At 52.3% G+C, this 115,343-nt stretch carries 103 protein-coding genes, 5 tRNA genes and 1 riboswitch (1 of these 109 running past the window's edge); of the genes, 26 read left to right on the forward strand and 82 right to left on the reverse strand.

Annotated features, from left to right (window positions below; all coding sequences use genetic code 11):
* The 18 genes from FHW66_RS06135 to FHW66_RS06220 all read right to left on the reverse strand — a co-directional run.
* The coding region (locus FHW66_RS06135) for a hypothetical protein (RefSeq protein ID WP_183378886.1) at nucleotides 1–1,363 on the reverse strand (1,363 nt) is incomplete at its 3' end.
* Between the two features lie 12 nt (nucleotides 1,364–1,375).
* The gene (locus tag FHW66_RS06140; protein ID WP_183378887.1) at nucleotides 1,376–2,551 is read right to left on the reverse strand and encodes an IpaD/SipD/SspD family type III secretion system needle tip protein; all 1,176 of its coding nucleotides are present in this window, start codon (nucleotides 2,549–2,551) and stop codon (nucleotides 1,376–1,378) included.
* 39 nt (nucleotides 2,552–2,590) lie between these two features.
* Complete coding sequence (locus FHW66_RS06145; RefSeq protein WP_183378888.1) at nucleotides 2,591–3,778, reverse strand: IpaC/SipC family type III secretion system effector; 1,188 nt, start codon at nucleotides 3,776–3,778, stop codon at nucleotides 2,591–2,593.
* On the reverse strand, nucleotides 3,775–5,589 hold the full coding sequence (gene sctE / locus FHW66_RS06150) for a type III secretion system translocon subunit SctE (RefSeq protein WP_183378889.1): 1,815 nt from the start codon (nucleotides 5,587–5,589) through the stop codon (nucleotides 3,775–3,777). Before sctE ends, FHW66_RS06145 begins: the two co-directional genes overlap by 4 nt.
* A gap of 13 nt (nucleotides 5,590–5,602) precedes the next feature.
* On the reverse strand, nucleotides 5,603–6,094 hold the full coding sequence (sicA, locus tag FHW66_RS06155; RefSeq protein WP_183378890.1) for a type III secretion system translocator chaperone SicA: 492 nt from the start codon (nucleotides 6,092–6,094) through the stop codon (nucleotides 5,603–5,605).
* A 91-nt stretch (nucleotides 6,095–6,185) separates the two neighbouring features.
* Nucleotides 6,186–7,313: an EscU/YscU/HrcU family type III secretion system export apparatus switch protein gene (locus FHW66_RS06160; protein WP_183378891.1), complete on the reverse strand. Its 1,128-nt coding sequence runs from the start codon at nucleotides 7,311–7,313 to the stop codon at nucleotides 6,186–6,188.
* Nucleotides 7,314–7,315: 2 nt separating this feature from the next.
* Complete coding sequence (gene sctT / locus FHW66_RS06165) at nucleotides 7,316–8,086, reverse strand: type III secretion system export apparatus subunit SctT (RefSeq protein WP_183378892.1); 771 nt, start codon at nucleotides 8,084–8,086, stop codon at nucleotides 7,316–7,318.
* Nucleotides 8,087–8,114: 28 nt separating this feature from the next.
* Entirely contained in the window at nucleotides 8,115–8,369 is a 255-nt protein-coding gene (locus tag FHW66_RS06170) for an EscS/YscS/HrcS family type III secretion system export apparatus protein (RefSeq protein WP_183378893.1), read from the reverse strand.
* Nucleotides 8,370–8,373: 4 nt separating this feature from the next.
* Nucleotides 8,374–9,042: an EscR/YscR/HrcR family type III secretion system export apparatus protein gene (locus FHW66_RS06175; RefSeq protein WP_183378894.1), complete on the reverse strand. Its 669-nt coding sequence runs from the start codon at nucleotides 9,040–9,042 to the stop codon at nucleotides 8,374–8,376.
* Between the two features lies 1 nt (nucleotide 9,043).
* The gene (locus FHW66_RS06180; protein ID WP_183378895.1) at nucleotides 9,044–10,081 is read right to left on the reverse strand and encodes a FliM/FliN family flagellar motor switch protein; all 1,038 of its coding nucleotides are present in this window, start codon (nucleotides 10,079–10,081) and stop codon (nucleotides 9,044–9,046) included.
* Nucleotides 10,078–11,058, reverse strand: coding sequence for a hypothetical protein (locus FHW66_RS06185; protein ID WP_183378896.1), 981 nt, complete (start codon nucleotides 11,056–11,058; stop codon nucleotides 10,078–10,080). The genes FHW66_RS06180 and FHW66_RS06185 overlap by 4 nt, the downstream gene beginning before the upstream one ends.
* Nucleotides 11,046–11,495 (reverse strand): hypothetical protein, encoded by a 450-nt coding sequence (locus FHW66_RS06190; RefSeq protein ID WP_183378897.1) that lies wholly within the window; start codon nucleotides 11,493–11,495, stop codon nucleotides 11,046–11,048. The genes FHW66_RS06185 and FHW66_RS06190 overlap by 13 nt, the downstream gene beginning before the upstream one ends.
* Nucleotides 11,485–12,780, reverse strand: a complete 1,296-nt coding sequence (sctN, locus tag FHW66_RS06195) for a type III secretion system ATPase SctN (RefSeq protein ID WP_183378898.1) — start codon at nucleotides 12,778–12,780, stop codon at nucleotides 11,485–11,487. Before sctN ends, FHW66_RS06190 begins: the two co-directional genes overlap by 11 nt.
* The gene (locus FHW66_RS06200) at nucleotides 12,777–13,184 is read right to left on the reverse strand and encodes a hypothetical protein (protein WP_183378899.1); all 408 of its coding nucleotides are present in this window, start codon (nucleotides 13,182–13,184) and stop codon (nucleotides 12,777–12,779) included. The genes sctN and FHW66_RS06200 overlap by 4 nt, the downstream gene beginning before the upstream one ends.
* Nucleotides 13,185–13,210: 26 nt before the next feature.
* Nucleotides 13,211–15,280, reverse strand: a complete 2,070-nt coding sequence (locus FHW66_RS06205) for an EscV/YscV/HrcV family type III secretion system export apparatus protein (protein ID WP_183378900.1) — start codon at nucleotides 15,278–15,280, stop codon at nucleotides 13,211–13,213.
* A 9-nt stretch (nucleotides 15,281–15,289) separates the two neighbouring features.
* Nucleotides 15,290–16,441, reverse strand: a complete 1,152-nt coding sequence (gene sctW / locus FHW66_RS06210; protein WP_183378901.1) for a type III secretion system gatekeeper subunit SctW — start codon at nucleotides 16,439–16,441, stop codon at nucleotides 15,290–15,292.
* Nucleotides 16,431–18,152, reverse strand: coding sequence for a type III secretion system outer membrane ring subunit SctC (sctC, locus tag FHW66_RS06215; protein ID WP_183378902.1), 1,722 nt, complete (start codon nucleotides 18,150–18,152; stop codon nucleotides 16,431–16,433). Before sctC ends, sctW begins: the two co-directional genes overlap by 11 nt.
* Before the next feature lie 32 nt (nucleotides 18,153–18,184).
* Nucleotides 18,185–18,718 (reverse strand): helix-turn-helix domain-containing protein, encoded by a 534-nt coding sequence (locus FHW66_RS06220; RefSeq protein ID WP_183378903.1) that lies wholly within the window; start codon nucleotides 18,716–18,718, stop codon nucleotides 18,185–18,187.
* Nucleotides 18,719–19,061: 343 nt separating this feature from the next.
* Between FHW66_RS06220 and FHW66_RS06225 the strand changes: the two genes are divergently transcribed.
* On the forward strand, nucleotides 19,062–20,399 hold the full coding sequence (locus FHW66_RS06225) for a hypothetical protein (protein ID WP_183378904.1): 1,338 nt from the start codon (nucleotides 19,062–19,064) through the stop codon (nucleotides 20,397–20,399).
* Between the two features lies 1 nt (nucleotide 20,400).
* Here FHW66_RS06225 and FHW66_RS06230 read toward each other — a convergent pair whose 3' ends face one another.
* Entirely contained in the window at nucleotides 20,401–20,916 is a 516-nt protein-coding gene (locus tag FHW66_RS06230) for a lytic transglycosylase domain-containing protein (protein ID WP_370543513.1), read from the reverse strand.
* Between the two features lie 311 nt (nucleotides 20,917–21,227).
* Between FHW66_RS06230 and FHW66_RS06235 the strand changes: the two genes are divergently transcribed.
* Nucleotides 21,228–21,953 (forward strand): NAD(P)-dependent oxidoreductase, encoded by a 726-nt coding sequence (locus FHW66_RS06235; RefSeq protein ID WP_183378906.1) that lies wholly within the window; start codon nucleotides 21,228–21,230, stop codon nucleotides 21,951–21,953.
* Nucleotides 21,954–22,020: 67 nt separating this feature from the next.
* Here the strand turns inward: FHW66_RS06235 and FHW66_RS06240 are convergent, their stop codons facing one another.
* A complete protein-coding gene (locus tag FHW66_RS06240) occupies nucleotides 22,021–22,929 on the reverse strand; it encodes an EamA family transporter (protein ID WP_255458840.1) in 909 nt (302 codons plus the stop codon).
* A 466-nt stretch (nucleotides 22,930–23,395) separates the two neighbouring features.
* Nucleotides 23,396–23,617 carry a hypothetical protein gene (locus tag FHW66_RS06245; protein ID WP_183378907.1) on the reverse strand — a complete coding sequence of 74 codons (222 nt, stop codon included), beginning with the start codon at nucleotides 23,615–23,617 and terminating at the stop codon, nucleotides 23,396–23,398.
* 223 nt (nucleotides 23,618–23,840) lie between these two features.
* Here FHW66_RS06245 and FHW66_RS06250 point away from each other — a divergent pair, with 223 nt between their 5' ends.
* Nucleotides 23,841–24,464: a DUF2242 domain-containing protein gene (locus FHW66_RS06250; protein ID WP_183378908.1), complete on the forward strand. Its 624-nt coding sequence runs from the start codon at nucleotides 23,841–23,843 to the stop codon at nucleotides 24,462–24,464.
* A gap of 250 nt (nucleotides 24,465–24,714) precedes the next feature.
* On the opposite strand, the gene FHW66_RS06255 is transcribed toward FHW66_RS06250, so the two are convergent.
* The 6 genes from FHW66_RS06255 to FHW66_RS06280 form a co-directional block, all read right to left on the reverse strand.
* Nucleotides 24,715–25,245 carry a 6,7-dimethyl-8-ribityllumazine synthase gene (locus FHW66_RS06255; protein ID WP_183378909.1) on the reverse strand — a complete coding sequence of 177 codons (531 nt, stop codon included), beginning with the start codon at nucleotides 25,243–25,245 and terminating at the stop codon, nucleotides 24,715–24,717.
* A gap of 85 nt (nucleotides 25,246–25,330) precedes the next feature.
* Nucleotides 25,331–25,519, reverse strand: a riboswitch (FMN riboswitch).
* Between the two features lie 188 nt (nucleotides 25,520–25,707).
* Nucleotides 25,708–26,262: a histidine phosphatase family protein gene (locus tag FHW66_RS06260; RefSeq protein ID WP_183378910.1), complete on the reverse strand. Its 555-nt coding sequence runs from the start codon at nucleotides 26,260–26,262 to the stop codon at nucleotides 25,708–25,710.
* Nucleotides 26,263–26,277: 15 nt separating this feature from the next.
* Nucleotides 26,278–27,123, reverse strand: coding sequence for an adenosylcobinamide-GDP ribazoletransferase (locus FHW66_RS06265; RefSeq protein WP_370543514.1), 846 nt, complete (start codon nucleotides 27,121–27,123; stop codon nucleotides 26,278–26,280).
* Nucleotides 27,116–28,159: a nicotinate-nucleotide--dimethylbenzimidazole phosphoribosyltransferase gene (gene cobT, locus FHW66_RS06270; protein ID WP_183378911.1), complete on the reverse strand. Its 1,044-nt coding sequence runs from the start codon at nucleotides 28,157–28,159 to the stop codon at nucleotides 27,116–27,118. The genes FHW66_RS06265 and cobT overlap by 8 nt, the downstream gene beginning before the upstream one ends.
* Before the next feature lie 145 nt (nucleotides 28,160–28,304).
* Nucleotides 28,305–29,255 carry a chemotaxis protein gene (locus tag FHW66_RS06275; protein ID WP_183378912.1) on the reverse strand — a complete coding sequence of 317 codons (951 nt, stop codon included), beginning with the start codon at nucleotides 29,253–29,255 and terminating at the stop codon, nucleotides 28,305–28,307.
* 281 nt (nucleotides 29,256–29,536) lie between these two features.
* Nucleotides 29,537–29,612, reverse strand: a tRNA-Gly gene (locus tag FHW66_RS06280).
* A gap of 454 nt (nucleotides 29,613–30,066) precedes the next feature.
* On the opposite strand from FHW66_RS06280, the gene FHW66_RS06285 reads away from it, so the two are divergent.
* A complete protein-coding gene (locus FHW66_RS06285; RefSeq protein ID WP_183378913.1) occupies nucleotides 30,067–30,705 on the forward strand; it encodes an outer membrane beta-barrel protein in 639 nt (212 codons plus the stop codon).
* A 111-nt stretch (nucleotides 30,706–30,816) separates the two neighbouring features.
* Here the strand turns inward: FHW66_RS06285 and FHW66_RS06290 are convergent.
* Nucleotides 30,817–30,890 (reverse strand) — tRNA-Cys (locus tag FHW66_RS06290).
* A 127-nt stretch (nucleotides 30,891–31,017) separates the two neighbouring features.
* Nucleotides 31,018–31,093 (reverse strand) — tRNA-Gly (locus tag FHW66_RS06295).
* A 324-nt stretch (nucleotides 31,094–31,417) separates the two neighbouring features.
* Here FHW66_RS06295 and FHW66_RS06300 point away from each other — a divergent pair.
* Entirely contained in the window at nucleotides 31,418–33,595 is a 2,178-nt protein-coding gene (locus tag FHW66_RS06300; protein WP_183378914.1) for a TonB-dependent receptor, read from the forward strand.
* A 172-nt stretch (nucleotides 33,596–33,767) separates the two neighbouring features.
* Here FHW66_RS06300 and FHW66_RS06305 read toward each other — a convergent pair.
* The 26 genes from FHW66_RS06305 to FHW66_RS06430 all read right to left on the reverse strand — a co-directional run bounded on the left by FHW66_RS06305 (nucleotide 33,768) and on the right by FHW66_RS06430 (nucleotide 57,296).
* Nucleotides 33,768–33,843 (reverse strand) — tRNA-Gly (locus FHW66_RS06305).
* Between the two features lie 68 nt (nucleotides 33,844–33,911).
* Nucleotides 33,912–34,484 (reverse strand): CDP-diacylglycerol--glycerol-3-phosphate 3-phosphatidyltransferase, encoded by a 573-nt coding sequence (pgsA, locus tag FHW66_RS06310; RefSeq protein ID WP_183378915.1) that lies wholly within the window; start codon nucleotides 34,482–34,484, stop codon nucleotides 33,912–33,914.
* A gap of 115 nt (nucleotides 34,485–34,599) precedes the next feature.
* Nucleotides 34,600–36,534, reverse strand: coding sequence for an excinuclease ABC subunit UvrC (gene uvrC, locus FHW66_RS06315; RefSeq protein ID WP_183378916.1), 1,935 nt, complete (start codon nucleotides 36,532–36,534; stop codon nucleotides 34,600–34,602).
* Between the two features lie 17 nt (nucleotides 36,535–36,551).
* On the reverse strand, nucleotides 36,552–37,595 hold the full coding sequence (gene nagZ / locus FHW66_RS06320) for a beta-N-acetylhexosaminidase (RefSeq protein ID WP_183378917.1): 1,044 nt from the start codon (nucleotides 37,593–37,595) through the stop codon (nucleotides 36,552–36,554).
* Entirely contained in the window at nucleotides 37,592–37,984 is a 393-nt protein-coding gene (acpS, locus tag FHW66_RS06325; protein ID WP_183378918.1) for a holo-ACP synthase, read from the reverse strand. The genes nagZ and acpS overlap by 4 nt, the downstream gene beginning before the upstream one ends.
* 2 nt (nucleotides 37,985–37,986) lie before the next feature.
* Nucleotides 37,987–38,754, reverse strand: coding sequence for a pyridoxine 5'-phosphate synthase (gene pdxJ / locus FHW66_RS06330; RefSeq protein WP_183378919.1), 768 nt, complete (start codon nucleotides 38,752–38,754; stop codon nucleotides 37,987–37,989).
* 3 nt (nucleotides 38,755–38,757) lie between these two features.
* Entirely contained in the window at nucleotides 38,758–40,014 is a 1,257-nt protein-coding gene (locus FHW66_RS06335) for a benzoate/H(+) symporter BenE family transporter (RefSeq protein ID WP_183378920.1), read from the reverse strand.
* Nucleotides 40,015–40,030: 16 nt separating this feature from the next.
* Nucleotides 40,031–40,906: a DNA repair protein RecO gene (gene recO / locus FHW66_RS06340; RefSeq protein ID WP_183378921.1), complete on the reverse strand. Its 876-nt coding sequence runs from the start codon at nucleotides 40,904–40,906 to the stop codon at nucleotides 40,031–40,033.
* Between the two features lie 32 nt (nucleotides 40,907–40,938).
* A complete protein-coding gene (gene era / locus FHW66_RS06345; protein WP_183378922.1) occupies nucleotides 40,939–41,853 on the reverse strand; it encodes a GTPase Era in 915 nt (304 codons plus the stop codon).
* Nucleotides 41,850–42,869, reverse strand: coding sequence for a ribonuclease III (rnc, locus tag FHW66_RS06350; protein WP_183378923.1), 1,020 nt, complete (start codon nucleotides 42,867–42,869; stop codon nucleotides 41,850–41,852). Before rnc ends, era begins: the two co-directional genes overlap by 4 nt.
* A gap of 119 nt (nucleotides 42,870–42,988) precedes the next feature.
* Nucleotides 42,989–43,900, reverse strand: coding sequence for a signal peptidase I (gene lepB, locus FHW66_RS06355; RefSeq protein WP_183378924.1), 912 nt, complete (start codon nucleotides 43,898–43,900; stop codon nucleotides 42,989–42,991).
* Nucleotides 43,897–45,690 (reverse strand): translation elongation factor 4, encoded by a 1,794-nt coding sequence (lepA, locus tag FHW66_RS06360; protein WP_183378925.1) that lies wholly within the window; start codon nucleotides 45,688–45,690, stop codon nucleotides 43,897–43,899. The genes lepB and lepA overlap by 4 nt, the downstream gene beginning before the upstream one ends.
* Before the next feature lie 210 nt (nucleotides 45,691–45,900).
* Nucleotides 45,901–46,158: a glutaredoxin family protein gene (locus tag FHW66_RS06365; protein ID WP_183378926.1), complete on the reverse strand. Its 258-nt coding sequence runs from the start codon at nucleotides 46,156–46,158 to the stop codon at nucleotides 45,901–45,903.
* 98 nt (nucleotides 46,159–46,256) lie between these two features.
* On the reverse strand, nucleotides 46,257–47,753 hold the full coding sequence (locus FHW66_RS06370) for a DegQ family serine endoprotease (RefSeq protein ID WP_183378927.1): 1,497 nt from the start codon (nucleotides 47,751–47,753) through the stop codon (nucleotides 46,257–46,259).
* Nucleotides 47,754–47,767: 14 nt separating this feature from the next.
* Nucleotides 47,768–48,793 carry a MucB/RseB C-terminal domain-containing protein gene (locus tag FHW66_RS06375; RefSeq protein ID WP_183379080.1) on the reverse strand — a complete coding sequence of 342 codons (1,026 nt, stop codon included), beginning with the start codon at nucleotides 48,791–48,793 and terminating at the stop codon, nucleotides 47,768–47,770.
* 1 nt (nucleotide 48,794) lies between these two features.
* Complete coding sequence (locus FHW66_RS06380) at nucleotides 48,795–49,463, reverse strand: sigma-E factor negative regulatory protein (protein ID WP_183378928.1); 669 nt, start codon at nucleotides 49,461–49,463, stop codon at nucleotides 48,795–48,797.
* A 147-nt stretch (nucleotides 49,464–49,610) separates the two neighbouring features.
* Nucleotides 49,611–50,213, reverse strand: a complete 603-nt coding sequence (gene rpoE, locus FHW66_RS06385) for an RNA polymerase sigma factor RpoE (RefSeq protein ID WP_183378929.1) — start codon at nucleotides 50,211–50,213, stop codon at nucleotides 49,611–49,613.
* A 140-nt stretch (nucleotides 50,214–50,353) separates the two neighbouring features.
* The gene (locus FHW66_RS06390; protein WP_183378930.1) at nucleotides 50,354–50,839 is read right to left on the reverse strand and encodes a protein YgfX; all 486 of its coding nucleotides are present in this window, start codon (nucleotides 50,837–50,839) and stop codon (nucleotides 50,354–50,356) included.
* Nucleotides 50,840–50,890: 51 nt separating this feature from the next.
* The gene (fabF, locus tag FHW66_RS06395; RefSeq protein WP_183378931.1) at nucleotides 50,891–52,132 is read right to left on the reverse strand and encodes a beta-ketoacyl-ACP synthase II; all 1,242 of its coding nucleotides are present in this window, start codon (nucleotides 52,130–52,132) and stop codon (nucleotides 50,891–50,893) included.
* 30 nt (nucleotides 52,133–52,162) lie between these two features.
* Nucleotides 52,163–52,402, reverse strand: coding sequence for an acyl carrier protein (gene acpP / locus FHW66_RS06400; RefSeq protein WP_183378932.1), 240 nt, complete (start codon nucleotides 52,400–52,402; stop codon nucleotides 52,163–52,165).
* A gap of 135 nt (nucleotides 52,403–52,537) precedes the next feature.
* Nucleotides 52,538–53,293, reverse strand: a complete 756-nt coding sequence (fabG, locus tag FHW66_RS06405) for a 3-oxoacyl-ACP reductase FabG (protein ID WP_183378933.1) — start codon at nucleotides 53,291–53,293, stop codon at nucleotides 52,538–52,540.
* Nucleotides 53,290–54,222 carry an ACP S-malonyltransferase gene (gene fabD / locus FHW66_RS06410; protein ID WP_183378934.1) on the reverse strand — a complete coding sequence of 311 codons (933 nt, stop codon included), beginning with the start codon at nucleotides 54,220–54,222 and terminating at the stop codon, nucleotides 53,290–53,292. Before fabD ends, fabG begins: the two co-directional genes overlap by 4 nt.
* 58 nt (nucleotides 54,223–54,280) lie before the next feature.
* Entirely contained in the window at nucleotides 54,281–55,267 is a 987-nt protein-coding gene (locus tag FHW66_RS06415) for a beta-ketoacyl-ACP synthase III (protein WP_183378935.1), read from the reverse strand.
* A gap of 17 nt (nucleotides 55,268–55,284) precedes the next feature.
* Complete coding sequence (gene plsX, locus FHW66_RS06420; protein WP_183378936.1) at nucleotides 55,285–56,367, reverse strand: phosphate acyltransferase PlsX; 1,083 nt, start codon at nucleotides 56,365–56,367, stop codon at nucleotides 55,285–55,287.
* Between the two features lie 145 nt (nucleotides 56,368–56,512).
* Entirely contained in the window at nucleotides 56,513–56,695 is a 183-nt protein-coding gene (rpmF, locus tag FHW66_RS06425) for a 50S ribosomal protein L32 (protein WP_006463510.1), read from the reverse strand.
* Between the two features lie 106 nt (nucleotides 56,696–56,801).
* The gene (locus tag FHW66_RS06430) at nucleotides 56,802–57,296 is read right to left on the reverse strand and encodes a DUF177 domain-containing protein (protein ID WP_183378937.1); all 495 of its coding nucleotides are present in this window, start codon (nucleotides 57,294–57,296) and stop codon (nucleotides 56,802–56,804) included.
* Nucleotides 57,297–57,436: 140 nt separating this feature from the next.
* Here FHW66_RS06430 and FHW66_RS06435 point away from each other — a divergent pair, with 140 nt between their 5' ends.
* Complete coding sequence (locus FHW66_RS06435) at nucleotides 57,437–58,063, forward strand: Maf-like protein (RefSeq protein ID WP_183378938.1); 627 nt, start codon at nucleotides 57,437–57,439, stop codon at nucleotides 58,061–58,063.
* A 3-nt stretch (nucleotides 58,064–58,066) separates the two neighbouring features.
* Here FHW66_RS06435 and FHW66_RS06440 read toward each other — a convergent pair whose 3' ends face one another.
* From FHW66_RS06440 to FHW66_RS06450, 3 genes are all read right to left on the reverse strand, one after another.
* On the reverse strand, nucleotides 58,067–58,258 hold the full coding sequence (locus FHW66_RS06440; protein WP_183378939.1) for a DUF1289 domain-containing protein: 192 nt from the start codon (nucleotides 58,256–58,258) through the stop codon (nucleotides 58,067–58,069).
* Nucleotides 58,259–58,523: 265 nt separating this feature from the next.
* The gene (locus tag FHW66_RS06445) at nucleotides 58,524–60,245 is read right to left on the reverse strand and encodes a GGDEF domain-containing protein (protein WP_183378940.1); all 1,722 of its coding nucleotides are present in this window, start codon (nucleotides 60,243–60,245) and stop codon (nucleotides 58,524–58,526) included.
* 264 nt (nucleotides 60,246–60,509) lie between these two features.
* Nucleotides 60,510–60,599 (reverse strand) — tRNA-Ser (locus FHW66_RS06450).
* Nucleotides 60,600–60,847: 248 nt separating this feature from the next.
* Here FHW66_RS06450 and FHW66_RS06455 point away from each other — a divergent pair.
* On the forward strand, nucleotides 60,848–62,734 hold the full coding sequence (locus tag FHW66_RS06455) for a GGDEF domain-containing protein (RefSeq protein ID WP_255458842.1): 1,887 nt from the start codon (nucleotides 60,848–60,850) through the stop codon (nucleotides 62,732–62,734).
* A gap of 78 nt (nucleotides 62,735–62,812) precedes the next feature.
* Here the strand turns inward: FHW66_RS06455 and serS are convergent, their stop codons facing one another.
* Nucleotides 62,813–64,117, reverse strand: a complete 1,305-nt coding sequence (gene serS / locus FHW66_RS06460) for a serine--tRNA ligase (protein WP_183378941.1) — start codon at nucleotides 64,115–64,117, stop codon at nucleotides 62,813–62,815.
* 196 nt (nucleotides 64,118–64,313) lie between these two features.
* Between serS and FHW66_RS06465 the strand changes: the two genes are divergently transcribed.
* Together FHW66_RS06465 and FHW66_RS06470 are read left to right on the forward strand one after the other, a co-directional pair.
* Nucleotides 64,314–64,964 (forward strand): hypothetical protein, encoded by a 651-nt coding sequence (locus tag FHW66_RS06465; RefSeq protein WP_255458843.1) that lies wholly within the window; start codon nucleotides 64,314–64,316, stop codon nucleotides 64,962–64,964.
* Nucleotides 64,965–65,112: 148 nt separating this feature from the next.
* Nucleotides 65,113–67,608, forward strand: a complete 2,496-nt coding sequence (locus tag FHW66_RS06470) for a bifunctional diguanylate cyclase/phosphodiesterase (protein WP_183378942.1) — start codon at nucleotides 65,113–65,115, stop codon at nucleotides 67,606–67,608.
* Between the two features lie 39 nt (nucleotides 67,609–67,647).
* Here FHW66_RS06470 and FHW66_RS06475 read toward each other — a convergent pair whose 3' ends face one another.
* From FHW66_RS06475 to FHW66_RS06520, 11 genes are all read right to left on the reverse strand, one after another.
* Entirely contained in the window at nucleotides 67,648–68,067 is a 420-nt protein-coding gene (locus FHW66_RS06475) for a hypothetical protein (RefSeq protein ID WP_183378943.1), read from the reverse strand.
* Nucleotides 68,068–68,451: 384 nt separating this feature from the next.
* Complete coding sequence (locus FHW66_RS06480; protein ID WP_183378944.1) at nucleotides 68,452–69,399, reverse strand: DUF6402 family protein; 948 nt, start codon at nucleotides 69,397–69,399, stop codon at nucleotides 68,452–68,454.
* Nucleotides 69,396–69,707 (reverse strand): hypothetical protein, encoded by a 312-nt coding sequence (locus FHW66_RS06485; protein WP_183378945.1) that lies wholly within the window; start codon nucleotides 69,705–69,707, stop codon nucleotides 69,396–69,398. The genes FHW66_RS06480 and FHW66_RS06485 overlap by 4 nt, the downstream gene beginning before the upstream one ends.
* Nucleotides 69,708–70,768: 1,061 nt before the next feature.
* Nucleotides 70,769–71,716, reverse strand: a complete 948-nt coding sequence (locus FHW66_RS06490) for a DUF6402 family protein (RefSeq protein ID WP_183378946.1) — start codon at nucleotides 71,714–71,716, stop codon at nucleotides 70,769–70,771.
* Nucleotides 71,717–71,904: 188 nt separating this feature from the next.
* The gene (locus tag FHW66_RS06495; RefSeq protein ID WP_183378947.1) at nucleotides 71,905–72,264 is read right to left on the reverse strand and encodes a hypothetical protein; all 360 of its coding nucleotides are present in this window, start codon (nucleotides 72,262–72,264) and stop codon (nucleotides 71,905–71,907) included.
* Complete coding sequence (locus FHW66_RS20720) at nucleotides 72,200–72,607, reverse strand: hypothetical protein (RefSeq protein WP_221202696.1); 408 nt, start codon at nucleotides 72,605–72,607, stop codon at nucleotides 72,200–72,202. Before FHW66_RS20720 ends, FHW66_RS06495 begins: the two co-directional genes overlap by 65 nt.
* Nucleotides 72,588–73,538, reverse strand: a complete 951-nt coding sequence (locus tag FHW66_RS06500) for a DUF6402 family protein (RefSeq protein ID WP_183378948.1) — start codon at nucleotides 73,536–73,538, stop codon at nucleotides 72,588–72,590. The genes FHW66_RS20720 and FHW66_RS06500 overlap by 20 nt, the downstream gene beginning before the upstream one ends.
* Nucleotides 73,539–73,927: 389 nt before the next feature.
* Nucleotides 73,928–74,329 (reverse strand): hypothetical protein, encoded by a 402-nt coding sequence (locus tag FHW66_RS06505; RefSeq protein WP_183378949.1) that lies wholly within the window; start codon nucleotides 74,327–74,329, stop codon nucleotides 73,928–73,930.
* A 332-nt stretch (nucleotides 74,330–74,661) separates the two neighbouring features.
* On the reverse strand, nucleotides 74,662–75,966 hold the full coding sequence (locus tag FHW66_RS06510; protein WP_183378950.1) for a replication-associated recombination protein A: 1,305 nt from the start codon (nucleotides 75,964–75,966) through the stop codon (nucleotides 74,662–74,664).
* 44 nt (nucleotides 75,967–76,010) lie between these two features.
* Nucleotides 76,011–76,661, reverse strand: a complete 651-nt coding sequence (gene lolA / locus FHW66_RS06515) for an outer membrane lipoprotein chaperone LolA (RefSeq protein ID WP_183378951.1) — start codon at nucleotides 76,659–76,661, stop codon at nucleotides 76,011–76,013.
* A gap of 54 nt (nucleotides 76,662–76,715) precedes the next feature.
* A complete protein-coding gene (locus FHW66_RS06520) occupies nucleotides 76,716–79,049 on the reverse strand; it encodes a DNA translocase FtsK (RefSeq protein ID WP_183378952.1) in 2,334 nt (777 codons plus the stop codon).
* Between the two features lie 411 nt (nucleotides 79,050–79,460).
* Here FHW66_RS06520 and trxB point away from each other — a divergent pair, with 411 nt between their 5' ends.
* From trxB to FHW66_RS21200, 3 genes are all read left to right on the forward strand, one after another.
* Nucleotides 79,461–80,414, forward strand: coding sequence for a thioredoxin-disulfide reductase (gene trxB, locus FHW66_RS06525; RefSeq protein ID WP_183378953.1), 954 nt, complete (start codon nucleotides 79,461–79,463; stop codon nucleotides 80,412–80,414).
* A gap of 119 nt (nucleotides 80,415–80,533) precedes the next feature.
* Nucleotides 80,534–81,190, forward strand: coding sequence for a Smr/MutS family protein (locus tag FHW66_RS06530; RefSeq protein ID WP_183378954.1), 657 nt, complete (start codon nucleotides 80,534–80,536; stop codon nucleotides 81,188–81,190).
* Between the two features lie 196 nt (nucleotides 81,191–81,386).
* A complete protein-coding gene (locus tag FHW66_RS21200) occupies nucleotides 81,387–85,967 on the forward strand; it encodes a glycosyltransferase (RefSeq protein WP_183378955.1) in 4,581 nt (1,526 codons plus the stop codon).
* Between the two features lie 23 nt (nucleotides 85,968–85,990).
* Here the strand turns inward: FHW66_RS21200 and FHW66_RS06540 are convergent, their stop codons facing one another.
* On the reverse strand, nucleotides 85,991–89,506 hold the full coding sequence (locus FHW66_RS06540; RefSeq protein WP_183379083.1) for an indolepyruvate ferredoxin oxidoreductase family protein: 3,516 nt from the start codon (nucleotides 89,504–89,506) through the stop codon (nucleotides 85,991–85,993).
* Nucleotides 89,507–89,723: 217 nt separating this feature from the next.
* On the opposite strand from FHW66_RS06540, the gene FHW66_RS06545 reads away from it, so the two are divergent.
* The gene (locus tag FHW66_RS06545; RefSeq protein WP_183378956.1) at nucleotides 89,724–90,191 is read left to right on the forward strand and encodes an Lrp/AsnC family transcriptional regulator; all 468 of its coding nucleotides are present in this window, start codon (nucleotides 89,724–89,726) and stop codon (nucleotides 90,189–90,191) included.
* A 1-nt stretch (nucleotide 90,192) separates the two neighbouring features.
* Here FHW66_RS06545 and paaZ read toward each other — a convergent pair whose 3' ends face one another.
* Both paaZ and FHW66_RS06555 read right to left on the reverse strand, forming a co-directional pair.
* Complete coding sequence (gene paaZ, locus FHW66_RS06550) at nucleotides 90,193–92,250, reverse strand: phenylacetic acid degradation bifunctional protein PaaZ (RefSeq protein ID WP_183378957.1); 2,058 nt, start codon at nucleotides 92,248–92,250, stop codon at nucleotides 90,193–90,195.
* Between the two features lie 83 nt (nucleotides 92,251–92,333).
* Nucleotides 92,334–93,005 carry a TetR/AcrR family transcriptional regulator gene (locus FHW66_RS06555; RefSeq protein WP_183378958.1) on the reverse strand — a complete coding sequence of 224 codons (672 nt, stop codon included), beginning with the start codon at nucleotides 93,003–93,005 and terminating at the stop codon, nucleotides 92,334–92,336.
* Nucleotides 93,006–93,252: 247 nt separating this feature from the next.
* Between FHW66_RS06555 and paaY the strand changes: the two genes are divergently transcribed.
* The 9 genes from paaY (at nucleotide 93,253) to paaK (ending at nucleotide 100,455) form a co-directional block, all read left to right on the forward strand.
* Nucleotides 93,253–93,861, forward strand: coding sequence for a phenylacetic acid degradation protein PaaY (paaY, locus tag FHW66_RS06560; protein ID WP_183378959.1), 609 nt, complete (start codon nucleotides 93,253–93,255; stop codon nucleotides 93,859–93,861).
* Nucleotides 93,862–93,890: 29 nt separating this feature from the next.
* The gene (gene paaA, locus FHW66_RS06565; RefSeq protein ID WP_183378960.1) at nucleotides 93,891–94,880 is read left to right on the forward strand and encodes a 1,2-phenylacetyl-CoA epoxidase subunit PaaA; all 990 of its coding nucleotides are present in this window, start codon (nucleotides 93,891–93,893) and stop codon (nucleotides 94,878–94,880) included.
* 37 nt (nucleotides 94,881–94,917) lie between these two features.
* The gene (gene paaB, locus FHW66_RS06570; protein WP_183378961.1) at nucleotides 94,918–95,202 is read left to right on the forward strand and encodes a 1,2-phenylacetyl-CoA epoxidase subunit PaaB; all 285 of its coding nucleotides are present in this window, start codon (nucleotides 94,918–94,920) and stop codon (nucleotides 95,200–95,202) included.
* Nucleotides 95,203–95,234: 32 nt separating this feature from the next.
* Nucleotides 95,235–96,014: a 1,2-phenylacetyl-CoA epoxidase subunit PaaC gene (gene paaC, locus FHW66_RS06575; protein ID WP_183378962.1), complete on the forward strand. Its 780-nt coding sequence runs from the start codon at nucleotides 95,235–95,237 to the stop codon at nucleotides 96,012–96,014.
* Nucleotides 96,008–96,538: a 1,2-phenylacetyl-CoA epoxidase subunit PaaD gene (gene paaD, locus FHW66_RS06580; protein WP_183378963.1), complete on the forward strand. Its 531-nt coding sequence runs from the start codon at nucleotides 96,008–96,010 to the stop codon at nucleotides 96,536–96,538. Before paaC ends, paaD begins: the two co-directional genes overlap by 7 nt.
* A 26-nt stretch (nucleotides 96,539–96,564) precedes the next feature.
* Nucleotides 96,565–97,638, forward strand: coding sequence for a 1,2-phenylacetyl-CoA epoxidase subunit PaaE (gene paaE, locus FHW66_RS06585; RefSeq protein WP_183378964.1), 1,074 nt, complete (start codon nucleotides 96,565–96,567; stop codon nucleotides 97,636–97,638).
* Nucleotides 97,639–97,653: 15 nt separating this feature from the next.
* On the forward strand, nucleotides 97,654–98,445 hold the full coding sequence (gene paaG, locus FHW66_RS06590; protein ID WP_183378965.1) for a 2-(1,2-epoxy-1,2-dihydrophenyl)acetyl-CoA isomerase PaaG: 792 nt from the start codon (nucleotides 97,654–97,656) through the stop codon (nucleotides 98,443–98,445).
* Between the two features lie 144 nt (nucleotides 98,446–98,589).
* Entirely contained in the window at nucleotides 98,590–99,066 is a 477-nt protein-coding gene (paaI, locus tag FHW66_RS06595) for a hydroxyphenylacetyl-CoA thioesterase PaaI (RefSeq protein WP_183378966.1), read from the forward strand.
* A 69-nt stretch (nucleotides 99,067–99,135) separates the two neighbouring features.
* Complete coding sequence (gene paaK / locus FHW66_RS06600; protein WP_183378967.1) at nucleotides 99,136–100,455, forward strand: phenylacetate--CoA ligase PaaK; 1,320 nt, start codon at nucleotides 99,136–99,138, stop codon at nucleotides 100,453–100,455.
* Between the two features lie 33 nt (nucleotides 100,456–100,488).
* Here the strand turns inward: paaK and FHW66_RS06605 are convergent, their stop codons facing one another.
* The 4 genes from FHW66_RS06605 to FHW66_RS06620 form a co-directional block, all read right to left on the reverse strand.
* Nucleotides 100,489–101,376, reverse strand: a complete 888-nt coding sequence (locus tag FHW66_RS06605) for a LysR family transcriptional regulator (RefSeq protein ID WP_183378968.1) — start codon at nucleotides 101,374–101,376, stop codon at nucleotides 100,489–100,491.
* Nucleotides 101,377–101,555: 179 nt separating this feature from the next.
* Nucleotides 101,556–102,752: a PA0069 family radical SAM protein gene (locus FHW66_RS06610; protein WP_183378969.1), complete on the reverse strand. Its 1,197-nt coding sequence runs from the start codon at nucleotides 102,750–102,752 to the stop codon at nucleotides 101,556–101,558.
* Nucleotides 102,753–102,864: 112 nt separating this feature from the next.
* Entirely contained in the window at nucleotides 102,865–103,203 is a 339-nt protein-coding gene (locus FHW66_RS06615; protein ID WP_183378970.1) for a P-II family nitrogen regulator, read from the reverse strand.
* A gap of 110 nt (nucleotides 103,204–103,313) precedes the next feature.
* Entirely contained in the window at nucleotides 103,314–104,927 is a 1,614-nt protein-coding gene (locus FHW66_RS06620) for an NAD+ synthase (protein ID WP_183378971.1), read from the reverse strand.
* A 156-nt stretch (nucleotides 104,928–105,083) separates the two neighbouring features.
* Here FHW66_RS06620 and FHW66_RS06625 point away from each other — a divergent pair, with 156 nt between their 5' ends.
* The 4 genes from FHW66_RS06625 (at nucleotide 105,084) to FHW66_RS06640 (ending at nucleotide 110,934) form a co-directional block, all read left to right on the forward strand.
* Nucleotides 105,084–106,244, forward strand: a complete 1,161-nt coding sequence (locus tag FHW66_RS06625) for a GNAT family N-acetyltransferase (protein WP_183378972.1) — start codon at nucleotides 105,084–105,086, stop codon at nucleotides 106,242–106,244.
* A gap of 175 nt (nucleotides 106,245–106,419) precedes the next feature.
* Nucleotides 106,420–108,072, forward strand: coding sequence for a hypothetical protein (locus tag FHW66_RS06630; protein WP_183378973.1), 1,653 nt, complete (start codon nucleotides 106,420–106,422; stop codon nucleotides 108,070–108,072).
* Nucleotides 108,073–108,170: 98 nt separating this feature from the next.
* A complete protein-coding gene (locus tag FHW66_RS06635) occupies nucleotides 108,171–109,463 on the forward strand; it encodes a T6SS immunity protein Tli4 family protein (protein WP_183378974.1) in 1,293 nt (430 codons plus the stop codon).
* Nucleotides 109,464–109,677: 214 nt separating this feature from the next.
* Nucleotides 109,678–110,934, forward strand: coding sequence for a T6SS immunity protein Tli4 family protein (locus tag FHW66_RS06640; protein ID WP_183378975.1), 1,257 nt, complete (start codon nucleotides 109,678–109,680; stop codon nucleotides 110,932–110,934).
* 150 nt (nucleotides 110,935–111,084) lie between these two features.
* On the opposite strand, the gene ppa is transcribed toward FHW66_RS06640, so the two are convergent.
* The 5 genes from ppa to hemC form a co-directional block, all read right to left on the reverse strand.
* Nucleotides 111,085–111,627, reverse strand: a complete 543-nt coding sequence (gene ppa, locus FHW66_RS06645) for an inorganic diphosphatase (RefSeq protein WP_183378976.1) — start codon at nucleotides 111,625–111,627, stop codon at nucleotides 111,085–111,087.
* A gap of 196 nt (nucleotides 111,628–111,823) precedes the next feature.
* The gene (locus tag FHW66_RS06650; protein ID WP_183378977.1) at nucleotides 111,824–113,023 is read right to left on the reverse strand and encodes a heme biosynthesis protein HemY; all 1,200 of its coding nucleotides are present in this window, start codon (nucleotides 113,021–113,023) and stop codon (nucleotides 111,824–111,826) included.
* A 21-nt stretch (nucleotides 113,024–113,044) separates the two neighbouring features.
* Nucleotides 113,045–114,235, reverse strand: coding sequence for a uroporphyrinogen-III C-methyltransferase (locus FHW66_RS06655; protein ID WP_183378978.1), 1,191 nt, complete (start codon nucleotides 114,233–114,235; stop codon nucleotides 113,045–113,047).
* Entirely contained in the window at nucleotides 114,232–115,014 is a 783-nt protein-coding gene (locus FHW66_RS06660) for a uroporphyrinogen-III synthase (protein ID WP_370543406.1), read from the reverse strand. The genes FHW66_RS06655 and FHW66_RS06660 overlap by 4 nt, the downstream gene beginning before the upstream one ends.
* 74 nt (nucleotides 115,015–115,088) lie before the next feature.
* A protein-coding gene (gene hemC / locus FHW66_RS06665; protein WP_183378979.1) for a hydroxymethylbilane synthase crosses the window boundary here: on the reverse strand, nucleotides 115,089–115,343 show its final stretch. Its footprint extends 696 nt past the window's final position; the window shows 255 of its 951 coding nt (coding positions 697–951); its start codon lies beyond the right edge, outside the window — the gene reads right to left on this strand; the stop codon is at nucleotides 115,089–115,091.

Here is a 115,343-nt window from a genome sequence, read left to right on the forward strand (position 1 = left end):
CAGTTTGAAGTGATACGCTCGTACGTCGTACGGTTAAAGGTTCTGTTAGATCTTCCTTTGTAGGAGTATAGGGAAACTGAGAAGGAAATGCCTTTTGACCCTCCATGCGAAAGGGGCCAATAGGTTCAAACAACCTAGTCGAGTTGGGCATGATAACTTGCGGGAGCCGGCTCAGTCCGTCGTCTATTTCACCCATGTCACGCTGCTGAGTCTGATCACTAAAGCATGAACCATTTTGATTTTCTTTTATTGGACTTTGCGATACTGGCACATTAGTTTCACCGGTCGCTCCAGAGTAGGTCACATCTCGATTCACGTGAATCGAATCACTTTTGTTGCTTCCTGCGCAGGCTTCCGGGAAACCATTATTATTATTAATAACGTTGACATTGATCACACTGTTTTTTGGATCTTTCGCCTGCCCTTTGCTCGATGCCGATGCTGGCATTGGTTCGGACAAAGGCTTAGTATCGTTTTTAATAAGCCGACGAAGCATCTCAGCCTCATGCAGGGCGAGACGTAGTTCAACGACGTTCTTTTCAAAGCGATTTAAACTCTTTGGTAGCACCGTGTCTACAAGATGCTTTACCATCTCAGCTCCACCGCTCGACATCAACCCCCTAAAATCAATCAATTTTATCGTCTCGGGATTCTGCACCGTGAGTTTCCGGTTAATATAATTATGTATGGCCGGAATAACTTCTTTATCCAACATAAATTCGTAAACACCTGACTTGCAAAACTTTTTGGTTTCTTTTTCGATATCATCTCTGAGTAAATTTACCTTTTCATACAAATTTCCTGGATGAAAAGCTACAAATCCTGATTGATTGTCCAGTTTATCGTTCTTAATCAATCCAATTAAATTTTCTTCCAACTTTTGAATTGATTCCGCAGTACAATCAGTTGCTTTCAATGCCTCAATAAGCATCGCTAAATTAATTACTCCGATCTGAGCAGCATGATTAGCTGTCTCGAACTTACGTCTTAATATATCCGCATCAGATTTAGAACCCGATACTAACAAATTTTCGATTGCGCGTTTTTCATATGGCTCCATTAAATTTTGGTTAACGGATTCTAGCTGTTCATTAGAATTTTTTTCAACAACAGATTCAATAAGTTCTGAGACATTCTTCTCAGCGCTTTTCTTAATCTCAGAGCATACTTTTTTAGGATCAATATCAGGAGAAGATTTTGCATTAAAAAAAGCACTTACCTCAGGGGTAATTTCTTGCCCCGAACTAGCTACACGGGTTATCTCTCCGCTTAATACAGTAGTACCAGATTTTACGTTATTTGATGTTACTTCTACGTTCACCCCCCCCAAAAAAGGGAGATGATAATTATTTTTTACTGGCATTTTTTTAAAATCTTAAAAATTTAGAAAGTTCTTCAGCATGTCATGCATCGTCTGAATAATAGAACTCATCATTTTGGTGTAAGTATCAAAGCGAGTATAGGCATTAGTATATTTCTGACCACGAGCCTGCAAGGCATCTTCAACACGACTGAATTGCGAATCAAAACCTGCTTTCCATACGTTATATTCGGTAATCGACATACTATTATTTTTCTCAAGCATACCCTTTTGCATGCTCATGATCTGACTCAGATCAGGTATCACGCAAAAACTGCCATCGCCTCCACTACTCAAGGTATTTTCATGTAAGCAATTTGCAGAATCTAGCCCCAACTTCTGGCAGATATCCATCGCGTCACTCTTGCTCAGCCCTCCACTTGGAGCAGAACCTGCAATCGCCATCTCATTTTTTGGAGTATTCAATATCTCCACCAACGCTTTACTCAAGCTGCCCCACTCGACCTTCATACGATTTTCGCCATCAGCCGAGACCCAATTTGCCAAGTCGGTCATTATGTTGGTCAGCTTCTGATATAACGCAGTATATTTTTCTAGCGCCTTGGCATAATCCTCCAGATTTTCATTCTTGTCAGTAATCGAGCTAGCCAGTTCTTGCCAGACTTCACCAAGATTTTGACTTTTGCTTTCTCCCACCAATTGCGCCAGTTCTGGTGACAATTTCTGCTCGGCAAACTGAGCGATGATGGGACTCAGTTCGTCAATAACTTCGGTTTGAGAAAAACCATCTTCCGATTTAATCACTGCCAATCTCGCGTTCTCAGAACTCAAGAAGTCATTGATTTCCTGTAGGCTTTCCTTAAGATTAGCTTCTTTCTCAGAATTAGCTTTTCTTAGTCCGATCACTTTATCCAGTGGTATTATTGCCTTTTCATTGGTGCGGACATAAATATCACGCATTTCTTCAGAAAGCGACTTCACCTTGCTTCCAACAGACTGAAGCTTCTTTAGCTTTTTTTGCAACTCATCTGTTTCGGAGTTAGTTTCATTCAGCGACTCAGAAGTCTTTCGGTCTGTGGCAAGCTCTTGCGTCGGAAAATAAAATTTCTCAAAAGTATAATTTGGATGTATTGAAAGCATCGAGATAGGGCCGATTTTGGCAAAACAATGAAAAAACAGGAATAACCGAGAGATACATTCTCCGGCAGTTGAGAAGGCGCTCCACAACATTTTGCACTTGTGCTGTTGTCTGCTGTAGAGCGACTGAGATTAGCCTCTGATTGACCTCACGATTTCACTACTTACCTGATTGTTTGAATCAGAAACAGAGGTAATCAACATAAATATCTTCGTAAGAAGATCTACTAAACGTTGAACTGCCTGTTCATCGCTATGCTGTGCTGTCGATGCTACAGCCGCCTCAGCGTCGTTGACCTTGGCTTGCGCATTGGCGGAAGCAGCCTGAATACCAAATCCTGTCTGCCCAATCGGGGCCATATGTTGAGCAATTGCCATGGTGGTTTGCCCAGCAGCCTGATCCCGTGAGAACACAAATTCATTTTCCCTGCGAGACGCATCCTGGGCCGCAGCAGTCACTTCATTGCGATTTGCTAGCTGCTGTAAAGTATGCTGCTCTTCGCTGGTGAGATTAGGCTGATTTGGTGCAATCGAGACCTTACCATTAGCGGTATCAAGAGTCTTTAAACGTTCCTGCGGACTATTGCCCGACAATGGCTCCACCGGTCGACGTAGGGCGTTATTCAGGTCAGCGTTCATTTGACGATTGCGATCGACATCCCGCACATTGGTCTGAATATTTTTGATTTGACCATTAGTGCCCTTTGAGTATTTCGCAAAACCTCCTCCCGCCACGCCAACAGCCAGCCCTGCGCCAACGACTGATCCAGTAAGATTGGCAAACGCACCATTAATTCCATTTTCCCCGGAGGCCTTGGCTTGCAGCGTCGAGACTTCAGCAAGGCTCGCTGCACTATTCCTCCGTTCGGTATTTGCCTTTCCCAACACAATGTAAAGTAAAAACAGCAATTCCACCAAGTGATCAATACCCCACCCATTTTCGGCCTCTTCTTTCACAGCTGGCAACTTACTTTCAAGTAAATCCTTCACTTCTTCGCCAACGTCATCCTCCGCCAATTTTTCCAGGCAAGTAATCAGTTGATTACGCCCATCAGGTGTCATAGCCTGAAGATGACTTCGCAATACGTTCCGCACGACGACAGGATCAAATTCACCATTATTTTTTAATATCAATAAATCAATTTTATTTTTTAATGTCAATAAATCAATTAGTTCTGATACTGGTTGATCCGGTACATTTTCTTTACCAATTGAGCGCTGAGATTCAGAAAAAAGAGGTGATACGTAAGCATTTGCAGGGAGATTCGATACAGCAGTATTCATAAAATTAAATTCCTTTTCTAAAGTGCGTAAAATCAAGCAGCGCGCATGCCACGAATGGATCTGGCGACGGCAGTTCCCGCCCCACAATATTGCTCAATGGCCTTGCTGGTCTCACTAAAAAATTCATTTGCGGTCGTTAGCGATGCTTGCAGCATATCAATCAACTGTGCAAACATGTCACTGATTAAATCCAATTCAGCCATGGAAAACTTCATATTTGCCACCGCCTTGGCAACCTCGATATTGGCAAGCTGCATGCTGATATCCAGCCCGCCCTCGGTGGTGGCACGCGCAACGTTCAAACTGGCACCGACGCGCCCCAATTGATGTGCATAAATCTGCTTGCTCGCAGGATCAGTCGACAAGCCAAGGCGCTGAGATACGGCATCAAACATTTTCGTCGAAGAGCTGGAAATTTGTTGTGTCGTCTTCATCACTGATTTTTTAACGATTTCAGGGATGAGTTTGCCGATTGTCTTTTCAAGTACCTTCGACATAACGGTCGCCACCTTGCTCATCACATTGGAAGCTGCGCTAGCCAGCGCACTTCCTGCTCCCGTCACCATGACTAGAACAACAGCGACAGCGATCGCGATTGAGACGGCAATCATCGCAGCCATTCGTGCGGTCTGCTCGCTGACGCCCATTTCTTTTAGCACATTGACCAATTTATCGATCACGAACTGCATGATTGGCTGTAATGCAGCAACGATAGGCTGCATCAGCTTGTCCATGAATGAGTCGCCTGTCACTCCGCGGTAAATCTCATCGGCCAGCAGCAAAGCTAACCCTACACCTGCCAATACCAGGCTTGCGCCGCCTGTGAACACTGCACCAACCGCTGCAATAGCCATCAGTGAGGCACCAAGAATTTTGCCTACGCATCCCGCGGCTTTATTCAAGGACTCGGCTTTAGCCAGTTCGTCATCAGCTTTTTTAGCCTCAATAACCATTTGCTTGATGCGATTCTCTTCCTGAATTTTTAGTAATTCGCGCTGGGTTTCGCTTCGTCGCTCTCCAGTTGTGAGAATCAACTCACCGAGCTTCATCATTAATGCCATCAGTCGTGCAATATTGCTGACGTCTTTCTGTAAGTCCAACTTGTCCAGACGCACCTCTTCCAACACTGACCTAGTCAATAACTCATCCGCCACTTTTTGCAGACCAATTAACTTTTTTTCGACACTATCGGCCTTATGACTCAAATCACTGCGCACCAGGCTCATCAACTTGAGTTCCTCACCAAGCGACTCACAAGCCTCATTTAATTGCGTAAAATCTGGGCTATCCGGGTCCAAATCTTTTAGCATCAAACGCAGGGCGGCAAGCTTGCTCTCTGCCGACGTGATTTTTTCGATAACACCAGACAGCTCAGCCGCCAGCGTTTCCAGCTCCGCCAGGTCCTCCGGCATTGCATCGACGGCAAGCTTGTAGTCACTTGCAATTTTTACCAGGCTGGCGTTTTGCAGTTCTTTTTTTATCATTGCAGTGTGTGCGTTCGATGCAAATTTATTGACATCACCTCGCTCCAAGGTTTCAACCATTTCGGCCAGCAAAATGTTCGCTTTGTAGCTCGCTGCATTCGCTGCTTCCGCGTCGGACACTTCGTTTTTTGGCGCAGTCAATTGCGGTCGAAATGGATCGGTATCGATCGAATCGGAATTCCTTCCTTGCCGATCACCTGACTTGAGCTCCAAAACCAAATTGTGCAACTCCTTTGCTGCCAAATGTGCCTTCTCAAGACGATCATTAGGCATTATAGTGAGACGCTCTGCACTCTTTACCGTCGCGATATCGGATAAAAAGGTATTTTGAGTATGCCAAATACCATTGCTTGCCATGTTCATTACTGCTCTCCGATTACTTATTCCGTTTATGATTTGAAGCACTTTCTTTCTTCAGTGCCTCTAAATATGCCAGCGCCTTAACGACAATAGCCTCATCGCTTGCGTACTCGACCACTGCCTTGAAGCATTGACGCGCCTTGCCAGACTTCCCCATCGCCAATTGACACTGCCCCGCATATAGCATGGGGCGATAATCAGAATCAGCCTGCGCAAACGCAACCGCATATAGATCACTGGCTTTTTGATACATTCCACTCAGTTGATAGACTGCCGCAAGACCCAAAAGAAAATCGATATTATAAAAATCATAAATACAAAGAAATCGAAAAAATTTTTCCGCCTCTTCTAATTTCCCCTTGTTATAAAAATCATAAGCAAGTCCGTACAGGCCTTGCATTTGCTCTTCGGATATTCCGTGAATTTCTCGAAGAGTGACTCCTTTATTAACTGCATCAATGATTAATTCAATATCATTTTCCATTTTTTCATCAGATTGATGACTCATATAAAACTCCTTTCATGCCATCAATTGATAGCGTCAGTATCTCGGAATAAGCAGGCAAAAGCGTTAAAAAAGCGCGCATAATTTAGCTACTTTATTTGCTTGAATTGTCATCTGCTGTCTTTTCGGGTCCATCTGGCGTTGCCTCAGCACCAGCATCTGCTACCGGAGGATCAGCTTCAATGGGCACCCCGCTAGCAATTTCCACCTGTTGTAGCCACAACAGAATTCTTACCACCGCGTGAATCTCGTCCATGCTGACCATGTCGTAGCGCTTGTGTGTACGAAATAAGCGCCTGGCCAGAGCAACATCGACCACCACTGGGATACCGATTTTTTCCGCATAGCGGCGTACCGCCAAAGCGCGTTGGTTTTGCTCGCGTATGGTGATATAAGGTATTGGTGTCAGTTCGGGTTTGAAGTAAATAGCGATAGCAACGTGTGTTGGATTAGCAACCACAACCCGTGAATTTTCGATGTCGTGTTTTTCCTGCTCTGTTAGCAACTCCATGTACATTCGCTTACGCTCAGTCTTGAGCAACGGGTCCCCCTCAAGCTCCTTATGCTCACGTTTAACCTCATTCTTGTCCATGCGCAGATCCTTCAAATAAAGGAATAGCTCAACCAACGCATCTAGTATGAGTACGCAAATGACACAAGCAAGACAAATAAGAAACAAGCGCAGAAACAACTTCGACCAAATTGTGATTAATCCAGGAATTGAGGAGTGCAATTGTGCAAATATCAAATCACGACTCGATGACCAAAAAACAACCAAGGCGATACCGAAGCAAAATAAATAAAGGATTGCTTTGACAAAGTCTTTTACCGTCCGCAAATTAAATATCCTTTTCAATCCTTTACTCGGACTGATAGCACCAAAATTTAATTTCAATGCCTCAGGTGCCACATTAAAACCACTCTGAAGTACCGATGGAAGAGCAGTTGCAATAATGCTTATGACAATAATAGGCGCGAGACTCTTGAAACCGAGCAAAAAAACAGTGATGACATATTCATGCATATTGAGTGTGAACCCACTCTTGATTACGGCGACTATGCTGGAACCTATTTCATCAAATGATCCAAACCAGACAATAAACAGGACGCCACAAAGACTAAGACAAGCCGCTACCAGATCTCGGGCTTTGAATGTCTGTCCCTTCTTCGCTGCATCTCGCAACTTCTTACGAGTGGGTTTTTCTCCTTTTCTGGCAGACATATTTAGGGCCTTTCAATCCAAAGGGAGAAATGTTCTGCCATTGTCCCGAAACGGATAATTTCGTCGGGGAGAATGGGCGCAAAATAGACAAGCAAAACAACCAGCGCGACCACACTTTTCACTGTGAGCGAGATTGAAAAGGCGTTGAGCTGTGGCGTAAAATGCGACAATAAACCCAGGACAAATTCAAACAGTAGCAAGATCACGATTACCGGACTGGCAAGTACGATCATGTTGGTCATCAAACTATTCAGTAACTGCAATACCGGCTCGGTTGAGAAAGTGCAGCCCTGCAAGGGATCACAAAGACGGTAGCTTTGATTGACTGTCTCAGCAAACAGCATCAGGCCACCTGTCTGCAAGTAGACGACTCCTGAAAAAAAATTAAGAAATTCCGATAATTCGGAGGTGTCTACGCCATTAGCCGGATCAATCGTGCTGCTTAGTGTCGCGCCGCGCTGATTGTCGATAAAGTTGCCAACCGCGTGAAAAACCCAGAAAGGCCAGCCCAGTAGCATACCTAGAATCAGGCCGACCAAGAGCTCCTGAGCAATCGCTGGCAAATATACAGACAGCTCAATATGCGCCAAGGTCTCGAGTGGCATGGGCCAGAAACCCAGTGCGACAACCATGATGACTGCGGTACGTGAAATACCACTGAGCACACTTGATTTAAAAAATGGCAGAAAAAAAAAGATCGGTGCTAATCTGGCAAAGCCGAGGCTCGCGCCCAGAAACCATGTATTAACATCAAAAACGAGTGCTGTATTCATACACTGACACTTACAAAGTAAATATCATTCATCGTAACGCCAGCCGCATGACCTCGTGGCCGAAGTTGAGCAGGACTTCGCCGTACCAACCAGACAAAAGAAAAAGACACAAGCTGACGGCGACCAATTTGATACCAAATGGCAAAGTCTGCTCCTGCAACTGCGTTATTGTCTGAACCAAACCGACCAACAAACCAACTAACGTAGCAACTGCTACAGGCCACAGGACAAGTATCAGAATCAGGTACAAAGCCTTATTGCCTGCGTAAACGATATCTCCCATGGCTCTAGCCTCCGCTACCAAGATCGATATATTGCAGAATCAACCCTTGGCTAAGTAATGACCAACCGTCCAGTGCAACAAACAAGATCAGTTTGATAGGCACCGAGATAACGACGGGACTCATCATCATCATGCCCAATGCAAGTAAAATACTGGAGATCACCAGATCAATGACAACGAATGGTAAATAGAGATAGAAGGCAATTTTGAATGCACTCTTGATTTCGCTTAATGCGTATGCTGGTAGCAAAGCAAAAATCGATGGCCGATCGATATCTTCAACCCGCACTTCATTTTCCTTCTCTAGCCGTGCGCTTTGAATTTTCTCAAAAAATTGCGTTAATTCAGGATCGCTATACTTCTGTAAATAACCGCGATATGCATCCATACCGTTATCGACAAATGACATGACAGAAGGAAGACTTGCAAAGTTGACCTTGTTTTCGCGTTGATAATCGGTTACCTGCTTAACCACTGGCATCATGACGAACGCTGCCATCATTAAGGCAACAGCATTGAGCACGAGATTGGATGGCACCTGCTGCAGCCCCATCGAATTGCGAACCATGATAAATACAATCGAGAATTTGAGATAACACGTGCCCGCCGCGATCAAGAATGGCAGTAAAGTTGCTAGTGCGAGAACACCGATGAGAGAGATATCATTAGTCACGTTATTTCTCTTTGGAATACCGACCTACCAAGATTTCGTGTAGTTCGACTCCGAGACGACCGTTCAACTCAACCAACTCGCCTTGACCGATCCGTCGACCATTGACGACAAGCTCCACCTGTGCCTCGGCATCCTGATCAAAAGTAAATATCTGCCCGCGATAGAGTGCATCCATTTGCGCCACGGTCATCACACTACGCTGCAGAATGAAGTCAACCCGCAGCGGGATATCAGCAATCGCTGTGCCCACTTCCAGCGCTTCTTCTGATGAAGTTTCTACTGCCGAAGATGCCGTGTGGCTCTTCTCTACGAATTCATTCATATCTTGTCGCTTCATCTTGTCTTCAGGATTTATTACTTGCACAAATACCTCTCCGTTTTCATCGATAGAAAATTTTCCAATTACCGTATCCCCAGAGCCAATATCGAAAGTTTCTCGACTAATCAGCATTACGTCCCCGCGGCGAACTTGCGTCAAAGGCGCCCGGTTTAAAAGACTGTACCCAAGACGCCATTCGATGTTGATTGGCAGTGCTTCCATTGATTTTGAAAAATTTCCTGATACTGGAAGCATAGGTGTTTCTATGCGAGGAAAATCTTCTAACCAGACTCTTCCCTGAGGGGTAGCAACCGACAGTAAATGGCTTCCTTTAGGAGGCAACTCAACTTCCGAGCGTATCTGAATTACTTCATAGAACAGTTCAGGAATAGGGATCTCAATTGGATTTAAAGACGCCTCAAACAGTGTCTTCACCTGTTCCGAATAACGATTACTTTCCGCTGGCAGAGACATCTCGGTGATGCCTGAAAGCGTATATAAATTGGGAACACTTAGTGAAACCCACTCATCCAGATCTAAAAATCCGCGCCAGCAAACTTTATCTCGATAGGCAGAAATGGCGACAATTGATCCCGTTTCTGGGAATGGCAAATATGAAAGTAACTTACCCAAAGAAGCATCGCGTAGTGGCCATAGTGCAAGCGCAGTTCTTGCTTCGCGCTCTGTACCATGTAGCTGCCTTAACACCCCATATTTCATGCATCATCCTCTTCCCGCTCACGTTGCGAGCGCTGCTCTTTGTGTTCGTCCGTAGCATCACGATGTTCCCGTAGTTGCCACCTATCACCGCTATCAGTTATCCCTCCGTAGGCATTTAAGCGCTGCTCGACCAATTGGCTGCTGGGTTGAAGTAATGCGGATGCGCCGTCAGTAGCCATTACCGCTGGCGGAACTATTCGCACGGCATGCTCACTCCCCCAGGAACGAAATTTGTATAACAAAGTTCCGTCCGCTTTAGCATCGGATGCCATTGCCATTGCCTTTGACGATTGCGGGATCGTTGGTTGCATCATTACGCTCTCTGATTTCAGCATCGCAGAGCTCATCTCAGGTCTGCCACCGGTGTTCAAGCCAGCTAACTGTCCTTGATGCAATTCTTCGGATGTCATTTCGCGGCCTACCGAGTGACCCAATGGTTTGTCCTTAAGACCCAATGGCTCGGAACGGGCAGACTCGGTCATGACGATGTCTTGTATCAGAGACTGCTCCCTGGACTTCGCTTCAGCGCCTCCAGAGATATCCATTTTGTTCTTGGTAGTGCCGACTGGATCGACGCCAGATAATTTCATACGCTCTGATTCCAGACCTAACGCAATCGGATGTGTTCGTAGCGCATGTGCATCTCTCGCCTTTGGCGAGTTCGAGGATATCTTGAGCGCCATCGCCGAATTTAATACCGAACCATCAACGCCCAAGACGCCATCAGGTCTTCCTGGAGGTGTCGAAATATTTGCTGTTGCAATGGCTGCATGAGATTGCAGCTCAGCCTCATCTGGTCGCAATTGCTGCAAGACGACCAAGATTTGTTCCCGCCCGTCGTCTTTTTTTTCGTCCTTCTCAGATTCCAGGATACGCTCCCCGACCTTCTTGTCCGTAGGAATGAGTTTTAATTCATCTGCTACTAATAGGGAACTGATGTTGCTTTGTGCGAAGGATGCACCACTCACATTGACCATGACAAATATTCCTCAATTTCAATTTCTTCAGTATTCATCTGACGCAGTCGTAACCACGCACGCTCTTTCTCATGCAATAAGCGATAACGTTCGCGGCGCTTCTCCAGCTTCCGGTAGATTTCTTGATGTTCCACTACCTGGAGACTGCATTCGTTCGTTGTTTCTTCCTGCCGATGTAGTTCAATTTTTAGTAACTGGGTCCGTCGTTGCGCTACCGCCGTTTTCCGAAGTAGATCGAATAGTTGTTGACGATTTAACGCATCACCTGCGAATTCTTCGACTTGCTCCAGCTGCTGTTGGAGTGAGATGGCATTTTCCAGCTTGGTCAGCTTTTCTTTCTCGAGATCAAGATTGGTCGATACCTGAACGAGACGTGACTTACCAATAGCTGCCCGTTGCGTACTGTGCTGTAAAAGCTTGCGATAGTTATGCAGCATGCTCCCTCAATTCATCTAATAAGGTGTCAGCTATGAATTCACCGTCAATATCCTGTTTCAACCATGCCGCGAGATCATCTTTTTTCTGCAGCAGGTAGTCATTTTCTGGATTTTCACCAGGTCTGTACTCCCCCAAATCGAGCATTAACTGCAGTTCATCCAATCTGCTGAATTTCTGTCGAATCGCAGCCGCTGCATTGATGTGCTCGCGACTACAGACATGCCCGACGACACGGCTCAGACTCTTCAACACGTCGATTGCCGGATATTGATTCCGTAATGCCAACTTGCGGCTGAGATAAATATGCCCATCCAAAATGGAGCGAATTTCTTCCGCCATCGGATCAGTTTCTTCATCACTTTCCAATAGCACCGTATAGAATGCAGTGATACTGCCGATATGCGTTGCACCAGGTCTTTCCAGCAAGCGCGGCAGTGCTTCAAATACCGAGGCTGGATAGCCCCGTCGAACCGGTGCTTCTCCTGCCGCAAGCGCGACGTCGCGTAGCGCACGCGTATAACGAGTCAGAGAGTCCTGGATCAGCACCACGCGCTGTCCCTGATCACGAAAATATTCCGCCACCGTCGTTGCCAGCAAAGCTGCATTGCAGCGGTCGATTGAGGAGGCATCAGAGGTCGCGTACACGACAACGGTCCGGCTTCGTTGTTCAGAGCGCTTCATCGCATCCACAAATTCCGTAACCTCACGGCCACGCTCGCCAATCAAACCGACGACATAGACATCTGCAGACGATCTCTCCATCAACATGTTGACCAATGTGGTTTTACCGGTTCCGGCAGGAGAAAAAATACCCATGCGTTGCCCGATACCACATGTAGTCAGCGCATCAATTACACGAATACCGCTACTGAACACCTCGGTGATCGGTACGCGCTGCTGAAATGATGGTGGCGCAGCATCCAGTGCACATACTTGAGGAGGATAGAAAGAGTTTTGCTGAATTCCCATCCTGTCAACATGGTTGCCATCGGAATCAAGCACCGCCCCAAGGACACTTCCATCAAGCAATACGGTCTGCGCACCGCCGGTAGGCATCAGCACAGACTCCCGTGACAATCCTTTGGGATTACCGAGCAGGCTCAACACTGCCATGTCTCGCCGAAAACCAACCACCTGAGCGCGAGCACTTATTTCGGCATCACGCCAATGTCTCCGGATCTCGCAAATTTCGCCGATAGCAACATCCGTCAATGGCGCCTCGATAATCGGCCCCGAAAGATGATGCGGATGTACAGCCGCTTTGAGTAAAGACAAAGACTTCATTGACGGATAATTTCCAGGAATCGCGTCTGGCGCTCAAAGAAAGCATTGATTGCCTCTGACATGCGCTGAGCATTCTCTAGGAACTCTTCTGAAATATTGCTATACAGCTGCAATCGGCCTTCGCTCTCACGCAATACAATTTGTTGATTCAGCCCATAAGGGAAGCCGAGCATAATTTCTTGTAACAAAGGCTCTGACGAGTGACGGACGATGCTTTCATGAAAGTCACATAAGTCACTCCAGATAACCACTCTTTCATCGGTCTTTCCAATATAAAGAGAAGGACTGTCGTTGAGCTCAATCTGTACTGTCGCATGCTGATCCAGTTTCTGAATCAGCGAAGGGTCACAGCCCGTCTCCAGTAAGGCATCTTTTACAAGTTCTGCAAGTGTTTGGTTATTCATGATTTCTCCTTGAACTTTCAGTGAAATTAGATAACTTTCAGGACATTGACATCGACATCATTGGCAACCTCGCCGAACGACATAACATCCAGATCCTTAAATTTTGTTTCCAGTAATTTCTTCACAAAACGGCGTACGTCGACCGTAGTTAGAACAATCAGATCTTTTTGAGCGACTGGAAAACTTTGAAAAAAGAGCGCGAATTTATCGACGATCTCATCAGATACTGCAGGTTCGATGTTGAGAAAGGCCCCCGCTGAATTTTGGCGAATTCCTTTTCTGACCTGTTCCTCGGTCTCTGCCGACAACATCACCACGCGCAAGCTATTGCCGATTGCAAACTTGTGAGAAATATAGCGAGCCATCGCACCACGTACGTGCTCGACCAACGCAATCACGTCTTTTTCTCTTCCTCCCCATTGCGCCAGCGTTTCAAGAATCAACTTAAAGTTGCGGATTGAAATGCGCTCTGATAAAAGACGCTGCAAGACTTCTGCGATCTTCTGTACAGTCACGTTACGCAGCACCTCTTTAAGAAGATCAGGGGAACTTGCCTCCATCTTGTCGAGCATTTTTTTCGTTTCTTGAATACCAAAAAATTCTGGCACATGCTTCACGACCAATGCGACAAAGCACTGATACAGCTCTTCTGGCGCAGTACGCAATTGAAATCCGAGATTCTCCAACGTGGCACGTTGGGACGACTCTACCCAGTAGGAATTCTGTTGTGACGAGTCATTGAGTATCTCGACATCGATACCAAGACGTTCCACCTCAGTGGAGAAATTAACAACGCGTAGTTTTTCAAATCGCACATACATTGACTCTGTACGAATTTCGTTAATGAGAAGGACAACCGCATTGTCAGGCTGCTGCTTGGTACCGCGTAATACGATTTCGCTTAGTCGCACGCCATAATCAATAAAAAATTGGCTACGAATACGTTGTATCAATTGCTCCTCAACGAAGGCACCTTCCTGGGCTTGGGGAATCATCAAAATGAATGCCACCGCTTCAATTGCCACTTTGTCCAGATCCGCAATCAAACCCATCCGATGTGAATTCTCTGCGGCGTTATTAATCGATGTGTTCTTGGGAGCATCATCGCTGTGGCTATCGGCCTTTTCAACGCGCCGTTTGCGTCGATGGGTGATGTAGAGAAATGCCCCCAGAACAACGGCTAATAGGATAAAAGTTATTGCTGGAAATCCTGGGAGAAATGCCACCATCAATGCCAAGAGAGCCGTAATACCAACGGCAAAAGGCATGCCAAGTAGTTGCCCCATGATATTGCGACCGAGATTGGCACTATCGCCATTAATCCGTGTCACGATGAAGCCGGCGCTGATGGAAATGAGTAGTGCCGGAATCTGAGCCACCAGTCCGTCGCCAATGGTAAGCATGGTGTAAGTCGACAAGGCGGTCGACATATCCATGTTGTGCCGTGTTACCCCTACCGCAATTCCACCGACGAGGTTGACGAGAATAATGATGATCCCGGCAATAGCATCACCTTTGATGAATTTCATTGCGCCATCGAAAGCACCATATAACTGGCTCTCGCGTTCAAGCACGTTACGGCGCTCTTTCGCTCCCTCTGCATCAATAACGCCAGCTTTCAGGTCGCCATCAATACTCATTTGCTTACCGGGCATACCATCCAGCGAGAAACGAGCCGCTACCTCTGCAACTCTCTCCGATCCTTTAGTGATCACGATGAATTGAACGATGGTGACAATTGAAAAAATGACAAAGCCGACGATCAGTGTGTCGCCGATGACATATTCGCCAAAGGTCGCAATAATTTCTCCGGCATCTGCCTGCGTAAGAATGAGGCGGCTGGTGCTGATCGATAGCGCAAGCCGGAACAAGGTAGTGATCAGCAAAATCGTGGGAAATGTCGAGAAATTCAAAATCTTGTCGACATAAAACGATCCCATGAACAGCAGAATCGCAATCACAATATTCAATGCAATCAGAAAGTCGACCATTATCGTCGGCAATGGCACGATCAACATCGCGATGATCATCACCATCAGCACAACAATAAATAGTTCAGGGCGTGCGCCGACGTTGTTTAGTATTTTTTGAATCATGGCATTAACTTATTCCGAAAAGCGGCGTATTTCGAGCATCTCCGCTGCATAACTTTGATCAATCAGCTTGTCCATCGCTACGATCGTCTCCTCAATTACCTGATCGATTTCTTCGTCGTCGAGCGGCTCAGGAAAATCCATCAGAAGCTTGATTGGCAAGCGCTTATATGCACTGCGAACAGCGTTGATCCAGGCGGATCGCTGGCTATGCGTGGCCAGCAGGGAAGCACCAAGCATTTCGCGAAGTAACTGACCTGCGGCGATACTTCTACTAGTCAACCCAAAAAATAGGAGCAGCCAATCGGCCTCCTCTTCCTTGTAAGCTGGGACCAGCCTTCTGTTCAAAAGCGCGCCTACAAATTCACGATCTGCGGTCCTCAAGATATGTACCTTCTTCATGTGGGCCAGTAGATAACTGAACTCCAGATGATCACAACTTGGATCTTCGGAGCGAATATCGATTCCCAGACTTTCCTCAATGAAATCGACAATGAAGTGACGCGATTGATAACCATAGCTGGAGATCCAGCCTTCATAGTCGGCAATCGGACTGCGCCCGCTTTCGAGATAACGTCGATAGGTCTGGCGCAAAAATTTTGCTTCCAGGCCCAAACGCGCACCGAACAGTCGTGCTTTGAGTGCACAATGAATTCCAGCTTTCAGCATTTTGGGATCGGCTTCTTGCGTCACTTTCTCCAGCAATGCTTCCAAATGACGGCGCTGAGTCTGTGATACCTGCTTGCGCTTGAGTAATTCCCTGAGCACGAGAAAAAGGTCACTTTCATCCGAAAACAGGCTGCGCGCCTGCGCCAAAAGGTTGTCGATTGAAAGCTGAGCCACTTTTGTAATTTCGAGAAGCTTTTGCGACTTTGGAACGGCATCTTGCTCAAGGACGTGATCGAAATTCTCGGTCGCTGAACTTGTCTTTTTTTCGAGCTCACGACGATTGCGAAACTGGGATGCAACGCTCGCCATATCGTCTGCCATTTCGACGATCTTTTGTTGTAATGCTGCGGGTGTTGCGTCATCACTTGCATCAGAGAGTGGCTGTGACGAGATGCTGTCACTAGCCGCCTTGACCGATTCTTTCTGACGCGTTTCTGCCTGAAGTCTGGCGGCCATGATCATGGCACTGCCACCACCGTGAATACTAGCTACCATGGTAGTGACTCTCGCTATTGATAGCCGCAGTCTCTCGTGTCTTATCCAGCTTTTTGATCAACGCTTCGAATGACACTTCTTCCTGCACGCTCCTGGTATCGATATCGAGGCTTTCGGTGATCTCACGTGGCTGAATCAAAAATAGACGAACAGTGTTTTTGTTAATCTCTTTGTTGTAACGGAAGGCTCCGCCGATATAAGGTAAATCCCCCAATAGTGGAATTTTCCCTGTGTTTTGGCCACTCTCACCGCGGGTATACCCCCCCACCAACAGACTCTTGCCTTTCGGTACGCGTGCCACAGTACTAATTTTTGTTCTACCAACTGTAGGCAAGGTATTAGTCTTATTTTCGAGCTCACTAGCAATTTCACTACCATCCTCGATGTTCAACGACAATTCAATTTCGTCCTTGCTGGTAAAGCGTGGCAAAACATGCACCAGAGTGCCGTAGGTTACTTGCTGCAGTTCGACTGCTCGCTCTGCAATCAATGGCGTATAAAAGGTGCGATTATTGTCAAACATGGCGGGTGTATTTTCCTGCGTCAGCAATACTGGTCGGGAAACAATCTGCGCCTTGTTCTCGCGTGACAGTGCAAGTATCGATGCAACAAAGCGACTACTTTCGAGTGTACTGAACGAGTTCAAGGAGGCTTCTGTGTTCAGTCCTGCGCCAAAGAAATTTCCTATTGATACCGAACCTTGCCAATTGACACCCAATTGATCGAGGTCATCTTTTTGTAAGTCGATGATCCATAGCGCCAGTTCGACATGTCTTTTTTGCTCATCTAGCGATTCCACCAAATTTCGTACGAAGCGAATTTGATCGACAGTTCCCTTGACCAATAAACTGTTGGTCTCAGGATAGGCAATGACACGTATATTGAGCTTCGGGGCTGTTTCTATTGATTGCGATGCTGTTCGCTGTGTCTCTGGCAAAACTGGTGGGATCTCCAGCACTGGAAGCTCGATCCGTGAATCAAGCAATGATGGTGGGCTCTCTTTTTTGACAGGAAGAGACAGAGTCTGCCGCTGGTCACTAGCCAATAGCTTTTCAATAATCGTCGCTATCCCAGGAATCAGGATATTTTCCTCACGCCGAGTGTACGCACGATCCGTCACAAAAGTGTTTTGCAGCTTAATTACCTCGACGCGCTGATCATCAAGATCAGCAGTCTGGCTGTCCATCAATGATGCTGCTTGTGTCACCAGATCCACGTATATCGGTGGGCCGGATAAATAAAATGTATCAACACTGTCGCCGCGCAACGGATAACGCGGGTCAGAAAGACCGGATTTTGTAAGAAAGGAAATCAGCGTCTTGGGTGAGATATTTTTTAGTTGAATGACGCTATTTTTCGTTTCACTGGCATCGTAAATATAGATCGCATTCCCATCGTAATAATTGATCAGACCAAGTTGCCGGCTGATCTTGCTGACAATATCTCCGTCTTTGAAATCGAATTCACCTGAAATCTGTCTTGCAGCAGCAGTTTTGCTGACGATAATGGGCTTTCCAAGATACGAGGAGATAGCACCAAAGAACGCACGCATACTCTCCTGGCGTGCAACGTAACCAGACACTTCCGTGACTCGTTTGTCCAGGTGACTTTTTGCGACACCCACTTCTTTGCCGGTTATTTCTTGAGCTAAATTTGTCTGATGCACAGAACAAAGTGCTAATACGATAAGCCATGTAAAAATACCTGGCATCTTCCTTCTATTCACTTTTCCCTCTTCCATTTTTACGTATCGAACAAATGCGTCAAACTAAGACCTAGAGTTTTTTTGACTTCGTTCGAAAAATGTGACGGCGATGCATATCCATGCGCCATTGCCACATCGGTGATTGATTGTTGGCGTTCTATGAACGCAAGAACTGCTTTCGCTAAGCGCCAGTCGTTCAGAGATGACTTGGGGCTACTACCCAGTGACGCGCGAAAAATACGACGAAAGTGGCCTGCTGAAACACCATAGCGTGCACTGAGCGCCTCTACTTTTTCTCCCTGCCCCTCCTGCAGCAAGAAGGAAACCATTGAATAGGCTTCGGTGCGTCTCAGCAAACTCGCTATATCGCGGTATTCAGGTGTATTGCTCACTGCCATGCGTATAAATCTGGTTGTCATCTCTTTACCGCTTAGAGATGCTGCAGCAATCAATGCTGGCAGATCTGATTCGACCAAGTGGGGTTTTACCTCGCGCTGAGATACTGCCAGTGATCCAAGCGAAATTCCCATCGCTTGGTCAATGAATGCCTGTAGCTTGGTCAACGTTTTCACGTCCTTACTTTCCATAGTTTTCTACCCGGCGAGAGAGCAAATATCACCCTCATAAATCGTTCATAGAACAGTCGTTGAAGTACAGGGAAAGTTTATGCTGAGTGCGATTTTTGAAAAATAGGACTGGACTTAAATGCAATGACGTAGTCCTGAGACGATACTGAAAATATCTTTTATAACCTCCTGCGCATTCGGCTGCAGAGCACATCAATCCAATAAATTTACATATTATTTTTAGAAATATTACGAACTCATCTCAGCAGAATGTGTCCATCAGCACTGCCCAGTGCACGGTAAAGAGCTGCACCCTCTGATGCAGTCCCTATCTTTGAAGAAAGTAGCGATGCCCAACAACATCAGTCCAGGAAGCTATGTCGCTTCAATTCCGGATGTCAATCATTCTCCGCAACCCAATTCGACGGATATTGGAGACGTTCCAAATTTGCGTAAAGAATTTTCTGGTTTATCGAATTCATCTCAGCGATTTGTTCCCCACACACCCGATGACCGTGAAATAGGCGAATCGCCAGTTAGTCAACATCAGGGCAATAAGGCGATATCGTCACAGCTAAGCGCAAATAGCAATCAAAGTAGTGCCGAGTCCAGTGATGTCTCAATTGAGGTTGAGCAAATCGAGAAGCTAACCAAGGACCTGTCTGGTATTACAACGGGCTCATCCGTGCCTAACCGATCGAAAGGAGAAAGGTCAAAATTGTCTAGTAATATAAGAAAACGTCTCTGCCCAATCTCAACACCAATTACGCAAGCGCTTCGAGTCGGCCTTTGCACTGGGGCAGGACGCACAGCGAGCTGGCTTGTAAATCAAAACCTTCCGTCAAGCTTGGGCTCCATGACGGCGCCATTAGGCATCGGCACTAGCATACTCAGATCTGGAGGCACCTACGCGCTGATACATAACGCCTCTCGTTCGGTCGAGAGCAAATTAGCACGTCGAGCAGCACGGGTCGGCGGCGTTCTTTGTAGTGCCCTGATGTTGGCACCAGCCTTGTATGTTGGGAGAAATCCGTCATCGGCTCTAGCCAAGCATATCTTGCGCAACAATATGGCTGATCTGGCTTATGTCGCTGTTCGCGATCCGCTTCAAAATATGCTGCGTAATTTTGGTCCCCGCGTATCGCTCAGCGCCAAAGCATCTCCGGGCTCGCCCAACCTGCCCGCATTCGTCCCACTGAGCGTGGTGTATGCAGTATCAGCGGCTTTATGGTTACTAGCATTTAAAACGCAAATCGACCCAGTATCACTGACACTTGGTCCACTTGCCTATAGCGCCATCCATACAATCGCGCCGGCGGCAGTGATCGAAGCCACTGAGGCGGCAGCGTCCACCGTCATATTTTCAGCGTTTCCTGGCTCGCTTCAATTTAACAATTTCTCAATAGAGATACCACAACCGCATGTCTTCTTGACGACGGCAGCGATGCGAATTTTTGCGACCGGGCTACTGCAGCTTGGCAATTATGTCGCACATCTCTTTTTCGATATGCCAGAAGGTATGCCCATTATTGCGTTCGGTATTGTGATGTTTTTTCTGGAATGGCTAGGTGCAGTAGCGCAACAGGCTATTGTGAATATTTCAGCAATAGAGTCTCAAAATCCACCCATAACTGAAATAGACACCCACGAATCAGAATCCGATGGCATTCGCTTACAATCCAGATAACTTACTTTCCTGTACCAGCTAATCGGAGTGGCTTCGCTTTGAGGATCTGATATTGCTTGACCACTTTCTGGGCATAACGATCACGCAATTCATCACGTTGCTTGCCTAATCCAGCACCTGCGTTGTATGCACCGACAGCACGCCATGTATACCCAAAACGCGCGATGAATTGGGCCAGAATTTCGGCGCCAACCATTACTGATAGACAAGAATCGCTCAATAACAATTCGCGTGTGACGCCTTGCTTCTCAAGCCGTTGAAGGTGCGAACTATTGATCTGCATGAGACCAATATCTTGTGTTCCATTTCGGTTGACATTCACAGCCTTCGGGTTCATCGATGACTCGACGTACGCGATCGCTTCGAGTAACAAAGGGTCAATGGCGTGCTTCTTGCCTGCCTCATCAAAGCATCTGGCGTGTACATTCGTCATGGCAAGCAGTATTACCATTGTCGATAGTATGTAACGTAAGACTAGTCGTTTCGACGCGGAGATCGGATTCCATATGTCTGTCATTGTTTAGCAAAGCCAATGGTGATATCTGAGCTTTTCATCTAAAGCTATCCACTTTTCGCACATGCTAAAAGCTGAAAACATAGTAGCGAATACAGCTCCCTGAGAAAACCGGACAGCGATCAATTGATTGGCTCAAACACTAGGTCTGGTACCAAATGCAGGTTTTTAACTCTCCGTTTGATTTATATGTTTGCAAACCGGATGACTTAGACAGCAATTGTAATGGCCTAATGGTTTACTGCATTCTTGGTACTGGTCGCGTTTCATTGCGCGATTTATGTTGTCAGCATCATTCAACACAAGGAAGTGCAATGCAAAGAAACGTTTTTCTGGCTGGTGCTGCCGGCGCGATTGGCAGCAGACTAGGACCAATGTTGGTGGCTGCAGGCTATGCTGTCAGTGGTACCACAAGAAGTCCAGAACGTGCACTGGAGCTTGAGTCGAAGGGAGTTACTCCGATCCTGGTAAATGTATTTGACCGTGATGCCCTGATTGAGGCCGTTGTACGGTGTGCCCCTTCGGTAGTGATCCATCAACTGACGGATTTACCGAACAATTTGGACCCTGCATTGATGAACGATGCCGTCGTGAAAAATGCGAGAATTCGCCGTGAGGGAACCCGCAATCTGGTGGATGCTGCGCTGGCTGCGAGTTGTCCTAGAATCATTGCACAGAGTATTGCCTGGGCATATGCGCCATCAACACTATCTTGCAAGGAGGAGGCAGAACTTGATACGCACGCCACAGGCGCAAGGAAGATCAGCATCGATGGCGTGATTGCGCTCGAAACCTGCTTGCTGACAACACCAGGTCTGGTCACCACGTTACTCAGGTATGGACAGCTTTACGGTCCAGGCACCGCCCATCTGAAAGTGAACGGCAGTGTCCCGATACATATCGATGCCGCTGCTCACGCAGCGATACTGGCATTGAAACAAGATGCGTCTGGCATCTTCAACATTACGGAAGATAGCGCAAGTGTGAGCAATCACAAAGCACGCGCTATATTGGGATGGACTCCTGATTTTCGGCTATAGTCATCATGCGTATATGCATGAAACGTCGGACATATGCAGCAAGAGGTAGCACGGTGCCATCCGACTATCAGGATTGGCTCCAACCGATCCACTTTAACAAGGTCGCTCCGAATAGATTGATCAGCAAGCCAATCATCAGCAAGATTGCACCTGCCAATTGAACGGCCCCCAACACTTCGTGAAAACTCAACCAGCCAGTGGTCAACCCAACCAGAGGTACTAGCAAACTAAAAGGAGCGACCCGGTTGATCGGATAGCGCGAAAGCAGGAAATTCCAGGCCGCATACCCAAACAAAGTGGATGCCCAGGCAATATAAATTACTGCGCCCAATGATTGCAAACTGAAATGCTGCACCGATTGCCATATCGCTGACCCACCATCAACGTACCAAGCCAATGCCAGCAGTGGCATTGGTGGCACCAGGCTTGACCACACAACGAATGCCAGTTGGTTCATAGGGCCATATCGTCCGACCGCACGGCTGACGATATTGCCACAAGCCCACATGACCGCTGCTGCAATAGTCAGCAGAAATCCTGTCAACGGCATGGCGACACCATGTGCACTGCCAATCAGGATCAGGCCGCCAGCTGCCAGTAACAGACCGACAAGTTGATTGGCATGCCACTTCTCTTTGAGAAAAAATGCAGTCAGCAACAAGGTAAATAATGCTTGGGATTGCAATACCAGTGATGCCAGACCAGAAGGCATGCCCACGTGAATTGCGGTAAACAAAAAGGCAAACTGGCCAACAGAGATCGTCATGCCATAGGCGATGTATAGCCGCAGCGGTACCTTGGGTGGCCGCAGAAAAAGAAGCGCCGGGAATGCCGCAAGTACAAAGCGTACGGCTGCCAGCAACAAGGGAGGGACGCCATGAAGGCCTACTTTGATGATGGCAAAGTTGACACCCCACACCGCAATGATAATTAACGCCAAACCAAGGTGCGCAGGCCGCATCGCTGTTGTAGTCATTGAACATTCCGCCCTATTTGATTTCCGGCGGTATTGAACCGGAAGACAAAACGCGGCAAGCGAATCGTTGAAGATGAGGAGAGGTTATCGACACGTTTCTTGGCAATGGCAATTGCAGAGAGCATGATAGATTCCAGAAGGAAATATCTAAAACATCATCTTATCTGCTTGCTACAAAATCGCACAGAGTCACTTTGCACCAGTACAGTTAAGGTATTTCACTTGGTCTGGCAACCGCGAATAAAAAACCCGCGAAACCATGACGATTCGCGGGTCTGCTTAATTTGGTGCCGGTATATTTCCCGACCGCCGGCTCCGGTAGGTGCAATACTGAATTGCGCGATGCTCGGCATTGTAGGAAACAGTTTTTACAGGAATATGACCAATTCCTGAACTAGAGAAATGTGCCCAAAACGACACAAGGATCAACAAACGAGAAATGCAAGAAGTCCCAGAAGCCGTTACTTTATTCTTTCAGCAATGCAATGGCATCCTCTGCGACACTGCGCAAATTGTTGATAGTGGCATTAAGCTCAGCCAACTCACCCGCGCTGGGTGGCAAATCCATCCCCCCTTTGACCTGCGACGCTTTGACGATGGTCGCCGCCATATGCCATGCCGCGCGGTTGTGTGCATTGATCAATTCTTTGCGGATACGCTCCAGCGCAATTTTCTTGGTGTCGTCCATCTCGGCTTTCTGCAATCAAAACAAGGAGACCATGGCGGCCACGCGCATTTCAGTGCGGAAATATAGTACATGAAAACTTTCCTGCTCTACGCTGGAAAGAATTTGCAATGATTTCCTGTTACCTCTCATTACTTTATCCAACTACTTCGTAACCGGCGAGTCATTTACAATTGCTTCACACATCATTCAAGACTGTCATTTTCGATCTCAGGAGAACCCAGGCATGCATCGCTTGCATCCATCCCTATCTATTTCCTTCATGACTACCCTGATACCATTAAGCATTCTGGTCTCCATGGCAGGTTGTGCATCTTCAAAGCCTTCTTTGTATCATCAGGAAGATTTCAGTGAAACAGATACCTATTCGCGTACTTTCAGCGTCAATGATGCAGCCTCGTGTGAGGCTGCTCGTCGCGCCTTGCTTGGACAGGGTTATATCATCAGCAAAGCGCAAACAAATTTGATTGACGGCACCAAGAGCTTCCAGCCTGAGGCTGATCAACATGTCGAGATTGCATTCCACATCGTGTGTGCATCTAATGGCAAGGCAGATCGCTCTAGTGCCGTATTCGTCAGCGCGACGCAAGATCGCTATGCACTCAAGAAAACAAATAACTCGGCCAGCCTAGGCTTGAGCGTGTTGGGCTCTGTCTCCATGCCGTTCAGCTCTAGCGATGACTCTATGGTGAAGGTTGCGAGTGAAACCATCCGGGCTGCTGATTTTTATGACCGTTTCTTCGGAGCCGTGGAACGCTATCTGACACCAGGCGAAGACACCCTTGACGGTATCAATCAACATCAACTCGATGGACCTGTCGGAGTATCGGATAAAAAAGACACGCATTAAGCCAGATGCCAGTAATTGCTGCCGCCAGCATTGACTCTTCTGGCGAGCGATGCCTGATTTTGAGGCGGGAACAAATATTTAATAAAATCAATAACTTGCACTTTCACAAACAAGTTATCCACATAGTTGCCCACATTTTTTGTGGGTAACTATGTGAAATTGACTGCGTTCGTCACCACTAGCCCGCAGCTAGAGATACCACTGGCAACCAGTTAAACCGATCCGCACTCAATAGACGATGCAGCCGTATTTATGCTGCATCACGGATCGCCGAGATCGATTGCGTCGTCCTCAGATTCGCCAGCTTGCTCACGGTGCTGGCGCAGGCTTGCGCAACTTCACGCCCCTTGACCACAAAGTGTTCATGGAAAAACTGTTGATGTTCACCATGTGAGTGGAAATGGTGAGGGGTAAGCACTGCTGAAAACACCGGTACCTCAGTTTCCAGCTGCACTTGCATCAGTGCACTAATCACAGACTGCGCTACAAAATCATGGCGATAGATACCGCCGTCGACGACGAGGCCAGACGCAACAATACCAGCGTATTGGCCTGTTTTTGCCAGTACTTTGGCATGTAACGGAATTTCGAATGCGCCAGGCAATTCAAAAAAATCAATCGACGTCGCTGGAAAGCCCTGCTTAGCCATTTCAGTCGTAAACGAAAGACGACATTGATCAACGATTTCCTTATGCCAGCTAGCCTGAATAAAGGCTATACGTTGCCTGACTGCGCCATGAGGCTCAATTTGCTGAGAGGGAACTACAGATGGATGTGGCATTGATTCAGGACTCCTGTTTGTTGAAAAAACAGGGCGCGTGGGAAGACGGCTGCTCAAACGCCAAGGCGCCTGAATACAGCGGAAATCCCGTTCTCTTTTATCCGGACTATGACCGTCGGCTCTGGCATCTCACCAGATCTGCTGACCTTGCCTGGTCATTGCGGTAAACACAATGGTCAGGCAAGCGCTCGCGGGCTCGTCATTCCTGTTTCGCAAGCGAAGCAATAACGACATCACCGCCGGTGGGGAATTACGCCCCGCCCCGAGAACATCATGATCAAAAAATTGCACATGGATTTCGTGCAAATTTTTGTCAGCAGGGAATTTATCACGATTCAAAATTTACTGCAGGCGGGCCTTGCGAATATCAATGCTTGAGCAGCGGTATCACTGCTCAATATGCAGGTAATCAGGAAAAGGAAATAGCAAATGTGGAAATGACGAGATAAGGCCGTAGAAAGCCTATAACTGCAAAGTCAAAACCTCTCCGAAAGCAATTGCCTGGGTGTTGGTAGCGGCATGCATGGCCATCTGCAGCACTGGTAAATTCTGCGCACGGGCCTGTAACAGACGAATCGTTCCGGCATGGCAGACAATAATAGCCTGACCATGACCGCGCTGTAGCAGATCTCCGCAAAACGAATCGATGCGTTGAGCAACGTTCAATACGTTTTCACCACCACCAGGGCGATAGCCTACGACATCGGAAGCCCATTGGTCGATTTCCTCACGGGGCAAATCATCCCAGGCACGCTGCTCCCAGCTGCCAAAATGCATTTCCATCAGTCGCGGGTCATAGCGAACCGGGCCTGCATTCAACGCTGCCGCCAGCGGCTCAGCCAGGAATACGCAACGTTGCAAGGGACTGGAATAGAGAGGCACATAAGGTGGCAACGCTGGACTGACATTCTCCAATACTGATCGGCACTCCTCTTCGGTCACGGCAAGATCGCTACTTCCATAGCACAGACCTTTATCGATCACTGGCAAGGGATGACGAATGAGATGCAGCAGCATATTCAACCTTTCTGTTCATAAAGAAAGCGCCGGCGACAACCCAGCCAACAGGCCAATATATATCGCCACTTCGCTCAATTGTTGCACCGCTCCAAGGCAGTCACCGGTATATCCTCCGAGGCGACGCTGAAACAATCGCACGAGAAACATAACAGCAACCAGAGCTACCGCTGAAGCCAGTAGCAATGCAGACCACGGTAACCAGCCTGACATCCCGCAAAGCATCAGAGGACACAGAGCGGTCAGCGTTGAGACGACAAACTCGATCACGGTCATCTGCTGCACCATTGGCTTGGCCTTACCTTCTTCGCGCACATACTTCATGCCCCAGATCAAACCTGCGACGCAACCTCGCGAAAAGGGATGTGCCACCAGTAAGGCTGGCGCGATCTTCTCAACCGGCAAACTCGTCAGTGTGACAAGCTTGACTGCCACCAGCAAAACCAGGCCAAGCACACCAAAAGTACCGAGGCGAGAATCACGCATGATCTCCATCACACGCTGAGGCTGAGATCCTCCACCAAAACCATCGCAAACATCCGCGAAACCATCCTCATGCAATGCTCCGGTGAAATAAATGCCAGCCACCGTTGAAAGCAATATTGCAACCGACTTCGGCAGACAGTATACAAGGATGGCGTAGACCCCGGCACACAAGATTGCGATAAGTAATCCTACTGCGGGCAAATATCTTGTGGCTCGGGATAACCATTGCGGATCAAAACCAACCCAACGTGGTATTGGCAGACGCGTAAAAAATTGCACCGCGGTAAAAAACAGCCGCAACTGGTATTTCACACCACTAGACTTGACCAATGATGCCTCGGAAGATGGCCTGCCCTCCTGATCCACTTCAGACACTCTTCTCGCTTACCTGCGCCGATGAAAATGTCGCCATCTGCGCCAGGAAATTCACTGCAGCATGCAGCAGTGGCAGCGCCAACGCACTACCAGTTCCCTCTCCCAGACGCAGATCCAACTGCATCAGTGGGCGAGCTTGCAAATAACTGAGCATACGACGATGGCCTTGCTCATCGGAACAGTGGGAAAAAAGGCAATATTCCAGAATGGCAGGTTCTAACGTCGCCGCGACCAACAATGCAGACGTCACAATGAAACCATCCACGAGGATGACCATGCGTCGCTCTGCTGCCTTCAACATGGCGCCGGTAATCATGGCAATTTCAAATCCGCCAAATGTTCGCAACACCTCCAGCGCAGTCGCCGTTTCTGATTGGGCAGCATGAAAAGCAACTGCCCGCTCGATGACCTGCAGCTTGTGGCGAATTCCCGCAGCGTCCAGTCCGGTGCCTGCCCCGACGCACTCAGACAAATCAATGTCGGTGAGCTTGTGCATGATGGCGGCCGCAGCAGTAGTATTACCGATGCCCATTTCACCAAAACCGATCACTTCGGCATCAAGTGCTGCGACCAGATCCATACCGCGTTGGACTGCCTGCTCACATTGCGCGACGGTCATCGCTGGCTCGATGGCAAAATTTCGCGTTCCGTAGGCGATTTTGTGAGACATCAGTCCGGCGCGCTGTCCAAAATCATGGTTGACGCCCGCATCAACAATATGTAATGCACATTGATTCTGACGCGCGAAGACATTAATGGCGGCGCCCTCGGCCAGAAAATTCTCTACCATTTGCCACGTCACGCTTTGCGGATAAGCCGATACGTTCTCTTCCACGATGCCGTGATCGGCTGCAAATACGATAATGGCAGCACGATCAATACACGGTTTTACGGAATTTTGGATCCGGCCAATACGACTGGCGATGAACTCCAGCACCCCCAAACTCCCTTGAGGCTTGGTCTTGTTATCAATCGCGGACTGCAAGGCAGTTATTAACTGCTCATCGCGCGTAGTAGGTATAGTTGGAATGCGCATAAACGAATATATCTCTCACCGACAGCTTAAAGCAGTCACTGTCAGCCTAAGCAACATCGGCAATAATGGAAATAATAAAAGAATAATTTTGCGCGTCATTGTACGATTCTGCTTGATCGCGCCGCTGACGCCTCGCTGACAGACTCTATTTTTTCAACGCATGCAGCAGCGCCTTGGTCAGGTCCTCGATCGCGAACTTCGCTACATACCCATCCGCACCAATATTCTTGACATGCTCTTCATTGGTGGAACCCGACAAGGATGAGTGAATCACGACCGGAATCGCTTTCAGTCGATCATCTCTCTTGATGTTACGTGTCAAGGTAAAGCCATCCATTTCGGGCATCTCGAGATCGGTCAGGACCAGCGCAACGCGATCGGTAATTGGTACGGACTGCTCACGGGTTTCGTGATTGACTTGTACCAACCGCTCCCAGGCTTCCTTACCTGTCTTGAACATTTCAAACGGTAAGCCCATCGCTTGTAAGCCCTGCTCAACCAGTGAGCGAGCGACTCTGGAATCATCTGCAGCAATAATGACCGAGCCTGGTTTGAGAGTAATCTTCTCCATACCAACCAGATCCATATCGCGTTCGACCGGCATAATTTCATGCAAGATTTGTTCAACATCCAGCACCTGCGCCAGACGACTCCCACTTTCGTCATCGTCAAGGCGCGCGATACTGGTGACGAAGTTTCCTCCCGCCTTGGTCTCGGCTGAAAGTACCTGGCTCCACTCCAGCCGGACGATTTCCTCGACTGACTCGACGGCAAACGCCTGAGTACTCCGCGCATATTCAGTCACCAGCAAAATATTAAGACCGGTTTTGGGGACACAGCCCACGACACTAGGCAAGTCAATGACTGAAATAATCTGACCGCGAATATTCACCATACCCAGCATTGGCGACTGGGTACCCGCTGCGGTCGTGATATGCGGCATGGGAACGATTTCCCGAATCTTGAATACATTGATGCCGAACAGTTCCGAACGCACGCCATGTGGATCAGCACCCAGACGAAAAAGCAATAGTTCAAACTTGTTTGAACTAGTCAGGTTCGTTCTTTCGTCAATCTCTTTTTGAAAAGCATCCATGTTCAGCCCTCCCCCGTACCATCAAAACAGTTATTCGAACCAACAATCACGCCAATGTAAAGCGTAATGTCTGGAAAAACAATTCAATCTCCGCGAAACGTTAATAAATCGCTCTTTTTAGCAGTGATATTGACATGCCAGACCTTGGAACTTCCAAAATTGCAAAACACGGCACGTGATTCTGCTTGTCCCCACTAGGAAATGCGGGAGTCAATAGAGATGAGCATTGAGGAAAGACGAAAAAAAAGGAAGCTCGTCAATGAGCTTCCTTTTTCCAAATTTGGAGCGGGAGAAGAGTCTCGAACTCTCGACCTATACCTTGGCAAGGTATCGCTCTACCAACTGAGCTACTCCCGCATAGAGAGGTAATACAGTAATACTTTTGACATTAACTAAGCAATATCAAAATGTCGTTCTGGAATAACTGACACTTGCCTATGCCACCAGAATTCGTTTTTCACAAGGCACTAGCGCCACCAGCCAGCAAAATAAACGAAGAAAAAGAGTATATACAGTTTCAAGAAAGTTGACAAGCACCGCACAGAAAATCAATCAATTTGATTTGCACTTCACTATGCCAACTAAAACTAAAAATAATTCGATTTTTTTTTGAGAATCAGCTGATGGCGCTGATAACAGCGACTTCATAGACTTGCCCCTACCGAACACCATCCTTTTTCTTGCACAAAAAGATGGCCGGACCTCAATACTCCCGCCGAGATCGACTACATCACCATCGACAGAATAAGTGCGTAGCTCCGTCAACAGAGATACGGCTGGATATTTTTTTAATCGTTAGCTAAGGATTTTGATGAATTCACGTATTTTGACCATTTCAATCGGCGCCTGTCTGCTGGCGGCCTCGACTTACGCCAATGCCGCCACCCCAGAAAAGGAAGGTTGGTATCTAGGCGCAGGTATCGGATACAGTCACTACAAGGTCCCAAAACCTGAAGAAATTTACGAAGACGGCGAGCTGAAAAATAGTGGCACCGGGGTGAAGCTCTATGGCGGCTATCAGTTCAACAATATCTGGGCGGTCGAATTTGAGTATGTCGAATTCGGAACCTCTACCTACAAGACGCATGCAAGCGCCTATCCTTCAAACGAGATCAGGATTACCAGCTCAGGTATTGGCATTAGCGGAGTTGGCAATCTCCCACTATCAAATGAATTCAGTGTATTCGGCAAACTTGGAGCACTCACCAGATTCTCGAGAGTGCATGGACAAAAAGACTACGTCGAGGGGGGCCCGGAAAATCAGATCACGTCACAGACCTACAAGAGCACTTCAATTGCACCGATGCTGGGACTTGGCGCTGAGTACCACCTAACACAAAACGTGAGCTTACGAGCAGAGTATGAATATTTTGGAAAATCCAAGCTGAAAGACACCGATTTCAAATTGGGCAACGAACTGCTGAGCATCGGCGTGCGCTACAATTTTTAAGCAAACTTAGTCGGACCAGTGCATGACCTAGCCACATACAAAAGGCATGTTAGGTACAAACCACGCAAAAAAAGCCCGCGATTTGCGGGCTTTTTTATATTACCTGAATCTTGGAGGCGGGGGTCGGGATCGAACCGGCGTAGACGGCTTTGCAGGCCGCTGCATAACCACTTTGCTACCCCGCCTAAGGGGACGCGTGACAGACGCAGTACAACAAACTGTTGGCGCTAAGGAAATTTCCTTACTACACACCAAGAGCCATATGCTCATAATAAAAAAAGGAAGCGCACTGAACGCTTCCTTTATGTATTCTGGAGCGGGAGAAGAGTCTCGAACTCTCGACCTATACCTTGGCAAGGTATCGCTCTACCAACTGAGCTACTCCCGCATCGAACAACCAGGAACCACTGCTGTTCAAAGAAGGCCATATTGTATATCGACATGAAGTGTCGCGCAAGGCCATTCCGAGAAAAATTGCACTGAAAGCAAAACAGCACCCGTCATTAATGCAACTAAGTTGCATTTAAAACGAACTCGGATTAAGATGCCCACATCGTAAATGCAACTTTGTTGCAAATAAAATCCGCGACCATGCATATTCCTTTTCATACCCCTCATTCACAGGCACCTCCCGAAGCCACCCATTGAGTCAGCAATATCACTCCCAGCGAAATTGGTTGCGAGTGATCACCTCAACCACTTGAATCCCACCATGAATACACGCTTGCTAAAACTAAGCGCGCTGGTTGCGCTCGCCTACACAACATCGACTTCAGCAAGCCAGGCTGAATCGCTTTCTCAACCGATCACGCCCACCATCGCAGAGCAACAAGGACAGACGCAAAACGACACGCCAAAATCAGATGGCACCTCAACCGAAGCATTACCGGTCATTGAAGTCTCAAGCGATCGTCTTAATGGTGTGCGCAACAGCATTCAGGTAGAAACAGGAAGTAGCACCTACCACATCAGCCACAAGGATATCGAATCACTCCCACTGGGAGAAGATAGCTCCTTCAACCAGGTCTTGCTGCAAGCGCCAGGCGTTGCACAAGACTCGTATGGCCAGTTACATGTGCGTGGAGATCATGCAAACCTGCAGTACCGTCTCAACGGCATCCTGCTACCAGAGAGCATCTCCGGATTTGGTCAAACCCTGGACACGCATTTTATCGATAGTGTCAACCTGATTACTGGCGCATTACCAGCGCAATACGGCTATCGCACAGCAGGCATCGTGGATATCCAAACGAAAACCGGGCAACTGACACCAGAGGGCAATATCGGCATCGTCGTCGGCAGCAACAATACCCGCCAATTGAATATAGATACGAGCGGCACCGTCAACGGTATTAACTATTATCTTTCTGGCTCTCTGAATGCCAACAATCTCGGCATTGAGAACCCTACAAGTTCCTCTTCGCCACTGCATGACCGCACAGTGCAAAACAAGGGATTCGGCTATTTTTCATATCTGATCAACCCAGACACACGGATCAGCTTGATTTTAGCCAACACCAACAGTCGCTTTCAGATACCCAATACTGCTGGCGAAACACCAAGCTACCCACTACCCGGGGTTAATATTGCGTCTGCTAATCTGCATGAAACCCAGCGCGAAACGAATCGCTACGAAATTATTTCTTTGCAAGGTGCCGTTGGCGACGATATCGATTACCAGATCGCCCTTTTCAGCCGCTATACCAGCGTGTCCTATCAACCAGATAATTACGGCGACCTGATTTATACCGGCGTCACTAGCCAGGTCTCCCGCTCGGGACTGGCCAATGGCCTGCAACTGGATACCGGTTACAGGCTCAACGACAATCACACTCTACGTGCGGGACTATCAACAACCAGGGAAAAGCTCTCCAACAGCGACCAGTCTCTGACACTGCCTGCCGATGCTGATGGCAATCCAACCAGCACAACACCGATCTCGATCAGCGATAGCGCAAGTAAAGTCACAACACAAAGCGGAATTTACCTGCAAGACGAATGGAAACTCACCGACAAGCTCACCCTCAATTACGGCGCCCGCTTTGATCAAATCAATGCCTATGTCACCGGCAGCCAATTGAGTCCGCGAATTGGCATGGTATTTCAAATGACCCCCGATACCACCTTGCACGCTGGCTATGCGCGATACTTCACGCCACCAGCCAATGAATTGATACCGGCCTCTACCGTTGCCAGCTTTGAAGGGACAACCGGGGCTGCGGCAAGTAGCCAGAACGGCGCGGTACAACCTGAACGATCCAATACTTACGATATAGGAGTGTCCCACAAGGTATCCGAAACACTAACACTGGGCGCAGATGCCTATTACAAGCAAGTCACGAATTTACTTGATGAAGGACAGTTCGGATCTGCCCTGCTCTACACGCCCTTCAATTATGCGCAAGGCAAGATCTACGGACTGGAGCTCACCCTCAACTATCGTCAGGATGACTTGTCTGCCTATTTCAATCTGGCGCGTTCAACCGCACTGGGCAAGAACATTATTTCAAGCCAATATAATTTCACGCAGGCAGAACTGAATTACATTGCCAATAATTGGGTACATCTGGATCATGACCAGAAGCTCACTGCATCGGCAGGTGTTTCCTACCTCTATCGTGGCACCACTTATAGTGGCGACGCCATCGCTGGTAGCGGCTTGCGCAGCGGCTTCGCAAACAGCGAACACTTGCCCTTCTACACCACCTTCAATCTGGCAGCGTCGCGCACCTTCGACGATTCCCCTATCGGAAAAGTGACGCTGCGTTTGAGCGTCGTCAATCTACTCGATGCAACCTATGAAATTCGAGATGGCAGCGGCATTGGTGTCGGCGCACCACAATATGGACAGCGACGCGGATTTTATCTGGCGATGTCCAAGCATTTCTGAATCTCCGCTTGATGAGACAACAGCGCCGCAGACAGATGTTTATCTGCGCGCTGTGGAGTAGAAAACCAAAACGGCGCAACCTTAGAATAACAAGAATGTGGACGAAAAAAAACAGGCACCGAAGTGCCTGTTTTTTACCGCATAGCTACTTAAGTAACTACACAAAGAATAATGGAGCGGGAGAAGAGTCTCGAACTCTCGACCTATACCTTGGCAAGGTATCGCTCTACCAACTGAGCTACTCCCGCATTGACAAGACCGCCACTATAGCGCCTTGGCAGAAAAAGTCAATACCTGATATTTGATTTATTGAGTTTTATTGAATCTTCTTGATCATCGGCCATGCCTTGCGCAGATAGTAAAACATCGACCAGACTGTCAGCAGAGCTGCCACCAGCATCAAGACATGCCCCCACAAGCGGGTATCAATGACGCCAAACAGCTCATCGTAGTACAGCAACATGGGAATGGCGATCATTTGCGCAGTCGTCTTGATCTTGCCCAAGGAACTGACTGCGACGGATTTCGATGCACCAATCTGCGCCATCCATTCACGCAGCGCCGAGATAGCGATTTCACGACCAATGATGATAAATGCCACTACGGGATGAACACGCCCAAGATGCAGCAGCACCAGCAAGGCACCCGTAACCATCAACTTGTCTGCCACCGGATCCAGAAAGGCACCAAATGCAGAAGTCTGATTCCAGCGACGAGCCAGAAAACCGTCGAACCAGTCAGTCGCAGCCGCCACAATAAAGATGATGGTCGATGCCATTCCTTGCTGATAGCGGCTCAGTCCGAGTTCGGGAACGTAGAACACACCGACAACCAAGGGAATCAGAGCGACCCGCAACCAGGTGAGCAAAATGGGAAAGTTAAATGGCATACCTTGAATTATTATCAGGAACTGCTGAGCAGGATTAAATTTACCGAGATAGTATCAGAGCAGCCTGACAAAATACGATGCCAGACGCTGCCTATACGCAGGAAAAGCGACAACATCAATGTAATTGCCGATAGATTTCCTCCGCCAGCGTTCGCGAAATCCCTTCTACCGAGGCCAACTCATCGACACTGGCATCAGTGACACCACGCAAACCACCGAAGCGGGCCAGCAATTTTTGTCGTCGTTTGGCGCCAATGCCTTCAATTTCTTCCAGTCTGGATGTTTGACGCGCCTTGGCGCGTTTGGCACGCATTCCGGTAATCGCAAAGCGATGGGCCTCATCGCGAATCTGCGCAATCAACATCAATGCAGCGGACTCCTTGCCTAACTCCTGCGCCAGTCGTCCATCAACAAAAACCAGGGTTTCCAGTCCCACCTTGCGCCCTTCTCCCTTGGCGACACCAACGATGAGGCTCAGATCCAGCCCAAGCTCGGTAAACACTTGCCGCGCCATCTCGACCTGGCCTTTGCCGCCATCGATGAGAACCACATCAGGCATCGTTCCTTCACCATTGGCCAATTTTTCGTAACGCCGCATCAAGACCTGACGCATGGCGGCGTAATCATCGCCCGGGGTAATATCGTTGATGTTATAGCGACGATATTCACCATTTTGCATGGCATGATGGTGAAATACGACACAGGATGCCTGAGTTGCCTCACCTTGGGTATGGCTGATATCGAAGCACTCCACGCGCAAGCTATCAATATCCTCGACCTCCAGACTCAAGGCCTCCACCAGTGCGCGAGTGCGTGCCTGTTGTGAACCTTGCTCGGAAAGCAGCCTGGCCAGTGCGATCTCGCCACCCTTGTGTGCCATTTCAAGCCATTGTCGACGCTGTCCCTGCGGTTGAAAGGTCAATGTAATGCGATGCCCGCATTGTTCCATCAGTGCCAGCATCAAGGCTGGGTCATCGAACTCATGGTTGAGAATCAGATTGCCGGGGATGAAGGTATCAATATAGTGCTGCGCCAGGAAAGCCTTGAGAACAGCCGCCTCAATCGCCTCTTCCTGATCGGCCAGCGCTTCAGCACCCTCGACCTGAGTCGGGAAATAAGCACGGTCACCCAGATGACGACCACCACGCACCATCGCCAGATTCACGCAGGCGCGGCCTCCATGCACGACCACGGCAATGATATCGATATCGGCGTCGCTGCCGGTTTCCATGGTTTGCTGGTGCAACACACTCGACAGCGAGGTGATCTGGTTGCGCACGGCAGCGGCTTGTTCGAATTTAAGCTCGCCGGCGAAGGCATGCATTTTCTTTTCCAGCACGTCGAGCACCTCGGTTTGCCTGCCGCGCAAAAACTTGGAGGCATTTTCGACGTCTTGGGCGTAATCCTCAGTGGTAATCAGGTTCACGCACGGACCACTGCAACGGTGAATCTGATGCAGCAGGCACGGCCGGGTCCGATTAGCGTAGACAGTATCTTCGCAAGTTCGCAGGAGGAATACCTTTTGCAAAATCTGAATCGACTCCTTGACTGCCCATGCGTTGGGAAAGGGGCCGAAATACTGATTCTTCTTGTCAACGGCGCCACGGTAATAGGCCATACGCGGGAAGGCATGACCACTGATCTTCAGATACGGGTAGGACTTGTCATCGCGAAACAGGATGTTGAAACGCGGCCGTAAGGTCTTGATCAGATTATTTTCCAGCAGCAGTGCCTCGGCTTCACTGCGGGTCACCGTCGTCTCCAGCCGGGCAATACGCTCGACCATCATGGCGATGCGCGGGCTGGTCAGCGTCTTCTGGAAATAGCTGGAGACACGCTTCTTGAGATCTCGCGCCTTGCCAACGTAGAGCAACTGATCCTGATGATCAAAATAGCGATACACACCCGGTAAATGCGGGAGCTTCGAGACCGTCGCCAACACAATCGCACGCGCATCAGAGACATCAGATTGCTGCGACGCAGCTGCCTGCTCGGAAGTCTTTGATGGCTCTGATGATTCTGGAGGCACAGGTGGCAGGGTCGAGGACATACTTGCGGGAGAAATACTTATGGCAGCTTCTGCAACGCGGCCTTGGCAGCAAGATAACGTGCATCCTGCTGCAGGCTAGCCCAATCCAGCGCATGATTTTGCGGCACCAACGCCGCAATGCGCGCAGCCGATGCCGGAAAGACTTTGGTCTTCAGACCGTTTAACAGCAGATCGGCCTTATCAGGCGAATTACAGATCAGAATCATGTCGCAACCGGCCTTCAACGCAGCCTGTGCGCCTTCGAGAACACCACCAACGGCGCTGGCACCATGCATGCTCAGATCGTCACTGAAAATGACGCCCTGAAAGCCCAGATCGCGACGCAGGATAGTCAGCCACTTTTTCGAAAAACCGGCCGGATGTGGATCCACCTTAGGATAGATGACATGCGCTGGCATCACTGCCGTCAAACTCATGCCAAGCCAGTCATAGGGTGCGGCGTCATCATGCATGATGTCCTTGAATTCCCGGTCATCGACAGGAATCGCGATGTGCGAATCCGCAGCAACAAAACCATGTCCCGGGAAATGCTTGCCACAATTGGCCATCCCGGCCAGAGCGAGGCCATGATTGAGGCTTTTAGCAAGCAGACTGACAACGCGTGGATCGCGGTGAAACGCCCGTGTACCGATCACATCAGACTGACCAAAATCCAGATCCAACACCGGTGTGAACGATAAATCAACACCGCAGGCGCGCAATTCCGCTGCCAGTACAAAACCAACGGTCGTAGCCAGCTTGGTAGCGGCAAGAACATCACGATCCCATAACTCTCCCAGAGTGCGCATGGCTGGCAAATGGGTAAAACCATCTGTCTTGAATCGCTGTACCCGGCCACCCTCATGATCGACCGCAATTAGGACCCCGGGACGCGCCGCATGGATGGCCTGAGTCAACGCCACCAGTTGCTTGCGGTCGACGTAATTACGGGCAAACAGGATCACGCCGCCAGTCAGCGGATGCTGAATACGACGAACGTCATCTGCCGTCAGCGTGGTCCCCACCACATCGAGCATGATCGGACCAAGTGGCTTGCTGGATTGCTGTACTGCTGAATTCATTTTTTCTCCACAATGACAAAAGCGACCGCATACTCTGCCTCATCGGTAATCGAGACTTGTGCGGTCAATCCCTGCTGTTCCATCCAGATCTTGAGGGCGCCGCTGCATACCACTTCGGGTTTGCCACTCGGCGCATTGAGTGTTTGCATGGCGCGCCACGTCATGGGCATACGCATACCCATGCCAATAGCTTTGGAAAAAGCTTCTTTGGCGGCGAACCGTGTGGCCAGAAAGTTGATTCCACGAGACTCGACTTTGGCCTTGCGATTCAGATACTTGACCATCTCTTCGGGGCCAAGAATGCGCTCAGCAAAGCGATCCCCATACTTGGCAAGTGCAGCCTTGATGCGCGAGGTCTGCAGGATGTCGGTCCCGATTCCGTAAATCACGCTCAGCCTCGTCCACTGTTGGTCCGCGCCTGCTGGATAATCGCCTTCATTTCACTGACGGCATTCTTCCAGCCAACAAAGAGCGCATGCGCCACAATCGCATGACCGATATTCAGTTCGGCGATATCGGCGATGGCGGCGATTGCCTGCACATTGGTGTAGTGCAATCCATGCCCGGCATTGACCTTGAGTCCATTTTGCAGTCCCGCCAAAACACCAGCGCGGATTCGCTCCAGTTCTTTTTGCAGCTCGGCCTCGTCATGCGCCTCGGCATAACGCCCGGTATGCAGCTCAATCACCGTCGCACCGGTTTCTGCCGCCGCCTTGATCTGCTCGGCCTCCGGATCGATGAACAGACTCACGCGGATGCCCTCTGCCTGCAATTGCCGCACGGCTGCCTGTACTTGCGCAAAGTGCGTCACCACATCGAGCCCACCTTCCGTGGTGACTTCATTGCGTTTTTCTGGCACCAGGCAAGAGTCGTGAGGCTTGATGCGACAGGAAAAATCGATCATTTCACTTGTCACTGCAGCTTCCAGATTCATCCGTGTACGCAGCAGAGGACGAATTGCCTCCACATCGGCATCGCGGATGTGGCGACGGTCTTCGCGCATGTGCAAGGTAATCGCATCAGCACCGGCCTCCTCGGCTTGTAGTGCCGCCTGGATCGGATCCGGGTAACGCGTGCCGCGCGCATTGCGCAAGGTAGCAACGTGATCGATATTGACGCCCAACTCGATGGCTGGGCCAACAGGATGCAGGAAACTCATGATTTAACGAGATATGCTTGTGGATGAGGATGAAGTCGTCGTGGTGATATTGGCATTGGAGCGGCCGGCATTATCCGCGACACCAGAGACATTAAGCGGCGCAGCAACACGCCAATTGAAAATAAGCATAACCAGGGCACCAGCAACCAGCCCCCAGAAAGCCGCACCAACACTGAACAGAGAGATACCCGAAGCCGTCACCAGAAAAGTGACAAGAGATGCTTCACGCTGCTTTTCGTCAGACATGGCAGTAGTCAGCGCGTTGGCAATCGTACCGAACAATGCCAGTCCTGCAATTGCCATGACCAACGCCTTGGGAAATGCTGCAAACAAGGCAACGACAGTGGCACCGAAAATACCCGCCAGCAGATAGAACACGCCGGCGGCAACACTGGCGACATAACGCTTGGCCGGGTCTTCATGCGCTTCCTTGCTCATGCACATTGCCGAGGTAATTGCCGCCAGACAGACAGAAAAACAACCCAGCGGTGCCAGCAAAAGCGTGGTCAGGCCAGTCGCAGTAATCAATGGTGATATTGGCGTCTGATAGCCCGATGCGCGCATGATCGCTACACCCGGCGCATTCTGCGAAGCCATGGTAACAACGAACAATGGGATACCGACGCCAATCAAACTGGTAAAGGAAAATTGAGGAATGACCAGCTCCGGGCGGGCCAGCGCAAACTGGAAATGATCAAGCTTGAGCATCCCCTGCGCGGCGGCAAAAGCAACCCCAAGTGCCAGCACGATGATGATGGCGTAGCGCGGCAGGAGGCGCTTGGCCATCAGATAGGCAATGAACATCAGCAACACCAGGCCAAACTCCAGCTTCATGGCACCAAATACATCCATGCCAAACCGCAGCAATGTCCCCGCCAGCATGGCAGCAGCGATCGATACAGGGATGCGGTTCATCACCCGGGCAAACAAGCCGGTTACACCACAAATGGTCACCAGCAGCGCCGAGAACATGAAAACACCAACTGCCTGCGACATGTTCAATCCAGACAAGCCGGAAATGAGCAGCGCCGCGCCCGGTGTGGACCAGGCAGTCACCACCGGTGTGCGGTAATACAGGGAGAGCGCAATACAGGTCACGCCCATTGCCAATCCGAGCGCGAATATCCACGAACTGATCTGACCTGGCGTCGCGCCCGCAGCGCCAGCTGCCTGAAAAACGATCGCTATTGAACTGGTAAAGCCAACCAGCACAACCACAAAACCTGTGGTCAACGCGGACCAGGAAAAATCCTTGAACACTATAGACTCCGAGCTGCTAAAGTTGAGTGAGATCGATCAGAATCTGGCGCGTGTTCAGTTGAACACCACCCAGATGATGCGACAGCAGAAAACGCATGAGAAACTTGCTTTGGGCCTGCGTCGTCGGATCGCTGTAGTCTTCACTCTCCATGTCGAGCAACGTCTTGCCACTCACCTTTGGCCATACATCGGCTGCGCGGGCGGGACGCACACCATGCTCCGGATCAACCACATAGGTAGTAGCGGGATCAACCGTCTTGTTGAGCAAAGTGCAGGTGGTCCAATCAGCCGCGACACCGGTTTCCTTGAGCAGTGCGCGCTCGAACTGGCGCAGCACAATCGGTGCCGATTCTCCATGCGCAAGCTGGTTGAGCGTCGATACGTAGTGATCGAACAAAGCTGGGTGAGAATCATCCCGAGCCAGCAGTTTTACCAACAATTCATTCAGATAAAAACCACATAGCAGTGCTGATTTTTCCAACGGGAGCAAGCCACCGACCCATTCTGCAGCAGTCAGTGTGCGCACTTCCGATTTTCCGCTCCAGCTCACCGACAGCGGCTGAAATGTCTGCAGCACCCCACGCAGAGTCGAGTGAGGCCGCTTGGCGCCCTTTGCCACCAACGCAATACGGCCATGCTCGCGCGTCAGCACATCAACGATGAGGCTGGTTTCCTTGTAAGGGTAGCTGTGCAGGACAAATCCAGGTTGTGCCAGGATACGGGTATCCTGCTCAGCCGACTTCGGCCGGCGCACTGTCGTACCCGCCTGCGCAGAACGCGCAGCGCGCTTTGGTTTTGTTACGGAGGAATTTCTGGCGGTTGCCAACGCCGATTCCGTTGCTGCAGCACTGAGCGCAACAACGTCGGTAGTATCAGCGGAGATTGCGGCCATGATCTGTTTTACGCTTCGTCCTGTGAATGATGCTATTCGTAGCCGTATGCGCGCAAACCGGCTTCATTGTCGGCCCAGCCGGATTTGACCTTGACCCAGATTTCGAGATAGACCGGACCGCCAAACAGGCGCTCCATATCGAGGCGGGCCTGGGTGGAGATTTCTTTGAGTCGGGCTCCCTTATTACCGATGACCATGGCCTTGTGACCATCACGCTCGACCAAAATGGCCGCAAATACACGACGCAAATTACCTTCCTGTTCAAACTTCTCGATCAGGACTGTGCTGGTATAGGGCAGCTCCTCGCCAACAAAACGGAACACTTTTTCACGCACAATTTCCGACGCCAGAAATTTTTCGCTGCGGTCAGTAATGTCGTCTTCATCGAACATGGGTGGATTCAGCGGCAGCAATGTGCGGATTTCCTCCTGCAAATGATCAAGCTGAAAACGCTGCTTGGCAGACACGGGTACCACCGCAGCAAAATTATGCTGCGCAGCGACTTCCTGCGCAAATGGCATCAATACCGCTTTGTCCTTGTTACGATCAGACTTGTTCATTACCAGAATGCAAGGCACATTTGCCGGTAGCAAATCCATGACCTGCTTGTCTGCAGGTCCGAAGGTGCCTGCTTCAATGACGTACAGAATCACGTCCGCCGCAGTCAACGTCGTCGTGACGGTGCGATTGAGTGTCTTGTTCAGTGCATTGCTGTGGCGTGTCTGAAAACCCGGCGTATCAATGTAGACATATTGTGTATTCGCAATAGTCTGAATGCCGGTAATACGATGCCGGGTCGTTTGTGCCTTGCGGGAGGTAATACTGACTTTGGCGCCTACCAACACATTCATCAATGTCGACTTGCCTACGTTGGGGCGACCGACAATAGCGATGTATCCACATCGATAATCGCTCGATGCGTCGTCAGGGGCGGTAATTTCTGTCATGCTGTTTTACTTTGTGTCACTGTGGATGCTGGGCCAAGAGATTCGCTGCGGCCGTCCGGTACGGATCCAGACGCAGATGCAATCCCTCGTTCATTCTTGTCAATGCTCTTGTCCGACTTGTCAGACTTTTCATTTTTATCCTGCTTGTCTTGCTTATCCTGTTTGTCGGCTTTGGCCTCAACTTTGCTGATTTTGGCGTTGAGCGGCTTATCCGACCTGACAGCTACGGCGGCAGTAGCTGCCGACTCGTCTACCTGCGCATCCAGCTGTATCGTCGCAATACCAGCCAACTTCAACTGAGTTGTACGTGCACGCGGCTTGCGCGTTGAGGTAGGGGCCTTGACGAAGGCTGCCTGCACAGCCTCCAATGCCAGCTTTGCAGCGGCCTGCTCGCCAGCGCGGCGGCTACCGCCTGTTCCGAACACCTGAATGTCAAGCTTAGGTACCAGGCACTCGATTTCAAATTCCTGATTGTGCGCCGCTCCATGCGTTGCTACCACGTTATATTGTGGCAGCGGTATTTTCTTGCCCTGCAAATACTCCTGCAGCAAGGTCTTGGCATCCTTGCCCAGTGTTTTGGGATCAACTGTGTCAAGAATAGGAATGTAGAGCGAACGAATCACATCACGTGCAACGTCGAAGCCAGCATCCAGAAAGATTCCTCCGAACAAGGCTTCCAGCGTATCCGCAAGGATGGAGGGACGACGAAACCCGCCGGATTTCAACTCACCCTCACCGAGTCGCAAGAATTGGGAAAGATCCAGCCTCTGCGCGATCTCATAGAGCGACTGCTGTTTGACCAGATTGGCGCGAAGACGCGACAAATCACCTTCATCAATTTTGTTGTATCGATCAAATAACAACGAGGCGACGACACAATTGAGAATGGAGTCACCAAGGAACTCCAGTCTTTCATTATGCAAGCTGCTATGGCTTCGATGCGTCAAGGCCTGCTGCAATAATGAAGCGTCTTTGAACACGTGGCCGAGCCGATTTTGCAATACTAATGGATCCATTTATTCATCCGTCGCTTAGTCGCTCAAATAGGCGAGGCCAAACTTCACTCGCAAGACCGTTGCCCCATCACGATCAACGAGGGGCAGCCTTCATTCACTATAGCAATACGCGAGAAAACTTACTGAAAACTGCCAATACGTTTCAGATTACTCAGATTCATCCACACAAAAAATGCCTTACCGACAATATTTTCATCTGGAACAAAGCCCCAGTAACGACTATCAAGGCTGTTATCACGATTATCTCCCATCATGAAATATTGCCCCGAAGGAACGGTACACGCAAAGCCTTCCGTGTTGTAGCTGCACAGCTCATGCTGCGGAAATGCGTCAGGATTGGGTACAAAATTGGGGGCGCGCTCATCGGTGATGATCTTGTGCTCGACTCCAGTCAGATTCTCTTGCCATTGCTTATAGTACGCCAAATTTTCGTCGTCCAGATAGTCCGGTAACGGCTTATAAGAAACCGCTTCACCATTCACTGTTAAGCGCTTGTTTTTATAGATAATTTTATCACCAGGAACACCGACCACCCGTTTGATGTAATCCATGGACGTATCTTTGGGATACTTGAACACCATGACATCACCTCGCTGTGGATTATTGATACTGATGATCTTCTTGTTGATGATCGGCAGGCGAATACCATAGGTGTATTTGTTCACCAGAATCAGATCACCGATCAACAAGGTTGGGACCATTGAGCTGGATGGAATCTTGAACGGCTCATAAAGAAAAGAACGCAGAAAAAATACTGCAGCAATCACTGGAAAGAAACTACCTGAGTACTCAATCCATGTTGGCTGACGCAGAAGATTTTCCTGCAGCGCGCCGCGGCCGGTGATATCGCTCTTGATACCTTCACTGCTGAGCTTGGCAACCCGCGCATCGAACTCGGCCAATGCGGCATCTGCCTTGGCACGGCGCTGCTTGGCCCATACAAACACATCCAGACACCAGATCACACCGGTGATCAGCATCAATACGAACAAAATAAGCGCGAAATTTCCCAAGAGCGACTGCAGGTTCATTTTTCTTCCACTTGTAAGATTGCCAGGAATGCTTCCTGTGGAATTTCCACAGAACCGACCTGTTTCATGCGTTTTTTACCAGCCTTCTGCTTTTCCAGCAGCTTACGTTTACGACTGATGTCACCGCCATAACATTTAGCAAGCACGTTCTTGCGCAGTGCCTTGACGTTCTCGCGCGAGATGATGGTGGCACCGATGGCAGCCTGAATTGCGACATCAAACATCTGACGTGGAATCAACTCGCGCATCTTGGCCGCTACCGCACGCCCACGGAACTGGCTATTGGCGCGGTGAACGATAATTGCCAACGCATCGACCTTTTCGCTATTGATCAACATGTCAACCTTGACCACATCGGCGGCACGATACTCCTTGAACTCGTAGTCCATGGATGCATAACCGCGCGAAGTGGACTTAAGGCGATCAAAGAAGTCCAGCACGATCTCTGCCATTGGCATTTCGTAGGTCAGCTGCACTTGCTTACCGTGATAGCTCATATTGATCTGGACACCGCGTTTTTGAGTACACAAGGTGATGACCGAGCCAACATACTCCTGCGGCATGTACAGATTGACAGTAACGATGGGCTCGCGCACTTCTTCGATACGGGATGGCTCGGGCATCTTGGATGGATTGTCAACCATCAGAATGCTGCCATCACGCATGACCACTTCATAGACGACCGTCGGTGCCGTGGTGATGAGATCCATGTCGAATTCGCGCTCCAGGCGCTCTTGCACAATCTCCATGTGCAACAGGCCCAGGAAACCACAACGAAAACCAAAACCGAGCGCCTGCGATACTTCAGGCTCGTATTGCAGCGCCGCGTCGTTGAGCTTGAGCTTTTCCAGCGAGTCACGCAGTGCATCGTATTGATTGGCTTCTACCGGGAACAAGCCAGCAAAAACCTGCGGCTGCACTTCCTTGAAGCCTGGCAGCGGCTCGGCCGCCTTGTTGGACGCCAACGTCACTGTATCACCGACCTTGGCAGCCTTGAGCTCCTTGATACCAGCAATAATGAAGCCGACCTGACCGGCAGTGAGTGACTCGCGGGCCTGCGATTTTGGCGTGAAGACGCCGATACTCTCGGTCAGGTGAGTTGACTCCGTCGCCATCAGGAAAATCTTGTCCTTGGGACGCAGCGTACCATTGACGATACGCACCAGCATCACCACACCGACATAGTTATCAAACCAGGAATCGATGATCAGTGCCTGCAACGGCGCATCAGGATCTCCCACCGGTGCTGGCACCTTGGCGATCAGTGCTTCGAGTACGTCTTGTACTCCCAGCCCCGTCTTGGCTGAACAAGGTGTAGCGTCGCTGGCATCAATCCCAATGACTTCTTCAATTTCGCTCTTGGCGTTATCAGGGTCCGCAGACGGCAGATCGATTTTATTCAGAACAGGAACGACCTCAACGCCAAGGTCTAGCGCGGTATAGCAGTTGGCCACTGTCTGCGCCTCGACCCCCTGAGAGGCATCAACCACCAACAGCGCACCTTCACACGCCGACAGCGAACGACTGACTTCGTAGCTGAAGTCAACGTGGCCGGGCGTATCAATCAGGTTGAGATTGTAAATATTGCCGTCCAGCGCCTTGTATTGCAAGGCAGCGGTCTGCGCCTTGATCGTGATACCGCGCTCACGCTCAATATCCATGGAATCGAGGACCTGCGCCTCCATCTCACGATTAGAGAGGCCACCGCACAGCTGAATGATGCGGTCTGCAAGCGTGGATTTGCCGTGGTCAATATGGGCAATGATCGAGAAGTTACGGATATTGTTCATTAAATTGCAGAAAACGATGAAAAAAGGCGCTCCAAGCGGGAGCGTCTCCCAGGTGAGCGCCTTTACTACAGCTTGTTCAACCCATCATTCTACCGGATTTCAATGGCTAAATCCCTAACTAGCCACCCATCCTTCATTACGATGGCAAATTATTAACAGTAGCGCAATGGCGTGGCCGCTATCAGGCTTGATTTGCCGCCCCCAAAACAATCAATCCCGATCCTTTAGAAAATGCTCTACCTGTCCCGGATCCAGGAAATAGTGACACAGCTGGCGCGGCGCCTGACCGGCACGACTGCCCATTAACACCGGCACCAGTTCGTCATAACGGGCAAGCAAGTCCTCGTCAGCATCGACATCAAGCATTTCCACAGTGAAGGTGTAAGCATGCCTGTATTGCTCCAGTGCACGAAGCATGTCTTCACAAAGATGGCAGTAGGAACGCGAATAGATAATGAAATGAAGCATAGGCAATGTAAGGACGCAGCGTCACGAACAGGTTAATGACCATTGAAAAAGGCTGCCTGTCGGTGAGAGGCAGCCTTTTCATCAACATACAGTCTCAATCAGTTATCACCGCTACCCGGACGGACCGGCACAAATTGCGAGGAATCACCACGACGCACCAGAATCGCAGCACGCCGCTTGGAATCGAGCTTGGACGTCAGTGCATTGAACTGTTTTGAATCCTTGATATCGGCATCGTTAAGTCGCTGAATAACGTCACCAGCACGCAAGCCCGCCGCAGCTGCAACCCCAACAGCGGACTCCACCAAGACGCCATTTTCGACTCCGAGATCCTTTTTCTGGGCCTCACTCAGATCACTGACAACCAATCCCAAGGCATTAGGTACTGCGTCTACCTTGGATTTCTTGCTTTCTTCCTTGGCAGGCTTATCGGCCTCCAGCTCAACGACAGTCAGGCCAACATCCCGTGTACTACCCTTGCGCCAGATAGTCACAGTGGCACGCGAACCAGGCTTGGTGGCACCAACCATCCGAGGGAGATCGCTTGGCTTGTCAATCGCCACTCCATTGAATTTGAGAATGATATCCCCAGCCTCAAGCCCGGCCTTATCAGCAGGGCCACCCTGCTCAACACGCTGTACGATGGCACCTTGCGCCTTACTCAGCCCCAGTGACTCAGCAACCTCTTTGGTGACTTCGCCGATTTGCACGCCAATACGACCACGCGTGACATGACCGCTCGCCTTCAACTGGTCCGAGACACGCAGCGCCTCATCAATCGGTACTGCGAACGAAATCCCCATAAATCCACCCGATCGGCTGTATATCTGAGAATTGATCCCGACTACCTCACCTTTAAGGTTCATCAGCGGACCACCGGAATTACCGGGATTCACTGCCACATCGGTCTGAATCAACGGCAAATAATCACCTGTATCGCGCGCTTTGGCAGAAATAATACCGGCTGTGACGGTATTTTCGAGACCAAATGGCGAACCAATCGCCAGCACCCATTCTCCGGCACGAATTTTGTCCGAATCGCCCATCACCAGACGCGGCAGATTACTACCATCGATCTTCAGCACCGCAACGTCAGTACGCGCATCCGAGCCAATGACCTTGGCCTTGAATTCCCGCTTGTCAGTCAAAGTGACATAAACATCACTCGCACCATCGACCACATGTGCATTGGTCAGCAGATAGCCATCAGGAGAAATGATGAAGCCGGACCCGACACCACGCGGCACTTCTTCCTGCTGAGCACTGCCGCCCTTGCGATTATTACGGGGAGTGTTCGGTGAGTTTGGCGTATTCGGTTGCTGACGCGGCATCGGCACACCAAAGAAGCGCCGGAAAAACTCCTGCATTTCTTCGTCATCCGGCGTGCTTTGATCCTGACCCGCCTTGACGCGCTCGGTTGTACGAATGTTCACCACGGCAGGTCCGGTACGCTCAACGATGTCAGCAAAGTCAGGTAATCCCGCCAGTTGCGGCGCTGCAGTTGAGACTGGCGCAGCCGCATACAAGGCGGGCGAAAAGAGGACAACTGAAGCACTCAATAATGGCAACAAGATTTTCTTGGCAGGGCTCATCATTTTCGATTTTCGTATTATTTGGATTTGAACTCTATCGAATTCGACACTTGCCGAATCGCGACTCCCGGAACTTCACCAACCACCGTCAACCAATAGTCACCCTGGCGACGACTGACAATATTTAACGCACCCTGCTGCATCGCACCTTCGCTGCGATTTTGCACGCCCGGCTCAATGAAAACGGAAATAGCCGCCAGACCATCGGTAAATACAATTTGCGACACCTCACGCGGCGATGCCGCCGGATGCGGCGAAGAGGCATTTCCAGACGCCTGCGCATCCGAGATCAGGCGCTTAACCTCTTGAATCTTATGAAAGCCTGGCGGAGGAACGACGGTCCAACCGCTCAGATGGCTTTGACTCACAATCGAGTTCTCGACATGCCATCCATTTGTATTGGCAAAACTCGGTTTCACCCGATTATGATCGATATTGCCGATCTCAATCTGAGTGAAAGAAATCTGCTCGACGAGATTACCTTTACCGTCGAGAGTCTGTGCCTTGAGCAGCAGACCGGTAGCCTGGTCCGCACAAAATCGATAGCCATAACGCAACTTGTCCTTAGGCTCCATGACAACGGCCTGACAATCATGCCCAGCAACCCGTCCCGACTCGTCCATCCGGATCGTGTAATGATCGGCCAGGTCAGCTGGACTGGCCGCCAGAATCGCTGGAAACACATCGCGCGTAAGACGCTTTTCCAGGAGGACCGTTTTTGCCTCCGGCACGTAACATGCGACATCTTCATTGTTACGGATATACTCGCGCGGCTTGCCATCCATTACTTCGAGCTTTTCGATCTCATTCTTGCCCGAGAGGATGTGCGTAATACGCGAAGACCTGACTTCATTGGCCTGCTGGTAGACGAACGTACCCGAATAATTCAGCCGCTGTGCAGCAACCTGGATTTTTTTCAGCAAGACCTGTACATCCTGATCGCTACCGGTTTTTGTCGTTACCGCCGTTTCTGATCTGACAGGAGATACAACGAGCAACGAAAGAAAAAAAACGACACCGAGCAAGCCTTTTGTCTGCTGCATATTATTTATCAGAATTAATGGTGAAACCTGCCGAACGTGCATATTGTGCAGAACTGTACATCGCTGGAGAAAACCGCTGATGCGCCACCAGATACTCGTCAATGTTGGCATCACGTGCCACCTCGCCTTGTTGTGACAGCGCACTGATCTGCCCGGCCCGCTGCATGGTGCCTGACGTAGTAGCCACGCTCATGACATTGCCAGGCGAGGCCGATGTAGACGATGCACCACTAGCCAATGCATTGTCACCAGATGTCAACGCAGGGTGCTGCGGTGCAGCCACAAAAACGATCGCCGCCACTGCCGCAGCAACTGCTACACCAGGAACAGCAAAGCGTCGCATGAATTGCCTGTGAATCGCTGACGGCAACCCCGCACCATTGACGACAGCTGGGCCGACGGCAATATCAGCAATACCTTGAGCAGACAGCGGCGCCAGAATAAGTGGCTCGGCAGCAAGACGCGCCGACATTTTTGCGCTGAAATCATCGCTCAGAGAAAAAGCCATTTCCTCAGAACGCAGCGTATCGCCAATCTGATGATAAAGCTCCCATGTGCCCAGCGCCTCGGGCTGACGCAACGCTGCCAGGGCGAATTCAAAATGTGCCTCTGTCAACTCACCGTCGGCGAATGCCGAAATTTGCTCTCTGCTCATTTCTATGGTTTTCATAAATTGTCACCCAGCCACAAAACACTAGTTACATTACGCAGCTCATGTTTCCAAAAATCAATTCTTGCGCGATGATCAACCCTGAATCGGTTCCCAGCGTATACGAGAAACAAGTCGAATTAGACCGACAACTCTCGAACAATAACACTACCACCTCTTGTCGACTGCCGTCCCCAGCAAGGGACGCAATTTATCAGCAATCGCCTCGCGTGCCCTGAATATTCTGCTTCGCACCGTACCGATCGGGCACCCCATTGCTTCCGCGATTTCATCGTAGCTCAAGCCCTCAATTTCGCGCAGGGTAATTGCCGTGCGCAACTCTTCCGGCAATGCCTCCATGGCAACATTAACGGTCTGTGCAATTTGCTTGGTTGCGAGCATGGACTCGGGAGTGTTGATGTCCCTTAGGTGGTCGCCGTCTTCAAAAGTTTCAGCTTCTTCAGCATCTGCCTCAGTCGATGTCGGCGCACGTCTGCCCATTGTGACCAGGTAGTTTTTGGCGGTATTGATGCCAATCCGGTAGAGCCAGGTATAAAAAGCGGAGTCACCGCGGAATTGTGGTAACGCACGATAGGCCTTGATAAAGGCCTCTTGAACAACATCCTCAGCCTCAGCCTGATCTCGCACCAGTCGCGAGACGAGGCGCATCAACTTACGTTGATACTTGGCAACCAACAGCTCGAACGCTTTTTTATCTCCGCGCTGGACGCGCTCAACAAGCAGCTGATCTATTTCGCGTTCCGTCGTCAAATCAAGTTTCCTTGTTTTTTGTCATGTCTGTGAAAAGGCAGACATCGAATCATTGCAACCCGATACACCCGGCGTTTGCACAGCCTGAATCCAGTACACATTAGGTACCAGCCGGCATCATCCGCACTAGCTACACGGACTCAGGACAGCGTGCCATTATGACTTGCAACCCAACGGCAAGCCACTTGCAGTGCGTGAAAAGATTCTTTCGATACAGAATCGGGTAATACGTGAATCGTGCGAACCCGACCGTTTTCCAGTCGCAAGCGCAGAACAAGCAGGCTCGGCCAAATCGTGGAACCCGCTAATAACTGCGCTACACCTCCACGCATAACCTGCTTGGCTGAACGGGATTGCGCAGCAACATGATGCTCAACCAGTCGGATCTGCCCGGTACCCGATACATGCAACCACACCGCCTTGCGATTGTGCAATATTAACCAAAAGACTCCCCCTGTAGCGCCAATACAGAAAATTGCCAGGGAAGTTCTGATGAAAAAAGACAGGTGTCCGGTCCATGCAAAAGCAACGAACACACCAATGGCAGCAACCATGATGGCCAAGACTGCCACCAGAATCAAAAGCAGACGGGAAGGTTTGATATCCGCAGAGACTGCTATCGACATAGATAAAGGAATGTAAAAACGAGCTCGACCCCTAACAGGGTCGAGCCGATTTTATACTTTACCAAAGACCAAAGTACCGTTGGTACCACCGAATCCGAATGAATTCTTGACGGCGATATCGATCTTCATGTCTCGCGCCTGATTGGCGCAATAATCAAGATCACACTCCGGATCCTGGCTAAAGATGTTCATTGTTGGCGGTGAAATCTGATGATGCAGAGCCAACACAGTAAACACAGACTCCAGACCTCCAGCTCCACCCAACAGGTGGCCGGTCATCGACTTGGTCGAATTAACCACCATTTTATAAGCATGATCACCGAAAGCAGCCTTGATGGCATCGGTTTCATTCTTGTCACCTAATGGCGTGGACGTGCCGTGTGCATTGAGGTACTGAACCTCGTCTGCATTGACACCCGCGTCGCGCAAGGCAGACGCCACACAACGACGAGGGCCATCCAGGCTCGGTGCCGTAATGTGATATGCATCACCACTCATGCCAAAACCTAGTACCTCGGCGTAAATCTTGGCGCCACGTGCCTTGGCGTGCTCATACTCTTCAAGCACCATGACACCAGCACCTTCACCGAGGACAAAGCCATCACGATCCTTGTCCCAAGGACGCGATGCCGTCGCCGGATCATCATTGCGACTGGACAAAGCACGTGCAGAGGCAAAGCCACCAATACCCAGTGGCGAAACACTGGACTCAGCACCGCCGGCAATCATCACATCGGCATCGCCATACTGAATCATGCGACTAGCAACACCAATGCAATGCAAGCCAGTAGTGCAGGCTGTCACAATCGCAAGATTAGGGCCTTTCAGGCCGTACTTGATCGACAGATTCCCGGAAATCATATTGATGATCGACGCCGGGATAAAGAAAGGACTGATGCGGCGTGGGCCACGATTAGTCAATTCTGCATGCGTTTCTTCGATCATCGGCAAGCCACCGATACCTGAACCGATCATCACGCCGATACGCTCGGCGTTTTCATCGGTGACTTCCAGACCACAATCCTGCATGGCCTGCATTCCTGCTGCCATACCAAAATGGATAAAGGTATCCATATGGCGCGCTTCCTTGGCAGGAATATAGTCTTCAATATTGAAGCCCTTCACTTCCCCCGCAAAATGCGTGGAAAAGGGAGTGGCATCAAATTTGGTGATGGTGGCGATGCCCGACTTACCTTCCTTGACGGCACCCCATGCGTCAGCAATAGAATTGCCAACAGGGGATATGCAACCAAGACCGGTAATGACTACACGACGTTCACGCGAGCGGCTCAAGCAATTCTCCTAGAGTCGTTCAAAACCAGCTTAGGCCTTGACGTGTGCCTTGGCGTAATCAATCGCCTGCTGCACGGTTGTGATTTTTTCTGCTTGTTCGTCAGGGATTTCCATTTCGAACTCGTCTTCCAGTGCCATGACCAGTTCAACGGTATCCAGCGAGTCAGCGCCCAGATCATTGACGAATGAAGATTCAGTCTTGATGTCTGCTTCTGCGCAGCCCAGTTGTTCTGCGACGATCTTCTTAACGCGTGCTTCGATATCGGACATAAATGCCTCCAGTGGATAGGTTACAAAAGTGCGCGCATTTTAGCAGGTTTGCACGCCAAAATTTTCACTTTTAAATATTCTTCAAAAGAATAGTTAAGTTACAGCCAACTACCATCTAATTAAGTGCATCCGCACTCAACTCATGTACATACCACCATTAACGTGCAAAGTAGTGCCGGTAATATAGCCTGCTTGCGAGGAAGCAAGGAAGGCAACTGCGGCGGCAATATCCTCAGGCTCACCAAGGCGTCCCAGCGGAATTTGCTGCAGCAGCGCCGAAGTTTGCTGCTCACTCAAGGCCTTCGTCATATCCGTATCGATAAAACCCGGTGCGATGCAATTGACGGTAATGTTGCGACTACCGATCTCACGTGCCAGCGCCCGACTCATGCCCGCAACACCGGCCTTCGCTGCTGCATAGTTCATTTGCCCAGGATTACCGGCAGCACCAACGACCGACGTAATGTTGATGATACGACCATGCTTTACCTTCATCATGCCGCGCAAGACCGCACGCGACAGCCGGCCGACCGCAGTCAAATTGGTGGAGATCACATTATCCCACTCTTCTTCCTTCATGCGCATAGCCAGTTGATCTTGCGTAATACCGGCATTGTTGACCAGAATCGACAACCCTCCGAATTCTTTTTGCACTTCTTCAATTGCCGCATTACATGCCGCCACGTCGGTGACATTGAGCACCATACCCCGACCACTACCAGGCTGCAGTTCATTGAGATAAGCGCCAATCGCCTCAGCACCAGCAGCCGACGTTGCGGTACCGACCACCTTCGCACCCTGACGCACTAACTCCAGCGCAATCGCACGACCAATACCGCGGGATGCACCCGTCACCAATGCAACCTGATTCTGCAAATTTTTATCACTCACTTGAGCAACTCCAATACTTGATTCAACGATGCCTGATCTACGATGGACTCACCCACCAGATCGCCATTGATACGCTTTGTCAAACCTGACAACACCTTGCCAGGACCACACTCGATAACATGAGTAATGCCTTGCTCTGCCATTTTTTGCACGGTTTCCACCCAGCGCACGGCGCTTGCAGCCTGACGCACCAGAGCATCCTTGATGGCAGCAGGATCATTCACGATTGCCACATCGACATTATTAATGATCGGCAATACTGGCACCGCAAACGGAACTTGCTGCAAATAAGCCTGCAAACGATCTGAAGCAGGCTTGAGCAACGACGAGTGAAACGGCGCCGATACCGGCAAAGGCAAAGCACGCTTTGCGCCCTTGGCCTTGGCGACTTCACACGCACGAGTTACGGCCGCCCTGTGACCTGCGATCACGACTTGCGCTGGCGCATTGAAATTGACTGCCTCGACCACCTCTCCCTGCGCTGCTTCAGCGCAAGCGGCACGCACATCCTCATCCGACAAACCCAAAATGGCAGCCATCCCGCCCTGCCCCACCGGTACCGCCTCCTGCATGGCTTGCGCACGAAAACGCACTAACGGCACAGCATCCTTGAAATCAATTACGCCGGCAGCCACCAAAGCCGAATACTCACCAAGACTATGCCCTGCAACCAGTGCTGGCGCAGGACCACCTGCGGCCAACCAGGCACGGTAAAACGCCACCGCAGCAGTCAGCATGACCGGCTGCGTATTGGTTGTCAGATCCAGATCTTCTTTCGGCCCTTCGGCAATCAATTTGCCCAAATCGAATTGCAATGCCTCAGAGGCCTCAGCAACGGTTGCCTTGACAACAGCATTGTCTGCAAAACCGTTGAGCATACCAATGGCTTGCGAACCCTGACCCGGGAATACAAAAGCAAACTTTGTCATGAAATTATGAGTATTGAATGTTTAATGGAGATTAAATGCACGAAATTAGGTGCGCGAATTACATGCGTACCAGGATAGCGCCCCACGTGAAGCCACCACCAACGCCTTCCATCATCACGTTATGACCCGGTTTAACACGGCCGTCCCGCATCGCCTGATCCAGGGCAAGTGGAATCGATGCAGCAGAAGTATTACCGTGCTGATCAACCGTGACCACCATCTTCTCGAGCGGCAATCCAAGCTTCTTGGCAGTACCCTGCATGATACGAATATTCGCTTGATGCGGGATCAACCAATCAATTTCAGCAGCATCGACACGCGCTATTTCCAATACCTCACGCGCGACCTTGTCGAGCACTGAAACAGCCAGCTTGAACACAGCAGGACCATCCATATACAGATAAGCACTGCCAGCGACAGCACCATCATTCACATTACCAGGGACACAAAGAATGTGCCCATGACTACCATCCGCATGCAGCTTTGAAGCCAGCACACCAGGCTCGGCCGATGCCGTCATGACGATTGCGCCAGCACCATCACCAAACAATACACAGGTCGTCCGATCCTCAAAATTGAGAATCTTGGAAAACACCTCAGCACCGATGACCAGCACATTCTTGTGCGCACCTGATTTGATGAAGCTGTCAGCCACCGACATGGCATAAACAAAACCGCTACAAACCGCCTGCACATCCATTGCCGCCGCGCCATTGGTGATGCCGAGCTTGTGCTGGACCACACAGGCAGTGCTAGGAAAGCCACCCAGATGATCGGGAGTGGACGTCGCCAGGATGATCAGATCAATATCATTGGGCTGCAGCTTGGCCACCTCCAGCGCATGCTGCGCAGCAGCTACCGCGAGATCACTGGACAAGACATCCACCTCAGCGTAATGACGCGCTGAAATACCGCTCCGGGAGAAAATCCACTCGTCAGAAGTTTCAATTCCCTTCTGCGCCAGTTGGCTGGCCAGACTATCATTGGTAACCCGTTTCGGTGGCAGATAGCTGCCTGTGCCGACAATCTTGCTATAAAGAGTCATACCGTTTTCTGTTCTGATTAGATCGTTTGATGACCGGAGGCAGGCGCAGTCCGCTCGGCGACATGCAATGCCTCAACCTGGGGAATCAATTCTGCCATCGTCGTGGTAATCCGGGACAATACATCATACTTGGCAGCATCGTAAGCGCGACGAATCGCCCATTCGAATGCATAGACATCGGCGCCGCCATGACTCTTGAACACCAGACCACGCAAACCCAGTAAACTTGCGCCATTGTAACGGGACGGATTCAGGCGGCGTGACAATGCCTTGATGGCACCATACGCAATCAAGGCGCCCAGCTTATTGAAAAAGCCTTTCTTGAATTCGGTGGTCAACACCGACTTAACAAAACGTCCCAGACCTTCGGATGCCTTCAAGGTGACGTTACCGACAAAGCCGTCGCAGACGACCAGATCAGTCGTACCCTCAAAGATATCATTGCCTTCGACGTTGCCATAAAAATTAAGAATACCCTTCTCGTGATCCGCATGCAGCAACTCAGCAGTCTGCTTAACCAGTTCGTTACCCTTGATTTCTTCCTCACCAACATTGAGCAAGCCAATGGTCGGCTTCGGCTTACCCTCCATGACCGACACCAAGGCAGAGCCCATCAACGCGAACTGATGCAAATGCACAGCCTCGCAATCGACGTTAGCGCCCAGATCGAGCATGTAGGTAGGACCATCTTTTTGATTGGGAAGAATGGTACAGATTGCCGGGCGATCAACACCTGGAATCGTCTTGAGGACATAGCGCGATACCGCCATCAGCGCACCGGTATTACCCGCTGACACTGCCGCGTTAGCACGACCATCCTTGACCAGATTGACGGCAACACGCATGGAAGAATCCTTCTTGCGGCGCAAGGCAACCTCGATCGGATCGTCCATCGTAACGACTTCAGACGCGTGCTGGATATGGAGACGGGAGGAGTCCCCCTTGCGATGCTTGCGCAAGGCTGCACGCAACAAATCCTCCTGACCGACCAAGATCAACTCAGCATCAGGTTCGCGATTCAGGAAAGAAATGGCGGCGGGGATAGTAACTGACGGGCCGAAATCGCCGCCCATGCAGTCAATGGAAATTTTGATGGTCATTGTTTTGATTCAGAGCCTTGCCAACCCGCATTATGGGGCAGATTTGGCGCGATTCAAAATGACGCTCTACGCTGAATCAGCATAAGAAAAGCGGCGCCAATTTAAAAAATCATTGCGCCGCGTTCCGCCTTAACAGCAAATCCAATTACTCGTCGTTCTTGGTCTTCAGAACCTTGCGACCACGGTAGAAACCGTTCGGGCTGATGTGGTGACGCAGGTGTGTTTCACCCGTTGTTGGCTCAACTGCCAGCGGTGGCGCTGTCAGGAAGTCGTGTGCACGATGCATACCGCGCTTGGACGGGGTCTTTTTGTTTTGCTGAACAGCCATGATAACTCCTAAACCTTAAGTTCTAAAATTTTAACATATCCGGCTAGCAAACTCACTGACCAACCGAGAATTCCTACATTTGACGCGCGCAAACGCGTTAACCACATTACTGCTTCAAATTCTTTAATACCGCAAACGGCGACACCTTATCGGCTACCACCAATGGCTCAACTGCCTTACCCGGACAAACATCATGCTTCGGCGCTACCGGCAATGCCAGCAAAGCCTCATCCTCAACCAGATAAATCACATCGAACTCGGGCTCGCCGATGATCACATCAATCGCCTCATCATCGAGCAACTCCTCAATGGCGTCGGCAGCATCATCATCCTTGGCCAGCACGAGCACAGATTCAGAAGCAATATCAAAAGGCATTGGTGCCATGCAACGCTGGCATACCAGATTGACCCGCCCCGAAATCGCCAGGAGAAGCTGTGGATGACCCAGCTTATCGACACCGCCCTTCAGAGACCAGTGCAAGGTACCCGCGCGATCTACAGTTTCACCCGCAAGCCGCGTCAGTTGGACCACTTGGAGCTCACCCTCGGCCTGCTCCTGAAGCCGACTAAATTGAAATGCGTCGATCACAAAAGCGGTCATGGCGAAAGCAGAATCCGGAAAACCTGCGATAATACCAGCCTTTTCCCTTATTCGTCAAAGTGTTAGCGCATTTTGCCAACACTACACCATACGATTGCGCTGTCAGATTGCTGGATCGCGCCCATCCGCCCTGAATAATCATGACCAACCTACCCAATCCAGCACACTTACCACGCCTGATACTAGCCTCCAGCTCGACTTACCGCAAAGAGCTACTGACTCGGCTGCAACTGCCATTTGATGCTATTTCACCAGACATTGACGAGACCCCGGCCAGCCATGAATCACCCGAACAAACCGCATTGCGCCTGGCACAACAAAAAAGTCAGGCGATTGCCACCCTTCATCCGGACGCACTCATCATCGGCTCCGATCAGGTGGCAACATTGGATGGCGAGCAAATTGGCAAACCCGGCAATCACGACAATGCATTAAAACAACTCATGAAAATGCGCGGCCGTCGCGTCGTCTTTCATACCGCGCTTTGCCTTCTCGACAACCGCCAGCCACTGACACCACATTATCAAACTGAAAACGTGCAGACTTTCGTGACATTTCGCCATCTCAGCGAGTCTGAACTCGATGCCTACCTGCGCATTGAGCAACCCTACGACTGCGCAGGCAGCGCAAAAAATGAAGGCCTCGGGATTGCCATTCTGGAAAAGATTGAGAGCACCGACCCTACCGCGCTAACGGGACTACCAATGATTGCACTCACCAGTATGCTGCGTCAGGCCGGCATGCCATTTTTCGGCACCAGCAGCTAATACTCAGGTTTGGCGCCGAGGATAGCCTTCCGCAGTGATACGCTTCCAGACACCATCCTTCTCCGCCTCCGTCATGAATACCCAGTGCGCTACTTCGGACACAGTGCGACCACACCCACGACAAACATCATCAAAAGTCGTCGAACAAACGGCAACGCAGGGAGTATCAGGGCGAACTACAGGAGTTTGAGACATAAATAGCTTAAGCAAGAGAAAACGACATCCAGCCCACATCTTACCAAGAAGCGCACTCACTCACAGCGAGACAAAAAAAAGCCCGCTAACCAGAGGTTGCGGGCTGAATCCAATCTCTTAAGGAGGAAAATTGGAGGAGACAGGTGCAACTTTACGCGGCCAGCCATTCGATGTCTGCTTTATTGTACTAATAGCAGATATTCACCAAGGAAATAACTTATAAAGCCGTCCAGATATCACCACCCCTCCAATACCAAGCGTTGCCTCAAGCAGCAGCAACGCGATTACGCCCCCCACTCTTGGCCGCATACAGGGCTTCATCAGCACGGCTAATCAATTGATCCAGCGTTTCTTGATCCGTCAGCGCACTCACACCAAAACTGGCAGTCACGGCAATAGTTTTCCCCGGCTCAATCGAGAATTCACCAACCGACAGCTCCGAACGCAACTTCTCAGCAACCATCAAGCCCTGATCCAAATCGGTCTCCGGCAACAGAATGATGAACTCCTCCCCACCATAGCGGGCAAACAGATCCATCTTCCGCAATGCCTTGCCGGCAATCCCCACAACACGACGCAAGACCTCATCGCCAGCCAGATGACCATGCACATCATTGATCTGCTTAAAGTGATCAATATCCATGAGGATCAAAGCAAGCTGTCGTCGATACCGCTGGGCAATCGCAATGTGCGACTCACTCTGCACAAAAAAAGCCCGCCTGTTCAACACGCCGGTCAAAAAATCAGTATTGGATGACTGTCGCAGTTGCGCAATCAATGTTTCACGCTCACTGGCCAGACTGATGCGCTCAACACTGCGCCCCTTCAAGACATTCAGAGCCTGAAGCATACTGGACACCTCATCGGCATGCCGAGCAACAGGAATCTCTATATCAACCTTATCTTCAGCCAGCCCCACGACAATATTAGTTGCCTTGAGCACCGGCCCCAACACCCGTTGCCGGACAACATACATCAAGCCAAAAAAGCACAGAAAAGCAAACAGCGCCATTGCCACAGCCGAAATCAGGACGTTCCGCGCCTGCTGGTTGCGGGCCTCAGCCTGATGCATGAGATCAGCGAATATGACATCGCGCAAAAGAAGAATCGACGACATGGTCGGCACATAGCGCTGCGCCAGCGTCGCGGTATCAAGCCCATAGATTCCATTACCAAGCCCGGTTTGCACCAAGTCATTCAAAAAGGGCAAGCCCTGTCCAAAATATTGCTGATCCAGCACCGAGAGCGCAGTTAAGTACCCGGTATTGTCACGATACTCACGCATTTCGAGATCCAGCAGAGAGCGCAGCTGTTGAATACGCCCATAAAGCTTGCCAATCTCGATCACCTCACCCTTTGTCAGAGGGCGCTGAATAATTACTGGCGCCGTGAACTGCGAGCCAAGCTGCCCCGCGTATTCACGCAAACTGGCCGCAACCCGCATACCGGTCAAGCCATCCAGCAATTGAGGATCTGCCTGCACAGCAATGGCAGAGATATCAGAAACCGCAGAAATAAGCGCCGGCATCAAGCCCACCATGCCTTGCACAGCCTGCGAAATTGCCATAGACGAACGCTGCCCATATGCCAGCCCGGCCTGTCGATCAACTCGCTCCCGCGCCGGCACCAACGCCTGACTTACCCGCTCCAACTTACGCAACGCAGGTATATAACGCGCATCCGACTCCTCACGCAGCACTGCGAGCGCCCCCGCCAATGCCGCATCACTTTGCGCCCGCGCCGCCGCCAGTTGCTGCTGCCGAGCCGGTGACTGCTCATGATCTCCCATCAGTGCATTGGACGGCCCGCGCTCAAACGACACCTTCTCCATGGCAATCATGACCAACTGCAGCGAACGCACAGCCTCAGTACTGCCAGCACCACGCGCATAGGCACCCCACTCCACGAAGACGATACGCGCCGTCAACACAGAGAACAACAGCATTAATGCAATGGAAATTAGCCAGAACAGGCGACTTAGTGACATCTGAAGATCTCGATTTGCCGGTTCATACCCAGGCGATGGTAAATAATGGCCACAGCCAAATTGTGCTCTATTTTATAGGACAGCCGACGCAGACCCTATCAGACCGCGAAAATGCAACAGGCCAGCGCAACACTTCAGCAGCACTCCGGCACAGCCACATATCAGGCCAAGGAGCATGCGAGAATCCATTGCAAGAATGCAAGTATGTTTGCGCAGCAAAAAATAAAAAAGCCCTTGAAAACTCAAGGGCTTTTTACTTAATACTGGCGGAGAGGGTGGGATTCGAACCCACGGTACGGGAAACCGTACGCCTGATTTCGAGTCAGGTACATTCGACCACTCTGCCACCTCTCCGGTTAACCTAGTCGAATTTGCTACCCGGAAGCAGCAAAGCAAAAGAGTATAGCAGAAACATTTCAGATAAAAAAGGGGTGGACCTGAAATTGTTAGCCTGCCAACACCCGCCAACAACCTCCTCCACCGGCTACCTGAGCTGCTGCACGGAAATATTTTCTTATCATCATCTTGTCATAAATGGCCTTTACGATCTGATGTTGCTCAGCGCTCCCCGCTGCAATACTCCTATCATTGGTTGGCCCACTATGGCTCCATTCTCTTCACAAACATTCGACAACCCTTTCGCGCACACGCATACGCAAGAAGGGTTCGAACCGCGCGCCGGCATCACTGACGAGCTCTCTCAGGGCGACTCGCAATTACTGTCCCATCTGCATGAAATCATTTCGCAGCGGAGTCTGACAGCCTTGTTCCAGCCAATTATTCGCATGCGCAGCGGCGAGATCATTGGTTATGAGGGTCTCATCCGCGGCCCGTCGAACAGTCCGCTGCACTCGCCATTGAATCTGTTCAAGGTCGCCCGCGCCAATCGTTTATCAGTGCCTGTCGAACACCTTTGCCGCCACATCGTCATGGCGCAGTTCGCGCAATCCGGGCTGCCAGGCAATCTGTTCCTCAATGTCAGTCCAGGCGCACTGGTGCAACCAGAAGCCATTCAGGGGGAAACCCTGCGACACCTCGACAAACTGGGCATCAATCCACAGCGCATCATCATCGAGCTGACCGAAAACGAACCCACCTACGACTATGGCCTGCTGCGTAATGCCGCCATGCATTATCGCGAAATGGGCTTCCAGATTGCCATCGATGATCTGGGCGAAGGTTTCTCCAGCCTGCGCCTGTGGTCGGAGCTGCAACCCGAGTATGTGAAGGTCGACATGCACTTCATTCAGGGTATCAACAACGATCCCATGAAGCTGCAATTTGTTCGTTCAATTCAGGAAATTGCGGAAAAATCTGGCTCCATCGTCATCGCTGAAGGCATCGAAACCCAAGCCGAGCTGCTCACTATCCGTGATCTCGGCATCGCCTGTGGTCAGGGCTACCATATCGCACGCCCCAATGCCACGCCCAAGACCATCGTCGCCGACGATATCAGCAAGATCCTGCGGCGCGACAAGGTCCCTCTGGCCGCGCAGAAATACGGTGTCGGCAAGAAGAGCACCACTGTTTTCAAATTACTGCGCGAAACCCAATACGTCACACCCAATGTCTCCAACGATGACGTCTACAACCTCTTCGTCAATGACCCGTCGCTGCAGTCACTGCCTGTCATCAACAACGGTACACCAGTCGGGCTGATCAACCGCTACAGCATGGTCGAACGCTTTGCACGTCTGTATGGCCGCGAGCTGTACGGCAAGAAGTCCTGCACCTTCTTCATGGACCCCAACCCTCTGCTGACGGAACAGGACACCAGCCTGCAGGATCTCAGCCATATTCTGGTACAGGCCGAATCGCATCACTTGTCGAACGGCTTCATCATCGTCGATCAAGGGCAATATGTTGGCATGGGTACCGGCCACGACCTGCTGCGCGAAATTACCCAGATGCAGATTGAGGCAGCGCGCTATGCCAACCCGCTGACCCAGCTGCCGGGTAATGTGCCAATCAATGAACACATCGAATTTCTGCTGCAAAGCGGCGTAGAGTTCTGCATCTGCTACTGCGACCTCGATCATTTCAAGCCCTTCAACGATGTCTATGGCTATCGCAAGGGCGATGACATGATCCAGTTGACCGGACGCACCTTGAGCCAATTCTGCGACCCGCAACATGATTTCATCGGCCATATCGGCGGCGACGATTTTCTGATCATGTTCCAGAGCGATGACTGGGAGCTGCGTTGCAAATCGATGCTGGAAGCCTTCGAACAGGCATCCCAAACTTTCTACTATCTGGAAGACAAAGAACGCGGCGGCTATTACAGCGAAGATCGTCAGGGCAATCGGGTCTTGCATCCCTTGGTCAGCCTGTCACTGGGCGCGGTCAAGATCGAACCATCGCAGTACTCCTCGCCTCACCAGATTGCTTCGGCTGCCACCAAAGCCAAGAAACAGGCCAAGAAGACCGCCGGCAACAGCCTCTTCATCGAACGCCGTACACCAGCTACTTTTTCCTGGGCGTTGTAAACGTTTTCTACGACTTCAAGCGGCAATAAAAAAGGCCGACACCCTCGTGGGGTCGGCCTTTCTGCTTTCAGTAATGCCTCAAGCCTGCGGGCTCAATTTCTCGATACCGCCCATGTAGGGACGCAGTACCTGCGGGATAATCACGCTGCCATCAGCCTGTTGACCGTTCTCCAGCACCGCCACCAAAGTACGGCCAACCGCCAGCCCAGAACCATTGAGCGTATGCACCAGCTCAGGCTTGCCTTGCGCATTGCGGAAACGCGCCTGCATACGACGCGCCTGGAAGGCTTCGCAGTTCGACACCGAAGAAATCTCGCGGTAGGTATTCTGTGCTGGCAGCCAGACTTCAATATCGTAAGTCTTGGCCGCACCAAAGCCCATATCACCAGTACACAAGGTAATGACGCGATACGGCAATTCCAGCTTCTTGAGAATCGCTTCTGCATGACCGAGCATCTCGTCGAGCGCTTCGTATGATTTCTCGGGATGCACGATCTGCACCATTTCCACCTTGTCGAACTGATGCTGGCGGATCATGCCGCGCGTGTCACGACCATAGCTGCCCGCCTCCGAGCGGAAGCAGGGAGAATGCGCCGTCATCTTCAGCGGCAAGGTGTCACCGGCCACGATTTCGTCGCGCACCAGATTAGTCAGCGGCACTTCTGCCGTAGGAATCAGGTACAGCGCCGCATTGTCGCTGGAATCGCCTTCCTGACCGCCCTTCTTGGCAGCAAACAGATCCGCCTCGAATTTAGGCAACTGACCGGTACCGCGCAAGGAATCGGCATTCACAATATAAGGGGTATAGCACTCGGTATAACCATGTTCCAGCGTATGGGTATCGAGCATGAACTGCGCCAGTGCCCGATGCAAACGGGCAATGCCACCCTTCATCACGGCAAAACGCGAACCAGTGAGCTTTGCCGCCACATCAAAGTCCAGACCCAGTGCCGCACCGACATCAACGTGGTCCTTGACCTCAAAATCGAAGCTACGCGGCGTACCAACCTTGCGCAGCTCGACATTACCGCTCTCATCATGACCAGCGGGCACCGACTCATGCGGCAGGTTCGGAACCGCCAGCAGGAACTCGTTCAACTGCGTCTGGACTTCTTCAAGACGTGCGGCCGATGCCTTTAGATCGTCGCCGATCCCAGCCACTTCGGCCATCACGGCAGACGCATCTTCACCCTTGCCCTTGAGCATACCGATCTGCTTGGACAAGCTATTGCGCTTACCCTGCAACTCCTCGGTGCGGGTCTGAATCTGCTTGCGCTCAGCTTCAAGCGCATTGAAAGCAGCCACATCAAGCTGAAATTTACGCGCCGCCAGACGTGCTGCGACATTGGCGATGTCTTTACGAAGAAGTTGAATGTCGATCATGGAATACCAAAAGAAAAAATACCGAAAAATTCCGAAAATACCGAAAATACCGAAACAGCAGACAACAAACCCCCGATTGTACCAAGGACATCAGCCCTGCTCGCACCTGCTCGGCCGATTGCACTAAAAATATCTATGCTTGGTTTACCATTGCAAAGGCGCCAACACGGCATTCACCACCCAACCCATATTACTTATGTCAGACTCCGTACCGCCACCTTCAGCAGCAACTCCCGTAGCCACGCGTACCACCCTGATCTCTTCCGCCATCGGCTTTCTGCTGGCGCTAGCCTGCGCAGTCTGGGCCGGTGTCCACTTCGCACAAAGCACCTCCAGCATCGGCTACGGAGCGCTGACCGGCTTGAGTTTTGGCGCACTGTTTGCGTTTGGTCAACGTATCAAACAGTATTTCCTGCCAGCATCCTCTCAACGCAAACAGAAACGTCCCATCAACCCAGCCGCAGTCGCCGAACTACGTCCAGCACAACGCGCAGCAGCCAATGCCAAGCCACTCAACGTCACCTTTGACGAAGATCAAATACAAATCCTGCGCGGCACGACAAAATTGCACAGCATCGACTGGCAAGATTTGGACGGGATCGTCATCGACATTGGTGGCAGCAAGCTGCCGATCCCCAACTGGGTCCTGACCGCCCAGGATCGCGAGAGCACCATCCGGATCCCCAACGACACACTTGGCATAGAGCAACTTACCGAACAATTCAGATTACGACTGAGCGGCTATGACAACGATGCCACCGATACCGCGATCATCAGTGCCATGGGCGCAGCGCAGGGCAGTTTCACGCTCTGGCAACGCGGTGTTGCACTAGATGACACCGATTGACCGAGATTGTTGTGATTTGCTAGCAAATGAATTACCGCTCCCCTATAGTCAACACATATTCCATAAAGCAAGTAAGGGAAGTCAACAGATGTGACGCGACTTGATCGCTGCTGCGATCGTCTTCCATTAACCCTTCACGTGATTACGAATGAACCAGCAGAACGATTTCCTTGACGCCATGGACACCCGCCAGCTCCGGCATGTCCTGGGCAGTATTGCACAAGGAGTATTGATGGCCGGGCTGGATCGACGACTGCTCTGCGCCAATGCTGGCTTTGAAAAAATTAGCGGCTACAAAGCCTGCGAGGTGATCGGGCGTGGCTGCGGCTTCCTGCAAGGACCGGCAACCGATCCCGCCAGCATTGCCCGACTGCGAGAAGGAATGGATGCCCACCAGCAGGTATCGTTAGAAATTCTGAACTACCGAAAGAACGGCGAACCCTTCTGGAACCAGCTCACGATTTCTCCGGTCTTCGACGACCAGGGTCAGGCGACACATTTCATCGCCCTGATCATGGACGTCACGGAACGCAAAAAAGTCGAGGCAAATGCCCAGGCCGGTGACGAGCTGCTGCGCAAGCTGATTGAGAATATCCCGGCAGGTGTCGTCATTCATGGGCCGCAGTCAGAAATTCAAATGGCCAACAATGCTGCATCGCAGATGCTGGGCCTGAGCATCGACCAGTTAATGGGTCGTGTTGCCATCGACCCAGACTGGCGCTTCACCGACCAGGACGGCAACACCATGCCGGTAGATAACTTCCCGGTCAATCAGGTATTACGTAGTAAAGAACAAGTGCATGGCATGATTGTCGGCGTGCACAAACACGGTATCGAAAACACGACCTGGGCACTGTGCAATGCCTTCCCGGTCATCTCAAGTACCGGTGCCATCGAACGCGTCGTGGTCACCTTCGTCGATGTCAGCGATCTGAAAAGCGCTGAAGCCGCATTGCGTCGTTCAGAGGAACGTCTGAACCTGATCCTGAAAGGATCACGCGATGCCCCATGGGACTGGGACCTGACAACGGATGAACTCTACCTCTCCCCTCGCTGGTGGCAGATGGTTGGCTACGAAGACGTTCCGTCTCAACAACACGCCTCCATCTGGAGAGACATCATCCATCCCGATGATAGTGCGCGATTCACCAAGGATCTGATCGGTTACCTGAAGACCGGGGTCGACTCCTTCGAGGATGAGTTTCGTATCCGCCACATGGATGGACACTACGTCCCCATCCTCTCGCGCGCCTTCATTTTGCGCGACCCCACCGGCTGGGCGATTCGCATCTCGGGTACCAACTCTGACCTGACCGAACGCAAGCAATCCGAAGAACGAATCAACCGGCTGGCCTTCTATGACGCCCTGACTGGACTACCCAACCGCCGACTCTTCATGGTGCAGTTACAAAAAGCTTTACAGCAAAGCACGCGCTCCCCAGAACACGGTGCCCTGCTGTTCATTGACCTGGACAACTTCAAATCCCTCAACGATACACTCGGCCACGACAAAGGCGACGACCTGCTGCAGCAAGTTGCCAAACGCCTGCAAAGCTGCGTACGCGATACCGATACCGTTGCCCGGCTGGGCGGCGATGAATTTCTGGTCATGCTGGAAGGCCTCAACGACAACAAGGACAACGCCGCCCATGAAGCCGAACACATCGGCAAGAAAATCCTGACCAACCTGAACCTGCCCTACGATCTGGCCGGTCACCATTTCCGCAGCACCTGTAGTATCGGCATTGCCCTGTTCAGCCAGCAATTGCCAACCATGGAAGAGCTGCTCAAGCAAGCCGATCTCGCCATGTATCAGGCCAAGACCTCAGGCCGCAACACGCTGCGTTTCTTTGACAGCGGCATGCAGATTGCGCTGGACCACCGGGTCGAGATTGAATCCCAGCTGCGTGATGCCATCCTGCTCAAACAGCTCACCTTGTATTACCAGCCACAGGTCGACAATGAAGCACGCGTCATTGGTACCGAGGCACTGGTGCGCTGGCTGCACCCCAACCATGGACTGATCTCACCAGCCGAATTCATCCCGATTGCCGAGTCGACTGGCATGATCCTGCCATTAGGGCGGCTGGTGTTACGCATGGCCTGCGAACAATTAGTGAAGTGGGCAGCGCATCCTGCAACTACCGAGCTCAGCGTCGCCGTCAACGTCAGCGCCCGGCAATTCCGTGAAGCTGATTTTGCGGATCAGGTGATGTTGATCGTGCATGAAACGGGAGCTAATCCCAAACTACTCAAACTGGAACTGACGGAATCGCTGCTAGCAGACAATCTGGACCAGATCATACAAACCATGACCGCATTGCGCAGTCAGGGTATCCGGTTTGCGCTTGATGATTTTGGTACCGGTTATTCATCACTGAGCTATCTGAAGCGCTTGCCGCTGGACCAGCTCAAGATTGATCAAACCTTCATCAGCGATGTACTCGACGGCGCCAACAACGCCACCATTGCCAAGGTTGTGATCAGCCTGGCCGAGACACTGGGTCTGGATGTGATTGCCGAAGGGGTCGAAACAGAAAGTCAGCGCCAGTTCCTGCTGGATAACGGCTGCCGACATTTTCAGGGCTATTTGTTCAGCCGGCCGCTGACCGTCGATGCCTTTGAAGAATTGTTCAAACGGTGAGCTGGCTGGTTTTGTTTTTGTTTCCCTCGCCAGCATCAGTTACTTGTTTTGTGCGAGGCAATTTTCTGGATGCAATATATCTCCAGGACTGGCGGGTAAATCAGCTTCCCACCATTTAGTCGTATCACCTTGCAAAACAGAGTTTTGTCGCCCTGACATCCATATCGGCATAAGTTTATCCCCCGGCGATGTTTTGCTTTCGTATAACAATTTCCCGGTCTTGTCATATAGGGATACGGTCGCCAAGCTCCAGACAAAGTGGTCTGCGAAGTTCTCCCAAAGACTCTGCCGATAGAGGACGTAGTACGCGCAATTCGGGCTATAGAATCGGGTGTTACCGTTTGGTCCGGGGGCGTAGTCGACAATAGGAAGTCTGAACATCACATACCAAAGACCGCCGATAACGATAAAAAACCAGACCACGCGCTTAAGCCAAAGGGATTTCAAGATCTGGTCCATGTGGTCTACTTTTCTTGCGCAAGGCAGTTTTCTGGATGCAAAAAGTTGCCTGGAGTTGTAGGCAAGCGATATCTCCACCAATTTTTGGCATCGCCTTGCGACACCGTGTTGGGTAACCAACGAGGATTAAGGCCATTCCCTAATGATGTTTTTCCTTTATGCAATAACTTCCCAGCCTTGTCATATAAGTACACGGTGTACGAGCTCCAGGAATATGGCTCTTTAAACTTCTCCCATAGACTTTGCCGATAAATTACGTAGTACGCACAATTTGGACTGGGGTAGCGCATATTGCTGTTTGGCCCTGGGACGTGACCGACAAGTGGAAGCTCGAATCCCATGAACCAAACGTTAGCGACAATGATGAAAAGCCAAACTACGCGCTTAAACCAGAGGGATTTCAATATCTGGCCCATAGTATGGCTCCCAAACCACGTCAGAAAAAACGAAGAAATCGCCACCAGCGTTGTGCGCGAGTTGCCAGCGCCGGAAATCCCTGTTCTGTACCTGTACAAAGTGGGGAAATCTCAAGTGACGTTTTATCAATGATGCTGGGCCGGACGCACTATGTACCTTGAATTCCGCCATCTCCGCCTTGGACAGGCAACGCTCCTTGCTCCATACGCCGAGGCCCATGAACCCATCCTCAAACCAGTTGGCATTGAAGTCGTAGGTATCACGAATATAGAAACCAAGCGCATCAATCTTGAAGAAGTCTTTTCCTTGGTCTGCGCCATGTAGTTTGCGGTAGGCATTACCAACGACTGCTACCTTGAGCGTTGCCCTGAAGATGGCACCATAGAAGTCGTCTAGCGTATCCCAGATACTTCCAAACGGCCACATATTCATCTGGCATATATAGTCCAACTGGTAAGCCGACATTCTCTTGCTACCGAGCGCAAATGATTGCCCACGCTCCCAACCATGACGGAATAGTTTTGTACGAAGTTCATCTACACCGTCCGGAGAGTTCCAATGCTTTTTGAGATAAGCCATCGCCTCTCTGACCTGCTGATACCGCATTGCCCAATCCATCTTGATGATGGAATCATTGACCTGACTGGCAGGCAGCTTAGTGTAATCAATCGACATTCCGAGAGGCGGTGGATTGGGATACTTACCACCTCGCCAACTCTCCGGCATACTCCACGCTGGCTTGATCGAAAACCAATGCCGCATCATCTGAGCGGAAACTCCCCATCCCATCTTCTCCATAGCACCCGGAAGATCATCCAGATGAAGCACATCCACATTGACGCGCACACCCTCGGTCATCGTTGCAGGCGTCATCTGCGCGACTTTGACAGGCGGGGCGCTGGCGGGGGCATTCATTGGCGTACTCCAATCGTGGTCTGGACTAAATAGGTCAGCGTCAGTGACTCTGCTTGCGCTGCGTCAGCCTTGGTCGTCGCGCCGTTTTCATCGAGGATGTGGTGATGCTCGCCGCGCTGGGTTGTGATGCCGTAGCTGAACCCTGTCGCTGGCCTTTCGGTTGCCTTGTCGTAGACCACAAAATGTTGATCAAAGCGCGCCATTACATCGCTGCTGGCCGCACGCGCTGAGGCCGTCGGTGTGTGCGCCGCGCTGAGCCTATCGTCCGCACCAAAGTACATGCCGTGGTTGCGGGAAGAAGCTCTCAATCGTGGTGATTTCTTGCATTTGCAGATACACAAATCATCATCCAGATTGATCTGCCTGCCATCGGGCCCGGTGAACCGATGACGAGGGCCGACACATCGGGTCTCGCCCCAGCTTTGACAGGTATTGCAATACACCGGGTCCCCCTCAAAACTGGGGCGCTTACCGTCATACATAATCGGCCATTGCTGGCTTCGAGGTTGGACTCTTCCACCGCCGGGCACAATGGTGTCACCCTCACAAACAAATGCTCTCCGCGACATATTCACCAACCTTTCATCAATGCGTTTCTCCGGCCTCAAAAAGTAAAACCGGCATGGCGCAACACGCAGCCGGCACATGAGATGCCCGCTGCGGATTGCGAATTGCTAATTACCAAGGACTAGGGGAAAACGATTGGCTAGCGCAAAGAAAATGTAGCCAATGTGTCAACAGTGCCGATTCTATTTAGCAGCCAACTTGCTGCAATAAAAATACGGATTGCGATGGGAAATGATGAGAAATGTTTGCCGCTTGAGTACACCAACCTGCCGCGCAATGAACGCAACAGGGCTCGGTAAATTGACTGCGCGTCAACAAGGAGAAACTTGAACCCGGTGTACCAAACATTGCCGACAATGATAAAAAACCATCCCACGCGCTTAAACCAGAGGGATTTCAATATCTAAGGCATGTGACCTACTTTTTCTGCACAAGGCAGCTTTCCGGATACAGAAAATTGCCAGGGGTTGTCGGCAAACGATATCTCCACCATTTGGTGGTATCGCCTTGCGAAACAGTATTGGGATTGGTGAGCCAAATCGGCATAAGTCTATCCCCTATGGATGTTTTGCTTTCATATAACAGTTTTCCGGTCTTGTCATACAAGGATGCAGTTGCCAAGCTCCAGACATAGCGGTCTGAAAAGTTTTCCCACAGGCTCTGTCGATAGAGGACGTAGTAAGAGCAATTCGGGCTATAGAATCGGGTGTTACCGTTTGGTCCAGGAGCATAGTCAACAAGGGGAAGCTTGAATCCTATGTACCAAACGTTGCCGACAATGATGAAAAACCATACTACTCGCTTAAACCAAGGGGATTTCAAGATCTGGTCCATAGTATGGTTCCCAAAGTACATCGGAAAATACGAAAAAATCACCACCAGCGTTGTGCGCATGTTGCCAGCGCTGAAAATCCCTATTTTGTACCTGAACAAATTGAGGAAATCTTAAGTGGCGTGTTAGCAATGATGCTGGGCCGGAGGCACTGTGCACCTTGAATTCCGCCATCTCCGCCTTGGACAGGCAACGCTCCTTACTCCATACACCGAGTCCCATGAAATTGTCGTCGTACCAGTTGGCATTGAAGTCGTAGGTGTCACGAATATAGAAACCAAACGCATCAACCTTGAAAAAGTCTTTGCCTTGGTCTGCACCATGCAGTTTTCGGTAAGCATTACCAACGACGGCTACCTTGAGGGTTGCTCTGAAGATGGCTCCATAGAAATCATCTAGCGTGTCCCATATACCGCCGAATTTCCTGATATTCATCTGGCATGTATAGTCCAACTGGTAGGCAGACATTCTCTTGCTACCAAGCGTCAATGGTTGCCCCCTTTCCCAGCCATGGTGAAATAATTTTTCACGAAGTTCATCTACTCCGTCCGGAGAGTTCCAATGCTGTCTGAGATAGTTCATCGCGTCTCTAACCTGCGGATACCGCATTGCCCAATCCATCTTGATGATGGAATCATTGACCTGACTGGCAGGCAGCTTGGTGTAATCAATCGACATTCCGAGAGGCCGTGGATTGGGATCCTTTCCACCTCGCCAGCTCTCCGGCATACTCCACGCTGGCTTGATCGAAAACCAATGTCGCATCATCTGAGCGGAGACTCTCCATCCCATCTTCTCCATGGCACCCGGAAGATCATCCAGATGAAGCACATCCACATTGACGCGCACACCCTCGGTCATCGTTGCCGGCGTCATCTGCGCGACTTTGACAGGTGTGGCGCTAGCTGATGCATTCATTGCTCGCCCCAGCTTTGACACGTCTTGCAATACACCGAGTCACCCTCACAAACAAATGCTCTCCAAGACATATTCACTACCCTTTCATCAATGCGTTTTATCCGGCCTCAAGTAAAGCCGGTATGGCGCAACACGCAGCCGGCACATGAGATGCGCGCTGCGAATTACGGATTGCTAATTACCAAGGACTAGGGGGAAACGATTGGCCAGCGCAAAGAAAAGGTAGCCAATGTGTCAACAGTGCCGATTCTATTTAGCAGCCGACTTGCTGCAATAAAAATACGGACTGCGATGGGAAATGATGAAAAAAGTTTGCCGCTTGAGCACACCGCCCTGCCGCGCAATGAACGCAACAGGGCTCGGTAAATTGACTGCGCGTCAACAAGGGGAAGCTTGAACCCGATGTACCAAACATTGCCGACAATGATAAAAAACCATCCCACGCGCTTAAACCAGAGGGATTCAATATCTGATCCATGTGCTCTACTTTGTCTGCGCGTGGCAGTTTTGCGGATGCCACCTATCACCAGGGCTTGTGGGTAAATCATATTCCCACCAGTTTTCCGTATCGCCTTGAAAAACAGAATTTTTTCGTCCTGATAACCAATAAGGATTAAAGCTATTTCCTGTTGATGTCTTGCTTTTATGCAGCAATTTTCCTGCCTGATTGTATAAGTAAACAGTTGATACGCCCCAAGGATAGGGGTCTGTCATTTTCTCCCACAGACTTTGCCGATAGCGGACGTAGTACTCGCAATTCGGACTATAGTAGGGGATATATCCCTCTGCTCCAGGTTCGTAGTTGAAAATAGAAATCTTGAATCCGAAGTACCAAACGTTGCTGACAATGATGAAAAACCACACTAGGCGCTTAAGCCAGAGGGATTTCAATATCTGGTCCATTGTATGGCTCCCAAAGTACGTCAGAAAAAACGAAGAAATCGCCACCAGCGTTGTGCGCATGTTGCCAGCGCTGAAAATCCCTGTTCTGGACCGGTACAAAGTGAGGAAATCGTAAGTGACGTGTTAACAATGATGCTGGTCCAGATGCGCTATGTAGCTTGAATTCCGCCATCTCCGCCTTAGACAGGCAACGCTCCTTACTCCATACACCGAGCCCCATGAACCCATCGTCGAACCAGCTAGCATTGAAGTCGTAAGTGTCACGAATATAGAAACCGAGCGCATCAACCTTGAAGAAATCTTTGCCTTGGTCTTCACCATGCAATTTGCGGTATGCATTACCAACGACTGCTACCTTGAGCGTTGCTCTGAAGATGGCTCCATAGAAATCATCTAACGTGTCCCAAATACCGCCAAATTTCCTGATATTCATCTGGCATATGTAGTCCAACTGGTAAGCCGACATTCTCTTGCTACCGAGTGCAAATGATTGCCCACGCTCCCAACCATGGCGAAATAATTTTTCACGAAACACAATTGCGCCACCCCGAGAGTTCCAATGCTGTCTGAGATAAGCCATCGCCTCCCTGACCTGCGGATATCGCATTGCCCAATCCATTTTGATAATACTGTCGTTCACTTGGCTCGGTGGGAGCCGGGTGTAATCGATGTTTTTTCGCAGACCGAGAGCATCAGCAGGATATTGTCCACCTCGCCAACTCTCCGGCATACCCCACGCCGGCTTGATCGAAAACCAATGCCGCATCATCTGAGCGGAAACTCTCCATCCCATCTTCTCCATAGCACCCGGAAGATCATCCAGATGAAGCACATCCACATTGACGCGCACACCCTCGATCATCGTTGCAGGTGTCATCTGCGCGACTTTGACAGGCGGAGGGCTGGCTGATGCATTCATTGCTCGCCCCAGCTTTGATACGTCTTGCAATACACCCGGTCACCCTCACAAACAAATGCTCTCCAAGACATATTCACCAACCTTTCATTAACGCGATTTATCCGGCCTCAAGTAAAGCTGGTATGGCGCAACACGCAGCCGGCACATGAGATGCCCGCTGCGGATTGCGGATTACTAATTACCAAGGACTAGGGGGAAACGACTGGCCAGCTCAACATAAAATGTAGCCAATGTATCAACAGTGCCGATTCTATTTAGCAGCCAACTTGCTGCAATAAAAATACGGATTGCGATGGGAAATAATGAGAAATGTTTGCCGCTTGAGTACACCACCCTGCCGCGCTATGAACGCAGCAGGGCTCGGTGAATTGACCACGCATTGACTTCGATTACAGCGCCGCTTCTGCTGCAGGTGTGACTTCCTCCTCGACTTCTTCGCCCTCTTCTTCCTGATTCAACACCTCCACCTGCCGCCGCGCTTCATCGCGCAGCAAGCCTGCCGAGGCAATCGCCAGCCGCATCAATTGATCGGCATGGACGACGCCAATCGCCGGTGCGACGATATTGTCAGCATCGGCATCCTGATTGGCTTCGTGCTCCAGTTGGCGGGTGTAAAACAATTGCAGACAGGCGTGTATTCCTGCCGAGACGTCGAGCGTTGTCTCCAGCAAGTTGCCGTAAAGGCTGCCTTGGTGTGAACCTTCTATCCAGTGAAAATCTTGATGGGTGGGATCGCAATATTGTTGTTGTTCGTCATGCGCGGTGCTGGCATTACTGTCGGTGTAGTTCATGAAGCCTCCGTAGATGCAGGACAGAACCCGTCAGCTCCTCAACAGATGAGGGTGGCGGGCACAAGACAGGGTTAGCGGACCGGACTCATTTCCAAAACCGGCATGCCCGAAGGCATCCCTGCCAAGGCCCGCCGTAGAGGCGTGCAAAGACAGGGCGAAAAAAACGCGTCAACGAAGGACGCGGCTTTTCGCCGGAAACAAGTACGGGCCGCTAAACCCGGTTCCCTCTTTATCGGGAACGCGTCAAGAATACCGGTCGGCAAAACGAGGGTCAATGGTAATTGTCTGATTGTGATGAATCAGATTGCGTGCGGCGTTGGAGAGCTGCAAATTTATTCTTTGCCCGCTTCTTCATCCCACTGCTTCAGCTGCGCCAGCTTCTCGCCGATCTTGATTTCCAATCCTCGCGGCACCGGCTGGTACCAACCGGGCTCGTCGATCCCCTCCGGCAGATAGGTTTCACCAGCTGCATAGGCATTGGGTTCGTCGTGGGCGTAACGGTATTCGTGGCCGTAACCGAGCTCCTTCATGAGCTTGGTTGGCGCATTGCGCAAATGCACCGGCACCTCGCGGCTCTTGTCCTGCTTCACAAAAGCTCTGGCCTGGTTGTAGGCCATGTAGCCAGCGTTGCTCTTGGCGGCAACGGCCAGATAAATTACGGCTTGCCCGAGTGCCAGCTCGCCTTCCGGGCTGCCTAAGCGTTCAAAGGTCAAGGCGGCATCGTTGGCGATTTGCATCGCTCGGGGATCGGCCAGACCGATGTCTTCCCATGCCATGCGCACGATGCGCCGCGACAGATAGCGCGGGTCCGCGCCGCCGTCGAGCATGCGGGTGAGCCAGTAGAGCGCTGCATCGGGATTGGAGCCGCGCACCGACTTGTGCAGGGCGGAAATTTGGTCATAGAAATTGTCGCCGCCTTTGTCAAAACGCCGACTGTTCAGGGTCAGCGCATTCTGTACAAACTCGGCATCAATGCGCTCGACACCGGTCGCACCGGCTGCGGTCTGGCATTGTTCCAGCAGGTTCAGGAAACGTCGGGCATCGCCATCGGCATAGCCGATGATGGTGTCTCTGGCGAGGTCATCAAAGGCCAGCCCACCGAGCGCTTTGTCTTGTGCGCGCTTGAGCAGGAACTGCATTTCGTCGTCGGTGAGCGACTTCAGGACATAGACCTGCGCTCTTGATAACAGCGCTGAATTGACTTCGAAAGACGGGTTTTCAGTGGTGGCGCCGATGAAAGTAACGAGGCCACTTTCTGCATACGGCAGCAGCGCATCTTGCTGGGACTTGTTGAAGCGGTGAATTTCGTCAACGAACAGGATGGTGTGCTTACCCATCGACAGATTTTGCTGTGCCTGCTCCATCGCGGCGCGGATGTCTTTGACGCCCGAGAACACCGCTGAGAGCGCAATGAATTCACACTTGAACGCCGTTGCGGTCAGACGTGCCAGGGTGGTCTTGCCGACACCGGGTGGGCCCCAGAAGATCATCGAGTGCGGCTTGCCGGACTGGAAAGCCAATCGCAATGGTTTGCCTTCGCCGAGCAAGTGCGATTGCCCGATGACCTCGTCGAGGGTCTTGGGGCGTAGCGCTTCAGCTAGCGGGGCGGAGGGTTCCTGTGCGAACAGATCAGACATGAATGGACTTGAAATAGAGGCGCTGGCGCCGGTTGATCACCGACTCAATTATTGAAAACGTCAGCGCCCTTGGGGATCACGAAGCGAAAACTGTCGGCCTTCAGCGGCGGATTTTTTTCAAAGTTGGTGAAAGTCAGCAAGGATGTCTGGCCAAACGAATCACGCAACTCCATTGCCATTGGCACGCCATCCTTCAAGCCGATACCGATCTGGTCGAAGCTGGTGTCCTTGGTTTTGGGCGTAGCCTGCAACCACTCCATGCCGTCCTTGGTGCCACCTTCCTTGAGGGTGAAGTTCTGTTCCAGATCGTTGCTGCCGAACAGAATCGCTGCCGGTGACGAGCCGAGGGCATTGCCCAGCTTGCGGGTGGTGACCTGATTGAGATCCTTGTCGTAGATGTACAAGGTCTGGCCGTCGGCTTGCAGCAACTGCTCATAGGGCTTTTGGTAAGTCCAGATGAACTTGCCGGGACGGGAGAAGATGAACGTGCCGCTGGAGGTGTTGGACACCTTGACGGTACCGCTGTCGATCTTGACCAGTCGCTGCACAAACTGGCCCTTGGCCGATTGCGTAGAGCTAACGAATTGCTTGAACTGGTCCAGTGCGCTGGCGCTGGCGTGTGCAGACAGGGCCAACAGGCTCAGACTCACGCTCAAATTCAAGGCGAGGGATAAAAACGAGGTTCTTTTCAGCATAAATTCCGTGATGTTGCGTTATTCGAATGGGCGATTGCGGCGTTGTTCAGCAGCTTATTCCGCTGGCGCACCTGCGGGGACCAGAATTTCACGGTTGCCGTTGGATTGCATGGTCGAGACCAATCCGCTCTGCTCCATCTGCTCCAGCAGACGCGCTGCCCGGTTGTAGCCAATACGCAGGTGACGTTGCACCAGAGAAATCGAGGCGCGGCGGTTCTTGAGGACCACGGCTACCGCCTGATCGTAGAGCTCATCACCTTCGGTGCCACTGGCACTGCCGCCGCCGATTCCTGATGCGCCGTCACCATCGTCAGCAACGCCGCCTTCGAGAATACCTTCGATGTAATTAGGCTCGCCTTGTTCCTTGAGATGATTGACCACGCGATGGACTTCATCATCGGATACAAAAGCACCATGCACACGCACCGGCAAGCCGGTGCCAGGTGGCATGTAGAGCATGTCGCCCATGCCCAGCAGCGTTTCGGCCCCCATCTGGTCAAGGATGGTGCGGGAGTCGATCTTGCTGCTGACCTGGAAGGCGATACGGGTCGGCACGTTGGCCTTGATCAGGCCGGTGATCACATCTACCGAAGGGCGCTGGGTGGCCAGAATCAGGTGGATACCGGCGGCACGCGCCTTTTGTGCAATGCGGGCGATCAACTCTTCCACCTTCTTGCCGACCACCATCATCAGGTCGGCCAGTTCGTCGATGATGATGACGATGGTTTCGAGCTGTTCCAGCGGCTCTGGGGCATCCGGTGTCAGGCTGAAGGGATTGGGGATTTTCTCGCCACGCTTGTCGGCTTCGGCGATCTTTTGGTTGTAGCCAGCCAAGTTACGCACGCCCAGTTTGGACATGCGCTTGTAACGGCGTTCCATCTCTGCCACGGCCCAGTTCAGGGCATGACCAGCCTGCCGCATGTCGGTCACAACCGGTGCCAGCAGATGTGGGATGCCTTCGTAGATGGATAACTCCAGCATCTTGGGGTCAATCAGAATCAGTCTGACCTGCTTGGGCGTGGCTTTGTAGAGCAAGGACAAAATCGTGGCATTGATACCCACCGATTTACCAGAGCCGGTGGTACCGGCTACCAGCAAGTGCGGCATTTTAGCGAGATCGGCCACCACCGGGTTACCGGCGATGTCCTTGCCGAGTGCGACGGTGAGGTTGGAGGCGCTGTCGTTGTAGACCTTGGAGCCGAGAATCTCGGTCAGACGCACGATCTGGCGCTTGGGGTTCGGCAGCTCAAGGCCCATGTAATTCTTGCCCTGAATCACTTCCACGACACGAATCGAGGTCAGCGACAGCGAGCGTGCCAGATCGCGGGCGAGACCAACAATCTGGCTGCCCTTGACGCCGGTGGCGGGTTCAATCTCATAGCGAGTAATCACCGGGCCCGGATAGGCGGCGACAACTTTGACCTCGACGCCGAAATCAGAGAGCTTCTTTTCGATCAGGCGGCTGGTGAACTCCAGAGTCTCGACCGTGACCGTTTGTTGTGCCGGTGGTGCTTCGTCGAGCAGAGACAGCGGTGGCAGGCTGGAATCAGGGTCTTCAAAGAGGCTGGTCTGCTTCTCTTTCTCGATGCGCTCTGACTTGGGTACGGCAACCACTTGCGGCTCGATACGGATCGGTGGCGCTTCCACGATCTTGGCGCGTTCCTGCACCACGACTTCTTCCCGTTTGACGGCGGCAACATGGCCGAGCTTACGATCTTCGCGTGCCGACCAGAAATTGCGCAGCCAGAAAATACTGCCTTCGATGGCATCGCCGACACGTTCGGCCAGGGTCAGCCAGGAGACATGGAAAAACAGGCTGAAACCGAGCCCGAACAGCAGCATCAGCAACAGCGTGGCACCGGTAAAGCCGAGCGAGGTCTGCGCTGCGCCGCCGATCATCTCGCCCACCACACCGCCGGGTGCGCGTGGCATCTGGGCCTTGATCGAGTACATGCGCATGTATTCAATACCAACACTGCCGGCCAGCAGGAAGGCAAAACCGACGATGCGGATCAGCCCTTCCTGATGGTGTTCTTCCTCAAGCGGTTGCTCCATCATCAGCCGTGCATTCATGCGCCGGTAACTGCGGAAGATGGCATGGGCCAGCCAGACGCACCACCACCAGGCCGACAAGCCGAAGATATACAGCAACAGGTCAGCCAGCCAGGCACCGATGCGTCCACCCCAATTGTGCAGATGCGGCACGCTGTTGGCGACCGACCAGCCGGGGTCGGTGCGCGAATAGGTCAGCAGGATCAGCGCCAGATAAGCCAGCAAGGTGGCCAATGCCAACCAACGTGCCTCGGCCAGCAGACGAACAAGCCGACTGGGCAATGGCGGTGCTTCAGGTTTGGTTTTTCGGGTGTAGGCTTGACTGGTCTTGGTCATAACTCTTTAAAGGGGAAAACTGCCGCGGGCAGATCATCACGTCTTGCCTCGGCCAGGCCAATCCGGTCGGTACGAACGGCGCCTCGCATCAGGTCACCACAAATCGGGCCAAGTTGTTCAGGCCATATTGTAACGGCGATAGCGGGCATCGGGACAGCGACAAACGTTTGGTAACCTTATTCAATCGCACTATATTGCGTTGCCTTCACCGCCTGGCTATGGATCGGATAGCGTAATACCATCAGGCGAAACCGGTGCTTCGTCTATAATCTTAACCGTTTTGCAGTGCAATATGGCAATACCCGGTACCAGTGCGAAAACTGGATACGGCGACGTCATTGTTTGCCCTGTTTTTGCTTTACTTCGCACAATGTTGCGCAATTTCGTTCAACTCAGCTTTCAGAGTACTTTATGACCACCTCCAAACACGCCAAGGTTTTGATTCTCGGTTCCGGCCCCGCCGGCTATAGCGCCGCAGTCTATGCTGCACGCGCCAACCTCAACCCGGTGCTGATTACCGGTGTCGAACAAGGCGGTCAGTTGATGACCACCACCGATGTCGAGAACTGGCCCGGCGATCCTATGGGCGTGCAAGGTCCGGAACTGATGCAACGCCTGCTGCAACATGCAGAGCGTTTCCAGACAGAAATCATTTTTGATCATATCCACACCACCAAGTTATCAGAACGACCATTCCGTCTGATCGGCGACTCCGGCGAATACACCTGTGACGCACTCATTATCGCCACCGGTGCCTCGGCCCAATATCTGGGACTGCCATCGGAAGAAGCCTTCATGGGCAAAGGCGTGTCTGCCTGCGCTACCTGCGATGGCTTCTTTTACCGTGGCAAGGAAGTCGCCGTCGTCGGTGGTGGCAATACCGCTGTCGAGGAAGCGCTATACCTGTCCAACATCGCCAGCAAGGTCACCATCGTGCATCGCCGCGACAAGTTCCGTGCCGAGCCGATCCTGATCGACCGTTTGTTGCACAAGGTCACCGAAGGCAAGATCGAGATCAAGTTCCACCATACACTGGATGAAGTGGTCGGCGACGACAGCGGCGTGACCGGTATCAAGCTCAAGTCGACCCAGGATGGCAGCGTCTCCACGGTCGATGTGCATGGCGTATTCATTGCGATTGGTCACAAACCCAACACCGGCATCTTCGAGGGCCAGCTGGACATGCACAACGGCTACCTGAAGACCCGCACCGGGCTCGAAGGCAATGCCACCGCAACCAGCATTCAGGGTGTGTTTGCAGCGGGTGATGTGCAGGATCACATTTACCGTCAAGCCATCACCAGCGCCGGTACCGGCTGCATGGCAGCACTGGATGCCCAGCGTTATCTGGAAAGCCTGGAGTAATCAACCGTAAGGCCTGACGGCAGCAGACTGCACCGTCAGGCCTTACAATGTGGTGCCCCGCCCTCCCGTTGTTGCGGAGGGCTTTTTTTGATATCTCGGCAATTTTCTCGGTACTGATCATGGCGACCATCAAGGATTTCTCCGCACTCAAGTCCCTGCGCAAAGACCTCAAGGCCCAGCATGAAGCACGGCAGGCCGCCGAACGTGAGCGGGTGGAAAACGAAAAACGCCTGCGCGCCGAAGCCGACATCTTCCGCAACAGCATCGGCAAAGTTGAACCATTGCGCCAGCCTGAAAAGGCGCCGTTTCAGCCGGTGCCGCCCTTGCCCATCGCACGCCAGCATCTGGCCGATGAACAGGCGGCGCTGATGGAATCACTCTCTGATGAGTTCACCCTAGATACCCTGCTCGATACCGATGAAGAGCTCAGCTTTGCCCGTCCTGGCGTCGGCAGCGATGTCGTGAGCAAACTGCGGCGCGGACATTGGGTGATTCAGGCGCAACTGGATCTGCATGGCCTGCGCCGCGATCAGGCGCGTGAAGCGCTCGGTGAATTCCTGCGTCAGGCAAAGCGGCAAGGCCAGCGTTGCGTGCGCATCATTCATGGCAAGGGACATGGCTCGATCAATAAAGAGCCGGTACTCAAGCATAAGGTGCGCAGCTGGCTGGCGCAGAAGGAAGAGGTCATGGCCTTCTGTCAGGCGCGTGCGGCCGAAGGTGGTGCTGGTGCATTGGTGGTGTTGCTGCGGTCCAGCGCTGCCACCCAGGGCAACTGAGCACGACTGATCCCACCACTGCTGGCCATCTCCCTACCGCTCTTGCCGCGCTTGACGCTGCTCCCCTGACGCCACCTTGATCGCTTTTTGCATGCTTTCCAGAACGTGGATTATTTAGCATTTGATCAATATTGCTATTTTGCAATATTGATCAATGGCAATTTAATCGCCTACAGGAATAGCAAAAATGAGAATAGTGAGTGCAGCCCCCCAAGCTGCTGCAATTCGTCACCAACAAGGACATTACGAGACCCGCAACACACAGGCGGCATCGTTCAATCAAGGTCCGCATAAGAGAAAAAGTAGCTCGACACTACAGAACAACGAGGGATGGCATGATCGGTTCCAGGTCCAAAGCCAAGACAAAGACCTGCGCAACCAGAGCCCGACCCGCTCGCGCAAGCGAGCACCACGCCATGTGAACCCACTGAATTTCCTGAGAACCATGGGTATCCTGAGCGTATTGCCGATCGGACAGGTATTCCAGATACCGGAGACGCAACAGAGCGGTAAGCGCGGCAATCCGGGCAACGCCACGACCGATTTCATCAATAACCAACTACCTACGCATATCAGAGAGGTACGCAGCCTCAAGAGCGCCCGATCCGACCTGGGCGTGGCGCCAAATGTGGTCCCATTCCGTGCCGAGAAAATCCCACGCGAACGCATCAAAATAACCGCGGGTCGTCCTGCGGAACTGCCACCCGAGCCAACAGAAACAACATTAAGCCCAGCCGAAAATTCACCAACCATCGAAAATCCCAGGCATCTGGACAACATCAACAAAACGGTACTCAGCTTGTTGCATCAGCATGAGAAAGAGATTCTGGATGTTGAGATTTCAGAGAAAACTTTGCTCAAGTCGGCCATTATCTTTTTGTCTATCAATGACGAATCATATGCTGCCCTGGCCAGGCAAATTCAACATGCCAATGACAACTACGGTGGCTATAGCGACGAGCTCATATCGCCTGCCATGCAACAAAAAATCATCCGTGACTGGATCGTACAGAATCTGTTAGGTACCAGTATCGATGCAGTGATCACACAAAAAATAATAGCGTCCGAGCCGGCCAGACAAATGCGCAGCCGTGATCTGCATCAATTCATCATGCAAGAAGCCTTCCGCGCAGTTCAACTCGATGACGGTTTTAAAACCTGGATCGTCAACAATGTGTTGATGGAAGAACTCCCCATGATCGGATTCTTCGAGAGTTATCCTGCCTCCAACGATCCTGACTTCAACCGCCTGAAAGAATTGAAACTGCATGACTTTGAGTGGGGGCACATCCATGCCGGGCTGCGTTTTAATCAGTTGCTCGGACGTGGTATCGATATTGATCTTGACGATGCCGCAGAGTTAGGGGAAATGTTATTGGCACAGTTACAGGAAGGGTTGGTGCCTGCTGAGTGGTGGTCATTGTTCCAGCTACCAGCTTTGATTCGGTATGCCCAGGAACAACCCGATTTACTGCGCGAAACCGGCGGTCTGCTCGACGCCGAGATTCAAGGCCATGCGCTCACTGATTTTGCCCGGGCCCTTGAAAAATTGGTATCTGACCAGTTTCCCTTGCAGCAATTAACAGAGGCGTTGGATAACTTCGAGACACGTCCAGAGATGGCCAAGCAAACCATTAAGCAGATATGCCCGGGTATGCCTGTGGACTTCTATCTCAACAATAACCCGGCGCAATGCTTATCCAAGGACGCCAGTAAACCGAGATCATTACCCGGCACATTCTGGCGCTTGAATGGTATTAAAGAGATCATTCAAATGCCGGATATCAATGAGAAATTTCAGGCCCAGATTGAGAATATCTCAGCACTCTACAAACTGGTGGATAAGGCGTTCCTGCTGACCGCCTGGAACCAGCTAAACGTCGATGACTTCGACTTTATTGGCAAGGCTGAGTTACGCTGGGCGAAAGTATCATTCGCTGCCCCCAGTCACTACAACAAGACGCCGTTTTTACTGTGCGCCAATCAGAAAGGGTGTGAAGCAGTCACGCGTCATCCGATTCCAGGTGCGGAATTTATAGTGGCACGCCAGCCCGGCAAAGCCGAACGTATTTACGTCCTGCATAACAAGGGGCAGGTATATGAACTCAAGCGTATTGATCGCAACATCGAGGAGTACTACCCGTATTTTTCCCTCGATCCAAGCTCTCGGCAATATCCCCTGTATCAATTACAGGTCACGCCAATGACAGCGCCATTTTGTGGAGCTGAGCAAGATCTGTCGCAACGACTCGAACCCATTGCGACAAAACATAGCGTCTCTCTTGCCGAGCTGATGAACGCCTATGGCTACCAAAAAACAACGTCCGAGCAGATCAAGGAGATACTGGTGGATCTGTTCGTTCCATTTGTTGGCTGCGCCTCTGCTGCGTCCAAAGGCAATACCGGACAGATGGTCCTGAGCTGCAGTATTGATGCCATTTCGCTGATACCACTGATCGGCAATTTAGCGAAGCTGTCGATCAGGCTCGGACAGTTCATTAGCTTCGGCAGTATCGTCGCATTGCGCAGCGCGATCGCCCAGACTGCCTTGCGCCAGTCAGTGCAGAAAACCATCGGAACGAGTGGTTCGGCATTTGTCCGCCATGCACTATTACCTGCATCTCATCTACTCAATAAACCGACGCTGCCCAGCTTGGGACTCGATGGTATCAGGGCCCTGGATGCCTTCGGCGTGGAACTGATCGCCAGTATCGGCACGAGCGTTGTAAAGCAGAGCCTGCAGATGAGCAAAAACATGCTTGGCAGCGTACATCGTCGCATGCATGTGCTGGAGCGAATGGAACAACAATTAGCGAATCTGCCATCTCCACTGACAGCAGACCGCTATGTGACAGCCCATTGGCGTGGCATGAAGACAGATGTGCCAATCGTCATGCTGAGTACAGAACGTTACAACGGGAAGCCGATCTATGTGCGTGTCAACCCGGACAGCGGCGAACGCTTTGGCCGCAAGTACCTGTTGCTTGAAGACGGGACGCTGGAGCCGGTACCTGTTGGCTTGGCCGTCCATTTACAAAATATCGCAGAACAAGGCTTGAGTGGTCGGGGCAGCCTGCGGATAAATTTACCATTGGAAGACAAAGATAACTTTGGCGCACTATTATTCCGAAAATTACAAGAAGAAATCAGCAATGGAGAAACGCTAGAAAAACTCGCCAGCGACCGTGGTTTGGGATACCACACGCTGCGCCCCTATCTGTCAGATACGGGAGAACTGACTCCGCTGGGCAAGGAGATTGTGAATCTGGCTGATCTGGCCGAAGCGAGATCCCCCAGCTCCGCTAAGTCCCCCGGATCGGCGAAGTCCCTTGGCTCGGCCAGCTCCTCCGTTTCGACTAAGTTCCTTGGCGCAGCCAAGTCCCATAGCTCGTCGAAGTCTCTTGGCGCGATAAGCGATAATCAAGAGAAAACGGTTCGTAGTAACAGCCTTGATGTAACCGCCAATAACAAATACGGCATTCATGCTCTTGTGAGTAACGTACTGAGATCACCCGTGTTGAGTCTTGGCCATCCGCTTGATGTGATGAACCCACTGTCCTCGCGCTCCATCAAGGAGAATGAGGCGGTCAAAAAAAGCCTGTTCAACGACGGGGACGCCATCAAGGATATCGAGGGCGCTCCCTATCGTTACAATATTGATCTCGATTGTTTTACAGACAAAAAATATGGTGATTTCAAACAGGCCTACCTGCCGAGGTCTGACAGAACTTCCCTGAAAATGATAAAGATGCCCGAGGCCATTACCAGAGCAACCAGCATCAGTCTGGACGAGCGTAGCGGCGTCATCAAGGCTCTCGGCATTGATCTCGACCTGGTGGCAATACTGGGGGCACCGACGTCGTTAAAACCGGCCGTCACAGAGATTCCGAAACGAATCAGCTATATCTGGGTTGGCAACAAAAAAATAGCGCCGTTGTCGCTCACAAAGCTCCATTTGAACTGTGCTATCGCCAATGAAAAAGGATACCAGGTCCGCTTCTACCTATCGAATCAGGCCAAATCGCTGAATTTAGCCGATGTGCAGAGTGCCATGTGCGGCGACAATCCTGCAAAGTGTTTATCTATTCTTCCTGAGACCAACAAAGTGAAGATATTGGAAGAGACTGAACTCTACAAAACTTTCAGTCAAAGTGACAACTTCGCGCAATATCAGGACGCCATTGATGGCAATGGTGGTGTCGCCACTAATTTTGCTTCGGCAGCTGACATCCTCAAGTTGGTCATATTAAAACAAAGAGGCGGAATCGTTGAGGACCTTGATGACATGTTGTTAGATACCTTTGGCAGCATCCCACTGGCGACTGGCGATGACGGTATCGTCCTCGGAGATCTACTGTCCAATGTTCAGTTGGATATGCACTGTCAGTTCGGCAACAGCTTTTTTGGATCACATCCTGGTAACCCGCTGATTGACGAGATGCTCAAGGAAATTCATCGGCGCTACCAGGAGCCCGACAGTCTTCAGTTCTACAAGCAGCCACGTCCCGCCAATCTGTATAGCTTAGAAATGAGTGACTACGCTAAAAAGCTCTCCTATCTGACGGGGCCGGACGTGCTCAATACGGTGTTGTTCGAACACTTTCCCGACATTTATCACTTTGTCGAACTGGAGAAGTTGAAACGTCTCTGCGACCACCCGCTGACGAGCCAGATCCTGATCAGCCTCGCAGAGAAACTGCCCCGTTTGGAAGAGATCGCTCCTTTATCCGGACACGCGATGATCGGTAGCGACCACAGCTGGCTGCGTCAGCGTTAAAAATCATCCTCAAGTCTGAACAGTCACGCCGGCTGTGATGCGCATGGAGCGCCAATGGCACTCCATTGCGACATCAGTCCAGCCCACTCGGACTCAGAGCGCTCCATCGATTTCAATTTTACATGGCCAAAACCACGCACCAACTCAGGCAGCTGTGCCAGCCTGATCGCTAATGTACGATTATCGTGATCAAGTTGTTGCGCCAATGCATGCGCAAAGGCCAGATAACGATCACGCATGGCTCTTTCGCGACGTCGCTCGTGGGTATAGCCAAACACATCGAAGGGCGTACCGCGCAACACTTTGCCACGCGCCAGCACGGAAAACACCGGCAGCATCCAGCTGCCAAACCTGATCTTGGCCGGTACCGTGCTGCCAGGCTTGCGCCTTGCCAGCAAGGGTGGTGCCAGATGGAATGCCAACTGATAGTCGCCCTCGAATTGCGCGGCAATCTGTTCACGGAAGACCGGATCCGCATGCAGGCGCGCAACCTCATATTCATCTTTACTGGCCATGAGCTTGAACAGATGACGCGCCACCAGTTTGCTCAACTGTCGCCGTGATGCACTGCCCTCCAGCGTAATCTCACGCTGCTCGACGGCGGCAACGATATCGGCATAGCGCTGGGCATAGGCTGGGCTTTGATACTTGCGTAGGTAGTCGGTGCGAAATGCCACCATCGATGCCAATGACTGTGGCAGGGCAAACTGAATCGTCTGCTGCTGCGGCTTGCCCAGGCGCTCCAGCGCCGCTGCATCTGCCGCTGCCAGTCGGCCGATCAGGAAGGCGCGTTTGTTCATGTCGACAGCCACTGCATTGAGCTCAATGGCGCGCATCATCGCCGGCAAACCGACTGGTACAAGTCCTTGCTGCCAGGCGAAGCCCATCAGCAGGATATTGGCCCCGATGGGCTCACCCAGAAAACGCGTCGCCAACTCTTGCGCATCGAGCGGCAAGAGTTTGTCTGGACCAGCGGCAGCGTCCAGTTTGGCCAGCAAACCGGGCTTATCAATCGAGGCATCGGGATTGCGGGTAAATTCAGCGGTCGGAATCTCGTGCTGGTTGGCAATCACTCGGGTATGTCCGTGACGGATCACTGCCAGCCCATCCGGCATGGCAGCCACCACCAGATCACAGGCCAATACAGCATCAGCCTGTTGCAGATCAATGCGGACCTGATGCAAGGCAGCCGGTGTGGCAGCGATACGTACATGGGACAGCACCGCCCCACCTTTCTGGGCAAACCCCATGAAGTCGAGTGTTGAAGCACCCTTGCCTTCCAGATGCGCCGCCATGGTGATCAACGCGCCGACAGTCACCACACCGGTGCCGCCAACACCGGCGACGAGTGTCTCGAACGGGGTGTGCAAGACCGGCAGGATCGGCAATGGATACGCGCTCAGTGCCTGCTCCAGATCGGCTTGGGTCAAGGTACTGCGCGGTGGCTTTTTGAGACTGCCACCGATGACAGAAACAAAGCTGGGGCAAAAACCTTCGACGCAGGAATAATCCTTGTTGCAGGATGATTGCTCGATCTGGCGCTTGCGGCCGAGTTCGGTTTCCAGCGGCAGGATCGACAGACAATTCGATTGCACGCCACAGTCACCACAACCTTCGCATACGGCGGGATTGATCATCAGGCGGCGCGGTGGATCCGGGAAGACGGTGTGATCGGGCTTGTTTTTCTTGCGCCGCCGACGCTTCTCGGCCGCGCAGGTCTGATCGTAGACCAGCACGGTAACCCCTGCGATGTCACGCAACATGCGCTGCACGACATCAAGCTCACTACGATGATGTACCGTCACGCCAGCAGGCAAAGCAAGCGCGGTGTAATTCTCTGGCGCGTCAGTGACCACCACAACCTTGCGTGCGCCCTCGCTGAGCACTTGTTGCAGAATCTGTGGCACCGAGAGCTTGCCATCGACCGGCTGCCCACCAGTCATGGCGACGGCGTCGTTATAAAGAATCTTGTAGGTAATATTGGTACCAGCTGCAATCGCCTGACGGATTGCGAGTGAACCGGAATGGTAATAGGTGCCATCGCCCAGATTCTGGAATACGTGTGGCTCGTTCACGAACCGTGATGCACCGACCCAGTTGATACCCTCACCGCCCATCTGCGACAGATAGTCGGTATCGCGCTGCATCCAGGTCGCCATGAAATGACAGCCAATACCCGCCATGGCGCGGCTGCCTTCAGGCACTTTGGTTGAGGTATTGTGCGGACAACCGGAGCAGAAATACGGTGTGCGTTTAACGCTGTCAGCGCTGTTGGACAACAATTCTGCGGCACAGAAATCGGGCAAAAAACGAGGTAACTGCAAGTCGGGAAAGCGCGTATCCAGCCAACGAATGAGCGTCGGCGCGATCCGTGACGGTCGCAATTCACCGAGTGCTGACAATAAGGGTTCGCCCTGCGCATCGCTCTTACCAATGACTTGCGGGCGCTGTCCGGCTGGCAGGTTGTAGAACAGATTCTTGATCTGCTCTTCCATGACAGGCGCCTTCTCTTCAATCACCAGAATTTCATCAAGCCCCTCGGCAAATGCCTGCAAGCGGGTGCGCTCCAAGGGGTAGGTCAAGCCCGGTTTGTAGACGCGGATCTGCAATTGCTCCAGCGTTGCCAATGACAAACCCAGCCGCTCCAATGCCTCACGCAGATCCAGATAGGCCTTGCCTGCACTGATGATGCCAATGCGTGCAGCCGGCGCTGACACCACCAGCTTGTCGACGCTGTTGCTGCGCGCAAATGCCTGCACCGCCGTGAGCTTGTCGTGCACGCGCTGCTCCAGTGCCAGACCGGGCAAATCGGGCCAGCGATTATGCAGGCCAGCGGCGGGGGCGACGTAATCTGTTGGTACGGTGAATTGCGGCAGCGCAGGTAGCTCCACCACGGCGGCACCTTCCACCGTTTCTGAAATTGCCTTGAAGCCCACCCAGGCCCCGGAAAAACGGGACAGCGCCCAACCATATAAACCGAACTCCAGGTATTCCTGAATGTTGGCCGGGTTAATCACCGGCATGCTCCACGCCATCAACGCGGCTTCACTCTGATGCGGCAAGGACGACGACACACAGCCGTGATCATCACCCAGAATCGCCAGCACGCCACCATGCGGTGATGATCCATAGGCATTGGCATGCTTGAGCGCATCGCCGGAGCGATCCACCCCGGGACCTTTGCCGTACCACATGGCAAACACGCCATCGACCTTGCGGCTGGGATTGGCTTCGACCTGCTGGGTTCCTTGCACGGCGGTAACGCCCAGCTCTTCATTGATGGCTGGCAGGAAATCAATCTCATGAGCGCGCAATAAAGCGGAAGCACGCCACAACTCCTGATCAACGGCACCCAATGGTGAACCACGATAGCCACTGATGAAACCGGCGGTCTGCCAGCCTTGGGCCTGATCGACCGCTTTTTGCATGCACAGCAAGCGCACCAGCGCCTGCGTACCGGTCAGAAAGACGCGGCCGGTCTGGCGCGTCAGGTTGTCTTGCAATGCATAATCGGGGTCTGCCAGTGGTGCAGCAGTCATGCCTGCTACCTCCTGCAGGGGCGGAATGGTCACGGTATTCATCGCGTGGTCTCTATCGTTATCGTTGTCATCGTTGTGCTCAGTCAGGCAAGTCTCCCTTGCTCAAAAAACACTGAGGTTGATGAAAATGATATGTCGATGAAAAGGGAAAATTATTCCTAAATGTTCTCGAAATTTACCTACAATAGAAATCGTTTTTCCCCATACAGGCAAAAAAATGAAAAACTCACCTCTCGATTCCGCATCGCAAAAGATCCTGGTCGAGCTGCAAAAAAATGCCCGGATTTCGTCCAGTGAGCTAGCCGAAAAAGTCGGGATGTCGGCCAGTCCGTGCTGGCGTCGTCAGAAGGAACTGGAAGATAGCGGCTATATCCTGCGCTATACCGCCATCGTCGACCGCCGCAAACTGGGACTCGCGGTATGTTGCATGGCGCACATCACGCTACTGCGCCATGCGGAGGGTGTGGTGGAGAATTTTGAGCAGACCATGCGGCTGCGCCCGGAGGTCGTGGAATGCTACGAGACCACCGGCAGTGCCGACTATGTGGTGAAGGTGATCGTGGCAGACATGGAGGCCTACCACGACTTCTTTCATAATGTGCTGGTGAAGATCAATGGTGTCTCTCAGGTCAACACCAGCGTGGCCATGCGTGAAGTGAAATACGAAACTGCCTTGCCGATATAAGTCAGTCCTGTTTTTTCGAGACCAGCGTCAGGATGTCATAGGACGCCACCAGTTCATTGTCCTGATTGGTGACTTCAACATCCCAGGCAACGACGCCCTGACCAACACCATTGGCATCCCTCTTGTTGCGGTCGATCTTGCGTTTGCAGGTCAGGCGTGCACGGATGGTGTCGCCGATACCAACCGGCTTGACAAAGCGCAGCGTATCCAGGCCGTAGTTCGCCAGCACTGGCCCCGGCGCTGGCGAGACAAACAATCCCGCCGCTGCCGACAGCACAAAATACCCATGCGCAATACGCTTGCCGAACGGTGACTCCTTGGCCGCAATCTCATCAAAATGCATGTAGAAGTAATCGCCCGACAAGCCACCAAAATTGACGATATCGGCTTCGCTGACGGTGCGGCGATGCGTCAGCAGCGAGTCGCCGATTTGCAGGTCTTCAAAGTAATGCCGGAACGGATGAATTTCCGACTCGCGCACGACGGCACCGCGTACGTGCTCACCAACGACCGCTGCCAGCATGGTCGGTGAACCTTGCACGGCGGCGCGTTGCAGGTAATGCTTGACCGCGCGCGCGCCGCCGAGCTCTTCGCCACCACCGGCACGCCCCGGGCCACCGTGCTTAAGCTGTGGCAACGGTGAACCATGACCGGTCGATTCCACTGCGGCTTCACGGTCCAGAATCAGCAAACGCCCATGCCAGGCTGCTGCGACTGGAATTGCCTTGGCCGCCACCTTGGGATCATGCGTGACCAGACTACCGACCAGACTGCCGCGTCCGCGTGCTGCCAGGTCCAGCGCAGCGTCAAAATCATCGTAGGCAATCAGGGTGCTGACCGGGCCAAAGGCTTCCACATCATGTACTGCCGTGTTGCTAACACCATCGCGACATAGCAACAGCGTCGGCGCAAAGAAGGCGCCTTGCGCGACATTCTCACCGAGCGGTGCAAAGCCATCGGCCTCACCAAAGATGACTTCATTACCAGCCTTGAGCAATGCCAGTCGCTCCGCCACGTCCTGCTGTTGTGCCTTGGTCGCCAGCGGGCCCATGCGCACCTGCTCCAGCGCCGGGTCACCCACGGTCACTTTGACCAGACGGGCGCGCAGCTTTTCTGCGACGGCATCAAGATGCTGACGCGGCACGATGGCGCGGCGGATGGCGGTACATTTTTGACCGGCTTTGGTGGTCATTTCGCGTGCCACTTCCTTGACGAACAGATCGAACTCTTCCTCATCGGGCGTGACATCGGGACCCAGAATGGCGCAGTTCAGTGAATCGGCTTCGGCATTGAAGGGAATGGCGTTGCGGATCAGATTAGGATGCACGCGCAGCTTGGCGGCAGTGTCGGCAGAGCCGGTGAAGGTCACGACATCCTGCCCTTGCAGGCGATCCAGCAAGTCACCGGTACCGCCGATGATCAATTGCAGGCTGCCAGCTGGCAACAGGCCGGAGGCATTGATCAGGCGCACCGCAGCTTCAGTGAGGTAACTGGTCGCGGTGGCGGGTTTGATCAGGCATGGCATACCGGCGAGGAAGGTCGGAGCAAATTTTTCCAGCATGCCCCAGATCGGAAAGTTGAAAGCATTGATGTGGACCGCGATACCACCACGCGGCACCAGAATGTGCGAGCCGACAAACTTGCCCTGCTTGCCGAGCGGGAAGGCCGGGCCTTCATGCACCAGATTGCTGGACGGGAATTCATTACCACCGACGCTGGCATAGGCGAACAGCGTGCCTGATCCGCCTTCGATATCGATCCAGCTGTCGGCACGGGTGGCACCGGTATGCGCCGAGATGGCGTAGAGGGCTTCCTTGTGTTCGTTGAGATATTTGGCGAGCGCCCGCAGAATCGCGGCACGTTTCTGGAAGTCCAGTGCTAGTAAGGCTGGCAGACCTTGTTGGCGGGCATGGCTGACGGCTTCGTCAAAGTCGATAGCTTCTGCATGGGTGGTCGCAATCAGGCGGCCATTGACCGCGCTGTGCAGGGACTGGGCGGGGCTGCTGCCGATCCAGCGGCCGCCGATGAAACTTTGCAAGAGAGTCGATTGTGCTGTCATTTTTCTTCCATTGGTGAATGTCTGGAAATGACGTCGCCCTGTCTCCTCGGCGCTGCTCGCGCACTCCTAAAGGGGGATTGCCGTCATTTCCTGCCTTTGCTTCTGACGTTACTACTTAGCTGACTGCTATCTTCATTGCCCTGATTACTGCCGATCTCTTCCAGACGTACCGCACCGATCCCGCCAAACAACAGATCCGATACCACTGCTGCCATACGCGCATGCGTCAATTCGCCGTCGGGCTTCAACCACATGAACATCCAGTTGATCATGCCAAACAACAACATGGTCAAGGGCTTGGCCATCTTGCTGGCATCCAGCTCGGGCCGCACGGCAATCATGGCTTGCGCCATGGCGTCGACCACTTTGCGCTCGCCGCCGAGAATACGCTGCTGATCGGCTTCGTTCAAAAAGCGCACATCTTCAGTCAAGACGCGGTGTTCGTTCTGCGCATCCGCATATTCCTCAACAAAGCGCTGCACCATCAGCCGCAGACGCTCTTCCGGTGCCAGTTGCTGACTGCCGACTTCATCGACCAGCGCACACAGACGTTCAATGTGGCCTTCGCAGATGTACATCAGCAACTGATATTTATCCGACACATAGTGATACAGCGAGGCCTTGGACAAATCACAGGCCTGCGCCACCTCATTCATGGAGGTGCCAGGAAAGCCATTGCGGGCGAACAAGGTGGCAGCCTGCTCAATGATGAGCTCACGCTGGTTGTCAAATCCTGCTGCACGCTTGCGAGGCATAAGCCTGTTCCTTTCAACAATGTCCACAAAGCCGTGATTGTGCCGCAAATCAAGGTCCCTCTTGCTGAAAGAACAGCACATGCTGCCCTGCTTCTCGCCTCAATAAATCGAAAATTTCTTAAAAACATTATTGACCGACCGGTCGGTTGAAATTATTATTAATCAAAATACGGTGTCAGGCAAATGATTTTTACGTTGCGGATATCGACAAAAACACCAGGCAATCTCAACAAGCGAGGAGACCGCTGTGCCCTGTTATTCGATCGAAGGTGTGATTCCTGTGGTGGACCCTTCTGCCTACGTGCATCCCACTGCGGTGTTAATTGGTGATGTGCACGTGGGCCCGGACTGCTACATCGGTCCGGCAGCGTCGTTGCGTGGCGATTTTGGACGTATTGTGCTGGAGCGTGGTGCCAACGTGCAGGACACCTGTGTGGTACACGGCTTTCCAGGACATGACACCGTGGTGGAAGAAAACGGCCATATCGGTCACGGTGCGGTACTGCACAGTTGCATCGTGCGGCGCGACGCGCTGGTCGGCATGAACGCGGTGGTCATGGATGATGCCGAAGTGGGCGAACAGAGTATTGTCGCCGCCAGCGCCTTCGTCCGGGCAGGCATGCAGATTCCAGCGCGCTCGCTGGTGGCTGGGGTACCGGCCAAGATCCTGCGCGCACTCAGCGAGCAGGAAATTGTCTGGAAGCGCACCGGTACTGAAACCTATCAAGACCTTACCAAGCGTTGCCTGAGCAGCATGCAAGAGGTGCAACCTTTGGCCGCAGCCGAAGCCAATCGCCCCAGCCTGAAAGCACCTGCAGTCGAGCCGCTGATCGCGCTGCGACAAGCAACAACCTAACCCAGCAATCCCCTCGCGGAGAACCCATCATGTATGCACAACTGGTTGATACCGGCCTCAAGAATGTTCGCTCTGCTGAAGAGATGAGCGAGGAAGAACGCGTATTCCAGGCGCGTATCGATGACGGCATCAAGATCGAGCCCAAGGACTGGATGCCGGAGGCTTACCGCAAGACGCTGGTACGGCAAATCTCGCAACATGCGCATTCTGAAATCGTTGGTCAACTCCCCGAAGGCAACTGGGTCACACGCGCGCCGACGCTGGAGCGCAAGGCGATTTTGCTGGCCAAGATTCAGGATGAGGCAGGTCATGGTCTGTACCTCTACAGCGCCGCCGAAACACTGGGTGTCTCGCGTGAGCAATTGCTGGACGATCTGCATGCCGGCAAGGCCAAGTATTCCAGCATCTTCAATTATCCCACCCTGAGCTGGGCGGATATGGGTGCCATCGGCTGGCTGGTCGATGGTTCGGCCATCATCAATCAGATTCCTTTGTGCCGCTGCTCTTATGGCCCGTATTCACGCGCCATGATCCGTGTGTGCAAGGAGGAATCCTTCCATGCGCGTCAGGGCTACGACATCATGATGGCGCTGTGCCGTGGCACTCCTGAGCAAAAGCAGATGGCGCAGGATGCGCTTAATCGCTGGTGGTGGCCGTCATTGATGATGTTTGGCCCATCGGACGCGGCCTCGGTCAATAGTGCGCAGTCGGCGCAATGGCGCATCAAGCTGTTTTCCAACGATGAATTACGCCAGCGCATGGTCGACCAGACTGTCCCGCAGGCCGAGTATCTGGGACTGACGGTGCCAGACCCTGACCTGAAGTGGAACGCCGAGCGCGGTCACTACGATTTTGGCGAGATCGACTGGAACGAGTTCAACAATGTCTTGCGCGGCAATGGCCCCTGCAACCGCGAGCGGTTACAAACCCGCAAGCAGGCTTACGAGGATGGTGCCTGGTTCCGCGATGCCTTGCAGGCCCATGCCGACAAGCAAAAACGCACGGCCAAGGCAGCCTGAATACAGCGCCCCAACATCACATCGCAAAGGAAAGATCATGAGTAAAGAATGGCCGCTCTGGGAAGTGTTCATCCGCAGCCAGCATGGGCTGGCGCACAAGCACGTCGGTAGTCTGCATGCGCCGGATGCCGAGATGGCAATCAACAATGCCCGTGACGTCTATACCCGTCGCAATGAAGGCGTCGGTATCTGGGTCGTGCGCGCCGCCGATATCGTCTCCAGCAGCCCCGGCGACAAGAGCGCCTTGTTTGACCCTGCCAACAGCAAGGTCTACCGCCATCCGACGTTCTTCCCGATGCCGGAAGAACTGAAGAATCTGTAATGCCATTTGATCGCTGTCGTCAGGAAAACATCATGTCTGCACCTTCTGCACCGTCTACCCATTCCGCTACCGCAAGCTACGTACGCCGGCTCGGCGACAATGCGCTGATCCTCAGTCAACGTCTGAGCGAATGGTGCGGTAAAGGCCCGGCGCTGGAAGAGGATATGGCGCTCACCAATGTGGCACTGGATCTGATCGGTCAAGCCCGGTTATGGCTGTCATATGCGGCTGAACTGGAAGGCACTGGCCGCACCGAGGATCAACTGGCTTTTCTGCGCGATGCGCATCAGTTCCACAATCTGCTGCTGGTGGAACAACCCAATGGCAACTATGCCAACACGCTGGTGCGTCAGTTTTTCTTTGATGTCGGGCATTACTTCCAGCTCAACGCGTTGAGCCAGTCCACCAATCCACGCATTGCCGAGATTGCGCAAAAGTCGCTCAAGGAAGTCACCTATCACGTGCGCCGCAGCAGCGATTTGATCGTGCGTCTGGGCGATGGCACGGAACTCAGTCACCGTATGCTGCAGCAGGCAGTCGATCATTTATGGATGTATACCGGCGAAATGTTCAGTGGCGATGCGATTGATGTTGCTGTCGCAACCGATGGGACTGGCGTCGCACCCGAATCGCTGCGTGAGCAGTGGATGCAGCATGTGGCTGAAATTCTGCAGGCAGGCACCTTGCAGATGCCTGCCGCTGATGCCTGGATGCAAAGTGGAGGCAAGCAAGGTCGCCACAGTGAACATCTTGGCTACCTGCTGGCAGAGATGCAGTTTCTGCAACGTGCCTATCCCGGAGCGAAATGGTGAACACCCACACTGACGCAGACACCAACGGCTTACAGGCGCAAATCTGGCAATGGCTGGAACAGGTGCCGGACCCGGAAATCCCGGTCATCTCGGTGGTTGATCTGGGCATCGTCCGTGCCGTGGAAGTGCAAGAGGATCAAGCTGCCTGCAAGGTGGTGATCACCCCGACCTATTCCGGCTGCCCGGCCATGAAGGTGATCGCCACCGACATCGTCGCAGTGCTGCAGCAACATGGCGTCGCTGAGGTGCAGATCGAAACCCGGTTATCACCGGCCTGGAGTACCGACTGGATGAGCGAAAACGGCCGTGCGCAGCTAAAAAATTACGGGATTGCGCCACCGGCACAGCAGGTCGTTGATATCAGTAGCATCAGCCGCTTGCATCAGCGTGCGCCACTAGTGGCCTGCCCACGCTGCGGCTCGCCAAGTACCGTCTGCATCAGCCAGTTTGGTTCGACCTCCTGCAAGTCACTGTATCAATGCAAGGACTGTCTGGAACCGTTCGATTATTTCAAGGCACATTGAGCTTCCTGAACTCAGGTAAAAACATCATGAGCAAATTCTATCCACTGACCGTTGGCAAGGTGAAGCAGGAAACCCGCGACACCATCGTCGTCACCTTTGAAGTACCGGATGACCTGAAGGAGACTTTTCATTACCAGCAGGGGCAGCATCTGACACTGCGTGCCGACATCAACGGTGAAGATCTGCGGCGTTCCTATTCGATCTGCTCGGCAGTGCAAGACCAGCAATTGCGGGTTGCCATCAAGCGCACCCCGGGAGGCGTATTTTCGACCTGGGCCAATGACACGCTCAAGCCCGGTCAGTCGCTGCAGGTGATGCCACCGATGGGTCACTTCAACCTGCCGCTGTCACCGACCAACGAAAAACATTACCTGGGATTTGCTGCCGGTAGCGGCATCACACCGATGCTGTCGATCATCAAGACCACCCTGCTGACCGAACCCCATAGCCGCTTCACGCTGGTGTATGGCAACCGCGCCTCGTCATCGGTGATTTTCAAGGAAGAGCTGACCGATCTGAAGGATATCTATCTGGAACGTCTCAACATCGTCTATGTGATGAGTCGCGAACAGCAGGATGTGGAGCTGTTCAATGGCCGCATTACGGCAGAAAAGTGTGAACAGTTCTTCCGCTCCTGGATTCCACTCAATGATGTTGACGCGGCCTTCCTGTGCGGCCCGGAAGAGATGATTCAAGCCGTCAGTGGCGCACTGCAACACCATGGTATGGACAAGGGCAATATCAAGGTTGAACTGTTTGCCGCCAGCATTCCCAAGCACAAGAGCAATGCGCAGCGACCCGTGGTTGGTGCACAGGAGTGTGAAGTCACGGTGGTCATCGATGGTAATCACACCGTCTTCACCATGGTCAAGGAAAAGGAGTCGCTGCTGGACGCCGGGCTCAGACATGGCATCGACATGCGCTACTCCTGCAAGGGCGGCGTGTGTGCGACCTGCCGTTGCAAAGTCGTGCAAGGCAAGGTGGATATGGATGCCAACTATGCGCTGGAAGACTACGAAATTGCCCGCGGCTTTGTGCTGAGCTGCCAAAGCTTCCCGGTAACCGATAACCTGTTGATCGACTTCGATCAGGACAATTGAACTCAAGGACCACTCATGCACTACGAATCCATCCTGTTCGAGAACACCGACGGTGTCGCCGTCATTACCCTGAATCGTCCGGACAAGCTCAACAGCTTCACCGTCGCCATGCATCTGGAGTTGCGTGATGCACTGGAACGCATCAAGGCTGACAGCAGCGTGCGGGTGTTGTTGCTGACCGGTGCCGGACGTGGCTTTTGCGCCGGTCAGGACTTGTCGGACCGGGCCGTCAAACCGGGCGATCAGGCAGTTGATCTGGGTGAATCGATCGACAAATATTACGGCCCGCTGGTGCAGTCGCTGCGGGCATTACCGTTCCCGGTGATCTGTGCGGTCAATGGTGTGGCTGCTGGGGCCGGTGCCAATATTCCGCTCGCGTGCGATATCGTGCTGGCGGCACGCTCGGCCAGCTTTGTCGAAGTGTTCTGCAAGCTCGGGTTGTTGCCAGATACCGGTGGCACCTATTTCCTGCCACGTCTGCTGGGTACGGCACGCGCGATGGGACTGGCGATGCTAGGCAACAAGCTCAGCGCCGAGCAGGCCGAACAATGGGGGTTAATCTGGAAGTGTGTGGATGATGATCAGTTGCAAAGCGAAGCACGCGCCATGGCCCAGCATTTTGCACAGGCGCCGACGCTGGGACTGGCGCATACCAAGGCAGCAATTTACGCCAGCCCGGCCAATACGCTGACACAGCAATTGCAGCTGGAGCGCGACAGCATGCGCACGCTCGGCAATAGTCACGATTACAAGGAGGGTGTGGCAGCGTTTCTGGAAAAGCGCGCCCCACTGTTCAAGGGTCACTAAGAGGCTGCTGCGAAATTACTGTGGCTAGGCGCGGTGACGCAGACTGTACGACTAGTACGGCAAGGAGCCGCAACAACGCTACGATAATTTCGTAACAGCCTCTAAAACGCATTTTCTGCCATTCTTCCAATGGAGACGTCCTTCATGTCTGAGCACCACACCGCAACACCCGAGCAGGCCCAGGCGCTAGCCAATGCTACCGCCAAGGCCATGTATGCGCGCGACAATGCAACGCAATCGCTGGGCATGAAGATTCACGCAGTCGGCCCCGGCTATGCACGCTTGTCGATGCTGGTGCGTTCGGACATGCTCAATGGTCACGCCTCCTGCCACGGCGGTTTTATCTTTGCACTGGCCGACAGCACCTTTGCCTTTGCCTGCAACAGTCGCAATCAAGCCACGGTTGCTTCAGGTTGCAGTATCGAGTATCTGGCACCGGGCGCCGTCAATGACATCCTCATCGCCGAAGCGACTGAACAGTCACTGGGTGGACGGACCGGCGTCTACGACATTACCGTCACCAATCAGAATGGCACGCGGATTGCGCTGTTCCGTGGCAAGTCCTATCGCCTCAATGGCGAGGTCATCGCCGGACTTGATGCCGCTGCTGCGCGACGCTAGCGGCGATTCAGATACCCGCACAAACCATTACGCATAAAAATAGCCATAAGCCACAATACGGAGACCATCATGCCCCAACGTATTCCTCAACCCGGCGACCTCGACGCCATCGAAACCGCCAGCAAGGATGAACTGCAGGCCTTGCAGCTGCAACGTCTGAAGTGGTCGCTCAAGCATGCGTACGACAATGTGCCACATTACCGCGCCGCCTTTGATGCGGCGGGTGTGCACCCCGAAGACCTGAAAACGCTGGCCGATCTGGCGCGCTTTCCCTTTACCGGCAAGAAAGATCTGCGCGAGAACTATCCCTTCAACATGTTCGCGGTGCCACGCGAGCAGGTAGTCCGCATCCATGCCTCCAGTGGCACTACCGGCAAGCCGACCGTAGTGGGCTATACCCAGAACGACATCAATATGTGGGCTGATGTGGTAGCCCGCTCGATCCGCGCTGCCGGTGGCCGACGGGGTGACATCATTCAGGTGTCGTATGGCTACGGCTTGTTTACCGGTGGACTCGGTGCGCACTACGGTGCCGAGCGACTCGGTTGTACCGTGATCCCGATGTCGGGTGGTCAAACCGAAAAACAGGTACAGCTGATTCAGGATTTCAAACCTAGCATCATCATGGTGACGCCTTCCTACATGCTCAATATCGTTGAGGAATTTCAGCGCCAGGGGCTCGATGCCGCCGATAGCTCGCTGCAGGTGGGAATCTTTGGTGCCGAACCGTGGACCGATGCCATGCGCGCTGAAATCCAGGCGCGTGCCGGGATTGATGCGGTCGATATTTATGGTCTGTCGGAAGTGATCGGGCCGGGCGTGGCCAGTGAATGCATCGAGAGCAAGGATGGTCCTGTGATCTGGGAAGATCACTTCTACCCCGAAATCATCGATCCGGAGTCTGGTGAGGTTTTGCCCGATGGCAGCGATGGCGAACTGGTATTTACCTCACTGACCAAGGAAGCCTTGCCCATCATCCGCTATCGCACCCGTGATCTGACCCGGCTGTTGCCACCGACTTCACGGGCGATGCGTCGTATCGGCAAAATCACTGGTCGCTCGGACGACATGCTGATCATTCGCGGGGTCAACGTGTTCCCGACCCAGATCGAAGAACTGGTATTGAAGATGCCCAAACTGGCACCGCAATATCAACTGGTACTGGGTCGCAACGGTCATCTCGATTCGCTTGGCGTCACCGTCGAGCTGCGTCCTGAAGTGCCCTATTCCAGCAGTGAAGCCGAAGCGCTGGCGCATGAATTGCAGCACCATATCAAAACCTATGTCGGGGTCACCACCATCGTTGATGTGGTCGCCAGTGGCAAGATTGAACGCTCTGCCGTCGGTAAGGCACGCCGGGTGGTAGATCAGCGGCCAAAGCTGGTGTGAATGTGAGTAGGACGTTGTCGACGCGGCTGGAAATCACATGGGGCTGAGCAATTCTGCCAGCCAGTCGACAAATACCCGCACCCGGGGTGAGAGGTGCCGGTTATGCGCATACACGATCGCCACCGGCAACGGCGGTGGTTGATAGTCGGGCAATACCTCTTCCAGCACACCACGCTTGAGTAACTCTTCAATCCCATAACGTGGCACCTGTACCAGCCCCAAGCCCGCCAGACAGCAGGCCATATAGGCTTCTGAACTGGCAACCGAGACCTTGCCGGGCAATTTCAGCGTGCGCAACTCACCACCTTGCACATACTCCCACGGCAAGTCTCGCCCGGTGCGGCTGGAAAAAAAATTGATCATGTGGTGTCGGGCCAGATCGTCAAGCGACTGCGGTCGGCCATGCTGCTGCAAATACGCGGCCGAGGCACAGGTGATCTGCTCCAAGACAGCGATCTGGCGTGCGATCAGTGTCGAATCAGCCAACTGTCCAACGCGCACCACGCAATCCACACCCTCCCCGACCAGATCGACAAAGCGATCGCTGGCGTTGAGCTTGACGCGGATCTCAGGATAACGTGTAAAGAAGGCTGGCAGGGCAGGGATCACAGTTTGATGCGCCATTCGCTCAGGCAGGTCAACGCGCACCACACCCTGTGGCTGCTCACAATCAAACAGATTTTCGACATCCTGAAATTCAGCCAGCAGGCGCTGGCACCGCTCCAGATAGACCAGACCGTCATCGGTGAGCGAGACCTTGCGCGTGGTTCGTTGCAGCAGCCGCACGCCGACCCGCTTTTCCAGCGTCTGAATGGCGTTGGTTACGGTGGCCGGTGGCAAGCCCAACTGCTCCGCCGCCTTGCTGAAACTTCCCCGCTCTGCGACCCGCACAAAGACTTCCATTGCCTGTAGACGGTCCATATTAATAATTATTTTTTTTCGAATGAATAAAACATTTTATCGTTATTTATTCAAAAAACGCTTTAGCAATCATGCTTTTCATATCTGGTCATTCTCAGCATGGTTAAGCCACGGCAGAAACTCCGCTCCCGCCCTTTGAACCTGAAACCACAATGCGACAGGAAACCAGTGCGGGCTGTTTAGAATAAATCCAGCTGCGCCCGGTTTGCCGATTTGGCGGGTCGAGCCGGCGGGACAAAGGCACTGGCATCAAGCCGGTCAAACCAGCCACGCAACGCCAGCCGGTTACGCTGCACTGCTTTCTCGACACGCTGACGGATCAGATCAGCCCACACACCTTCCCCTCGCATGCGCGTGGCAAAATCGGCATCGTAATCCTTGCCGCCGCGCATCTCGCGCAGGCGGTTCATGACCCGTGCGGCACGCTCGGGAAAATACGTCTGCAACCACTGCTGGAACAGCGAGTTGACTTCCCATGGCAGACGCAACACGGTATAGCCGACACGGCAGGCACCGGCTTCGGCTGCGGCCGCAATAATGTGTTCGATCTCCGGTTCATTGATAAAGGGAATCACCGGCGCGATGCTGACACTGACGGGAATACCGGCCGCCGCCAGCGTGCGGATCACGCGCAGACGTCGCTGCGGGCTGGCCGCACGTGGCTCAAGCCGACGCGCCAGGGCAGAATCAAGGGTGGCGATCGTCACTGCTGCAATACATTGGCGGCGCGCCGCCATCGGCGCCAGCAAGTCAATGTCGCGTTCGATCAGGGAGGACTTGGTAATGAGTGCGACCGGGTGAGCGCAGTCTGCAAGAATCTGCAAAATACCGCGCGTGATCCTCAGCTCGCGCTCGCACGGCTGGTAAGCGTCCGTGTTGATCCCAACGGTGATGGTGTCGGGACGGTAGCCGGGTTTGGACAGTTCGTGCAGCAATAATTCCGGCGCGTTGATCTTGGCAAAGATACGGCTCTCAAAATCGAGCCCCGGTGACAAACCCAGATAGCTATGGGTCGGTCTGGCGAAGCAGTAGACACAACCATGCTCGCAACCGCGATAGGGATTGAGTGATACGTCAAAAGGTAAATCAGGAGAGGTGTTGCGACTGAGAATGGAGCGCGCAGTCTCTGGGGTAACGATGGTACGCAGTGGCGGCGGGTCGATTTCTTGCTGATGATGATCAGCTTGATCCGCGCCCTCAGCCGAGGCCCAGCCATCATCAAAATCAACCCGTTGCAGTACCTCATAGCGGCCTTGCATGTTGCTGACGGCACCCCTGCCCTTGATGCCGGTATAGGCCTGCGAGAACTGCTCGGCAGCACTCTCTCGCTTGCGCGCCGTCTGCAAGGGTACTCGCTTGAAACTGGACTTTCCCATGTGCACTCACCTTGCCACAACAAAATATACTGTATATATAGACAGTATATCTCATCAATGGGGGCAAGGGAGTATGTTGAATCCTGCCTTGGATCCTGACTTGAAACCGATTTTAGACCGCTTCGGCGCCAGTCTCACCGGTACGGATACGGATCACCTGACCGATATCCTGAACGAAGATCTTGCCATCGCCGATCTTGCCGGTGCGCGCGGCCTTGATGATGGCGTCGATCACAGGCTCGACAACGCTGTCGTCGACCACGACTTCAATTTTGACCTTGGGCAGAAAGTCGACCACATATTCGGCGCCACGATAAAGCTCAGTATGGCCTTTCTGGCGACCGAAACCCTTGACTTCGGTGACCGTCAAACCAGTTACACCGACCTCGGCCAGCGATTCGCGCACTTCGTCCAGTTTGAACGGTTTGATCACTGCAGTAACTTGCTTCATGGCAACTCTCCCCTATAAGATCGCGCTAAACACGATTCAATTTATCAAAATTTCAGCTGCATTGCAGCATTTGCTGCACAACCATCCTTTGCTACAACGGCTTCCTGCGGCTATTCTCTGAATTTGGACGTAATCGGATAGCGCCAGTCACGCCCGAATGCACGGTGGGTGATCCGGATGCCAACGGGTGCCTGGCGACGCTTGTATTCGTTGATCTTGATCAGACGCGTGATGCGCTCAATATCCTCGATCCGATAACCGGCTGCTTCAATCTCGGCAATGCTGCGATTTTCTTCCATGTACAGCTGCATGATGCCATCGAGTACCTCGTACGGTGGCAATGAATCCTGATCTTTTTGGTCGGGACGCAGTTCGGCCGAAGGCGCGCGCGTCAGAATCCGCTCGGGAATCACTGGCGAAACACTGTTGCGGTAGGTACACAGACGATAGACCAGTGTCTTGGCAATATCCTTGATTACCGCAAAACCGCCCGCCATGTCGCCGTACAGGGTGCAGTAACCGACGGCCATTTCGCTCTTGTTACCCGTAGTCAACACAATCGAGCCATATTTATTGGACATCGCCATGAGTAGCGTACCGCGGATACGGGCCTGAATATTTTCTTCGGTGGTGTCTTCCTTGAGACCAGTGAATTCCTGCGCCAGCGTCTCGCGGAAGGCGGAGAAACAGGCATTGATCGAGATTTCGTCGTAACGCACCTTGATCCGTTCAACCATGTCGCGCGAATCCAGCCAGGAAATATCAGCGGTATAAGGCGATGGCATCATGATGGCACGCACTTTGTCGGCACCCAGTGCATCGACAGCGATGGCCAGTGTCAGCGCCGAATCGACACCGCCGGACAAGCCGATCAACACGCTGGGGAAGCCATTTTTGCCGACATAATCACGCACGCCTAACACCAATGCCTGGTACACCTGAGCTTCGATCGACAGCACCGGCACCTGTGTGCCAGCCTGCACCGCAGCACCGTCAAAACTGATCAATTGCAGGTCTTCCTGAGCATGAGCCAGCGTCGCTACGACTTGCCCGGCAGCGTCCATGACGAAGGAATTACCGTCAAAAATCAATTCATCCTGGCCACCGACCAGATTGGCGAATACCAGCGGCAACCCCTGGCTGGTGACATTCGCACGCATCACCTCATGGCGCAGCGACTGCTTGTGCATGTGATACGGCGAGCCATTGAGTACCAGCAGCACTTGGGCACCGCCTTCACGTGCCAGCGCCGGTGCCCGTGGCAACCAGGTGTCTTCACAGATGTTGATGCCGAAGCGGGTGCCCTTGACCTCGAATACCAGTGCCTGCTCACCACTTGTGAAATAACGCTTTTCGTCAAACACGCTATCGTTGGGCAACTCCAGCTTGTGATAGCTGCCGACAATCTGACCATTGCGCAATACTGATGCGGTATTGAACCGCACGCCATCTTGCAGGCTGGGGTGCCCCACCACCACACTGACATCGGTCAAGCTGGCCAGCTCAAGTGCGAGCTCACGCAACGCCGTATCGGATTTTGCGTAGAATGCCTGACGCAGCAGCAAATCCTCAGGTGGATAACCGACTAACGACAATTCAGGGGTAAGCACGATATCAGCGCCCTGTGCAGCGGCGCGACGGGCGAATTCAGCGATCTTGCTCCGATTGCCAGCAATTTCTCCAACGGTACTGTTGATCTGGGCAATGGCGACTTTGACTAACATGATGGCGACAAGTAAGAAGATGACGAATGAAAAAAACCGCATGCTGAATCTGGTTGCACGGAGCACCCGGCCGTGAAAGACAAAGGTGCAACCGACACGGTGGCAAGCGCAAAGGGCGATGTGCAGCCAAATACGAAACCAGAAGCGCATTATCGCATGCGAATCATTTCTTCTCTGGACGAAGTCGGCGCCGACGCCTGGGATGCACTGATTGCCTTGCAAGCCCCGGCTGATCGAACACCCTTCCTGTCCTACGCCTTCTTGCATGCATTGCATGAAAGCGGTTCTGCCAGCGCTGACACCGGCTGGGAACCGCACTACCTGACCCTATGGCAAGGACCGTCTGCGCACGCGACACTGGCTGCCGCCATGCCGCTTTACCTGAAGTCGCATTCGTATGGTGAATATGTATTCGACTGGGCCTGGGCCGACGCTTACGAGCGCAATGGTCTGCCCTACTATCCCAAGCTACTGTCAGCGATCCCCTTCACACCGGTCACCGGTGGCCGCCTGCTGGCGGTGGATGATCCCGCCCGTAGCGCACTGATCTCAGCGTTAGGTCAACTGCAGTTAGCTGCGAAGACCTCCTCTACCCATATCCTGTATCCACCTCAGGCGCAGGCAGAACAACTGGCCGAGGCAGGCTTCCTGCTCCGTAGCGGGGTGCAGTTCCACTGGCACAATCAAGGTTACCGGAATTTTGAGGAATTCTTATCGACGCTAGAGCGCAAGAAGCGCAAGAATATTCTGGCAGAGCGCCGCAAGGTCAGTGATGCCGGCATCCGTTTCCGACACCTGTCCGGTACGCAGGCGAGTGAGGCTGACTGGCGCTTTTTTCATCGCTGCTACCGCCACACGTATGCAGCGCATCATTCCAGCCCTTACCTGAATCTGGATTTCTTCCTGCGCATTGCCGCGACGATGCCACAGCATCTGTTGCTGACGGTGGCCTACCGCGATGGTGAGTCGTCTCAGACCGCCCAGCCCATTGCCGCATCGCTGGTCCTGCATGATGCCGAGCGTCTCTACGGGCGCTACTGGGGAGCGCTGGAAGAAGTACCCTGCCTGCATTTTGAAACCGCTTACTATCAGCCGCTGGAATTCTGCATTGCGCATGGCATCGAATGGTTTGAAGGTGGCGCGCAGGGTGAACATAAAATGGCCCGCGGTTTTTTGCCACAGAAAACCTGGTCGGCGCATTGGCTAGCGCATCCGGCCTTTGCCGACGCCATCGAACGCTTCCTGGAGCGCGAAGGCGGCGGCATCGACAACTATCTCAATGAGCTCAACGAGCACAATCCATTTCGACGGTCTTGAGAGGACAGCGGTGGCAGCGCTGACAGCTGTGGCTTTGCGATCAAGCTGGATACTTAATACCTAAAAGACAGCAACTTTAGAACACGTCCTATATTTATTTGCCAATACCTCTCTTAGCATTCGCCTTCTTTTACGTTGCTCCAACGTGACCCAAGAATGCATTCCAGAGAGGACCATGGCTACTATCAAACGCATTATTCCACCGCGCATTCTCAAAAGCGGTGTAGTCGAATATCACTCTGTCACCTCGCCGCCAGATGACAGCATCGCCATGTGCCACAAGGTACCCGACCGGATTATCCCGGTGATCTTTGTGCCGGGCGTGATGGGATCGAATTTGCAATCGATTACCAAGAACAAGGGTGGAAAATCAAATCCGGTATGGCTGGTCAACAGTACTCTCGGTGTCGCATTAAGCTGGGCTTTTCAAGGTGCGGAGCGACGCAAAAGTCTTCTTGACCCTGCCAAAACCGAACTCTACCGTGCTGGCGATTTACCAGCGGACGCGGCTCCACGCGGTGTGTTCCATACCCACCCAGCACCGACTCAGGAAGAAATTGATCAGGAGCTACGGCGGCGTGGCTGGGGTGAAGTTTCTCATCTGAGTTACGGCCCCTGGCTCAAATGGCTGGAAGAAAGTCTCAACGACGCCGACTACAGCAAGTCTGGAATGGAATATGCCAGCAGCGGTTTGCGTCCACGATTGATGAAGGAACTGGTCGCCAATGCACCCGGGATTGAACCACTCACCTTTGATGAAGTCGGGCTGTCCTACCGCTATCAGTTTCCGGTGCATGCGGTCGGCTACAACTGGCTGCAATCAAACAGCGATTCAGCGACCCGGCTAGAAGCCAAGATTGATGAATTCATCGCCTATTACAACAGGACCTATGTCTGTCAAAACGTGATCCTGGTCACCCACTCGATGGGGGGGCTGGTGGCGCGTTACTGTACTCAAGTACGCAAGCAACAGGGTAAGGTATTGGGTGTGGTACATGGCGTCATGCCAGCAACAGGTGCTGCTACCGCCTACAAACGTGTAAAAGCCGGTGTCGAAGGAGTTGCCGGCATTGTGGTCGGTGATGACGCTGCAAAAGTCACCGCCGTGTTTGCGCAGGCACCCGGTCCATTGCAACTGCTGCCCAGCAGAGAGTATGGCAACGGCTGGCTCAAGATCAAAAATGGGGATCAGCGCATTAGTTTGCCGCTGCACAATGATCCTTATGGTGAGATCTATACCGTACGCGGGAAATGGTGGGGACTCATTGATGACAAGCTGATTAATCCTTCGGATCCAAGAAAGAAAACGCTGGATTCAGATTGGGCGGCATTTGAAACACTCATTGATAAGCCAGTAAGTCAATTTCACGACGCCATCGCCCACCGCTACCATCCCGTCACCTATGCCTTCTATGGCGACGACAAGGCACACAGCACTTGGGGAGACGTCCTATGGGAGCGCAAGCCCACCCTTGCTACGGGTAAGTTGAATATCGTCAAGCCCAGTGAGGATATCCAGGGCAGCCGCGTGCTACACGACTCTGGACAAGGCCAGCAAGTGCTCTGGCTTAAAACAGGTAATACTGCCATGCCAAGCGTATTCACCCTCGCAGAAGCCAATGAACATGGTGACGGCACGGTACCAATCCGCTCCGGCAAAGCACCGCAAGGGAAAGTCAGAGTTTGCGTAGGCTATCCCGGGGTCGAACACGAAGGTGCCTACAAAGAGGAAAAACAACGTCTGTTCACCTTGTGGTCCATCGTCAAGATTGCCCAACAGGTCAAGCCCCCCTTGCGTTATGAGATCGACGGAGATTGTCCGCCATGACATTACGCCCTCTTCTACAAACCATCTTTGCACTGAGCCTGATGCTCTCACTCAGTGCCTGCCAACCAGCCCCCTTGACTGCACAGGAGCACGCTACCGTGACCGAACTCACTACCGACATGAAGACCCATTGCGTAGGTCGCTATCTGATTGATATGCCTGCTGACATCGAGGCCTATGGCACCGCTAAATTGCGTGGCATCGATGCCAAAGTGGAAGCGATGACACAAGAGGAATTTCTTCATGGAATGCGAAAACGGGAAGCCGAGTTAAAAGCGACAAAGAGCTTGCTTGGCTACCAGTTTTTGTACGGCGACAAAGAATATCCTATCCCCGGATCAAGCACGAAACAATTAAGGTCCAGAGACATTTGGCATTTCATTTCGCTTGGTAGTGACGGTGAGCCAAGTGATGCCAATCGCGTTATTGAGGCATATAAATGGGATCGTGGTTATCGCATCAAGCTCAAAATAGAGGGGTCAGACTTTGCAATGTCGCGTCATAAAGACGAGCCATGGGTTAAGAAGAAATCGAAGGAAAGCCAAAACGATGTTCCCAGCAAACTCCAAGCCGTCCTCAGCATGCTATATCGGTTCCGCGCACTGGAACCGGGCGAAATCCCGAAAGATCCTGGCGTCTGCCTGACCGGCGGCTTTATCCAGACCAGCATTGTTGACCAGGAGGAAGTTTCGATAGAATTCCGATTGAAGCAATATCAAGATGTGTTTTTTGAATTCGATACGAATACCAACCTTACGGAAAAAGACACCCTGTTACAGCGCGGCAGCCAGATCAATGCAGCCCTTAAAAGTCGTGATGGCAAAACGCTACGCAAGGGAAGTCTGGATTCCAAGGACTTGCCAACAGCCGAGGAATGGCTTGCTTCTGCAAGAATGCACGCAGGTGCACTCGGTCATTTCTTCATGCTGGAAGCCAACTCGCTCAACGACAGCGCTAAAACGCCTTTGCTTTCCTTCAATATGGAAACAGGTGTATTCGAAAAATACCAAAAAAACATTCCAGAGCATGCCTCACTGACTGAAGGCGAAGCAATCGCTGTCTGGGATGCCATCTCCCGCTCAATCCGCATGCGTCCGGAAGCGATGGACTTCAAGACAGTAGTACTTCCCCGTTCGACACTCACGGTACCTATCGTCAGCAGTGGACAGCCTTGCCCGGAGAGCGGTCACTGGATTACCAGGTGCGATGGCGAACCCTATTCCCGGCTTGTTTTCAAGGGCAATCTCATGCCCTCCATTGCGGTCATGCAAGCAGTTCCCTATCGCTGGTTACCTACCCGCATCAATACCTGGCTGGCGCAACGACAACGCCTGCCTACGATACAGGTCGAGCGTGAAGTGCGCTGGATTCTGCAGACGTTCTTGGAATAGTGGATAACACTCTCAGTGCTTGTTCGCCGTAGTGTTCCGTCACCTGACATTGATGCATTTTATTTTTATCGCCGCCATGACATTGCCCCCTCTTTTAAAAACCATGTGTGCACTGAGTCTGATGCTCTCACTCAGTGCCTGCCAACCAGCACCCTTGACCGCACAGGAGCACGCTACCGTGACCGAACTCACTACCGACATGAAGACCCATTGCGTGGGCCGTTATCTGATTGACATGCCTGCTGACATCGAGGCTTATGGCAACGCTAAATTGCGTGGCATCGATGTCAAAGTGGAAGCGATGACACAAGAGGAATTTCTTCATGGAATGCGAAAACGGGAAGCCGAGTTGAAAACAACCAAGAACGTGTTCAAGTACCAATTTCTTTACGGCGACAAAGAATATCCCGTCCCAGGGGAAAGCACTGAGAAATTAAGATCAAAAGGTATTTGGCATTTCATTTCGCTGGGAAGCTATGCGGATCCGGGAGATACCAAACGCGTGATCGAGGCGTATAAATGGGATCGTGGTTATCGCATCAAGTTAAAAATAGAGGGTGCGGATTTTGCAATGTCTAGTGACAAAGATGAGCCATGGATTCAAGAAATGTCGAAAGAGGAGCAAAACGATGTTCCCAGCAAACTACAAGCCGTCCTCAGCATGCTATATCGGTTCCGCGCACTGGAGCCGGGCGAAATCCCGAAAGATCCTGGTGTCTGTCTGACCGGCGGCTTTATCCAGACCAGCATTTTTGACCAGGAGGAAGTCTCGATAGAATTCCGATTGAAGCAATATCGAGATGTGTTTTTTGAATTCGATACGAATACCAACCTTACGGAAAAAGATACCCTGCTACAGCGCGGCAGCCAGATTAAGGCTGCCCTTAAAAGCCGTGATGGCAAGACCCTACGCAAGGGAAATCTGGATTCAAAGGACTTGCCAACAGCCGAGGAATGGCTGGCTTCTGCCAGGATGCACGCAGGTGCACTCGGTCATTTCTTCATGCTGGAAGCCAACTCACGCAACAACAACGCTAAAACGCCTTTGCTTTCCTTCAATATGGAAACAGGTGTATTCGACATAGATCAAGTGGACCGACCAGAGCATGCCTCATTGACTGAAGGCGAAGCAATCGCTGTCTGGGATGCCATCTCCCGCTCGATCCGCATGCGTCCGGAAGCGATGGACTTCAAGACGGTAGTACTACCCAGGTCGACACTCACGGTACCCATCGTCAGCAGTGGAGAGCCTTGTCCGGAGAGCGGTCACTGGATTACCAGGTGCGATGGCGAACCCTATTCCCGGCTGGTTTTCAAGGGCAATCTCATGCCCTCCATTGCGGTCATGCAAGCAGTTCCCTATCGCTGGTTACCTAAGCGCATCAATACCTGGCTGGCACAACGACAACGCCTGCCAACGATACAGGTCGAGCGTGAAGTGCGCTGGATTCTGCAAACGTTTCTGGAATAAGGGAAGACATATCGGGCAAGACCAACTTCGCTCAATATGTTGTCTCCCCCAAAAATAGGGGGAGAGTATTCAGGGGACATCGGGAGTTGATCCCACGCCTGAACGCACCCGAAAGTGCGCTTGTTTTAATGCAACCAAGCCGGAACAGAATTACTTGGCTTCTTGCGCCTTGTTGTATGCCGCGACGCCTGCCAGGATTTCTGCCTTCGCCGACTCAGGGCCTTCCCAACCGTCAATCTTGACCCATTTACCCTTTTCCAGATCCTTGTAGTGTTCAAAGAAATGCTGGATCTGCTTCAGACGCAGTTCGTTCAGGTCTTCCGGCTTTTGCCAGTGGGTGTAGATTGGCAAGACCTTGTCCACTGGCACGGCCAGCAGTTTGGCATCGACGCCGGATTCGTCAGTCATCTTGAGCACGCCGATCGGACGGCAACGCACGACGACGCCTGGGAACAGCGGGAACGGTGTAATCACCAGTACGTCAACCGGATCACCATCTTCCGACAGAGTTTGCGGGATATAACCGTAGTTACATGGGTAGTGCATTGCGGTGCCCATGAAACGGTCAACAAAAATCGCACCGCTGTCCTTGTCCACTTCGTACTTGATTGGATCGGCATTCATCGGAATTTCGATAATCACGTTGAAGTCGTTAGGCAAATCGCGGCCGGATGGGACGTTATTGAGGCTCATGGTGCTTTCTCGCAAAGAATGGAAAGAGGAAAAATGCAGAATTTCAAATTTTCAGAACTGCAGAATTATAGCCGCTTTCAGCGCCAAAGCCCGAATCTGCAAGACGTTAAGGGGGATGAGCAAGTGAGGGGAGCTTAACAAAACGGCCGCTTGATAAAGGCAGCCGTGAATAAAATATACAAAATATCTACGAGGCTTAGCGGATCGCCGTCGCCAGCGCGCATTGCTTGTAGTGCGCAGAGGCTTTTTCCGGCTGCTCGAGTGCTTCGAACAATTGCGCCAGCGCCAGATGCGACTCACGAACTGCTCGCGGCTCCAATGCATCCGACAGGGCTTGCTCCAGATGGCGCTGGGCCTTGCCCCACAGCTTCTGGCGCAGGCAGAACATACCCAGCGTCAAGGCCAGTTCGGCATCGGTGGGACGTTTGGCCAACCAGGCTTCACAGCGCTCGATCTGCGCCAGCAACTCTGACGAACCCGCTTCGGCGGTGGAATCACGATAAGCACGCACCAGACGATCATCCCAGTCAGCTGCCAGTGCCCGTTCCAGCAAGGTACGTGCTTCAGCGTGCAGGCCACGACTGCCAAATGCCTGTGCAGCACGGGCAGCAATGAATGGCTTCAGGCGATCTGCATGCGGTACTTCTGCCCACAGTGCACGAATCGATTCAACGTCATGTGAACGATCCGACAGCAAGGCGTCGTAGGCCATTTCACGCAGGCGGTTGGACAAGGCTGGGTGGAGCGCATTGCGCTTGTCCAGCGTTTGCACCAGTCGCAACACCTCAGGCCAGTTCTTGGCCTGTTGGTTGGCCTTGAGCGCCCATTGCAGGGCCTGAATATGGCGCGTGCCATTGGCATTGAGTTCTTCGACCGTTTCCAGTGCTGCCTTGAATTGATGGTCATCGACCAGCAGTTCAAGCGAGGTCATCAGCCGCGCCGCCTTCAGGGTTGGATCAGAGACCGTGGTTTCCAGCCAGATATCACGCCGCTCGACCTGACGCATACGATGCGCTGCACGCGCACCGATCAGTGCGGCAATACCAGCGTTTTCAGGCAGATCAGCAGCACGTGTGGCAGCCTTTTCGGCATGACCGAAGCGACCTTCGAAGAAGGCCTTCAGCGATTCACGCAATGCCTTGATACCTTCACTTTCACGCTTTTGACGGCGGTAGGCAATCACGCGCGCAGGCAGTTTTTGCGTCATCCGCACAGCACGGATGAGTACGTAGAGCACCAGAAACAGCACCACCAGTGCAGTCAGGAAAAAATTCAGCGACAGGTCAACCCGGTACGGCGGATAGAACAGCACCACATTACCGGGGTTGAAACGTGCCAGCACTGCCAGACCGATGGCAGAAGCAAACAGAGTGAGGAGCCAGAGGAGAATTCGCATAAGAGTTTCTGTCGCTTGAGATTAATGCTGGCTCTTGTAACTGCGAACCGCATCAATGCTTTCGCTCAGCGTGGGCATCTGGATCGACAGGTTGCTGCTTTGCACCTGCTTGAGCAGTGCCTGTGCAGTCTGTACCTGTTTGGCCCGGCTATCAAAGTATTTGGCAATCGTATCCTGCGCTGCGCCGAGGTCGTTGCGGAACGCAAATTCATTGCGCGACAGCAGCCCCAGACGGGCATTGAGCAGGCGTAGCTTGAGGTTTTCCCGTGCGTAGTAGGCTTCGGTCGGCGACAGTAACAAGGCATCTGGTGTATCCACGCTGCGGATACGTACCAGTTGCTTGATCTCGCCCCACATCTCGGCGCTCAGACTCTGCCACTTGTCCTGTGCACCGGCCAGCCATTCGCTGGTGGCGGTGACGTTGGCAGCGCTCTTGCCATTTGGCTTGCCGGACTTGTCGTGGGCATTATTGGCACTGGCAGTAACGCGCACAGGCGAAGCCTGCTTCGGTTGCGTGGCAGACTCCACCGGCTTTTCATCCGACAGCAAAGGCATGCCGTCGATCTGGCCGATGATGCTGTCGAGGCGCACGGCGATGCCGGTCACATCGGCAATCGGCAAGGCTTTCAACCGTTCCTGATCACGGGCGATGGCGCGACGGATCGAGACAAATTGTGGTTTGTCGGAACGCGACAGGCTCTTGTCCGCATTTTGCAACGCGATCAGTGCACCTTGTACATTGCCTGCCAATTCCAGCTGCTGGCTGGCGGTCGACAAAACTTCTTCAATTTCAGACAGCGCCCAGTCGTCGCGATTCTTGGATAGATCCTGATACAGCTGCTCCAGTGCCAGTTGCTGGCTTTGGGCTTCCGCCTGCTTGCTATCGAGCACACCGACCCGCGCCTGCAATTGACTGGTGTTGTCCTGCAAGGTCTTGAGTGCGCCCTTGACTTCGGCATTGGCAGTGTCGCTGCTCTGCAGGCGACGTGCGACTTCTTCACGCAAACCACGGATTTCGGTATGCGAGACCCACCATTGTGCAACCACCACAACAGCCAGTACGGCCACCGAGATAGTCAGCAGGCGCAGGCGCTTTTTCAGCACGCCATTATCCACAAGGTCAAAGGAAGGCCGCGCAACGCTGGCCGGCAGCACAGACTCCACTTTGGCGTCTGGCTGATTCTGGTCGGGGGAAGAGTGCAGTTCATTCATGGTGCGGATTGTAACGCGGCAATCAGGCGTTCGTCGCCTGATCCGCAGACGACGACAGAATAGAAACCCAGCGATTGCGCGGTTTCCGCGATGCGCTGGTGTGATACGAGAATTTTTTGTCGTTGCAATTTTACAACAGCCTCGGTGCCGAGCGCCATCGTCGCGAGCGCAAGCAGGTTACGCAATGCCTCCGAACTGGTGATCACCCAGACACTCTCCATTGCCAGCAACTGACTCAACTGCTCCAGCATGTGCGCATCCGGTTGCGGTGCCAGACGCTGGTATGCGGTCACATGATCTACATCGATCTGCTCGGCACGTAACATCTCGGTCAGAAAATCACGGCCCGCCTGACCACGCACTATCAATACCCGTTTGCCACGCAGTTGGGTCAGATCGAGCACCTCAAACAAGGCTGCTGAATCCATGCGCTGATGCGGACCGGGTACCAGTATTTGCGCATTGCCAGTATCCACGCCGTGACGTTGCAATGCCAGACGACTGCCTTCACCGACAATACCGATGGCAACTCCGGCGGGCCATTGCGAGATCTGTCCAAAGACAGCATCAATGGCATTGGGGCTGACGAACACCACCAACACATAGTCAACCAGCCTTGCCAACGCGGCCTGCAGCGCGGAACAATCCTCCAGCGCAGCAATGGTCAGTAACGGAAACACGACAGGCTGCCGCCCGATGGCGCGTACCTGCTGTGCAAAAAGCGTGGCCTGCACCAATGGGCGGGTGATCACAACAGGGCCTTGCGCACAGGTAGTCACGCTGCTTCCTTTCGGATCATTGACATTAAGACGTGAGCTAGCAGGACACCAATCATGCCGCAGTCAGGCAAGGCTCAGTTGCCATCTGCCTGCACCTTGCAGGCAGCCAGAATGGCATCAGCCCCCTGCGCACGCAGCAAAGTGGCGACTTGTTGCCCAAGCGCTTCCGGGTCAGCTGCCGCGCCGCGTACTTCAGCGCTGGCGATCTGACTGCCATCAGGCATAGCCACAATGGCGCGAAGATGCAGTTGATCACCGTCGAGTGTGGCAAACGCCGCCAGCGGAATCTGGCAACTGCCGCCAAAAATACGTGACAAGCTGCGTTCGGC

Source organism: Herbaspirillum sp. Sphag64 (assembly GCF_014192645.1).
Lineage (GTDB): Bacteria > Pseudomonadota > Gammaproteobacteria > Burkholderiales > Burkholderiaceae_D > Herbaspirillum.

Coding starts and splice junctions, on each gene's coding strand:
- FHW66_RS06140 (WP_183378887.1), bottom strand. CDS start 2,551: ATGTTGTGGAGCGCCTTCTCAACTGCCGGAGAATGTATCTCTCGGTTA.
- sctE (WP_183378889.1), bottom strand. CDS start 5,589: ATGAACATGGCAAGCAATGGTATTTGGCATACTCAAAATACCTTTTTA.
- sicA (WP_183378890.1), bottom strand. CDS start 6,094: ATGAGTCATCAATCTGATGAAAAAATGGAAAATGATATTGAATTAATC.
- FHW66_RS06160 (WP_183378891.1), bottom strand. CDS start 7,313: ATGTCTGCCAGAAAAGGAGAAAAACCCACTCGTAAGAAGTTGCGAGAT.
- sctT (WP_183378892.1), bottom strand. CDS start 8,086: ATGAATACAGCACTCGTTTTTGATGTTAATACATGGTTTCTGGGCGCG.
- FHW66_RS06170 (WP_183378893.1), bottom strand. CDS start 8,369: ATGGGAGATATCGTTTACGCAGGCAATAAGGCTTTGTACCTGATTCTG.
- FHW66_RS06180 (WP_183378895.1), bottom strand. CDS start 10,081: ATGAAATATGGGGTGTTAAGGCAGCTACATGGTACAGAGCGCGAAGCA.
- FHW66_RS06185 (WP_183378896.1), bottom strand. CDS start 11,058: ATGGTCAATGTGAGTGGTGCATCCTTCGCACAAAGCAACATCAGTTCC.
- FHW66_RS06190 (WP_183378897.1), bottom strand. CDS start 11,495: ATGCTGCATAACTATCGCAAGCTTTTACAGCACAGTACGCAACGGGCA.
- sctN (WP_183378898.1), bottom strand. CDS start 12,780: ATGAAGTCTTTGTCTTTACTCAAAGCGGCTGTACATCCGCATCATCTT.
- FHW66_RS06200 (WP_183378899.1), bottom strand. CDS start 13,184: ATGAATAACCAAACACTTGCAGAACTTGTAAAAGATGCCTTACTGGAG.
- FHW66_RS06205 (WP_183378900.1), bottom strand. CDS start 15,280: ATGATTCAAAAAATACTAAACAACGTCGGCGCACGCCCTGAACTATTT.
- sctW (WP_183378901.1), bottom strand. CDS start 16,441: ATGGTAGCTAGTATTCACGGTGGTGGCAGTGCCATGATCATGGCCGCC.
- sctC (WP_183378902.1), bottom strand. CDS start 18,152: ATGCCAGGTATTTTTACATGGCTTATCGTATTAGCACTTTGTTCTGTG.
- FHW66_RS06225 (WP_183378904.1), top strand. CDS start 19,062: ATGCCCAACAACATCAGTCCAGGAAGCTATGTCGCTTCAATTCCGGAT.
- FHW66_RS06230 (WP_370543513.1), bottom strand. CDS start 20,916: ATGACAGACATATGGAATCCGATCTCCGCGTCGAAACGACTAGTCTTA.
- FHW66_RS06235 (WP_183378906.1), top strand. CDS start 21,228: ATGCAAAGAAACGTTTTTCTGGCTGGTGCTGCCGGCGCGATTGGCAGC.
- FHW66_RS06240 (WP_255458840.1), bottom strand. CDS start 22,929: ATGACTACAACAGCGATGCGGCCTGCGCACCTTGGTTTGGCGTTAATT.
- FHW66_RS06245 (WP_183378907.1), bottom strand. CDS start 23,617: ATGGACGACACCAAGAAAATTGCGCTGGAGCGTATCCGCAAAGAATTG.
- FHW66_RS06250 (WP_183378908.1), top strand. CDS start 23,841: ATGCATCGCTTGCATCCATCCCTATCTATTTCCTTCATGACTACCCTG.
- FHW66_RS06255 (WP_183378909.1), bottom strand. CDS start 25,245: ATGCCACATCCATCTGTAGTTCCCTCTCAGCAAATTGAGCCTCATGGC.
- FHW66_RS06260 (WP_183378910.1), bottom strand. CDS start 26,262: ATGCTGCTGCATCTCATTCGTCATCCCTTGCCAGTGATCGATAAAGGT.
- cobT (WP_183378911.1), bottom strand. CDS start 28,159: ATGCGCATTCCAACTATACCTACTACGCGCGATGAGCAGTTAATAACT.
- FHW66_RS06275 (WP_183378912.1), bottom strand. CDS start 29,255: ATGGATGCTTTTCAAAAAGAGATTGACGAAAGAACGAACCTGACTAGT.
- FHW66_RS06285 (WP_183378913.1), top strand. CDS start 30,067: ATGAATTCACGTATTTTGACCATTTCAATCGGCGCCTGTCTGCTGGCG.
- FHW66_RS06300 (WP_183378914.1), top strand. CDS start 31,418: ATGAATACACGCTTGCTAAAACTAAGCGCGCTGGTTGCGCTCGCCTAC.
- pgsA (WP_183378915.1), bottom strand. CDS start 34,484: ATGCCATTTAACTTTCCCATTTTGCTCACCTGGTTGCGGGTCGCTCTG.
- uvrC (WP_183378916.1), bottom strand. CDS start 36,534: ATGTCCTCGACCCTGCCACCTGTGCCTCCAGAATCATCAGAGCCATCA.
- nagZ (WP_183378917.1), bottom strand. CDS start 37,595: ATGAATTCAGCAGTACAGCAATCCAGCAAGCCACTTGGTCCGATCATG.
- pdxJ (WP_183378919.1), bottom strand. CDS start 38,754: ATGAGTTTCCTGCATCCTGTTGGCCCAGCCATCGAGTTGGGCGTCAAT.
- recO (WP_183378921.1), bottom strand. CDS start 40,906: ATGGCCGCAATCTCCGCTGATACTACCGACGTTGTTGCGCTCAGTGCT.
- era (WP_183378922.1), bottom strand. CDS start 41,853: ATGACAGAAATTACCGCCCCTGACGACGCATCGAGCGATTATCGATGT.
- rnc (WP_183378923.1), bottom strand. CDS start 42,869: ATGGATCCATTAGTATTGCAAAATCGGCTCGGCCACGTGTTCAAAGAC.
- lepB (WP_183378924.1), bottom strand. CDS start 43,900: ATGAACCTGCAGTCGCTCTTGGGAAATTTCGCGCTTATTTTGTTCGTA.
- lepA (WP_183378925.1), bottom strand. CDS start 45,690: ATGAACAATATCCGTAACTTCTCGATCATTGCCCATATTGACCACGGC.
- FHW66_RS06365 (WP_183378926.1), bottom strand. CDS start 46,158: ATGCTTCATTTCATTATCTATTCGCGTTCCTACTGCCATCTTTGTGAA.
- FHW66_RS06370 (WP_183378927.1), bottom strand. CDS start 47,753: ATGATGAGCCCTGCCAAGAAAATCTTGTTGCCATTATTGAGTGCTTCA.
- FHW66_RS06375 (WP_183379080.1), bottom strand. CDS start 48,793: ATGCAGCAGACAAAAGGCTTGCTCGGTGTCGTTTTTTTTCTTTCGTTG.
- FHW66_RS06380 (WP_183378928.1), bottom strand. CDS start 49,463: ATGAAAACCATAGAAATGAGCAGAGAGCAAATTTCGGCATTCGCCGAC.
- FHW66_RS06390 (WP_183378930.1), bottom strand. CDS start 50,839: ATGTCGATAGCAGTCTCTGCGGATATCAAACCTTCCCGTCTGCTTTTG.
- acpP (WP_183378932.1), bottom strand. CDS start 52,402: ATGTCCGATATCGAAGCACGCGTTAAGAAGATCGTCGCAGAACAACTG.
- fabD (WP_183378934.1), bottom strand. CDS start 54,222: ATGACAAAGTTTGCTTTTGTATTCCCGGGTCAGGGTTCGCAAGCCATT.
- FHW66_RS06415 (WP_183378935.1), bottom strand. CDS start 55,267: ATGACTCTTTATAGCAAGATTGTCGGCACAGGCAGCTATCTGCCACCG.
- plsX (WP_183378936.1), bottom strand. CDS start 56,367: ATGACCATCAAAATTTCCATTGACTGCATGGGCGGCGATTTCGGCCCG.
- rpmF (WP_006463510.1), bottom strand. CDS start 56,695: ATGGCTGTTCAGCAAAACAAAAAGACCCCGTCCAAGCGCGGTATGCAT.
- FHW66_RS06430 (WP_183378937.1), bottom strand. CDS start 57,296: ATGACCGCTTTTGTGATCGACGCATTTCAATTTAGTCGGCTTCAGGAG.
- FHW66_RS06435 (WP_183378938.1), top strand. CDS start 57,437: ATGACCAACCTACCCAATCCAGCACACTTACCACGCCTGATACTAGCC.
- FHW66_RS06440 (WP_183378939.1), bottom strand. CDS start 58,258: ATGTCTCAAACTCCTGTAGTTCGCCCTGATACTCCCTGCGTTGCCGTT.
- FHW66_RS06445 (WP_183378940.1), bottom strand. CDS start 60,245: ATGTCACTAAGTCGCCTGTTCTGGCTAATTTCCATTGCATTAATGCTG.
- FHW66_RS06455 (WP_255458842.1), top strand. CDS start 60,848: ATGGCTCCATTCTCTTCACAAACATTCGACAACCCTTTCGCGCACACG.
- serS (WP_183378941.1), bottom strand. CDS start 64,117: ATGATCGACATTCAACTTCTTCGTAAAGACATCGCCAATGTCGCAGCA.
- FHW66_RS06465 (WP_255458843.1), top strand. CDS start 64,314: ATGTCAGACTCCGTACCGCCACCTTCAGCAGCAACTCCCGTAGCCACG.
- FHW66_RS06470 (WP_183378942.1), top strand. CDS start 65,113: ATGAACCAGCAGAACGATTTCCTTGACGCCATGGACACCCGCCAGCTC.
- FHW66_RS06475 (WP_183378943.1), bottom strand. CDS start 68,067: ATGGACCAGATCTTGAAATCCCTTTGGCTTAAGCGCGTGGTCTGGTTT.
- FHW66_RS06480 (WP_183378944.1), bottom strand. CDS start 69,399: ATGAATGCCCCCGCCAGCGCCCCGCCTGTCAAAGTCGCGCAGATGACG.
- FHW66_RS06490 (WP_183378946.1), bottom strand. CDS start 71,716: ATGAATGCATCAGCTAGCGCCACACCTGTCAAAGTCGCGCAGATGACG.
- FHW66_RS06495 (WP_183378947.1), bottom strand. CDS start 72,264: ATGATTTACCCACAAGCCCTGGTGATAGGTGGCATCCGCAAAACTGCC.
- FHW66_RS06500 (WP_183378948.1), bottom strand. CDS start 73,538: ATGAATGCATCAGCCAGCCCTCCGCCTGTCAAAGTCGCGCAGATGACA.
- FHW66_RS06505 (WP_183378949.1), bottom strand. CDS start 74,329: ATGAACTACACCGACAGTAATGCCAGCACCGCGCATGACGAACAACAA.
- FHW66_RS06510 (WP_183378950.1), bottom strand. CDS start 75,966: ATGTCTGATCTGTTCGCACAGGAACCCTCCGCCCCGCTAGCTGAAGCG.
- lolA (WP_183378951.1), bottom strand. CDS start 76,661: ATGCTGAAAAGAACCTCGTTTTTATCCCTCGCCTTGAATTTGAGCGTG.
- FHW66_RS06520 (WP_183378952.1), bottom strand. CDS start 79,049: ATGACCAAGACCAGTCAAGCCTACACCCGAAAAACCAAACCTGAAGCA.
- trxB (WP_183378953.1), top strand. CDS start 79,461: ATGACCACCTCCAAACACGCCAAGGTTTTGATTCTCGGTTCCGGCCCC.
- FHW66_RS06530 (WP_183378954.1), top strand. CDS start 80,534: ATGGCGACCATCAAGGATTTCTCCGCACTCAAGTCCCTGCGCAAAGAC.
- FHW66_RS06540 (WP_183379083.1), bottom strand. CDS start 89,506: ATGACTGCTGCACCACTGGCAGACCCCGATTATGCATTGCAAGACAAC.
- FHW66_RS06545 (WP_183378956.1), top strand. CDS start 89,724: ATGAAAAACTCACCTCTCGATTCCGCATCGCAAAAGATCCTGGTCGAG.
- paaZ (WP_183378957.1), bottom strand. CDS start 92,250: ATGACAGCACAATCGACTCTCTTGCAAAGTTTCATCGGCGGCCGCTGG.
- FHW66_RS06555 (WP_183378958.1), bottom strand. CDS start 93,005: ATGCCTCGCAAGCGTGCAGCAGGATTTGACAACCAGCGTGAGCTCATC.
- paaA (WP_183378960.1), top strand. CDS start 93,891: ATGTATGCACAACTGGTTGATACCGGCCTCAAGAATGTTCGCTCTGCT.
- paaB (WP_183378961.1), top strand. CDS start 94,918: ATGAGTAAAGAATGGCCGCTCTGGGAAGTGTTCATCCGCAGCCAGCAT.
- paaC (WP_183378962.1), top strand. CDS start 95,235: ATGTCTGCACCTTCTGCACCGTCTACCCATTCCGCTACCGCAAGCTAC.
- paaD (WP_183378963.1), top strand. CDS start 96,008: ATGGTGAACACCCACACTGACGCAGACACCAACGGCTTACAGGCGCAA.
- paaE (WP_183378964.1), top strand. CDS start 96,565: ATGAGCAAATTCTATCCACTGACCGTTGGCAAGGTGAAGCAGGAAACC.
- paaG (WP_183378965.1), top strand. CDS start 97,654: ATGCACTACGAATCCATCCTGTTCGAGAACACCGACGGTGTCGCCGTC.
- paaI (WP_183378966.1), top strand. CDS start 98,590: ATGTCTGAGCACCACACCGCAACACCCGAGCAGGCCCAGGCGCTAGCC.
- paaK (WP_183378967.1), top strand. CDS start 99,136: ATGCCCCAACGTATTCCTCAACCCGGCGACCTCGACGCCATCGAAACC.
- FHW66_RS06605 (WP_183378968.1), bottom strand. CDS start 101,376: ATGGACCGTCTACAGGCAATGGAAGTCTTTGTGCGGGTCGCAGAGCGG.
- FHW66_RS06610 (WP_183378969.1), bottom strand. CDS start 102,752: ATGGGAAAGTCCAGTTTCAAGCGAGTACCCTTGCAGACGGCGCGCAAG.
- FHW66_RS06615 (WP_183378970.1), bottom strand. CDS start 103,203: ATGAAGCAAGTTACTGCAGTGATCAAACCGTTCAAACTGGACGAAGTG.
- FHW66_RS06620 (WP_183378971.1), bottom strand. CDS start 104,927: ATGTTAGTCAAAGTCGCCATTGCCCAGATCAACAGTACCGTTGGAGAA.
- FHW66_RS06625 (WP_183378972.1), top strand. CDS start 105,084: ATGCGAATCATTTCTTCTCTGGACGAAGTCGGCGCCGACGCCTGGGAT.
- FHW66_RS06630 (WP_183378973.1), top strand. CDS start 106,420: ATGGCTACTATCAAACGCATTATTCCACCGCGCATTCTCAAAAGCGGT.
- ppa (WP_183378976.1), bottom strand. CDS start 111,627: ATGAGCCTCAATAACGTCCCATCCGGCCGCGATTTGCCTAACGACTTC.
- FHW66_RS06650 (WP_183378977.1), bottom strand. CDS start 113,023: ATGCGAATTCTCCTCTGGCTCCTCACTCTGTTTGCTTCTGCCATCGGT.
- FHW66_RS06655 (WP_183378978.1), bottom strand. CDS start 114,235: ATGAATGAACTGCACTCTTCCCCCGACCAGAATCAGCCAGACGCCAAA.